The organism is bacterium (genome assembly GCA_021371935.1).
GTDB lineage: Bacteria > Armatimonadota > UBA5829 > UBA5829 > UBA5829 > UBA5829.
Genome location: JAJFVF010000003.1, coordinates 1 through 106,117 on the forward strand (window position 1 = coordinate 1; position 106,117 = coordinate 106,117).

Annotated in this window: 100 protein-coding genes, 1 pseudogene and 3 riboswitches; of the genes and pseudogenes, 38 read left to right on the forward strand and 63 right to left on the reverse strand. The window is 50.4% G+C overall.

What is annotated here, in order from left to right:
* Positions 1-313: 313 nt before the first annotated feature.
* The 3 genes from LLG46_02510 to LLG46_02520 all read right to left on the reverse strand — a co-directional run bounded on the left by LLG46_02510 (position 314) and on the right by LLG46_02520 (position 3,253).
* A complete protein-coding gene (locus LLG46_02510) occupies positions 314-1,378 on the reverse strand; it encodes an HD domain-containing protein (protein ID MCE5322169.1) in 1,065 nt (354 codons plus the stop codon).
* 413 nt (positions 1,379-1,791) lie between these two features.
* Positions 1,792-2,649, reverse strand: a complete 858-nt coding sequence (locus tag LLG46_02515) for a CPBP family intramembrane metalloprotease (protein MCE5322170.1) — start codon at positions 2,647-2,649, stop codon at positions 1,792-1,794.
* Positions 2,650-2,740: 91 nt separating this feature from the next.
* Entirely contained in the window at positions 2,741-3,253 is a 513-nt protein-coding gene (locus tag LLG46_02520; GenBank protein ID MCE5322171.1) for a hypothetical protein, read from the reverse strand.
* A gap of 134 nt (positions 3,254-3,387) precedes the next feature.
* Between LLG46_02520 and selA the strand changes: the two genes are divergently transcribed.
* The gene (gene selA / locus LLG46_02525; GenBank protein MCE5322172.1) at positions 3,388-4,779 is read left to right on the forward strand and encodes an L-seryl-tRNA(Sec) selenium transferase; all 1,392 of its coding nucleotides are present in this window, start codon (positions 3,388-3,390) and stop codon (positions 4,777-4,779) included.
* Positions 4,780-4,808: 29 nt separating this feature from the next.
* On the forward strand, positions 4,809-5,414 hold the full coding sequence (locus tag LLG46_02530; GenBank protein MCE5322173.1) for an HD domain-containing protein: 606 nt from the start codon (positions 4,809-4,811) through the stop codon (positions 5,412-5,414).
* A 160-nt stretch (positions 5,415-5,574) separates the two neighbouring features.
* Here the strand turns inward: LLG46_02530 and LLG46_02535 are convergent, their stop codons facing one another.
* From LLG46_02535 to LLG46_02615, 17 genes are all read right to left on the reverse strand, one after another.
* Positions 5,575-6,384, reverse strand: a complete 810-nt coding sequence (locus tag LLG46_02535; GenBank protein ID MCE5322174.1) for a metal ABC transporter permease — start codon at positions 6,382-6,384, stop codon at positions 5,575-5,577.
* A complete protein-coding gene (locus tag LLG46_02540; GenBank protein ID MCE5322175.1) occupies positions 6,381-7,163 on the reverse strand; it encodes a metal ABC transporter ATP-binding protein in 783 nt (260 codons plus the stop codon). The genes LLG46_02535 and LLG46_02540 overlap by 4 nt, the downstream gene beginning before the upstream one ends.
* Positions 7,160-8,059, reverse strand: coding sequence for a metal ABC transporter substrate-binding protein (locus LLG46_02545; protein MCE5322176.1), 900 nt, complete (start codon positions 8,057-8,059; stop codon positions 7,160-7,162). Before LLG46_02545 ends, LLG46_02540 begins: the two co-directional genes overlap by 4 nt.
* A gap of 84 nt (positions 8,060-8,143) precedes the next feature.
* Complete coding sequence (locus tag LLG46_02550) at positions 8,144-8,728, reverse strand: Maf family protein (protein MCE5322177.1); 585 nt, start codon at positions 8,726-8,728, stop codon at positions 8,144-8,146.
* A 201-nt stretch (positions 8,729-8,929) separates the two neighbouring features.
* The gene (locus tag LLG46_02555) at positions 8,930-10,231 is read right to left on the reverse strand and encodes a YvcK family protein (GenBank protein ID MCE5322178.1); all 1,302 of its coding nucleotides are present in this window, start codon (positions 10,229-10,231) and stop codon (positions 8,930-8,932) included.
* Positions 10,221-11,123, reverse strand: a complete 903-nt coding sequence (rapZ, locus tag LLG46_02560) for an RNase adapter RapZ (GenBank protein ID MCE5322179.1) — start codon at positions 11,121-11,123, stop codon at positions 10,221-10,223. The genes LLG46_02555 and rapZ overlap by 11 nt, the downstream gene beginning before the upstream one ends.
* A 1-nt stretch (position 11,124) precedes the next feature.
* A complete protein-coding gene (locus tag LLG46_02565) occupies positions 11,125-11,481 on the reverse strand; it encodes a phage holin family protein (protein ID MCE5322180.1) in 357 nt (118 codons plus the stop codon).
* A 173-nt stretch (positions 11,482-11,654) separates the two neighbouring features.
* Positions 11,655-12,161 carry a methylated-DNA--[protein]-cysteine S-methyltransferase gene (locus LLG46_02570; GenBank protein ID MCE5322181.1) on the reverse strand — a complete coding sequence of 169 codons (507 nt, stop codon included), beginning with the start codon at positions 12,159-12,161 and terminating at the stop codon, positions 11,655-11,657.
* A complete protein-coding gene (gene uvrC / locus LLG46_02575; protein MCE5322182.1) occupies positions 12,161-14,077 on the reverse strand; it encodes an excinuclease ABC subunit UvrC in 1,917 nt (638 codons plus the stop codon). Before uvrC ends, LLG46_02570 begins: the two co-directional genes overlap by 1 nt.
* Positions 14,078-14,239: 162 nt before the next feature.
* Positions 14,240-15,049 (reverse strand): hypothetical protein, encoded by an 810-nt coding sequence (locus LLG46_02580; protein ID MCE5322183.1) that lies wholly within the window; start codon positions 15,047-15,049, stop codon positions 14,240-14,242.
* A gap of 174 nt (positions 15,050-15,223) precedes the next feature.
* Entirely contained in the window at positions 15,224-15,631 is a 408-nt protein-coding gene (locus LLG46_02585) for a hypothetical protein (GenBank protein MCE5322184.1), read from the reverse strand.
* 259 nt (positions 15,632-15,890) lie between these two features.
* Positions 15,891-16,247, reverse strand: a complete 357-nt coding sequence (locus LLG46_02590; GenBank protein MCE5322185.1) for a DUF2089 domain-containing protein — start codon at positions 16,245-16,247, stop codon at positions 15,891-15,893.
* A 209-nt stretch (positions 16,248-16,456) separates the two neighbouring features.
* Positions 16,457-16,654 (reverse strand): DUF2795 domain-containing protein, encoded by a 198-nt coding sequence (locus LLG46_02595; GenBank protein MCE5322186.1) that lies wholly within the window; start codon positions 16,652-16,654, stop codon positions 16,457-16,459.
* Between the two features lie 405 nt (positions 16,655-17,059).
* Positions 17,060-18,133, reverse strand: coding sequence for a DNA polymerase III subunit delta (gene holA / locus LLG46_02600; GenBank protein ID MCE5322187.1), 1,074 nt, complete (start codon positions 18,131-18,133; stop codon positions 17,060-17,062).
* Between the two features lie 94 nt (positions 18,134-18,227).
* Positions 18,228-20,126: an ASKHA domain-containing protein gene (locus LLG46_02605; protein ID MCE5322188.1), complete on the reverse strand. Its 1,899-nt coding sequence runs from the start codon at positions 20,124-20,126 to the stop codon at positions 18,228-18,230.
* Between the two features lie 6 nt (positions 20,127-20,132).
* A complete protein-coding gene (locus LLG46_02610; GenBank protein ID MCE5322189.1) occupies positions 20,133-21,473 on the reverse strand; it encodes an acetyl-CoA decarbonylase/synthase complex subunit gamma in 1,341 nt (446 codons plus the stop codon).
* 14 nt (positions 21,474-21,487) lie between these two features.
* Complete coding sequence (locus tag LLG46_02615) at positions 21,488-22,063, reverse strand: rubrerythrin family protein (protein ID MCE5322190.1); 576 nt, start codon at positions 22,061-22,063, stop codon at positions 21,488-21,490.
* Positions 22,064-22,240: 177 nt separating this feature from the next.
* Here LLG46_02615 and LLG46_02620 point away from each other — a divergent pair, with 177 nt between their 5' ends.
* Positions 22,241-24,181 (forward strand): N-6 DNA methylase, encoded by a 1,941-nt coding sequence (locus tag LLG46_02620; GenBank protein ID MCE5322191.1) that lies wholly within the window; start codon positions 22,241-22,243, stop codon positions 24,179-24,181.
* 48 nt (positions 24,182-24,229) lie between these two features.
* On the opposite strand, the gene pfkA is transcribed toward LLG46_02620, so the two are convergent.
* From pfkA to LLG46_02645, 5 genes are all read right to left on the reverse strand, one after another.
* Complete coding sequence (gene pfkA, locus LLG46_02625; protein MCE5322192.1) at positions 24,230-25,201, reverse strand: 6-phosphofructokinase; 972 nt, start codon at positions 25,199-25,201, stop codon at positions 24,230-24,232.
* Positions 25,202-25,245: 44 nt separating this feature from the next.
* Entirely contained in the window at positions 25,246-26,160 is a 915-nt protein-coding gene (locus LLG46_02630; GenBank protein ID MCE5322193.1) for an NAD(P)H-binding protein, read from the reverse strand.
* A gap of 5 nt (positions 26,161-26,165) precedes the next feature.
* Positions 26,166-26,690, reverse strand: a complete 525-nt coding sequence (locus LLG46_02635) for a hypothetical protein (GenBank protein ID MCE5322194.1) — start codon at positions 26,688-26,690, stop codon at positions 26,166-26,168.
* On the reverse strand, positions 26,683-27,219 hold the full coding sequence (locus LLG46_02640) for a hypothetical protein (GenBank protein MCE5322195.1): 537 nt from the start codon (positions 27,217-27,219) through the stop codon (positions 26,683-26,685). The genes LLG46_02635 and LLG46_02640 overlap by 8 nt, the downstream gene beginning before the upstream one ends.
* 148 nt (positions 27,220-27,367) lie before the next feature.
* Entirely contained in the window at positions 27,368-28,309 is a 942-nt protein-coding gene (locus LLG46_02645) for a DUF5666 domain-containing protein (protein MCE5322196.1), read from the reverse strand.
* Between the two features lie 185 nt (positions 28,310-28,494).
* Here LLG46_02645 and LLG46_02650 point away from each other — a divergent pair, with 185 nt between their 5' ends.
* From LLG46_02650 to LLG46_02660, 3 genes are read left to right on the forward strand one after another with little or no spacing between them, the layout of a single operon-like run.
* Positions 28,495-29,049, forward strand: coding sequence for a MarR family transcriptional regulator (locus LLG46_02650; GenBank protein ID MCE5322197.1), 555 nt, complete (start codon positions 28,495-28,497; stop codon positions 29,047-29,049).
* Between the two features lie 45 nt (positions 29,050-29,094).
* Positions 29,095-29,529, forward strand: a complete 435-nt coding sequence (gene nifU / locus LLG46_02655) for a Fe-S cluster assembly scaffold protein NifU (GenBank protein ID MCE5322198.1) — start codon at positions 29,095-29,097, stop codon at positions 29,527-29,529.
* 40 nt (positions 29,530-29,569) lie between these two features.
* The gene (locus LLG46_02660; GenBank protein MCE5322199.1) at positions 29,570-29,797 is read left to right on the forward strand and encodes a NifU family protein; all 228 of its coding nucleotides are present in this window, start codon (positions 29,570-29,572) and stop codon (positions 29,795-29,797) included.
* A 125-nt stretch (positions 29,798-29,922) separates the two neighbouring features.
* Here LLG46_02660 and LLG46_02665 read toward each other — a convergent pair whose 3' ends face one another.
* Positions 29,923-30,108 (reverse strand): hypothetical protein, encoded by a 186-nt coding sequence (locus tag LLG46_02665; protein MCE5322200.1) that lies wholly within the window; start codon positions 30,106-30,108, stop codon positions 29,923-29,925.
* Positions 30,109-30,565: 457 nt separating this feature from the next.
* Between LLG46_02665 and LLG46_02670 the strand changes: the two genes are divergently transcribed.
* Positions 30,566-31,582, forward strand: coding sequence for an SUMF1/EgtB/PvdO family nonheme iron enzyme (locus LLG46_02670; GenBank protein ID MCE5322201.1), 1,017 nt, complete (start codon positions 30,566-30,568; stop codon positions 31,580-31,582).
* 76 nt (positions 31,583-31,658) lie between these two features.
* Here the strand turns inward: LLG46_02670 and LLG46_02675 are convergent, their stop codons facing one another.
* From LLG46_02675 to LLG46_02695, 5 genes are all read right to left on the reverse strand, one after another.
* Entirely contained in the window at positions 31,659-33,455 is a 1,797-nt protein-coding gene (locus LLG46_02675; protein ID MCE5322202.1) for a beta-galactosidase, read from the reverse strand.
* 128 nt (positions 33,456-33,583) lie between these two features.
* Positions 33,584-35,383, reverse strand: a complete 1,800-nt coding sequence (locus LLG46_02680; protein MCE5322203.1) for a beta-galactosidase — start codon at positions 35,381-35,383, stop codon at positions 33,584-33,586.
* 68 nt (positions 35,384-35,451) lie between these two features.
* Positions 35,452-36,528 carry a PAS domain S-box protein gene (locus LLG46_02685; protein MCE5322204.1) on the reverse strand — a complete coding sequence of 359 codons (1,077 nt, stop codon included), beginning with the start codon at positions 36,526-36,528 and terminating at the stop codon, positions 35,452-35,454.
* Complete coding sequence (locus LLG46_02690) at positions 36,512-37,678, reverse strand: iron-containing alcohol dehydrogenase (protein ID MCE5322205.1); 1,167 nt, start codon at positions 37,676-37,678, stop codon at positions 36,512-36,514. Before LLG46_02690 ends, LLG46_02685 begins: the two co-directional genes overlap by 17 nt.
* 119 nt (positions 37,679-37,797) lie before the next feature.
* Positions 37,798-38,445 (reverse strand): YjbH domain-containing protein, encoded by a 648-nt coding sequence (locus LLG46_02695; GenBank protein ID MCE5322206.1) that lies wholly within the window; start codon positions 38,443-38,445, stop codon positions 37,798-37,800.
* 141 nt (positions 38,446-38,586) lie between these two features.
* Between LLG46_02695 and LLG46_02700 the strand changes: the two genes are divergently transcribed.
* From LLG46_02700 to LLG46_02715, 4 genes are read left to right on the forward strand one after another with little or no spacing between them, the layout of a single operon-like run.
* On the forward strand, positions 38,587-39,369 hold the full coding sequence (locus LLG46_02700; GenBank protein MCE5322207.1) for an SDR family oxidoreductase: 783 nt from the start codon (positions 38,587-38,589) through the stop codon (positions 39,367-39,369).
* Positions 39,370-39,424: 55 nt separating this feature from the next.
* Positions 39,425-40,372, forward strand: a complete 948-nt coding sequence (locus LLG46_02705; GenBank protein ID MCE5322208.1) for an aldo/keto reductase — start codon at positions 39,425-39,427, stop codon at positions 40,370-40,372.
* A complete protein-coding gene (locus tag LLG46_02710) occupies positions 40,372-41,751 on the forward strand; it encodes a BNR repeat-containing protein (protein ID MCE5322209.1) in 1,380 nt (459 codons plus the stop codon). Before LLG46_02705 ends, LLG46_02710 begins: the two co-directional genes overlap by 1 nt.
* 47 nt (positions 41,752-41,798) lie before the next feature.
* Positions 41,799-42,764 (forward strand): Gfo/Idh/MocA family oxidoreductase, encoded by a 966-nt coding sequence (locus tag LLG46_02715; GenBank protein MCE5322210.1) that lies wholly within the window; start codon positions 41,799-41,801, stop codon positions 42,762-42,764.
* Between the two features lies 1 nt (position 42,765).
* On the opposite strand, the gene pyrF is transcribed toward LLG46_02715, so the two are convergent.
* A complete protein-coding gene (pyrF, locus tag LLG46_02720) occupies positions 42,766-43,485 on the reverse strand; it encodes an orotidine-5'-phosphate decarboxylase (protein MCE5322211.1) in 720 nt (239 codons plus the stop codon).
* Positions 43,486-43,622: 137 nt separating this feature from the next.
* Between pyrF and LLG46_02725 the strand changes: the two genes are divergently transcribed.
* Positions 43,623-44,093, forward strand: coding sequence for a GNAT family N-acetyltransferase (locus tag LLG46_02725; protein MCE5322212.1), 471 nt, complete (start codon positions 43,623-43,625; stop codon positions 44,091-44,093).
* 26 nt (positions 44,094-44,119) lie between these two features.
* Here the strand turns inward: LLG46_02725 and LLG46_02730 are convergent, their stop codons facing one another.
* From LLG46_02730 to LLG46_02760, 7 genes are all read right to left on the reverse strand, one after another.
* Complete coding sequence (locus tag LLG46_02730) at positions 44,120-45,232, reverse strand: zinc ribbon domain-containing protein (GenBank protein MCE5322213.1); 1,113 nt, start codon at positions 45,230-45,232, stop codon at positions 44,120-44,122.
* Positions 45,222-46,562, reverse strand: a complete 1,341-nt coding sequence (locus LLG46_02735) for a carboxypeptidase regulatory-like domain-containing protein (GenBank protein ID MCE5322214.1) — start codon at positions 46,560-46,562, stop codon at positions 45,222-45,224. Before LLG46_02735 ends, LLG46_02730 begins: the two co-directional genes overlap by 11 nt.
* Positions 46,563-46,581: 19 nt before the next feature.
* Entirely contained in the window at positions 46,582-47,073 is a 492-nt protein-coding gene (locus tag LLG46_02740; GenBank protein MCE5322215.1) for a zf-HC2 domain-containing protein, read from the reverse strand.
* Positions 47,070-47,636 (reverse strand): RNA polymerase sigma factor, encoded by a 567-nt coding sequence (locus tag LLG46_02745; GenBank protein ID MCE5322216.1) that lies wholly within the window; start codon positions 47,634-47,636, stop codon positions 47,070-47,072. The genes LLG46_02740 and LLG46_02745 overlap by 4 nt, the downstream gene beginning before the upstream one ends.
* 148 nt (positions 47,637-47,784) lie before the next feature.
* Positions 47,785-48,312 carry a nitroreductase family protein gene (locus LLG46_02750; protein MCE5322217.1) on the reverse strand — a complete coding sequence of 176 codons (528 nt, stop codon included), beginning with the start codon at positions 48,310-48,312 and terminating at the stop codon, positions 47,785-47,787.
* A 115-nt stretch (positions 48,313-48,427) separates the two neighbouring features.
* Positions 48,428-48,940, reverse strand: coding sequence for a Mut7-C RNAse domain-containing protein (locus LLG46_02755; GenBank protein MCE5322218.1), 513 nt, complete (start codon positions 48,938-48,940; stop codon positions 48,428-48,430).
* Between the two features lie 78 nt (positions 48,941-49,018).
* On the reverse strand, positions 49,019-49,534 hold the full coding sequence (locus tag LLG46_02760) for a transposase (protein ID MCE5322219.1): 516 nt from the start codon (positions 49,532-49,534) through the stop codon (positions 49,019-49,021).
* A 219-nt stretch (positions 49,535-49,753) separates the two neighbouring features.
* Between LLG46_02760 and LLG46_02765 the strand changes: the two genes are divergently transcribed.
* From LLG46_02765 to LLG46_02780, 4 genes are all read left to right on the forward strand, one after another.
* Positions 49,754-51,115, forward strand: coding sequence for a hypothetical protein (locus LLG46_02765; GenBank protein ID MCE5322220.1), 1,362 nt, complete (start codon positions 49,754-49,756; stop codon positions 51,113-51,115).
* A 2-nt stretch (positions 51,116-51,117) separates the two neighbouring features.
* Positions 51,118-52,425, forward strand: coding sequence for a hypothetical protein (locus LLG46_02770; protein MCE5322221.1), 1,308 nt, complete (start codon positions 51,118-51,120; stop codon positions 52,423-52,425).
* 97 nt (positions 52,426-52,522) lie between these two features.
* Positions 52,523-52,957, forward strand: coding sequence for a hypothetical protein (locus LLG46_02775; protein ID MCE5322222.1), 435 nt, complete (start codon positions 52,523-52,525; stop codon positions 52,955-52,957).
* 172 nt (positions 52,958-53,129) lie between these two features.
* Positions 53,130-54,251, forward strand: a complete 1,122-nt coding sequence (locus LLG46_02780; GenBank protein MCE5322223.1) for a hypothetical protein — start codon at positions 53,130-53,132, stop codon at positions 54,249-54,251.
* A 175-nt stretch (positions 54,252-54,426) separates the two neighbouring features.
* Here LLG46_02780 and LLG46_02785 read toward each other — a convergent pair whose 3' ends face one another.
* From LLG46_02785 to LLG46_02795, 3 genes and pseudogenes are all read right to left on the reverse strand, one after another.
* Positions 54,427-54,801 (reverse strand): hypothetical protein, encoded by a 375-nt coding sequence (locus tag LLG46_02785; protein ID MCE5322224.1) that lies wholly within the window; start codon positions 54,799-54,801, stop codon positions 54,427-54,429.
* Between the two features lie 5 nt (positions 54,802-54,806).
* The gene (locus tag LLG46_02790) at positions 54,807-55,103 is read right to left on the reverse strand and encodes a hypothetical protein (GenBank protein ID MCE5322225.1); all 297 of its coding nucleotides are present in this window, start codon (positions 55,101-55,103) and stop codon (positions 54,807-54,809) included.
* Positions 55,104-55,306: 203 nt separating this feature from the next.
* Positions 55,307-56,446, reverse strand: a pseudogene (locus LLG46_02795) (2-isopropylmalate synthase).
* A 754-nt stretch (positions 56,447-57,200) separates the two neighbouring features.
* On the opposite strand from LLG46_02795, the gene LLG46_02800 reads away from it, so the two are divergent.
* The 3 genes from LLG46_02800 to LLG46_02810 are packed head-to-tail and all read left to right on the forward strand — an operon-like array spanning position 57,201 to position 59,816.
* Complete coding sequence (locus LLG46_02800; GenBank protein MCE5322226.1) at positions 57,201-57,764, forward strand: sigma-70 family RNA polymerase sigma factor; 564 nt, start codon at positions 57,201-57,203, stop codon at positions 57,762-57,764.
* Complete coding sequence (locus LLG46_02805; protein ID MCE5322227.1) at positions 57,761-58,348, forward strand: hypothetical protein; 588 nt, start codon at positions 57,761-57,763, stop codon at positions 58,346-58,348. Before LLG46_02800 ends, LLG46_02805 begins: the two co-directional genes overlap by 4 nt.
* A 19-nt stretch (positions 58,349-58,367) precedes the next feature.
* Entirely contained in the window at positions 58,368-59,816 is a 1,449-nt protein-coding gene (locus tag LLG46_02810) for a hypothetical protein (GenBank protein ID MCE5322228.1), read from the forward strand.
* Positions 59,817-59,949: 133 nt separating this feature from the next.
* Here the strand turns inward: LLG46_02810 and LLG46_02815 are convergent, their stop codons facing one another.
* Positions 59,950-60,876 carry a pseudouridine-5'-phosphate glycosidase gene (locus LLG46_02815; protein ID MCE5322229.1) on the reverse strand — a complete coding sequence of 309 codons (927 nt, stop codon included), beginning with the start codon at positions 60,874-60,876 and terminating at the stop codon, positions 59,950-59,952.
* Between the two features lie 347 nt (positions 60,877-61,223).
* Here LLG46_02815 and LLG46_02820 point away from each other — a divergent pair, with 347 nt between their 5' ends.
* The 3 genes from LLG46_02820 (at position 61,224) to LLG46_02830 (ending at position 66,168) form a co-directional block, all read left to right on the forward strand.
* Positions 61,224-63,650, forward strand: a complete 2,427-nt coding sequence (locus tag LLG46_02820; protein ID MCE5322230.1) for a glycosyl transferase family 36 — start codon at positions 61,224-61,226, stop codon at positions 63,648-63,650.
* Between the two features lies 1 nt (position 63,651).
* Positions 63,652-64,107: an NUDIX domain-containing protein gene (locus tag LLG46_02825; protein ID MCE5322231.1), complete on the forward strand. Its 456-nt coding sequence runs from the start codon at positions 63,652-63,654 to the stop codon at positions 64,105-64,107.
* 129 nt (positions 64,108-64,236) lie between these two features.
* A complete protein-coding gene (locus LLG46_02830) occupies positions 64,237-66,168 on the forward strand; it encodes a hypothetical protein (protein MCE5322232.1) in 1,932 nt (643 codons plus the stop codon).
* Positions 66,169-66,280: 112 nt separating this feature from the next.
* Here LLG46_02830 and LLG46_02835 read toward each other — a convergent pair whose 3' ends face one another.
* The 3 genes from LLG46_02835 to LLG46_02845 all read right to left on the reverse strand — a co-directional run bounded on the left by LLG46_02835 (position 66,281) and on the right by LLG46_02845 (position 68,275).
* Positions 66,281-67,000 (reverse strand): DUF72 domain-containing protein, encoded by a 720-nt coding sequence (locus LLG46_02835; GenBank protein MCE5322233.1) that lies wholly within the window; start codon positions 66,998-67,000, stop codon positions 66,281-66,283.
* Between the two features lie 82 nt (positions 67,001-67,082).
* Positions 67,083-67,301, reverse strand: a complete 219-nt coding sequence (locus tag LLG46_02840; protein ID MCE5322234.1) for a DUF951 domain-containing protein — start codon at positions 67,299-67,301, stop codon at positions 67,083-67,085.
* Entirely contained in the window at positions 67,298-68,275 is a 978-nt protein-coding gene (locus tag LLG46_02845) for an RluA family pseudouridine synthase (protein ID MCE5322235.1), read from the reverse strand. Before LLG46_02845 ends, LLG46_02840 begins: the two co-directional genes overlap by 4 nt.
* 551 nt (positions 68,276-68,826) lie before the next feature.
* Between LLG46_02845 and LLG46_02850 the strand changes: the two genes are divergently transcribed.
* On the forward strand, positions 68,827-69,858 hold the full coding sequence (locus LLG46_02850) for a formylglycine-generating enzyme family protein (GenBank protein ID MCE5322236.1): 1,032 nt from the start codon (positions 68,827-68,829) through the stop codon (positions 69,856-69,858).
* A gap of 194 nt (positions 69,859-70,052) precedes the next feature.
* Here the strand turns inward: LLG46_02850 and LLG46_02855 are convergent, their stop codons facing one another.
* From LLG46_02855 to LLG46_02870, 4 genes are all read right to left on the reverse strand, one after another.
* Positions 70,053-71,318, reverse strand: coding sequence for an MFS transporter (locus LLG46_02855; GenBank protein MCE5322237.1), 1,266 nt, complete (start codon positions 71,316-71,318; stop codon positions 70,053-70,055).
* 181 nt (positions 71,319-71,499) lie between these two features.
* Entirely contained in the window at positions 71,500-73,587 is a 2,088-nt protein-coding gene (locus LLG46_02860) for a type IIA DNA topoisomerase subunit B (GenBank protein MCE5322238.1), read from the reverse strand.
* A gap of 80 nt (positions 73,588-73,667) precedes the next feature.
* On the reverse strand, positions 73,668-74,198 hold the full coding sequence (locus LLG46_02865) for an ImmA/IrrE family metallo-endopeptidase (protein MCE5322239.1): 531 nt from the start codon (positions 74,196-74,198) through the stop codon (positions 73,668-73,670).
* Positions 74,198-74,560, reverse strand: a complete 363-nt coding sequence (locus LLG46_02870) for a hypothetical protein (protein ID MCE5322240.1) — start codon at positions 74,558-74,560, stop codon at positions 74,198-74,200. The genes LLG46_02865 and LLG46_02870 overlap by 1 nt, the downstream gene beginning before the upstream one ends.
* 134 nt (positions 74,561-74,694) lie before the next feature.
* Here LLG46_02870 and LLG46_02875 point away from each other — a divergent pair, with 134 nt between their 5' ends.
* The 5 genes from LLG46_02875 (at position 74,695) to LLG46_02895 (ending at position 80,744) form a co-directional block, all read left to right on the forward strand.
* Positions 74,695-76,218, forward strand: a complete 1,524-nt coding sequence (locus LLG46_02875; GenBank protein MCE5322241.1) for a hypothetical protein — start codon at positions 74,695-74,697, stop codon at positions 76,216-76,218.
* Between the two features lie 156 nt (positions 76,219-76,374).
* A riboswitch (cobalamin riboswitch) is annotated at positions 76,375-76,581 on the forward strand.
* A gap of 18 nt (positions 76,582-76,599) precedes the next feature.
* On the forward strand, positions 76,600-77,439 hold the full coding sequence (locus tag LLG46_02880) for a prepilin-type N-terminal cleavage/methylation domain-containing protein (protein MCE5322242.1): 840 nt from the start codon (positions 76,600-76,602) through the stop codon (positions 77,437-77,439).
* Positions 77,440-77,457: 18 nt separating this feature from the next.
* Complete coding sequence (locus tag LLG46_02885; protein MCE5322243.1) at positions 77,458-78,915, forward strand: hypothetical protein; 1,458 nt, start codon at positions 77,458-77,460, stop codon at positions 78,913-78,915.
* Positions 78,916-78,933: 18 nt separating this feature from the next.
* Positions 78,934-79,617 carry a PEP-CTERM sorting domain-containing protein gene (locus LLG46_02890; GenBank protein MCE5322244.1) on the forward strand — a complete coding sequence of 228 codons (684 nt, stop codon included), beginning with the start codon at positions 78,934-78,936 and terminating at the stop codon, positions 79,615-79,617.
* Between the two features lie 161 nt (positions 79,618-79,778).
* Positions 79,779-80,744 carry an IS1595 family transposase gene (locus LLG46_02895; protein ID MCE5322245.1) on the forward strand — a complete coding sequence of 322 codons (966 nt, stop codon included), beginning with the start codon at positions 79,779-79,781 and terminating at the stop codon, positions 80,742-80,744.
* Here the strand turns inward: LLG46_02895 and LLG46_02900 are convergent.
* The 4 genes from LLG46_02900 to LLG46_02915 are packed head-to-tail and all read right to left on the reverse strand — an operon-like array spanning position 80,723 to position 82,329.
* Positions 80,723-80,872, reverse strand: a complete 150-nt coding sequence (locus LLG46_02900) for a hypothetical protein (protein ID MCE5322246.1) — start codon at positions 80,870-80,872, stop codon at positions 80,723-80,725. The genes LLG46_02895 and LLG46_02900 overlap by 22 nt on opposite strands.
* A gap of 5 nt (positions 80,873-80,877) precedes the next feature.
* Complete coding sequence (locus LLG46_02905; protein ID MCE5322247.1) at positions 80,878-81,171, reverse strand: hypothetical protein; 294 nt, start codon at positions 81,169-81,171, stop codon at positions 80,878-80,880.
* Between the two features lie 4 nt (positions 81,172-81,175).
* A complete protein-coding gene (locus LLG46_02910; GenBank protein MCE5322248.1) occupies positions 81,176-81,625 on the reverse strand; it encodes a hypothetical protein in 450 nt (149 codons plus the stop codon).
* Entirely contained in the window at positions 81,622-82,329 is a 708-nt protein-coding gene (locus LLG46_02915; GenBank protein ID MCE5322249.1) for a hypothetical protein, read from the reverse strand. Before LLG46_02915 ends, LLG46_02910 begins: the two co-directional genes overlap by 4 nt.
* Before the next feature lie 180 nt (positions 82,330-82,509).
* Here LLG46_02915 and LLG46_02920 point away from each other — a divergent pair, with 180 nt between their 5' ends.
* A complete protein-coding gene (locus LLG46_02920) occupies positions 82,510-83,379 on the forward strand; it encodes a PEP-CTERM sorting domain-containing protein (protein ID MCE5322250.1) in 870 nt (289 codons plus the stop codon).
* A gap of 45 nt (positions 83,380-83,424) precedes the next feature.
* On the opposite strand, the gene LLG46_02925 is transcribed toward LLG46_02920, so the two are convergent.
* On the reverse strand, positions 83,425-84,204 hold the full coding sequence (locus tag LLG46_02925) for an acyl-CoA dehydratase activase (protein MCE5322251.1): 780 nt from the start codon (positions 84,202-84,204) through the stop codon (positions 83,425-83,427).
* Between the two features lie 509 nt (positions 84,205-84,713).
* Positions 84,714-84,850, reverse strand: a riboswitch (cyclic di-GMP riboswitch).
* 19 nt (positions 84,851-84,869) lie between these two features.
* Positions 84,870-85,017, reverse strand: a riboswitch (cyclic di-GMP riboswitch).
* A gap of 127 nt (positions 85,018-85,144) precedes the next feature.
* Positions 85,145-86,896, reverse strand: a complete 1,752-nt coding sequence (locus LLG46_02930; GenBank protein MCE5322252.1) for a beta-galactosidase — start codon at positions 86,894-86,896, stop codon at positions 85,145-85,147.
* A gap of 165 nt (positions 86,897-87,061) precedes the next feature.
* On the opposite strand from LLG46_02930, the gene LLG46_02935 reads away from it, so the two are divergent.
* Both LLG46_02935 and LLG46_02940 read left to right on the forward strand, forming a co-directional pair.
* Positions 87,062-87,910: a PIG-L family deacetylase gene (locus tag LLG46_02935; protein ID MCE5322253.1), complete on the forward strand. Its 849-nt coding sequence runs from the start codon at positions 87,062-87,064 to the stop codon at positions 87,908-87,910.
* Positions 87,911-88,120: 210 nt separating this feature from the next.
* A complete protein-coding gene (locus LLG46_02940) occupies positions 88,121-88,399 on the forward strand; it encodes a DUF1540 domain-containing protein (protein ID MCE5322254.1) in 279 nt (92 codons plus the stop codon).
* A 51-nt stretch (positions 88,400-88,450) separates the two neighbouring features.
* Here LLG46_02940 and LLG46_02945 read toward each other — a convergent pair whose 3' ends face one another.
* The 5 genes from LLG46_02945 to LLG46_02965 all read right to left on the reverse strand — a co-directional run bounded on the left by LLG46_02945 (position 88,451) and on the right by LLG46_02965 (position 93,997).
* The gene (locus LLG46_02945; protein MCE5322255.1) at positions 88,451-90,199 is read right to left on the reverse strand and encodes a hypothetical protein; all 1,749 of its coding nucleotides are present in this window, start codon (positions 90,197-90,199) and stop codon (positions 88,451-88,453) included.
* Between the two features lie 282 nt (positions 90,200-90,481).
* On the reverse strand, positions 90,482-90,823 hold the full coding sequence (locus LLG46_02950) for a P-II family nitrogen regulator (protein ID MCE5322256.1): 342 nt from the start codon (positions 90,821-90,823) through the stop codon (positions 90,482-90,484).
* A gap of 14 nt (positions 90,824-90,837) precedes the next feature.
* Complete coding sequence (locus LLG46_02955) at positions 90,838-92,346, reverse strand: ammonium transporter (GenBank protein ID MCE5322257.1); 1,509 nt, start codon at positions 92,344-92,346, stop codon at positions 90,838-90,840.
* Between the two features lie 60 nt (positions 92,347-92,406).
* Positions 92,407-93,150 carry a hypothetical protein gene (locus LLG46_02960; protein ID MCE5322258.1) on the reverse strand — a complete coding sequence of 248 codons (744 nt, stop codon included), beginning with the start codon at positions 93,148-93,150 and terminating at the stop codon, positions 92,407-92,409.
* A 145-nt stretch (positions 93,151-93,295) separates the two neighbouring features.
* Complete coding sequence (locus LLG46_02965) at positions 93,296-93,997, reverse strand: hypothetical protein (protein MCE5322259.1); 702 nt, start codon at positions 93,995-93,997, stop codon at positions 93,296-93,298.
* A gap of 217 nt (positions 93,998-94,214) precedes the next feature.
* Here LLG46_02965 and LLG46_02970 point away from each other — a divergent pair, with 217 nt between their 5' ends.
* From LLG46_02970 to LLG46_02985, 4 genes are all read left to right on the forward strand, one after another.
* On the forward strand, positions 94,215-97,187 hold the full coding sequence (locus LLG46_02970; protein ID MCE5322260.1) for a hypothetical protein: 2,973 nt from the start codon (positions 94,215-94,217) through the stop codon (positions 97,185-97,187).
* Entirely contained in the window at positions 97,180-97,395 is a 216-nt protein-coding gene (locus LLG46_02975; GenBank protein ID MCE5322261.1) for a hypothetical protein, read from the forward strand. The genes LLG46_02970 and LLG46_02975 overlap by 8 nt, the downstream gene beginning before the upstream one ends.
* Positions 97,396-99,726 (forward strand): cadmium-translocating P-type ATPase, encoded by a 2,331-nt coding sequence (gene cadA / locus LLG46_02980; GenBank protein MCE5322262.1) that lies wholly within the window; start codon positions 97,396-97,398, stop codon positions 99,724-99,726.
* 214 nt (positions 99,727-99,940) lie between these two features.
* Positions 99,941-101,899: a hypothetical protein gene (locus LLG46_02985; GenBank protein MCE5322263.1), complete on the forward strand. Its 1,959-nt coding sequence runs from the start codon at positions 99,941-99,943 to the stop codon at positions 101,897-101,899.
* A 20-nt stretch (positions 101,900-101,919) separates the two neighbouring features.
* On the opposite strand, the gene LLG46_02990 is transcribed toward LLG46_02985, so the two are convergent.
* Positions 101,920-102,129, reverse strand: coding sequence for a hypothetical protein (locus tag LLG46_02990; protein ID MCE5322264.1), 210 nt, complete (start codon positions 102,127-102,129; stop codon positions 101,920-101,922).
* Entirely contained in the window at positions 102,122-102,535 is a 414-nt protein-coding gene (locus LLG46_02995; GenBank protein MCE5322265.1) for a hypothetical protein, read from the reverse strand. Before LLG46_02995 ends, LLG46_02990 begins: the two co-directional genes overlap by 8 nt.
* A gap of 74 nt (positions 102,536-102,609) precedes the next feature.
* Between LLG46_02995 and xerC the strand changes: the two genes are divergently transcribed.
* The 3 genes from xerC to hslU all read left to right on the forward strand — a co-directional run bounded on the left by xerC (position 102,610) and on the right by hslU (position 105,669).
* Positions 102,610-103,536: a tyrosine recombinase XerC gene (gene xerC, locus LLG46_03000; GenBank protein ID MCE5322266.1), complete on the forward strand. Its 927-nt coding sequence runs from the start codon at positions 102,610-102,612 to the stop codon at positions 103,534-103,536.
* 3 nt (positions 103,537-103,539) lie between these two features.
* Complete coding sequence (hslV, locus tag LLG46_03005) at positions 103,540-104,073, forward strand: ATP-dependent protease subunit HslV (GenBank protein MCE5322267.1); 534 nt, start codon at positions 103,540-103,542, stop codon at positions 104,071-104,073.
* Between the two features lie 105 nt (positions 104,074-104,178).
* The gene (gene hslU, locus LLG46_03010) at positions 104,179-105,669 is read left to right on the forward strand and encodes an ATP-dependent protease ATPase subunit HslU (protein MCE5322268.1); all 1,491 of its coding nucleotides are present in this window, start codon (positions 104,179-104,181) and stop codon (positions 105,667-105,669) included.
* Positions 105,670-106,117 lie beyond the last annotated feature (448 nt).

Genomic DNA, 106,117 nt, shown 5'->3' on the forward strand with positions numbered 1-106,117 from the left:
TTGTAAAATGAGTGCCATTGGGGCGTGCATGAGAAAATTGCTGGCAATCGCATATGGAGTACTAAAAACCGGCACCTCGTTTGAAGTGCCAGCGTAAAAAATTGACAGGCAAGACGGTATCTCGCATTCGCTCGGAATGACTATGATTATTGGCCTTACAGTTTTGCGAAGGGCTTCCGCAATCCGATATTGCGGAGATTCTGCATAAATACTCAATCAAAAATACTAATTACTAAATCCAAAAGTGGAGGAAGAGCGGCTGTTAAGCTCGCTCTTCCTTTCTCCCTCTCCCTCTTCCTCGATACAAACTTGACTATTCGTCCGCAAATGGATCGTAATCATCCTCCACGGCAAAATTCTCGAGATCGACAGCTTCTCCGCTCGGCAAAACAGGCTCTCCTACCTGCCCTAAACCGTTAAAGACTTCAGCACTGCCGTGCAATCCCTTGAATATCGGCCTTTCCAACAGGAAATGACGCTCGGTGAACAGGCCGTCGCTGCCGGAGCTTTGTATGGCTTCCTCGAATATCGCGACGTGGGCATCCAAATAGTCCGCGCAGTGCAATATCAGTGCCTCTATGCTCTTCGGCAGCTTTGGTGAGCCCCACTCTTTTGTCCCATGATGAGAGATAATCATATGCTGCAGCGCAAGACTCATCATTGGGTCGAAACTATCGATAGCATCAGCCGCTGCCTTCACCATCATGGCACCGCCAACGACATGACCCACCAGATGACCCGCATTGGAAAACTTGATCGAACTCGACCACAAATACTCATCCACCTTGCCGATGTCATGGAGTGCAGCGCCTGTAAGGAGCAGTTCGCGGTCGGCATTTGGATATAGATCGGCAAGAGCGGCGCATGTGCGAACAACATTGAGCGTATGTTCCAGCAGCCCGCCGATATAAGCATGATGGAGCTTTTTTGCAGCCGGAGCCTGCTTGAACTTTGCGGAATACTCATTGTCTGAAAAGAAACTGTCGAGCAGAGAGCGCAGATTTGGATTGGTCACCTGCGCCAATATCGCAGAAAGCTCACTGGACATCTCATCGGGATTTCGTGGGCTGCTGCGGAGAAAATCCGCAGGGTCTATGGCATCGCCCCACCTTTGGAACGACTCTATGACCAGTTGGGGATGGTCGTTGTAGCTCTTGACGGATGCCTGGACATGGATGTAATCATCCTCGCTGATGCGCCCGACGTCGGCTTCTGAGACGTCCCATTTGACGCTGTCCACCGTGCCGGTCTTGTCGGCGAGGGTCATTTTGAGGAACTGTGAGCCGGTGCGTGTGTTTGCCACCGACTTGGAAACCACCAGGAATACCTCTTCGATCCTGGCACCCTCTTGAAGATTTGCAACGTAGAGCTTCTTCACGAGATGTATTCTAGCCCCAAGAATACACCTTGTCAAGATATGAAGCACTCAAATTTGCAGAAAGCAGCAAGGGTCGCCCCCAGATCCGCCAATGTGATAAGCGATCATGTGACCAGCTATCCACGATCAAACCGCCAGACAGCATGGTTATCTCTCGCGAATAATCCGAGTTAGCTGAGATAATTATGCGAACGTTTTTTCTGATCCCGGAGAAACTCTTCTTTTGTTGTCTCTCTCTCCTGCTTCTTGATGAATGAAGATATGCTCGCTCCATGAATTGCGCAGTGTGCTTCGTTGCCTTCGCATTTGCACGCATCGCTCATAAGTTCACACCATTGAGTGTGTGTCTCCGGAAGCCAGTATTCACATTGTTCCAAGTCAGCAAACCTCCCGATTGCGGCAGGTTACATCACTCACTGCATGGGCGCAACGATCAACAGTCCAATCGCCGCCACGACCAGCGCAAATGTTCCAAGCAGGCCGGCATCGAGCGAATATAATCCGCCTGTTAGCCATGAGGGTCCCGATATATCGCTTACCACGACCCCGCGTTCGTATGAACGACCGGAACATGGGAGACCAAATATCGGTCCTGACGCCACGTTCCAGCCGAAATGCAAACCGATGGGAAGCCAGAGCGTTCCCGTATGGAATCGGCAAAATGCCAGGATCAAACCAAATATGAATGCGTTGAGAGTGAACAGTGCAGGCATGCTTTTATGTTTGAACAGGTGAGCTATCGCGAATATGAATGACGATATCGCAATCGCTACCTCAAGCCCCCATGCGCTGTAAAGCAGATAGAATACATAGCCCCTGAAAATTATTTCCTCAAAAACTGCAGCGCTCATAAAGTCGATCAGACCGCCCAAAAAAAGCGGCAGGCACGCTACACAGTCATCGGAGAGCACGGATGGTCTGACTCTGACATAGCCGAATAACAGTCCGATCAGATATTCCAGGACTACACAACCAAGCGCTATACCAGCGCCATAGGCCATGTAAGTCAATGAACCACCGTCATATGTCAGGCCAAGGGACGCAATAGACTTTTTGTCTACCAAGGTGATGAATGCAAGAGTAATTGCCACGGAAGTCCCCATTGGAATGCAAGCAATCAACATTCCAAGGGTTGTTCGTGAAAATGAGGACATTTGAGACTGCGCCACCTGCTGGTTCATATTCCAGTAGAAGCGGTGCGACAGCTCAAGCGCTATCCCAATGCAGAAGAGATAGACTGCAAGTTTCGCACAGGTTTCATAAAGCGGCATAACAGGAATACTCCGGGCCGGTCGATCTAAGCGTAAACTACCATTTTGTATATTCCATACTCCGACCAGCCCGTAAAGTAATCTTTTTAAGCTAGGGCGGAGTCGGCATCTGACCGGTTCCCGTATCACCTTGAGTTTGAGTGTTTTCCTTTACCGGCTTCGGAGCGATAAATGGGAAATCCTTGACTGCCTGGCCATCACTGGACATTGCTTTTTTTTGTTTTATTACATCAGACTCTTGATACGCGCTGAATGTCGCAACCCACTGATCGGGTGTGTATTCACCCTCGGACATGGCCTTTGGCAATTTGCACTTGTAGACTTTGCCGCTGTTGTCGGCATACTGAAACACAAGAAACTCCAGACCGTTTTTGTCCTTGGTGGACTTGGCCGGTGTCTCAAGTGTGAGTTGGCTGAACTTGAGCTTTTGCTGCACGGTCGATGTGGGTGTCAGGACTTGTGTCGCATTTGATGCAGGAGGCTGATCAAACGTTGGGGATTGTGCATCCGAAGAACTGTTACCACAGCCTGTAATGAAAAGCAGACTCATCAAAACTGCAATAATGGCGAATATGGGTGCTGTTTTTGGAGCAGGGCTGTACAATTTTTTACCTCCGCCAGAGCTGAATTAACTGACAGAAGTATTATACTCCCTAATCGCATTTGTGCACAATGATTGCAAATTGCTGTGCAAATTGCACGATTGCAAATTACCGGTTATCGCAATATAATCCTATCGTGAAAAAAACAAATACATCCGACCAATATCGACAACTGCCGTCCGTGGATGAGATGCTTCGCGACGAACGGATCGTATGCCTGTTGGACAAGCACTCCAGAACAGCAATCACTGACGCAATCAGGACTGTGCTTGAAAAATCAAGATGCGCAATTGCAGATGGTGCGCAGGCACCGGACCATAGTGAGTTGTATGAGCAGGTGGAAACTGAAGTCAAAAGGCTGGCAAGGCCATCGCTTCGCCGTGCGGTCAATGCGACAGGTGTGATCCTGCATACCAATCTTGGGCGCTCGACTCTCTGCCAAGACGCAGTAAACTCGATAAACGAGATCGCTCAAAGCCACAGCACACTGGAGATGGATGTGGCATCAGGCAAGCGCGGCTCCAGACAAGATCATGTCAGATCTCTGTTGACTGAGTTGACCGGTGCAGAAAGCGCTCTGGTGGTCAACAATAATGCTGCGGCAGTGCTGTTGGCAGTCAATACACTGGCGCAGGGCGCTTCGGTCATAATATCGCGTGGGCAGCTCGTCGAGATCGGCGGCTCTTTCCGCATGCCCGATATCATTAAACGTGCCGGAGCAAATCTTGTTGAGGTCGGAACAACCAACCGAACGCGCATTGCCGATTATGAGAATGCATTTACCGATGACACTGCGCTCATCTTGCGCTGCCACCCGAGCAATTTCAAGATCAGTGGTTTCGTTGAGGAAGCAAGTCTCGACGAACTCGTTGATCTGGCTCAGAGCCGTCACATCCCTATGGTGGATGACCTGGGCAGCGGTGCCCTTTTGGACATATCCACTTTCGGGATGGACTATGAGCCGACCGTTATGCAAAGTGTCAAGGCCGGCGCATCAATAGTCTGCTTCAGCGGCGATAAGCTGCTTGGCGGTCCGCAGGCTGGGATACTTGTCGGAAAGAGCGACGTTATAGACCTCTGTCGGAAAAACCCTCTCGCACGCGCTTTGAGAGTGGATAAATTTACACTGGCCGCACTGGAAGCCACGCTCAGAGTATATCGATATGGCGACCCATGGGCACAAATCCCGACGCTTGCCGCAATCAGCCGACCTCTCGACGAGATAACTTCCCAAGCAAAACGTCTGTCTCGCGCGATAAACTCGCTGCATGTAGACGGTCTCACTACGACGGTCGAACAGGTATCCTCAGAGATCGGTGGCGGGTCACTTCCAGGACAAAGTATTAAAAGCTGCGCAGTTGCTCTGAAGAGCGGCTGGTTATCTGCCGAAGATTTGGGTGAGCATTTTCGAGGAAATGACCCTCCGGTCTTCGGACGGATAGCGCAAGAACGGTTTCTCCTTGATATGCGCACTGTAACTAAGCAAGAAGTAAATGACATCTTAGGCTGCGTAAAACGGCTCAAATGATGAGTCGCGGTCATATCTTGGAGGATGTAATGGGCATCGAGCGCGCGGGTCGAGGCGGGTTGCATCGTGTTTATGAACAGACGATAGATGCGCTTGTTGCTGCCGCAGGGCAGAGAGATAGGACTGCAGAGGGACACTCACAACGGGTGACCCGCTACAGTGCCGCAATTGGAAAAGTATTGGGTTTGACAAGCGATGAGATCACGAATTTGAAATATGCCGCCAGTCTTCACGATATAGGCAAAGTTGCAATCTCACGCAAAATCATCAACAAAATCGGCAAGCTCAATAATGATGAGTTCGCCATAATGAAACAGCATTCCACCATTGCAATACGGATCCTTGAAAAAGTTGACGGACTCGAATTTGCAGTTCCACTAATCAGGCATCACCACGAACGCTTTGACGGCAGAGGCTATCCTGATGGACTTAGTGGTGAAGATATTCCATTGGGTTCACGCATTATCTCTGTGGCTGAAGCATTCGATATACTCACCTCAGACGTGCCATGGCGCGACGCGATGGACCAGGAGTCTGCACTCCGTGAACTCCAGGCATGCGCCGGTACGCAGTTCGACCCGGCGATTGTCGAAGCGTTTAGAACAGCTATCACCTCCGGCTATGTGGAGAGATGATATACATTTGGAGGGAAAAGGAGATAAGGGTCAATCGGGGCGATAAGAATCAGTCATATCCGGCCACGGGCTGACGATCGCCAACCGATGACTGCCGACTAAATTACAAAGGAGAAAAAGGAGAGGTGATGTGCCTCCAGACTTGAGTCTGGGGGCATATCTATTTCTTCCTCCGCCTCGGAGATAGCACGGCAGATACGACGAATGCAAGTGTGGCAAGCAATACAATAGACGCACCCGGCGCAATAGACAGCCAGTCAGATATCAACAGCCCGCCGATTGTCGAGCCGATGCCGAACACTACTGCCAGAGCCATCATCTTCCTGAAACTCTCAGTAAGCTGATATGCTGCGGCAGCTGGAGTGACAATAAGCGCGGAGACCAGCACAATCCCCACCACTTTGATAGACATGACCACTGTAAGCGCTATCATCGTTATCAGCAGATAATATAGCTTTCCAGCCGGCACTCCCGTCACCTCGGCCATCTCAGGGTCGAATATCACGAACATCAGGTCCTTGAACAACACGAACACGCAACCGAGCACGAGAGCAGTGATGACGACAGTCGTCCAGACGTCCTGGACCGTGACAGCCGTAATACTGCCGAATAGATAACTTAAGAGGTCGACCTGATAGCTGTGGGTCAGCCCGATAATAAGGATTCCCAGCGCCATACCCGATACAAATATAATGCCGATGGCTGTATCCTCTTTGACATGCCCCTTGCGTGACGCAGCAGCGATCCCCCACCCGGCCAGTATCGAGAAAACCACAGCGCTCCATATGGGGTTGATCCCAAAAAGAATTCCAATCGCCACTCCGCCGAGCGAACAGTGCGCTATTCCTGCCCCCATAAACGCCATTCCGCGCAGAATCACATATACGCCGATGACAGCACACAGCGCTCCTACGAGCGTTCCGGCGATTATCGCGCGCTGCATAAACGAGTAGCCCAGTATGTCTATCATTCGTGCTCCTCCACCACAATATGCGGGGCACCGCCATGATGAAGATACGCCACGTCACAGCCATACATTGCCTTGAGCGCATTAGTACACTCGACCTCGCCGGGCCGGCAGTGTGCTACCAGCGATCTGTTGAGACACGCCAGTGTGTCGATATAATTTGCCACTACGCCGACATCGTGCGTGACCAGCAGCACCGTAACCCCCTCGCCTTTAAGCTGGCGCAGCAGTGTATATAAGCTGCCGGTGGTCGCAATATCGACGCCGGTTGTCGGCTCATCAAGGACCAGCAGATCAGGATTGTTCGCCAATGCCCTTGCAATAAACGCACGCTGCCTCTGGCCGCCGGATAGCCTGGCTATCGGCCTGTCCTTCAAATCAGTGATGCCTACCTTTTCCATCGCCGCATATGCCGCCTCGCGCTCAGGAAGTCCAACGCGTCGGCCAATGCCCAGCCTGCCGTACATGCCCATCAGCACTGTCTCGAAGACTGTGATAGGAAACTTTATGTCGATGGTGAATATCTGAGGCACATAGCCTATCTTGGAGCGCAGTTCACCCAACTGGTCGAGAGGCCTGTCGAAAACTTTCACCGTACCATGGTCGGGTTTGATAAGACCCAGTATGACCTTGACAAGAGTGGTCTTGCCTGCGCCATTGGGACCAATTATTGCAGCGAAATTGCCTTTGTCTATAGTCAGGGATACATTATCGATGATGGCTATATCGTTATGCTTGACCGTGATGTCGGTAAGCTCAACGGCATGTGTAAAATCGCTCATTTTCGCCCCAGCGCTTTTGTCATTTGATCGAGATTGGCATGCATGGTCTCGATATAGTCGTAATCGGGCGCTTTGCCCATCGGATCGAGCATCAAAACCTGCGCTCCGCATTCATCCGCTATTACTTGAGCGGCTTTTGGAGAAAACTGAGGCTCTGAGAATATAGCTTTTGCATTAATTCTTTTACACACTTTGACTATGTCACCCAGTTCAGATGGTGCTGGCTCTCTGCCGGGTGTCTCCTCGATCACCGCGACCTGGTTGAGCCCATACTCCCTGGCAAAATATACCCATGCAGGGTGAAACGCTATGAAATCCTTTGAGGTGAAAGTCTTCACCCGCTGACGAATTTGCTTGTCGAGCTGCATAAGTTTGTTTATGTATTGTGCGGCATTCTTATCATACTGCTCTTTGTGCTCGGGATCGGCTTTGATGAATGCATCGCGTATCATTTTTACCTGATGGACCGCGTATATAGGGTTCAGCCATACGTGTGGATTGCCGCCGGGGTGGTCATGGTCGTCACCGGAATCGATGATCGGCAGTCCATTGGCTGTCTTTACGACAACCAGTTTTGAGTTATTCGCAGCATCAATTGCCTTGTCTGCCCAGAACTCGAGATTGACACCGTTCAAGACAAGCACGGACGCTTTGCTGAGCATCTCCATCTGGTCGGTCGTGAGCTGGTATGTGTGCGGGCTGGCGCCGGGTTGCACAAGTATGTGGACGTCGACATTGTCCCCACCCACATTCTTCGCGAAATCACCCAGCGGTCCGATGCTTACAGCGACCTGCATTCTTTCCGGTCTACTCTGCCTATGGCCGCAGCCTGCAGCACCGCAGACAATGACAATAGTTACAATAGTAAGCACTGCCAATTGATATAGGGTCTTCAAATAAGCCTCCTGCCTGAGATTACCCTGTAACATTATAGCAGGTAGCGCAAGATAGGCGCCAGGCTTGTTGCAGCAAGTAGTCGACTAGGACATGAGAGGAGGTATGCCGATCTCACCAAGAAGATTGCTCAGCTTGTGGACCGGCAACCCGACGACATTGAAATAGCACCCGCATATCGACTCGATCAACACTGCTCCGCGGCCTTGTATTGCATATGCGCCGGCCTTGTCCATCGGTTCGCCGCTGGATACATAACGCGAGATGATTTCATCGCTCAGATCGCTGAAGGTGACATCCGTGCACTCAAATGCGCTGTGCTGCTTGCCGTCATATATTACCGCGACACCTGTGTAGACCTGATGAGTCCTGCCACTGAGCATCTTGAGCATGCGCGCTGCGTCCGCCCTGTCATGGGGTTTGCCGAGTATGGTCTCGTCTACGACCACAATCGTGTCCGCTGCTATCACAAGCGATTTGGGGTTACCTGCGGCCACATCCCTGGCTTTCATTTGGGATGAATATACTACCTGTTCGGCAGGTGGAAGGTCTTGAGGGACTTTCGATTCGTCAAACTCACTGGGCGTGACCCAGAATTCCTTGAATATCAGCCCGAGCAGTTCCTCGCGCCTCGGCGAGGCTGAAGCAAGAATCACGTCACGTTTGGGCAATGCTGTTTCTCGATTCTCTAGCGTTTGTTATTGCAATCAGAAATTGCAGGAGTTATGTTTCGGTCGCGATCAGATATCGTGCCCGAACACAAACTAACTTATCTTGAGACGCCGGGGCAAGAATGCCCCTCGCAAGGTGCGTCCGGGGCAGGAATACCCCGGACGATCAAGCCCGAACATATACTCTCTGCTTTCCACTTATTAATAGGACAGCTTGATAATTGCTTCGGCCAACTTGTCAGGATCGTGTCGGACGACATCCGTCTGGCTTATATAGTCCCCTACGACCGGCTTGTAACCCATATCGCGTATTTCAGTGATATCCGGCTCGACAAAATACTGTTTCTCCTGAGCATACTTTTCGAGCAGGTCTTTGGTGGGTCGCTCCTGGTTTACAAGCACATGCTGGAACACTCGGCACTCCGTATGCCGGGCAACCGCACTGACATGGTCCGATGCAGTGAATCCGTCAGTCTCGCCGGGCTGGGTCATGACATTGCATACATAAATCTTGACTGCTTCCGACTTCTCAATGGTCTCAGGAATGCCGCCCACAAGCAGATTAGGCACTATGCTCGTAAACACACTGCCCGGACCAAGCACAATCACATCCGCAAGTTCGATTGCGCGCAGCGTCTCTTCGAGTGGACTTACGTTTGATGGATGCAGCATCATATATTTGATCGCACCAGGCGTTTTGGTGATGTTTGTCTCGCCCTCGATGAATGAACCGTCCGTAAACTCTGCCTGGAGCTTCACCCTGTCGGTCGTGGAAGGCAGGACAAGCCCACGAATCGCCAGAATCTGACTCGTCTCCTTGATTGCCTTCTCAAAATCACCGGTAATCTGGGTCATGGCGGCGATCAGAAGATTACCGAAAGAGTGGCCGTCAAGCTGATCGCTGGTCTCGCTGAACCTGTATTGAAAAAGCTTGGTCATGGTAGGCTCGGCGTCCGCCAGAGCAACCAGGCAGTTTCTGATGTCTCCAGGCGGTAGAATCCCCATGTCGCGCTGCAGACGGCCTGAACTGCCGCCGTCGTCGGTCACAGTCACCACCGCCACGATATTGCTGGAATACTGCTTCAGACCACGCAGCATGGTCGACAGGCCAGTGCCTCCGCCGATGACCACGATTCGATGACCCTGTGACAGATATCGCCTCTGGTAGATCACGTCGGCAAGTTTGCCCTCCGCCTCGGGGCTGACAACGCTGGTGATCGATCTGACCACCTGGCGCAGGCTCGCAAAGATCAGAATCAACCCGGCAGAGACCAATCCAATGCCGACAGGTATTTGTACGCCGGGCTTATCCAGCCTCAGTCCGAACCTGCGGAACGCTTCCGTGCCGACCGTTCCCAGCAGATCGACAATGTGCATATTGAGTAACAGGACGACACCTGCTATTACTGCGGCCACACCGACCGGGACCAGCATCAGCCACCGCTTGACCCTCATACCCGGATACAGCCACTTCAAATTGCTCATAAGAGACTTAACGCGCATCGCTCTGCCCCCGAAGCTGATGGAGGTCGCGATGCTCGACCCTGACAACATAATTGGAACTTGCGAGGAACTTGGCCAGTTCGTTGGCAACCACGACCGACCGCTGTTTGCCGCCGGTGCAGCCGATTGCAATCGTCAAATATGCTTTGCCCTCTTTGATGTATTGAGGAATGCTGAACTCCACCAGATCGAACAATTTCTCAAGCAGAGGCTCGGTGAGCGGGTCGGAGAGAATATACTGCTGCGCATCGGGAGTCGTGCCGTCCTTGTCACGCAGTTCGGGAACCCAGAACGGGTTCGCCAGGAACCTGACATCGAAGACCACATCCGCATCCAGAGGTACGCCATGCTTGAACCCGAAAGACACAACTGCAATCATCAGCCGTTCCTGAGCATTGGCCGGACCGAAAACCTGCCGTATCAAACGACGCAGGCCTTCGGCTTCCAGGTTCGTGGTGTCTATGATCTTGTCTGCATGTTCCTGGATGTCGGCGAGCACTTCGCGTTCCAGCCTGATCGCATCGATTATACCCCTGTCATTCGTCACCAACGGGTGCTTTCTGCGCGTCTCTTTGAACCTCTTTATCAGTTCTCCGTCACTGGCATTGAGGAAAAGCACCACTGGTTTTGAAAAGCTCTCCGGAGGGTTTTCGTATATCTGCTCGCATGCAGGCAAAAAGTCATTGAAGAACTGCCCCGCCCGCACATCGACTGCTATGGCGACATTCTCAGGCTCCTTCGGCGATTTCCAGAGGTCCACTGTGCCCGGAAGGAGCGCCGGAGGCAGATTGTCTATACAAAAGAAATTGAGGTCCTCGAATGTTGCGACCGCAAGCGACTTTCCCGCACCGGACATCCCGGTGACTATGACCAGTTGTTTCTTGCTGTCCAAATCAGTCATTCTCCTTAAGCGCAGAGTTCAGCGGAGCGGATATTATGGTGTATAGGATCGAGCCAACAAACGGCGCAAGAAAGCTCATTTGCGCGCCGGTTGCGATTCCCGCAAGCCAGAAGACTATTGCATTTATTACGAACCCAAAAAGTCCCAGTGTGAGACAGCTTATGGGCGCGGAAATTAGTTTCAGAATACTGCCGACCACAGCATTTGCGACTGCCAATACAGGCACGAACACAATCGGTCCCCACAGCGATTTCCAGCCGAGATTAAAAATCGGCGGAAGCTGCTTCAAGACCCATACGGTGACCAGTATGGCGAAAATGCCGATCAGCCATCTTTTGAACATACCCATAATACAATCTCCACTACAAACAATGCCAATGGATTGAGCATTGGTAACGTAACTTTCAGTCGGTGTAGGCCGACTCTGCTTTTTCCAACGTCAGGTTCACAGCAGATTCCTCGCATTCGCTCGGAATGACTGAAAGTGAAACGTTTGCTAGTTTTGCAATAGGCTCAAAAAAATCAAACCATCCTAGCCCCTTCAAGCCTGAGCAGCTTTCTTTTCATGTCCAGACCTGCGGAAAACCCGCCTATCTTCCCACCAGAAGCTATAACGCGGTGACACGGTATTATTATCGGCACATTGTTGCCCGCCATAGCACTTCCGGCGGCTCTGGCCGCCTTTTTTGAGCCAGCCATTGCAGCAAGGCCGCCGTAGGTTATCAGTTCACCATACGGCACTTTTCGACATGCCGAAAGGACGGCCGCATGAAATTTGCCGTATCCACTCAAGTCGACCGACACGCCGGAAAAGTCCACGCGCCTGCCGTTTGCATAGTCCATAAGCCTGCCGGGCAGATCGCCGAATGCATCACAATCTTCCACAAATGAACTCTCTATTCCTGCACCGAGCGATTCGAGAGCTGACGTCCGTGTCGGTTTAGGCAGAGTCGAGCGAGTGAGTCTGCCGTCAACTCCCGCAAGCGCAATAAAGCCGAGCTTAGTTTCTATGACACAATAATATTTCACTACTGATCCTCATTTTCGCTGTGAAAGTACATATACACAGCCTGAGCAGCCGACTGACCCATATTCGGCACGGCTGCAAGCTCATCGACGGACGCCTCTTTTATTTTCTCTACCGACCCGAAGTGTTTCATCAGTTCCTTTCGACGTTTCGGTCCAATGCCAGCGATATTGTTTAGAACGGATGCGCGCATACTCTTGCCGCGCAGGTTTCTATGATATGATACGGCAAACCTGTGCGCTTCGTCACGCACTCTTTGAATCAGATGCAGAGCCTTTGAGTTTCGAGGCAAAATTATCGGGTCCGGCCTGCCGGGTTTGTATATCTCCTCAAACTGCTTTGCCAATCCTACCACAGGCGACACTCCCTGCTCTCCACTCTCTCTAATCACTTCCAGTGCAGCGTTGAGCTGACCTTTGCCGCCGTCTATGAGCATCAGGTCGGGCAGTTCAGCGAATGCTTGGGTCTTGCGGAGGCTGCCTGTGAGCCTTCTTGAGACAGCTTCCTTCATAGATGCATAATCATCGGGTTTGCCGTCATGCTGCTTGATCTTGAACTTGCGGTAGTGCGCTTTCTTGGGCTGGCCATCCTCGAATACGACCAATGATGCGACCGTATAATAGCCCTGTATATTGGAAATATCATACGCCTCGATACGCCGTGGTAGTTCAGCTAGGCCAATTGCCCGCTGCAATTCGCCCAGTTCTTCATGTATCCTGGCTTCGTCGGTGGACATCTTGAGCTTGATCTGCTTCAATACCAGCTCTGCATTCTTCTTCGCCATCTCGACAAGCTGTCTGCGCTCACCGCGTTTGGGACAGTGGACACTGACCTTGGTCCCCCTCTTTTGCCTGAGCCAGCTTTCGGTCATATCGAGTTCGGCTATATCGGCATTGACCAGAATCTCCGGCGGGACATAAGGAGCTGTGGTGTAGTGCTGGTCTATGAACTCCTGCAGGCTCGCACTCAGATCATCCTCACATGCGTTTTCCAAAAGATAGTGCTCCTGGCCTATCAGTTTGCCGCCACGAATGAAGAACATCTCGGCTATGGTGTTGCATCCGTCTGCCACCATTGCTATCACGTCCTGATCCTCCAACGCAGTCGATATCACCTTCTGGCGCGCTATCAGGGTCTGGATCGCCTGGACCTGGTCCCTGAGCCGTGCGGCTTTCTCGAATTCTAGGTTCTCGGCTGCCTGTTCCATCTGAGCCAGTAGCTTTTTTACAAGCTTCTCCCGCTTACCGGCCAGGAAATCCATTACATCGTCTATCACAGTCATATATTCGTCGTGAGTGATCTTGCCGGCGCAGACGCCTGTGCATTGGTTGATGTGATAATACATGCACGCCTTACCCTTGGATAGCTCGGGGTGCTTGAAACCGCACGGCACTCTGAACACACGGCGGATAAGGCGCATGGTGTCGCGAACAGCTTCTGTGTCCGTATATGGACCAAAATATCTGTCTGCTTCCTTGGGCTGCATTCTGAGTTTGCGTTTGTACTCGACGCGGGGCCACTCGTCGCTGAGTGTGATCGCGATATATGGGTAGCTCTTGTCGTCACGCAGGCGAACGTTATAGTTTGGGTTGTGCTTCTTTATGAGGTTCGATTCGAGTATGAGTGCTTCAAGTTCGGTATCCGTTGCTATCCAGGTGAGGTCTGCTATCTCACGAACCATACGCCTGGTGCGTCTGGTGTGATCCGCGCCCTTTTGGAAATATTGCCGCACCCGGTTGCGCAAAACTTTTGCCTTGCCGACGTATATGATCTCGCCGGACGAATTTTTCATCAAATAGCATCCGGGAGACGTGGGCAGGGACGAGAGCTTCTCCCTTAATGTCACGGAGTATCTCTTTTCAAGAACAGCCCAGTCCAGTGAGTCGAGACCCACATCGGCCGCAGACTTTTCGACCACAATTTCACCTCCCGAAGCACTCAAATTCTAACACCGGGAGGCGGGTGTACACAAGCGGAATAGCTATCCAGGCAATTTACGCTAAGTAAATTGCAGGTCTAAGTTTGGATTACGTATATTCAGAACCTATACTTTGGATACAAGATTATGGTCATATTATACTTAGAAACTAGCCGAGAGGCCGAAATATCCATATTGACTGGTATCATAGCCGAATTGAATGCCGATCCGCTGCGAAATAAGTGCTCTGTAGCCGATCTGCGCGGCTGGTCTTGTGCTGTAATCGTCTCCGCCTTTCCATTTCCAGCCTGTGACGTTCGAGACATCAGTATATATCGTCTCTTCAACCGCAATTCCCACGCCCAGTATCAGCATAGACCTTTCCGTCCCCATGCAGTATAGACCCTCAAGCGAAAAGCAAGATTTGCTGGTATCTGTGTGGTAGTCATCATGTGGGATTGGTGCATCAATTACGTCATCGTCCTCATCAGCATCGCCCGAACCCCACAATGCAATTCCAAACTTCTGCTTCCCTATCCACTGCAGACCGATGGCAGTCTTTTCAATGCGCCCGGACGGCGCAACAAGCAAGCTGATACTCGACCTCTCCATGGGGTTGCCCATAAATCCCAGACCAATGCTGCTCGATTCATAAGTATGACTGTTAAGATTATAATGCTCTTGTCTGCGCTGTTTATCTTCAACTCGCTCACGCCGCTCGGCCTCGGCACGCGCCTTGTACTCCAATTTTTCTTTTTCTTTGCGGTCTTTCTCTTCCTTATCCTTGTCTTTGTCTTTAGCTGTGGTTCCGTCAGAAGTATTTGTGGTTGTAGTATCCACAGAAGTGCTGTTAGTGGTATCCGTAATTGAAGCTGCCGGCTGATCGGATTGAGAATCCTGCGCAAGCGCAGGAATGCACGTCGAAAATGCCAGAATAAGTAGAGCGGTTAGTGCGATCAAATACCTGTTCATGATGCCACTCCTTATGATGCCCGTGTCATGGCCAGTTGAGAGGACAATGCTTGTATACTTAATAAGACGCAGCATTATGAAATATATTTTGTAGAAATCTGATATTGTAGGGTTATCTTTCGGGCGCGACTGAGTTCAGGGCCATATATTATTCAGACATCGCGCCCGGCTGAGCTATTTGCAGAATATTCTTACATGTTCCCCATCTTTGTCGTCAACGTTTATCTCAAGATCGCCGAATGCGCTGATTATCTCATCGATGGCATCCGGCTTCATATTCGACAGATCGAAATTGAGCCCCTTTCTTTCCAGTTCGGATTCAATTTTCTCTTTAGCCTGTTGGGGAATCAGAGACGTGAATTGCATTCCAGCATATAGAAGTTGAAGCGGCACGCGGATATTTATGTTGTCTTCACCTTCTACTACAACACAAAGATACTTTGGCTTTGCTTTCGCGGGCTGTTCGACAGATGTCTGCACATCTTTCGAAGCATCGACTGCATCGAGCAAGCGTTCTGCGTCAGTAACGGAAATCTTACCCTCCGCAAGCATGGTTAGAATTTGTTTGTTTTCGTCATTCATTTCAATCATCCTCATTTAATAGAAATTAAGACGCCATTTCCTTTGCCATTAACGTCTACCTCCAGACCACGTAATGCGCAGATCATTGCATAGAGCTTTTGTACGAGCGTCAGGCACCTCGCCTGCCGCGTGCATATGGCAAAGGTAATACACACAATAATGGCAATCGGCGCCAATAGTATTGCCAAAGGCCATAACAGGAAAAGCGGAATAACGATTCGCCGCTTGCCAATCTTTAGCAGAAGCAGTGAAGGCGGTATCATCGTCTCATCATCTCCAATGCTTCTTCGACCGATACTTCACCTCGGTCGAGTTTTGCAAGAACTTCATCTTGTGAGACAGGTGAGGCAACTTCAACGAACTTTAGTTCGTTGCCAATACGGTTCAGACGTGATTTGATTGTAGGATAGCTGACGCCAAACGTCTGCTCCATCTGCTTGATTGAACCATGACAGCGGACAAACGCCGCTACAAAGACTTGATCTTCCGCCGACAGGTTAGCCAGCGGCGGCAACTCGAAGCTGCCTTCTATGGCAACGTCTTTGTCTTCGATTCTCACCCGTTCGACCAGCACTTTTGCGCCATTTGTCATCTTGGTAAGTTCATACCATTCCATGGTCGAAACACCCTCTTATATTAACTAATTTAAGTTATTATGCCACTATATATTGATTATGTCAAGCAGTACATTAACTTATTTATCGACAAGTGTGTCCACACAGCAAACCGAGAATCCAGCTATTAGAAAAAAATGGTCTGGGACCAAGTTTGGTCCCAGACCATTTGATAAAGACAAATACTCAATATAAAATCTCAAATACTAAATCACTCGAACTTGCCGAGAATTTCTTTGATGTCACGATATCTGTGCTCGGGCAGGCTCTCTATGGCATCGAGGATCGCATCGGGTGCTTCGTTCTCCTCAGCACAGCGCAGGATTTCGTAGCGTGAGCAGGGAAAGATTATGTCATCCAGATATGCTTCCACCTTCAACGGTGTTCTGTAATCAATAAATGTTGCCATCGGTGCACCTCCTATTGCGTGTGGCCTATAAAACGCGAAGTCGATATCAGGATACCCAAAATTGTGCTCTTCACTAACAAAAAATGTTCGAGAAGTCACGCCTGAGACCTAATCGGTTCACAAACAATGCAAGCATGCGGAATCATGATCTCGCCCTATAACACTGCTTGAAGAAACCTGCTCTGCAATAGATAAAAAGAGGACTTTATCAGGAATGAGTGTGGAGCCTGCCTGCCGGTCCGCTCCAAGACAAACCTGACACCCGCCCACATATGAAGTAAGTTGTATTAGCAGTATGCATCATTTTCTGCAGTAGTCAATATCGCATTTGGTGTTATTTCATTCACCAAATCGCAACGCGAAGTTTCATGATGTCATAGATGCTTGATAAGGACGGCAGGTTGATTATTTTCGCGCAAGCTCGATGACCAAAAGCTGCATCACCATCTCAGGGTTTTCCATATCGCCGTCAATGGATTTAAGCATCTGATCAGCCTTTGCTATTGCGCTGAAGCATCTGGTTAGGTCCGAGCGTGAAAACGGTCTCGCCTGGCGAGAGAGCCGCTCGGCCTGCCAGCTTTGTCTGGAGAGGATGTCGAGTATGTTGGTGTCGGTGGGAAGCATATCTTTGATATTGTCCGGCACGTCACTTTTCGTGAATGACCTAACCCCCATCTCATTAAGCAGTTTCATCTGCCAGACCATACGGAACTGACGCGCGATCACGGCAAGGGTCTTGGGAGCTTCGGCGCGCGGATCGTCGCTGAACTCGAATATCTCTTCCAGGAGCCTCAACGAAAGCGCCTGATCCTTTGCGGCAACCGCGTCGACCAGCTTAAACACTTTCTCCTCATGCGTCTCGCTTGTGACTGCTGCAACGTCCTGGACTGATATTGTCTCAGCATCGCCCGAATAGTCTATGAGCTTCTTGATCTCGGTCGAAAGTATAGACGAATCCGTCCCGACACGCTGGACAAGTGCGGCTGCCACAGGCGAGACGACTTTCTTGCCCGAATCGGTAAATGCAGTCATGGCAAATTTGATCGCGGCGTCGGTTCGCATTTTCCCGAACTCGACGACTTCGCCGACCTTGCGCACAGCCTTTGAGAGGTCGCCTATAACCTCGGAACCCTTTTTGGGTTTGCCGTCGACTTTTTCAGCGGCTGGGTTCACCAAAATCAGGCAGCCTGTCTGCGAAATGGAACCGATCTTCTCGGCCAGTCTGCTCTGCTCATCTGGATGCATCTTGTTTGCGTGCCTGACCAGCACCACACGCTGTTTTGAGCCGAACGGAGGAATATTGAGGCCGGTGATGATGCGGTCGGAAGTGGCTCCATCACCTTCCATCGGCTCCAGATCGAAATCGGCAAAATCGCCCGTCACCAGGGTCCTGAGCAGCTTGTCCAGGTGCTTGTTCTTCTGGAAATCGTCATCGCCGCGCAGCAGATATGCTCTTGGATTGTCTTTTTTCGCGCTCATGCCGCAGTTATTATCTCACACAAGCATGTAAAAATACAAAGGCTCGGCGGGAGGAACGCCCTCCCATTTGTCCGTTAGCGAGAAGAAGCACTTGTTAATGCCCTATCAACTTTGCAACTGACGGAAACCTGCCAATGTCAGTATGAGGCAAAAACAGAGCGCTGAGGTAGGCATCCATATAGTGGTTATCGCTGCTGAGGTCTATATAAGTCATCTTTGATGCGATTTCTGTCAGCCGATCCCTGTGGTCCTGAGACAAAAGCGCTATATACGAGCCGGTGAGAGAGGAATTGCCTATATATGTAAACCGCTCATACGGCAGGTCGGGCAGCATACCTATCAGAACTGCATCTTCGATGTGTATATACCTGCCGAACCCGCCTGCTATGTATACTCGCGATATTGATGCATAATCCAGCCCTACATTGTCCAGAATCAGAGAGCATGCGGCATATATCGCGGCTTTGGTGCGCATCAGGTTTTCTATATCAACTTCAGTGATTATCAGGTCCTGGCTGTTGGCTGTATTCTCGGCTCGCTCTATTATAAAGACAGGTTTGCCGTCAATGCAGTCAAGCCGATCCGTTGCAAGATCGGTGTTGAAATGACCCATCTGGTCGATTATCCCATGAATAAAGAGTTCTCCAAGCAGGCAGATGAGTCCCGATCCGCAGATGCCTGACGGCTTCACACCGCCTATCACATCGCAGTCGATCCGGCCCAGGTCATCACTTATTTTCACATACTCGATTGCGCCCTCGGAAGCGCGCATGCCGCACTTGATCCCCGAACCCTCGAATGCCGGACCTGCTGAACATGCGCATGAGACCACCCAGTCGGCATTTCCCAGCACAATTTCGCCATTCGTGCCGATATCCAAAAATAAAAATACTTCGTCAGAATTGGTTGGGATGTCTGTGCACAGCAGACCGGCAGTAATATCGCCTCCCACATAGCTCCCCACCCCAGGCGCAAACTCCACAGGACTGTTTTTCGCTATATTCAGCCCGACCTGATCTGCACTCAAGCAAGGCACTGCGTTAACAGTCGTTACATACGGACTTTCGCGTATATATTTAGGCGGCAGAGCCAGGAACAGGTGGATCATGGTCATGTTGCCGGAGATAAATGCGGCTTTGATATCATCCGCGTGCAGATCACTGTCTGTGGCAGCATCGGCGATGAGGCCGTTTATGGTCTCGATCACCAGGCTGTGGAGTTCGCTCAGTTTTTGAGGTGTGCGGGCATAGTCTATCCGGCTGATTATATCCGAGCCGAGCCTGATCTGGGCATTATATGACGTTCTGGACGATACGACTCTGCCGCCCACCAGATCGACAAGCTGGAGTGCGGCTGTGGTCGTGCCTATGTCTATCGCGACACCGTAGAGTTTATTCGTATCGTGACCCGGCAAGACTTCAGTCACTCTCACGCCGGATTTATTCGAGTGAAACAGGACAGTCACATTGCCGTCCTGCTCACGGACCGCCGAAGCAAGACTTTGCAATACATGGACATCTGAAGTAATCGGCTGCGAACCGGTATGTTTGGAAAGCTCGCGAACCATGCGCTGCCAGTCTGAATAGTTCTCGTCTATCGACGCAGGCGGAATTGTCAGCTCCACACTTCTTACGAGAGGCGTAAGGCTTGTCATATCGGGCAAATGGTCTTCACCTATGAGCAGGTGGCTGTCGCCGACAACACGCATCGAGATGTCATGTGCCGGTGTTATACGGACGGTAATATCACCCGTAATGTGCGAGCGGCATGCCATTACAAGGTTTTTTTTGGCAAGTTCGCTGTCTATCTTCGAGGCTTTGTCCTGCTCGACATGTCCCTCCACCAGTTCGACAAGGCATCTGCCACATGTGCCTTTGCCTCCACAAGGCAGATGCAAATCTCCGATGCCCGCCTTGATGGCTGCATCCGAAATAAGCGTCTCAGTCGGGACTGTGATCTCTTTATTCGACGGCAGAAACTTTACTGTGTGCATAGGCTTTTACGCCACCAGCATCTTCATATACGGTCCCAAGTCTGAGGCTTCCTGTGGGCCGACTGATATCTCCCAGCCCGGCAGGTTTTCTTCCAGTTCGCCGCTTATCTGAGAGACATATCCGGGGATCACCAGCTTGCGGCTCTTTATCTTGTCTGCAATGCCGGACTCTTTGATAAATGCGGCAATCTTCTCGCCTGAGAATTTGCCGGCAGCCCATGCTGTAAGCACACTCATGCCCTCGGAGTCGACAATCGCCAGATGCGCGGGCACACCCGAGTTTTCGACTTCACCGGAGACGATGAAATATGTCAGGGAGAAATTGGTGGTGACCAGCACTGGCGAGTCCACACCAGCGTCACCAATCGGGTAAACCTTAGGCTCCACCTGAATTGGCTTCTGTGGATCGGTGAAGATATTCTGACGCAGCATCATCACAGGCAGCAGCGCTTCATAAGCCAGGCTGTCGATCACAAGAATAGAGGCATATTTACACATCAGGCTCGATGCGTCGGCAACCAGACACGGCAGATCACTGCCAGTCAGATAATTGATGACCGGATAGCCCATAGGCTCATATGTGTTCTTGAGCGCCGCTTTGCGTATGATTGTGTTATATTGGATTGCAGCGGCGGGGTTATCTGACGGAAGGTCGAGAACTATGTCCTGCACGCCCATCCCAGCCAACTTCGTAGTCAGGTCAGCAAGTTCATCGAGAGACTTCGCACGCGCAACAAGTGGCGACTTATAATCCAGCGCCAGTTTAGCCATTACTTCGACATTATCGGGCGTGGCGGCATGGATCAGCGGTCTCTGACCGTCAATTGCCTTCAACGCAGCCTCAATAGCGTCGGGATTGTCGCTCATAAGCACTGCCGGGCGGCCTGTTGTGCCGATCACTTCTTTGACTGCCGTGACAAACTGCTCAACCTCGCCCGTCACATTCTCGATCAGGACCATATCCAGCGTAAGCTGCTCGCCGACACGCTCAAGACAGTAGTCACGCACGAGAGCAGCCTGATGCGCAAGATCGTCCGGCCGCAGATCGTCTGTAAACGCGACTGCAATGGCCGTCTGGTTCACGAAGGTCTTCTCGTGTCGAAACATCACTATTTCGCCGCCGACCACCACTTCATGACCGGCAGGACCAATCTTCACCGACCGAATCGGCGGTTTGCTTGCCGCTCCCAGCTTCTCCTTAGCCTCATCGGAAGCATACGGACAAGCGGCGAGTTCGGCTGACTTTGCCGCCATCTTCATGGCAAAGGCCATGCATGTGGGCACACCGCACTCGCCGCAGTTGGTCTTCGGCAGCAGCTTGAATATATCCAGGCCAGTTAGCGCCATTTAAACTCCTTTGCCTACCAGTTTTCCCCAAGCAGCTCGAAATGAGCCTGCGGATGCGCACAAGCAGGGCAGACTTTTGGAGCCTCAGTGCCCGTGTGCAGATAACCGCAGTTGCGACATCGCCATACCACCACGCCGTCTCGCTTGAAAACTATATCCGCTTCGATATTGGCTGCAAGTTCATTATAGCGCTTCTCATGCTGCTTCTCTGCAACAGCTATAGCCTCCAGCATCTTTGCGATGCCGTCGAAGCCCTCTTCCTGTGCCTCTTTTGCGTAGTCAGGATACATTGATGTCCACTCATGGTTCTCGCCTGCGGCTGCAGCTTTCAGGTTCTCTAATGTGGTTCCGATCACACCGGCGGGAAATGCGCCTGTTATCTCAACCTCGCCGCCCTCAAGATTCTTGAAAAGGCGCTTGGCATGCTCTTTTTCCTGGTTCGCGGTCTCCTCGAATATGGCTGCAATCTGCTCATACCCATCTTTCTTGGCCTGGCCGGCAAAGAAAGTATAGCGATTGCGTGCCTGAGACTCCCCGGCAAATGCCGTCAGTAAATTCTTTTCCGTCTTGGTTCCTTTCAAATTCGACATGTTACTTCTCCTCAAGAAAAATATGACATTCGCCCATTGTCCATCCATAACCCCTTTGATGCAAGCCCGTGCATTTCCTTCTTCCGACGAGCATCCATGTGATTTTAGATTTGGTATTATGTATTGAGTATTGGATCGAGTATTGACTCGAGTGGCTGGGGATGATAACTTATCTTTATGGCTAATGTGCAGACTCCCAAAAAACTGGCCGATATGCTGGCTGGGATCGTTCGTCAGGACTCAAACCCAGACACGCAATACGAAGCCTACAGCCTTTTTCTGGACAGACTACTGCAATCTTCCATCGCCACGCCACATAATTGCCCGATCACAAAACAGGTGGCTGCAGTTCTGGATCATATTGACCTCGACCAGGTCTTCACGGACTACGTGGCTGAGGGCAAAGACCCGGCTATATACTTCTTTGAAGAGTTCACCAGAGCTTGCAACGCATTGGCTTCAAGAAAACGCGGAGTGCACTATTCCCCTCCGACAATTGTCTCATACATGGTCCGCTGTGTCGAGTCTATATTGTCCGCAAACATGGGCATATCGATGCAGGATGCGGTGGTGATCGACCCGTGCTGTGGGATGGGAACATTTCTAAAATACATCGAAGACAACTGCAAACACGGTCGACTGATCGGTATGGAACTCGATCCGACCCCAGCAAAACTGGCTTTGCACATCCTGAGAAAATCAGAGATTATCCAAGCCAACAGTCTCGATAAGACAGACCTCGACATTGGGAATAATATGCCGGTCATAATAGGCAATCCGCCCTATTCAGGCCATTCGTCCAACGCAGGCAAAATCGAAGAACTGCTTGCCGACTATAAAGATGGCCTTGCCGAACGCAACCCCAAATGGCTCCAGGACGATTATGTAAAGTTCATGCGAATGGCTCAGAATCATATAGATTCAGCAGACAAGGGTATAGTCGCGTTCATCACAAACCACAGTTACCTTTTTAACCCGACATTTCGAGTGATGCGCGAAAGCCTGATGCGCTCTTTCAACCACACTTATATCCTGGACCTCAATGGCAATGCAAAGATAAATGCAGAACGCTCAGACGAGAATGTGTTCCCTATCCAGATGGGTGTCGCAATATCGTTTATGGTAAAAAACGCGGATTGCAACAACAAACGTTTATACTATACTCAACTGCACGGCACCCGCACGCAAAAACTCGACACTCTATCGCATATGAGCTTCACTGATACTCCGTGGAAAGATATAACACCTATAAAGCCGTTCAACCTCTTCATTCCAGTCGATAATGACCTTCAGAAGGAGTATTACGCATACCCTTCTATCCTGGACCTGTTCAATGAAAGGAGCGTAGGGTTTGTGACCTCGCGCGATGAGTTCGCTGTCGATGAGGACAGGCAGGCTCTGCTCGAACGAATAACGGCTCTCAGAGACGACAAAATCTCACCGGATGAGATTCGCGGTCGCTATGCAGTAGGTGACCTGGATATCGAGTCTGCAAGACAAACACTTCAACTCGACCCGGACTGGGAAAGCAAAATTGTGGAGGCGACCTACAGGCCGTTCGACAGGCGCTGGGTGTATCTGTCAAAGGCCGTCATGGAGCGGCCAAGGCTGCCTTTTATGGAGAACATGCTTCATGACAACATAGCCCTGGCCGTCGGGCGTGCAGGTCGGGTTACTGGATCGAGCGAATGGGATGTAGTTTTCTGTGCGGACTGTCCGACTGACCTGAATTTGTTCCGCCGAGGCGGAGCCATGCTGCTGCCGAAATATATTTATACTGATGGACACAGAAAATCCAATCTCAAATCGGACAATGATGGAATCTTCTTTTACATATATGCGGTCCTTTACAGCGTGCAGTATAGAGCGCGCTATGCCGATTTCCTCAAGTCCGACTACCCCCGCATCCCAATAGTGGATAACTCGCACATATTTGATGAGCTTGTCGATCTGGGGAAGGAGCTTATTGCGGTCCACCTGATGCCCAACAAGGTGTTTCCGGGAGATATGTCACAGATGACGATAGGAGGCTATGGCATTCCGCTGGGAAGCGCGGTTATCAGGACAGGTGTTATACAAAAGAAGATCGATAAGGCTCTTTGTTCGGGCGCAATCTGATACGCCCGAACACCGCAAATAATCAATATCAAATATCATATACTAAATTTAGTGTGCCAGTGGTTCTGCGAGCTTGAGGGCTTCAAGGCTGAGTTCAGGACGTGTTGAAAGCACGGCACCGAGATCGGTCGTCACCATATTGTTGCCAGTAACCCCTACCATCACGCCTGTATTACCCGCAATAAGGCTGTCCACTGCCGCCGCGCCGAGTCGCGTGCCTAGGAGCCTGTCATAGCACGTAGGGCTGCCGCCGCGCTGGACATGACCCAGCACAGTCGATCGTGCGTCATGGCCGGATTCAGTCACATACTCGGTCAGAAGCGCCGTAATTGATTTCTCGGGTGTGGAAGCCCCCTCGGCTGCCACAATAATAAAGTGCGGTTTGCCGCGCAGAAAAGCAGACCTGACTTCGCGGATCACTGTTCCCTTATCAACCTGCACACCCGGCAAAACAACCATCTCAGCGCCGCCCGCGATCCCAGACATAAGCGCCAAATAGCCATACTCCCTGCCCATGACTTCTATAATGAATGCGCGCTGGTGAGCACTGGCAGTATCTTTGATCTTGTCCATTGCATCGAGGATTGTGTTCAAGGCCGTATCTACGCCTATCGCCATCTCCGTGCCCGATATGTCATTGTCTATTGAAGCCGGCACTCCAACCACCGGAAAACCCAGATCGTTGAGGCATGCCGCGCCATGAAGAGAGCCATCACCACCGATCACGACCAGGCCATCTATGTTCCATCCATGAAGCACATCAAGCGCTTTTGCCTGACCCTCAGGGGTTTTGAATTCCATCGATCGGGCGCTCATGAGGATCGTGCCGCCCTGGCGGATTATTCCGCCCACATCGCGAGAAGTAAGCACTCTTATTTCATTTTCCATCAGACCTGCGTAGCCACGAGTGACGCCGTAGACCTCGGCCCCCGCAGCCATTCCATATCTGACCACGGCTCGAATGCAGGCATTCATGCCCGGCGCATCCCCGCCGCTGGTTAAAACTGCTATTCGTTTCATATATGAGACTCCAAATACTAAATATAAAATTGCAAATACTAAATCTACTGGAAGTGTTTCTTGACTTCTGAAAAGTATTCCTTCCCCAGCCATTCTCGATTTGATTCAATCCATCCTGCGAGGCTTGTATGGCCGGTAGGCTCATTTTTGGACACAAGCAGGTTCGCGAGCAGACCATTCACCTCCTCAGGAGTCAGCACCACGTCATGCACAAGCGTGCCAATAATCTGAGTGGCAGCCAACGCAAATATGGGCGGTATATGTATTACAATTGCTCTGCTGTTAATGACATCCTTGATTAGCCGAATTAGGTTATCAAATGTATATACTTCCGGGCCGACAGCATCAAATATCGTATTCTCACCCCTGCCTCCCCACTCTACAGCCAGGTCGGCAAGGTCTTCAACAAAGATCGACTGTATCTTGTATTCACCAGAACCTGGAACACCGAACATAGGCAGGTGCCGGAGAAACCAAGCAATGTTGTTGATCAATATTCCCTGGTCTCCAAAAAGGACATTGGGTCTCAAGATCGCATAGGATAACCCACTTTCGACAATCGTCTCCTCCACAAGTGCTTTACCGCTGTAATATGGCAGGGGAGAGTCCACCGATGGGTTCGTAATGCTGATGTGGACAATCCTGCGCACACCTGCACTCTTCGCAGCATCTATCAGAACGCATGAGTTTGCCACGGCTTTATCAAAGGTGATGTTATCGCGCTCGAAACGAATCCAATAGGTGTTATATAGTGTAGTTACGCCTTGCAGACTTTTGGCAAGCTCAGTTGGATCATCAAAACTGAAAGGCTTTGATGTGACCCTGTCACCAAAGTTATGAGAACGTTCAGGATGGCCTGTGAGACTGACAACACTAATGCCCTTCGCAAGCAGACGCTCGGTTATATATCGACCGCTGAAGCCGAATGCGCCTGTAACAGCGTTGAGTTCACTGCTCATTTACTTTACTCCGGCTCTGATATCTTGTGGTTGTACACTAAGTCAACAATGTATCCCGGTCGATAGGCGAGAAACGGACCAATCATCAATGTGACAACGGACTGCACAAGCGGACCCCATGGTTTGCTTGCTATCCATGCTTTTGACCAGGCTGTCTGGTTTTCGCCGACACATATTACTTCCATCAAACTTGAATATAGTGATAATAATGAGACTGCCACGAATACGATCCCAGTCAGTGCGACCGCAGCGCCGAAAATTGTCTTGACCGAGAGTTCTTTCTCATGCTTGATTATCAGCTTCGCCAATCTGTCACTGAATGCAAAAAAGCAAATTGTTATCAGCACAGTTACCACCAGATATCCGAAAACTCGAAGCGGATAAGTTGGTGAATACACTTTTTCGCCATAAAAACTCATATTTACAAAACACAGAGAGCGCAGCGTTGAATAGAGTGTGCTTACACAGCGCACAGCCCAAGCAAAACCCGCAACTTTCAAACCGAGGGACAATGCGTTACGATCAGTCATCAGCGCAGCCTCCATTGTCGGGTTCATGTCGATATATAAATGCTGCGAACTGTCTGCTGCACAGCAGCAAATATGCGCCTACTCCAAGATACAACACGAAATCGAGTATTCTCGACCACTGGATTATTGCGAGAGCACGACTTAAGTATTTAAAACTCATATCGCCGATAATACCGGCGAGGAAGCCTATGCCTTGCACAGAAAAGACCACCCCAAGCACCCTTACGGCCAAAATGAACACCGCCTTCTTTTCTCTCAATGACTCGGGCAGCGAGACTGGTGAATCATCCTTGACCATCATTCGGGATAACGAATCGGACGACGCGATCAGCCAGCACGAGAGTGTGGCATAAAGCACGATTGCTATGGCATCTATCCATATAAATGTTGACCGGCTTATGCCCTGCGTAATACTGGATATCGGCATAGCAGTACTTAGAAACAAATTCGGAATGATGAGAATGGCATACGCAAGGCTGATGACACCAAGTACCTTCAGCGAAATAGAAAGCGCATCTCTTTTTGTCAATCGTTTGGCCTCCACATATTAGTCCCTTGCTATTGAATTAATTCTTCAAACGTCCCTCCATTCCTTTTTAGTGCTCAAAAAGCCCCCGGATCATGAATCCGGAGGCTTGGTGGTCAGCATGGGCGCATTGCCCTATGGAAAGCAGACTTTACGGCGCGCTTATTATCTGGATATGCTGGGCAGCGTAACCCGTGCCGGGACTGCCGTATCCGGTCATCTTGACCCTCATGCCGGGTTTCAAGTCGAGCATGGATATTCGTGTGAGCTGACGCTGGATCACCGTGTCTTCATCTACAGAGATCACCAGCTCGGAGTTCTCCGTGCGCATCCTGAATGTGAATGACGGATAATCGACCTGCTCGATCAATCCGGCCACACTCGCCGGTGTCAGAGGAAGCGAGTTTTCGGCCTCGCTTCTGCTGCGTGTTACGCGAATAGTCTGCGCCTGGACCTCGTTTACTCCGACAATGTTTCCAGATATCTTCACGGCGTCGCCCTGGTTCAACTGAGCCAGGCCGATTATGGTCGCACCATATATCAAAGGCACGTTCCCTATATCTATCGTATAGTGTCCGGCTGGTGTCTGCACCTTGAGGCGTTTTGCCAAATAGTCTATATAGGTAATCAATCCCCTGCCGCGCCACTGGTTACCACACGGAGCACAACCAGGCTCGGTATCCTTTTCAATTATTATTTTGACCTCTTTTGCGGGTCCTGCTCCCTCAGGCAGCACACCTGACGACAGTTCCTCAGCCGTGAAAATCCTCACACGGGACGCATTGATCTTACACCCGTCACCGACCGTGCCATAGACCCTCACCGTGTCGCCGGCCTTGAGCAAATAATGCTCGACTTTCACTTCCCCTATCATTATCTCCGCTTTATGCGTGTCAATTTTGTATGAATTGTTGTCCTTGCCTTGCATATAGAACGTCTGGCCGTCTACATCCGTTACTGTGCCGGTAGCCAGCCACGTTTGACCGACGACTTCTTTGATGTTGCAGTCCTCGCCGTTTGCGAGAGCGCCAACGGACATGGCTGCCATAGCCATGCCGACTAACAGTAATGCAGCAATCTTCATACTATACATGCTTCGCTGCTCCTCCTTTGCCGGTCGAATACACTCAATAGAGGTGTACCCTTGCCCAATATGCGCCAAACGAATTGAGAATTGAGAGGCAGGATGCGAGGGTGAGAATTTTTTTATGCAGAGCTGGTTATAAATGCACATGAAGTGGTATAATAAAGTTGCTTATTAGTTAAGGGGCTTAATCAATGGCGGCTGAGCAAAAATCAATAAACAGAGACTCGGCTCAATATGCAGAAATAATCGCTGAAGTTTTTGTGGAAACGGTCCAGAAGGCGGCGTCGGACGCAATGTATTGCATGCACTGCGGCGAAGAGATCACCCGTTCGCTGATGGAATGTCTGCAATATGTATTTCTGCACGGCGCATCACCAATACGTAAGATTGCAGACGGGCTTGAAGTGAGCCTGTCGGCGGCCAGCCAACTTGTTGACCGGCTAGTCAAAAAGGAACTGGTCACCAGAAGTGAAGATGAGACTGACCGCAGGCTGACCAGCATAGAACTGACTGATGCCGGTCGCGCAGTGGTCGAAGAGATGCGGCAGCGTCGGTCGAAGTGGTTTGATACAGTATTAGTGAGCATGCCGGAAAAGAAGAGACTCGCATTCATCGAAGGACTTGAGAGTTTTCTTAAGTCGTCGCTGGCGGAGGTTGATAACATCGACCGCGCATGTGTTAAATGCGGCATGGAACACGTCTCATTTTGCGTGATAAATAAACTCAAAACGCAGCGTTCGATTTAGTATTCGAGATTTTATATTTAGTGTTGAATCTGAAGGGGCATTGTTATGAACCAGGGCTATAGCAACAAAGTAATGGAGCATTTTGCCAACCCGCATAATGTGGGCGAGATTCCAGATGCGGACGGCATCGGAAAAGTCGGAAACCCCGTGTGCGGAGATATTATGAACATGTATATCAAGGTCAAGGACAACGTCATAACAGACGTCAAGTTCAAGACATTCGGCTGTGGAGCGGCTATCGCCACCAGTTCCATGGCCACCGACCTCATAAAGGGCAAGACACTGGATGAAGCACTCAAGCTCACAAATGATGCAGTGGCTGAAGCTCTGGGTGGCCTGCCCAAGATTAAGATGCACTGCTCAGTGCTGGCTGAACAGGCCGTGCGAAGGGCAATTGATGACTACCTGGTCAAGACGACCGGCAAAGGACTCGAACTCAAAGCGGACGAGGACCTCCATCACGAAGCGGTGGAAGCATAAACCGAAGGGAGCAAATAAGTTGACAGAACAAGCAAACGATCTGCGCGCAAAGGTGCAGGCTACACTGGAACAGATCAGACCGTCACTGCAGGCTGACGGCGGCGATGTGGAACTTATAGATGTGGAAGGGACTGTGGCAAAAGTTAGATTACAGGGAGCATGTCACGGATGCCCAATGGCTGCAATGACACTTCAGATGGGAATCGAAAGAGTGGTAAAGAGCCAGGTTCCTGAGATTACTGCTGTCGAGAACGTAACTGAGGATTAGTCTGAATGTGATCGCGAATATTACAAACCGTGTTTTTGCGATTATATCCGAATTTGCTTTACCAATTGCGAGATATGAAAAAGCCCGGGTGCAAATGCATCCGGGCTTTTTTCGCATCGATATCTTCAAGCCGGGTCACAAGACCCCGAAGATTTTTCGCCCCGACGCGAATGGGCAGATTTCGGGAGGCCAATCTTTGAGCGAACTTGCACAGGCTCATCTCGCAGGGCAGCATCAAGCAGCATAAGAATTCTCTGCTGTGCCCATACTGCTCGCCTTTCGCAGTCGACTGAATAACTGTCTTTGCCCATGGCCGTCCTCCACACATCTGAGCGGCAAACGAGTGTTGTATTCTCTCATCATGAGTTTTCCACGTAAAATGACTGGTTTATCCCCGTACTTTTGCGGGTTTATTCCAATGTTCTAAAACCGACTCCAGTACGGATTATACGCTCCCCGCATAATCCAGGTCTCCGAGAGCATTATTCATGTTTCTCGCAAATAATGCTGGCTAGTATTGTGCCGTTACCCCACTTTTGCCCTTTGCTGTGGAAATGATAACTCCTGTTCGTACGCCACAGCGCTGTAAAACCTGGTAATGTTACCAGATTTTCAACCCGCACAGGCTCAGCAGATGAACAGATTAAGAAAATACCATTGACAACACAGCCATAATGTTACACAATGTTGGCGAGTTTATCTACAATAAGACTACGGCAAGCAGTAGAAGTCGTGCGGCTACAACATATTGTATAGGAGGAGATAACAATGAAATGCATGTTTGTAGTAACGGCTGTTCTTTCGCTACTGGCTTTAAGCATCGCCACTTGTGCCGCCATTACCATTGATACCGTAACTGTCGGCGACCCGGAAAACGAAGCGGACCCGCTTACCGGATACGGCAGTGTGCCCTACACCTACAAAATCGACAAATATGAAGTTACCGCCGGAGAGTATTGCGCTTTCCTCAACGCAGTGGCAAAGGACGATACACATGGACTGTATAACCTCGATATGTGGAGCAGCAACTATGGCTGCAAGATACAGCAGATCGGTGATGCAGGCAACTACAGTTACAGCATAGCATTAGGATGGGAAAATAGACCTGTTAACTATGTGAGTTATTGGGATGCGTGCCGTTTCGCCAACTGGCTCCATAACGGCCAGCCAACCGGCGAGCAGGACGAAACGACCACCGAAGACGGGGCGTACACGCTCAACGACTACACCGATTCCGACGGCCGCGACATTCAAAGAAATACAGATTGGAAATGGGCGGTCACAAATGAAAATGAATGGTATAAAGCAGCATATTATAAGGGCGGGATAGATGCCGGTTACTGGCTCTTCCCGACACAGAGCAATACTCCGCCTTCCAACCAACTGATCGACCCTGACCCTGGCAACAATGCTACATATTACGACAACGGCTATACCATAGGGAATCCGTATTACAGAACAGAGGCAGGTGCTCATGAGAATTCTGAAAGCGCCTACGGAACATTCGACCAGGGCGGAAACGTGACAGAGTGGAATGAAGCCGTTATTTATATTGGCGAAGATGTGGCTGCCCGTGGTCGACGCGGTGGTTCGTATGGAGGCAGCGTCGATTTCCTTAGATCTTCATTCCGCGCGGTCGATAATCCGACATATGAAGATTATTACGTTGGGTTCCGCGTCACTCAACCAGTATTCCCATATGCCGTACCGGAGTTTCCAGCAGCATTGCTTGCCACGCTTGGTGGTTTGTCAGGGGTTGTTTGGCTGAGATTGCGCAAATCATAGTCTTTGTCTTTTGAGCCCGCCATGGCAAAACCATGGCGGACTCAGTTTCATTAGGCGCTTCTTGACACACAAAACCTTATTTGCGTGGTTTCAACCCCGTTGCGTGGATTTCGGCAATAACATCGGCAGCGACCTTAGGTTTGCGATCATATGTCAGATAACCGTTTACCTCGCCCTCCACATCGTATAACTGCACATATGAGAACCCGGCGCACAGCGGCTCAGCCATCATCGCGATGAAAAAGTCTCTGTAGAGCGCTATATAAGCCTCGACATTATCAGCCGGATCATAGCCACATGGCTTCCACTGGCCTATAGGCATATGATCCTTGATCCACCAGTTGCCTGTTTCGCTGATTACGACGGGCTGGCCTTGGTGCTTGAACCCATCACAATAGGTCGGAATGTTCTCATATGCCTGGAAATTTTCCGTCTCAGCAATAAACTTGCGCCAGTCGTTCCACCACCTGCGGCAGTCTGCGCCGTCTTTGGGGTTCACATGCAGATCGACGATATCGGTCTTGGTGTGGCAATAACCGCTGTTGTCGACTACCGATCTGGTCGAATCGAGCGCCTTTGTGGCCTCATAGAGCTTGACTTTAGCCTGGTTCATCGCGTCACTCGTAGGCTCTTTGCGCTCATTTGACGGGACCCAGCCTATTATGCATGGGTGGTTGATGTCGCGCTTGATACATGCCGTCCATTCACGCAAAAAACCGTCTATATTTGAAACGATATCCGCGCCCCAGTCTGCCATCTCCTCCCAAATAGTCAGCCCCAGCTTGTCGCACCAGTAATGGAATCTGGGTTCTGCCACGATCTGGTGCTTGCGAACATGATTGAGGCCGTATTTCTTTGCCCATTCAACATCCGCTCGAAGTGCATCATCCGTTGGAGGGGTGTAGAGGCCGTCGGGATAAAAACCCTGATCCAGGGCGGAAATTATAAAGAACGGCTTGTCATTGAGATATACCTGGCCGTCCTTGATGTCTATTTTTCGGAAGCCGAAGTATGTGTCCACACTATCTACTTCGACGCCGTCAGCAGAAGTCAGGCTCAGGTGAAGGTCATACAGGTTGGGATCATCATTGGACCATAACCGCGCATCCGGCACACTTATAGACAACCCGGCTTTGCCATGCTCGACTTTCGCGGTTTTGTGTGATGCTTCTTTGCCGTCTAAATACGCCGATGCAGTCAGGCTCAAGCCTGTGCCGCTGCCGTCGATCTCGGCGCTGATCGTTAGTTCGCCATTATCGGGATTATCGATCAGACGCCAGTCTTTGATATATGTGTCGCCGACCGCCTCGAGCCACACTGTCTGCCATATACCCGTAGTCCGCATATATATGCAGCCATGTGGATATCTCTCTGCAGACTGCTTGCCCTTGGGCTTGGATTCACTCGGATCATCATGAACACGCAGATAAAGACGATTGTCTGCCGGCTTCACAATGTCAGTAATATCGAACGAGAAAGAATCATATCCGCCTTCATGTTGGCCGAGATGACGGCCATTGAGCCAGACGTCGCACTCATGGTCGACTGCGCCAAAATGAAGCAGCACACGCTTTCCGATCATATTATCCGGCAGATCGAAAGACCGCGCGTAACGGCAGATTGTGTGCAAATCTTCGTCATATACGCCGCTGAGCACGCTCTCCGGGCAAAAAGGAACCACGATATTGCCATCAAGCGGTTTATCGGGTGAACCGGTGTCATCAGGATCGAAAGCAAAATCCCAGACGCCGTTTAGGTTGAGCCAGTTCGCCCTCACACGATCCGGCCTGGGATGTTCGGGACGCGGTATGTCGCCATACTCATCTATAATCGACTTGATTGATCTGTGATCATATAGTTTCCAGTCTGACAATTTCTTCTCCTATAAGCTGAGAGCGGGGAGCCCGGAGCCGCTGCCGCTCATTTATTCTGTTGATTAAGAGATTGCTATCTAGTCTAAAAGCCCGTCCGGAGTAAGAATTCCCCGGACGATCAGCACGCCTACTTAAGTGATTCGCGCAGCTTGAGACCCTGAGCATGGACATCTGCTATGAACTCTGGCGACACCTTTGCCTTGCGATCATATGTCAGATAACCATTGACCTCGCCCTCAACGTCATATAGCTGCACAAATGAGAAACCGGCGCACTCCGGTTCCGACATCAGTTCCAGAAAGAACTGCTTATACAACGCCATATATTCATCGAGATTGGCGGCAGGACCTGCACCATGCACCCGCCACTTGCCCATCGGCAAGTAGCCCTCGATCCACCAGTTGCCGGTCTCGCTTATCACCAACGGCTCGCCGCGATATTTATAGCCCTTGCAGTATGTGGGTCTGTTTTCATATGCCTGAAAGTCACCGGTCTGCCTTATCGACTTGCGCCACCTCTCAAACCACATGTGCCAGTCCTCGCCATGCAGCGGCCTTATGTGCAGGTCGACCATATCTGTGATGGTGTGGCAGTAACCGCTGTTATCGACAACCGGTCGGGTCGGGTCGACAGACTTGGAAGTCTCATAAAATTTCAACTTGACGGAGTTAGCATCATCTTCATCCCACTTGTGCTGCTCATTCTTGGGGACCCAGGCGATTATACACGGATGGTTGATATCCCTCTTCATACATGCCGTCCATTCGCGCAGGTGCTGGTCGGAATCAGTGCAAAAGTCCGGCTCTGTGCCCCAATCGGGCATCTCTTCCCAAATGGTCAGGCCCAGCTTGTCGCACCAATAATGGAACCGAGGCTCAGCAATTATCTGGTGCTTGCGCACGTTATTGAGGCCGTATTTCTTTGCCCACTCAACATCAGCGCGCAGTGCATCATCAGTTGGAGGTGTATACAGCCCATCCGGGTAATAGCCCTGGTCGAGAGCAGATATGAGGAAAAACACCTTGTCATTGAGATATATCTCGCCGTCTTTGGTATATGTGCTGCGGAAGCCGAAGTATGTCTCTACCGAATCGACCTCACTGCCGTCAGGACTACTCAGACTCAAACTAAGCTCATAGAGGTTCGGGCTTTCAGGCGACCATAAACGGTGGTTCGGAATGGTCAGTGTCAGTTCATTTGACCTGGATGACTGCCGCACAACTTCTTTTCCGCCAAAATATGCGATCGCGGTAAGGGTCAAGTCTTTTGCCGGACCGTCTATCTCAGCTTTGATCGCTAGCTTGCCGGTCTTGATATCATCATGCAGCAGCAAGTCTTTGATATATGTGCCGCCGACTGCTTCCAACCACACAGTCTGCCAGATACCCGTAGTCCGCATGTATCGGGTTCCCTCGGGGCACCTCGCGGGAGACTGCTTGCCCCGCTGCTTTATGTCCGCAGGATTGTCATAGACTCTCAGGGCGAGGCGATTGCCGGTCGGCTTTATTATATCGGTGATATCGAATGCAAATGAGTCATACCCGCCGGTATGCTTGCCCAGATGGACGCCGTTGAGCCAGACATCGCACTCATGGTCGACCGCGCCAAAATGAAGCAGCACACGCTTTCCGATCATATTATCCGGCAGATCGAATGTGCGGGCATACCGGCAGATTGTGTGCAGTTCCTCATCATACACCCCGCTGAGCACGCTCTCCGGGCAAAAAGGCACAACTATCCTGCCATCGAGCGGTTTGTCGAATGAACCCGCATCATCAGGGTCGAATGCAAACTCCCATACACCATTTAGATTGAGCCAGTCTGGCCTTACGCGATCGGGCCTGGGATGCTCAGGACACGGAACACCGCCGAGTTCATCTATAATGGACTCAACCGATCTGTGGTCATACAATTTCCAGTCAGACAAGATGGAATCCCCCTTGAGATCAAGCAAAACTTCGCTATAGTAGCGCAGAAGCGGGTTTATGTCAACAGCTAGACAGAGGCGGGAATTGTTTCCCATGTATCTGGAATTTCAGACAGTTTTGGCACTCTCTGCACCATATTTTTGATCAGCACAACTGTGGTGCCGTCCGACCCGGTTTTGAGCAGTATGCGGTCGCATGCATCAAGCATTATTGAATATCCCATGCCAAGCGAGGGTTTGGTCGAAAATCCACGCCGCAACACTGCGCTGGGCAAAACGAGAGACTCTATGCCGGGGCCATGGTCCGCAACCGCCACCCATACTTCATTATCCGTCCTGCCTACGTATACCCTGCCATATAATGCATGTTTGAATGCATTGGTGATGACCTCACCTACTGCAACAATCAGTGGATGCAGAGACTCTTCATCGAGGCCATAACTGCGAATAATATACTCCACCTTATGCCGCGCATTGGAAACGTCCACTGCTTCATACACGTCCAGGCTTGCTAGAGCGCTATGAATGTATGGTTTGACATCTTCTGCATCGCAAATTTCAAGTTTACCCTCGGTTACGCTCAGAATGGTCTGACGATAGAATCTGCGTTTCTGTTCTTCCAAGCTCTGTTCTAGCGAGCGTCTTTCTTCTTCCACCTGCTTTCGCACTGTTATGTCACGTCCGACAGCCAGCAGACGCTCCTTGCCGCCAATTTCAGCCAAGCGAAAATTCCATTCCATCCAAAATAACTGCCCGGACTTGTGCCTCATATGCCATTCGAATGTCTGAAATTCACCAGAAATGGCAGCTTTCATTAGTTCAATGGCATGATCTTGTGTATACGGTTCTTCACCAGAACTCAAATTGCCTGGATACAGACCTACAACCTCATCGTGAGTATAACCCAGAACGTCAAACATACGCTGGTTGGCGTCAAGGATTTCGCTGGTGATTGGATCATGCACAATGATTACATCGTTGACTGAGTTGTAAATTGCCCGGAACCGAGTCTCGCTCTCTTGCAACTCGCGCAAGCGCTTTTGAAGCTCAGAGTAATAGCTCTTTCTTATCGACTCCTCTCCCAGGCCGATAACTTTTTTTCGCAGTGATTCCCATCTACGCGGTTTATCAGAAGATCCGCTCATAAATCTCCTCAATATCTCGCCGACTAGGTTGTCTGGGGTTTGTTGCAACATCCGGGTCCTGCATCGCTTTTTTGGCGAGTCCACCGATCATGTTGCGATCCATAGCAAGCTGACTGAGATCATCTTTGATGCCAAGTAATTCCTTGAAACGCGCTAACTCATCAACCAGGCTGGCTAGTATCTCATCATCTCTCTTGCCTGCCATATCCAAATCCATTGCCTCACCGATAGCCCGATATCTACCGACAACAGATGGGAAGTTGAACGAAATAACCTGGGGGAGCAAAATTGCATTGGACAAACCATGTGCAATGTCCAGCACACCCCCAAGGCTGTGGGACATAGCATGTGCCAATCCAAGACCGGCATTTGAAAAAGCGAAACCTGCATTCAGGCATGCAATGGACACCCAGCCTCTTAGTTCAACATTGAGTGGATCTGTAATGGTGGATGGAAGATATCTGTGTATCAAACGAACAGCCTCAAGCGCAAAAAGATCGGTGATCGCCGATTGAGCGTTTGAGACATACGCTTCAAACGCATGTGTGAGGGCGTCGAAACCGGTGTCTGCTGTCAGTTCTGACGACAGCGTCGTCAGAGTGACCGGATCGACAAGGGAAACATCGGGCACTATGGCTTTGCTGACAATTGCAATTTTTACATGTCTGGTTGTATCCGTGATTATTGCAAACTGAGAAACATCTGCCGAACTGCCTCCTGTTGTGGGCACACATATCAGAGGCGGTATGGGAATGTGGACCTCATCGACACCCTCAAACTTCAGAATGTTTCGGTTATTGGTGCTGACAATCCCTATCCCTTTGGCACAGTCAATCGGGCTTCCACCACCCACAGCTATCAAAGAATTGCATCCCTCATTCAGGTAAACCTCGGTGCCTGACATTACCTCATTATCCCGGGGATTTGATGATACATTCTCAAAGATCACGTAAGGCAGCCCAACAGATTGCAAACCTGTCACGATGTCACCTGTCCACCCGGCTACATCCACACCGGGGTCAGTTACGATCATGACTTTGCGCGCTCCCAAATTGACAGCGTATTTGGCGGCCAAATTCCGTGCATCAGCGCCAAAGACACATTCAGGAGCGACGAATTTGCGCAGTTCCAGTATTCCGCCACTAAGCATCCGCGAGGCCTCACGTTTTTATTGCTTATACCCCTACAAACAAAATATAGCGCAGTGCCAACATCAAGCACTGCGCTATAGACCTAAATACTCAATATAAAATTTACAATACTAAATTATCAGAATCCTTTGTTGAAGTTCAGACCGAAACCGATGTCATCACCATCAATGAGGTCTACATGTGCCCTGAATCCACCGGCTGCTGCAAACTGAAGGCCGATGTTGAGGTTGTCTGTGTCATACTCGGTCATCAGGGTGAGATTGTCGCTGATGACTGCGGACAAACCGGCAAACACACCATCAAGCGTACCGTCACCAAAACCAATGCTTCCCTTGATCTGGTGCAGAGTGAGTTTGGGAATGTCCAGAGTCTTAGTGACAACCACATACGGTGTGACATCGATCTCATCCGTCAGATCACTGACACCAAAGGCAATTCCAGGTGTGGCGAACGTCTCCTTTAGGACAGAATACTTTGCATTCAGGATGGTATCATTATCACCTTCGTCCGGGTCCAAAAGCGCTGCGCCCACTTCAAAACCATTGATGATCCCTATGTTGGCTGAAAAATAGGATGTGTCGATGTCATCACTGCTCAAATATGACGCTCCGAAGTTCACACCTCCCATGTTGAGTGTATCGGCTGTAGGTGTGAAAATAAGCCCTGTGTAGCCGGGATAAGCCGGCGCCGCAGCAAGCCCACTTGCCAGAGACATCATCGCCATGGCCGCTATTGCAATCAATGCAAGCATCTTTGAGTTTAACATAATTCCTTTGCCCTCCTTGGTGCATCTTTGCATTATAATATACTAGGACGCAATTGTTGAGTAGTTATCTACCCAACAAAAAGGACAATTTTATAAACCTGCATAATATGAGAATTGACCGCAGGTTATGGAGGCTGTGTTTTGATTCTGGACATGTTTTCTCTAAAAGGCAAGGTCGCGCTCGTATCGGGCGGAGCAGGACTCTATGGAAGACAGATAGTGGCTGCTCTGGCTGAAGCGGGTGCGAAAACTTATATAGCATCGCGTTCTGTCGATGCACTCAAAGACGTGGCTGCCGAACATCAGGCGAGAGGCGAAGATGTGGTAGCTATGTATATGGATTTGGCGGAAGAAGCATCAATACTTGCTGTCAGAGACGAGATCGCTAAAAGAGAAGGCAACCTGGATGTGCTGGTCAATAATGCGGTCGCACGGCCTATGAAAAACGCATATGATGACGACGCTTCGGCGTTCGCTGAAAGTATGAGGATAAACGCTACTGGGCTTTTCATAATAACCCGAGCCATGGGTGATCTTATGGCCGAGCATGAAAAAGGCTCGATCATAAATGTCGGCTCGATACAGGGAATGGTCGGACCCGACTCGACAATCTATGAAGGCACCAATATGACCGGCTTCTATCCGGACTATTTCTTCCATAAAGGCGGGATGATTAACTACACCCGCTTCACCGCAAGCTATTACGGCTCCAAAGGGATCAGGTGTAACTGTATATCACCCGGCGGGCTGTGGAACCCCAATATGCCAGAGGCGTTCATCAAAAAATACAGTGCGCGCACATTCCTCGGCAGGCTGGCCGACCAGACCGACCTTATGGGAATCATCGTATTTCTGGCATCCGACGCATCGGCATATATAACAGGCACTAATATACCCGTCGACGGCGGATACACGGCCAAGTGATTATAGGGTCAGGATTCGGAAATCCTGACCCAGAGGCGTAACAAAAGGACTTTTTATGCAAGGCAGTAAGATCAGTAATCTCAACATTTCGCCCATGACACTGGGGACAGTCCAGTTCGGGCTTGACTACGGCATCGCAAATACATCCGGCAAGCCCTCTTATGAGACTGCGCGGGACATAATCGCATGCGCATATGAAGGAGGCATCACCTGTCTGGACACGGCGGCTCTCTATGGCGAGAGCGAAACTGTGCTGGGCAAAGCGCTTGCTGAGCTTAAAATATCGGACGAGATTACCGTAGCGACCAAAGTATGCCACATCGCCGATGATCTGAGCATGGCCGAGGCGGACTCGATTGTCGAAAAGTCTGTAATGCAGTCCCTTGCCAATCTGCGCATAGAAGCAATACCCATCTGTCTGTTCCACACTGAAAATAACTTTCTGCAATATGCCGAGTCTCTGCGAAAACTCAAAGAAAAGGGACTGGTAGAGCGTATCGGATCATCAGTTAATACACCCGACGGTGCGTATAGTGTGGTAACATCCGGCCTATCGGAAGCAATGCAGATGCCGTCGAGCGTGCTTGACCACAGGTTCGTTCGTAAAGGCATCTGTTCTGAAGCTGCAAGGCGAGGCACTGCACTATTTGTGCGCAGCGTGTATCTCCAGGGACTCATACTCATGCCCGAAAAAGATATTCTGCCTGAGCTAGCCGATGTGATTCCCATTCGGCGCAAACTCTGCGCCCTGGCATGCCAGGCAGGCATAACACCGGCTGAGTTGGCCGTGAGATATATGCTCGGCGTCGAAGGGATCACCAGCCTTGTGATCGGTGTAGATTCTGTCCAGCAGATGCACGAAAACATTTCGCTGTTCGCTAAAGGTCCGCTGGATGATGACCTTCAGCTGGCTGTCACACAGGCCGTGCCAGACCTGTCCGACAAAATTCTCTTTCCGGGGAACTGGTCGAAACGGATGGCAGATGCGAAACCGGAGAAGTAATGACTTCAGTGCTGAGGTTCCGAAAAGACTGGGAGAATGAGTTGCGGAAAACTGCTGTAATCATAACGGTATGTATGTGTGTATTGTTGGCTGGTTGCACTTTTTCTATAGCTGCTGCTGGGGAAGAATGTGTGGTCGATAAAATAGATGTTGCGCCTGTATGGTCAGGCCACAGCGTCGGTTTTTGCCTGTTGACGTACGGCGATGACCAGTTTGCAACATTCTATGATAAAGACAGGCAGATGACACTTGCCCAGCGCAAGTTAAATGAGCGCACATGGAAGCTTACAAAATTGCCCCAAAAGGTGGGGTGGGACAGTCACAACTATATAACAATGGCTGTTGACAACAACGGTTACTTGCATTTATGCGGCAATATGCACGTGAACCCGCTTGTTTACTTCCGCTCCAAAAAACCTCTCGATATCTCCGAGATGATAAACGTTGGGCATATGGTGGGCACTCAAGAGGAACATGTCACATATCCGCGATTTATGAACGGACCAAACACTGAGTTGATTTTTACTTACCGCGACGGCAAAAGTGGATCAGGCAACCAGATATACAACGTTTATAATGAAAAGACCCAGAGTTGGAGCCGCCTGCTCGATAAGCCGCTGATAGATGGCGAAGGAAAACGGAATGCATACATCGACGGGCCGGTGCTCGGGCCGGACGGATGGTATCACATGTGCTGGGTCTGGAGAGACACCCCTGATTGTTCGACAAATCATGACCCCTCGTATACAAAAAGCCCGGACATGCTCCACTGGTACACAAGCGCAGGTAAGCTATTGGAACTGCCGATTACTTATGAAACTGCAGAGATCGTAGACCATGTGCCGGTGCGTGATGGACTGATCAACTCGAACGTAAGAATCGGTTTTGATTCTCAAAAGCGTCCAATTATCACTTACCATAAATATGATAAGGACGGCAACACCCAGATATATGATGCTCGTCTGGAAAGCGGAGTCTGGAAGACACATCGGATCACTGATTGGAAATACAGATGGTGGTTTGAAGGCGGCAGGTCGATTCAATCGGAGATCGGGCTGTCGGCGGTCATGCCATATGGACCAGGCAAAATTGCGCAGACGTTTAGCCATAAGAAATACGGCTCCAAAAGACTCGTGATTGACGAGCAGACTATGCAGATTGTATCGAACACAAAAACAGAATCCGCAATCATCCGAAAACCGGAAGGAAATTTCCCTGGGCTTATGGTAAAGACCGGCAATGATATCGGCAAATGCTCTGAAGATGGCGTGAGATATATGCTGTGCTGGGAGACACTGGGGGCTAACTATGACAAACCCCGTGAGGGGGAAATGCCGCCGCCGAGCATGCTGCGGGTCTATAAGATAAAGAAATCATAGCCGACTATAGTTTAGTGTTTCCGGTCCGACCGGGTTAGGAAGATGTTATGAGTGATGCAAAACCGCTGGTAAAAGACTCAACAATTCGGATTGCAATGCTGGGGATGGTGGATGGAAACGGCCACCCATACTCATGGAGCGCGATTTTCAATGGATATGACAAAGATGAAATGGCGAAATGCCCGTTCCCGGCCATTCCGGCGTATCTCGACAAGCAGCCGAAAGATACATTCGGCATAGCGGATGCGCACGTCACACACATATGGACTGATGACCCTGCGGATGCAGCAAAAGTGTCCAAGGCGTCACTGGTGCCAAATATTGTATCAAAGGCAGAGGATGTGATCGGTGAGGTGGACGCAGTGATCGTCGCGACCGACAAAGGTTATGAGCATGTAGAGCGGTGCAGACCGTTTGTGGAGGCCGGGATTCCAATCTTCGTCGATAAGCCGATGGTGGATAACGAGGCGGATCTCGAAACCTTCTGCAAATGGGTCGATGAAGGCAAACCAATCCTCTCATCGAGCAGCATGCGCTATTGCAAAGAATTTATCCCATACCAAATCTCCACACACGATCTCGGCGAACTGCGGTATGTAAGCATTCTGACTCCGAAGACATGGGAACGCTACGGAATCCATGCGCTAGAGAGCATATATCCGATAATCGGACCGGGGTTCGTATCGGCCAGAAATACAGGCAGCATGGATCGCAATATAGTACATCTCAAGCACGAGAAAGGCGTCGATGCCACAGTGGTGGCAACTAATGACCTCGGCATATTCGGCGCGATGCAGCTCTGCGGCACAAAAGGATATGCCAATGCCGCCATATCCGACTCATATCACTCGTTCAAAGCACAGCTCGAAGCATTTGTAAAATATCTTATGACCGGCGTCCGACCATTTCCGTTTTCTGAGACAATCGAGCTGATGAAAATGGTCATCGCAGGCATAAAGAGCCGTGATGAGGGTGGTCGGGAAGTTATGCTTGCCGAGATTTCCGAAAAATAGATCAGACTCTCTCAATCTCATCAGCAATTGCACGCGCGGCTGCTACCGGGTCACCAGCCTTGATAATCGGCCGGCCAATCACCAGGTAATCCGAGCCTCTACGCACTGCCTCGCCAGGGGTCATTACCCTTTTCTGGTCACCTACATCACCGCCAGCCGGCCTGACGCCGGGGGTCACTATCATAAAATTATCGCCGCAAGCCTGACGGATTTTCTCGATCTCATGCGCTGAGGCAACTACTCCGTCCAGACCCGCCTCCTTAGCCAGTTTTGCGAAATGAACAACCTGATCGGCTACAGTGCCCGGCACGCGCATCTGGTCGTTGAGCACACACTGGTCTATACTGGTCAGGATCGTCACGCCTATCACCTTGGGTGGCTCCACCCCGGCTTGTTCAGCAGACTCTACCGATGCCTGTTTTGCGGCTTTCATCATGTCCAGACCACCTGCGCAGTGGACATTAAACAGCCACAAACCCCTTTTGGCTATAGCGCGCGACGCTCCGGCGACCGTGTTGGGGATATCATGCAGTTTGCAATCGTAGAAAACTTTATCGGCTCCGGCTGACTTGATCTTGTCAAATATGGCCGGTCCAGCTATGTTTATAAGTTCCAGCCCGACTTTGAATGCCCCCACTTCACCGCTTAGCTTATGTACCAGCTCAACTGCTTTGTCGGGTATATCGACGTCCAGTGGAATAATGATCTTTTGTTTGCTCAAATTCGTTCCTCCACCTATATGCTCGCCTTATATCCTAGCAAGAAAGTAAACAGCAGGCAAGCAACTGTCGGGAGGGAAACTCTTACTGTCTGCATAAGGATAAACAGACAAGACCTGTAGTATAGGATACGTTATAAATGAGCACACATTGCAAAATACGAACAGCAGCAGAATCGGATGTACCACTTGTATTTGAGCTCGTCAGAGACCTGGCCGAATTTGAACATATGACTGACGAATGCGTCGCTACGGAGCAGGATATTCACAATCTGCTATTTGGAACAGGCGCAGTCGCCGAAGCTGTCATAGCAGATTTTGACGGCCAGGCTGCCGGGTTTGCCCTTTTTCTGCACAACTGTTCCACTTTCGCAGGCAAAAAAGTAATATATCTCGAAGACCTGTTCGTCCGGCCTGCTCTACGCGGTAAGGGTATAGGCAAGGCGCTTCTGCTGCATGTAATCGATCTCGCAAAGGAAAGAGACTGTGCCCGCGTGGAGTGGCACGCCCTCAAGTGGAACACACGGGCCATTGAGTTTTATAAGAGCATAGGAGCCGTGCCCAGAGACGACTGGATGTGGTTTCATATGCTCTTGCAGGGGAGTTGGTAGAGCTACCTCTCCCCAACATTCATCAATTAGGACAATATGGAGCAATCGAGAGTAAAACAAATTCGCTTGTTGGCATCGTCAGCCGGTGAATATGATTTTGCCTGAAGCACATAACCATCCGCCGACGCGACTAATACATATGGACGCTGATCGAGACCAGCTAGCTCAAACCTGCCGAGAGCATCCGTGATAGCACATATATCATCCTCGCGCGAATCTATCTTTACAACCGCACCAGCAATAGGACTGCTTTCAGATGTATCCAGAACACTGCCGCTTATAGTAATGCCTGCTTGGCTCGATTGTGGCTGGACTGGCTCTTCCAAAGCCAGTTTGGCTGAGCATACCGGGCAATACTGCCATCCGGGTTTTACAGGCGACTGGCAGTGCGGGCACATCTTTTCAATCTCCAGACCACAAAATGGGCAGTATTTCAGGCCGATAGCGACACTCCTGCCGCAGTGTGAGCACATTTGTGGATCGGGGTATCTGATCACCAGATATGTCACCAGACCGACCACATTGGTCACAAGAACCAGGACAGCCCAGGGCATACCGTCCATTTTCCGCCAGGCACTGTCCAGATATACCCACCATGCCAGCATGACCCAGTATGAAGCTATCGAGAAAACTTCTATAGCCAGCCCAAAGGTTTTGCCCAAAAGAGGATTCAATATAATACTGAGTATGCCTGCCGCGGCAAAAGCGATCGTCAGCTGCTTTGCAGTCTCTTTGGCCTTATCCACAGGACTGTGCACCAGAGAATCGATAAGTATGGAATAGTTTCTGCCAATTGCACGCCACCATCTGATAACCAATATCGTGTAACCACAAACCGGACACGGCTGCCATTGGCTCGGCATCATGGATCCACACCCAGAACAAACCGACGGAACAGATGGACGGAAACGGTAATACAATAAAAAACCTATTGGGCCGGTAAAGAATGTAAAGACTGTCCAAAACGATATGCGATTGCGCCGCCAATTCTCATCCAGGGCAACCCAAACGAATGTGCATATCCAACTCAACAAAACAAAAAACGAGCCGCCGCCGCACACTGCAATTATTCCGCCGCCCCATGCCGCAAGAGATACAATCTCCTTTGCGCGAAGCAAGTTCAAATCATTAGGCTTCATCCGAGTCCTCCCTTGTAACAGACTCAAGCGCAAAGCCTATCGTCAGACACTGACTCCGCTCTACATCTGCAATCTTTGTCTGGCGAGCATACCCCGGCGCATCAGCGCACAGGCTATAAGGGCCCTGAGGTATGTCTTCCAGTCTGAATTCGCCGTTACTACCAGTGGCCATCTCACGCTCTACACGAGTGGAGTCGATAAAGACTCTTGCACCGATTACAGGCTGCAGCGAAACTTTATCAATAACACGACCGCCTATTGAGCCGTTCGCTTCCTCATTATGATACGGCTCACACAGCTCCGGTATACCTTGTCCATCTTGTAATGCGTCATCCAAGTTGGGATGAACCGTAAACGGCTCATAAGGCTGCGGTTTCTCTTCCTGTGGCTTGGACTGCCGCTCATTACAAGTAGGACAGAACTGCCAGCCCGGTTTGAGTTTTTTGCCGCATATAGGGCATTTCGTGTGCAGCGGAGTCCCGCATACAGGACATTTTTTGTAGCGCGAGAAGACTTCTTCCCCGCAGTTTGGGCATAACCTCGGAGGAGCAAGCCGTGCTATCAGATAGGCAGCCAGCCCTATTGGACCTGTGAGTATAATCAGTGCAACCCATGCAAATGAACGCATCCCGCGCCAACCAGCATCCAGCGCGACCCATGTCGGCAGCAAAACAATAAACGCTAGAAAACTGATCAGCGCCGCAAGAGCTGCACTAAACTGCGACATGATTCCATGAACCTGTGCTTCCGGGGGAATAATGGCAACCTTATACTGTGGCAGTTTTCTCCATGCGACAGCAACACTTCCAATTTGCCTGCCATGGGCATCAAATATTGGTGAAACATCAATTTCGTCTGTTGGATTTTGACCCGAAGCAAGCGCGCCCCGCCACCCTTCGACTGTTGGCCGATTGACAAGCCCCATGGGCTTTCTATATTCCTTGGGGTAAGTCGCAATGACTGTGCCATCTCTATCAGCTACCGCTGCCCAAGTCTTTTGTATTCTTCCATCAGAGACTTTTGGAGTAGCCCAGGTATCGACGAGTTGATCAATAGTTTCCCAGGAATAATGACTATTATAATTACCATTGAGTCGGCCCACAGGCTGCAACACATATCCACGAAGCAGATTGGGAGAATTTATGCCTTCGCGTGTCAATTGCTTAACAAGAGCATTCATAGATGAGTTCCGCTCTTGACTGTAATCCCAATAATAGCGAACCTCTCCACCCCTAAAAAATGGCGCCAATACTAGATAGGAAAAATAAGCTGCAAAAGCTATAGTCAATACTAAGCTGGCATAACACAGCCACCCGGCAACTTTTCTCATGATAATTCCTCCATGCTTTTCATCTTCTGAAAGTCATACCGTTCAGCGGCCTTCTCTTTGACGCTACCGCTATCGGAAGGAAAGATGTGACGAATATAGCGACTAAAATAAAAACAGTAATCGGCGCAGGACCTATCGACCATATCGCAGCAGCAAGATTGAAGTGACCCAATACCTGGAGCGATAGCACAACCGCAATCGCACAAAACACAACCAGTGAGCCAAATATCAGAGCAGGCAAACCTTTTGAATAAGGCTGTGCATCCGGCCGGGTCTGTTGCTGATGGAGAGGAATCTGTGCCAGAGCTTGCGAGAGAGACTCAGACTCGGCAAGAGTGGGAATCGGTTCGGCGTCGCGTGAAATCTCATCCACAAGGCATGCATATTTCTCATAAATGCTCCGGCAGTGTTCGCATGCCTCTATATGCGCATGGCACTGCTCCGCTTCGGCCTCCGCCAATTCACCAAGGACATATGCAACAATTTTCGGTTCGTATTTCTCACAGATCACTTTTGTTCTCGCTCCAATGATTTTCTGAGAGTCTTCAACGCATAATGAACCCACGACCTAACCGTTCCACTCGGAGCCTTCATCACTTCGGCAATCTCGTCATATGTGAGTTCCGCGCGAAACCTCAGGATCACAGCCGTGCGATGCTTGTCTTGCAGAGACTCGACTTCTTGCCATAGCATTACCGATTCAGCCCTGCCGACAAGGAAATCTTCAGGCGATACATCCTCGCAAGCCAAATCTATCTCAGACTCATCGCCTGACATCTCCGAAAACAGAGACACACCTTTGCGTTTGCGCCTGCGCAGTTCCTCCCTCGTCAGGTTGAGAGCTATTGTATACAGCCACGTTTTGAAGCTGGATTGTTGTCGAAAGGAGGCAGCACATCTAAATACTCTCACCAGGGTAATCTGAGCAACATCGGCAGAGGCTTCCCTGTCATTAAGATGCCTCTGCGCAAAATCTATCAGCTTACCATGATATCTGGACACCAGCACATCCATCGCGGCTCTTTCACCTGACGCCAAGCGCACGATGAGTTCCTCGTCCGAAAGTCGGTTCAAACCCTGGCCGCTCCTCTTCGCTTCCTCAATTGATTAGATGATGCAAAAGGAGAATTCGTTGAAGTCTAGTAAGAAATTATACGAGGATGATTGAAGAACCTCTCCCCTGCCCCTCCCCAATATGGGGAGGACAGCAGGTTTGCGGTTTCTATGGATTGAAATTGCCGAATTTGCCGTAGTGCAGGCGACCCTCGGGAATTTTGGGCTCGCGCGGCTGCGGAAAACGTGCGCCGTAGCCGAGTGTAACCATGTTGACCACGCCCATCTGCTCAGGCAGATCGAGCGCATCGCGGACTATGGCTTCGGCATTATACTCCTCATCGGCCAGACCCTGGACTCCCACCCAGCACGTAGACAAACCCATGTCGGTCGCTTGGATGAGCATGTTTTCCGTGAAAGCCGAACCGTCCTCAATCCAGAAGTGGTCGAAACCGGTGCGCTCCACACAAACAACAATTACAACCGGAGCCTTTCTAGCTATCTTTGCCCATTTATGGACAGCGGTGAGTTTCTCTTTCGTTTCCTGGTCCCTGACAACAACTGCGTGCCACTGGCATCGATTATGCGCCGAAGGTGCGCAAAACCCTGCCTTGAGCACCTCTTGGATCTGTTCGTCGCTGACTTGTGTGTCTCGATAAAACCGTATACTGCGTCTGTTTTTTATTGCTTCAAGCATCTGCTATCTCTATTCCCTTTCCTGCGCAAGAGCATCTAAGTAAAACACGACCATAAACTTGTATCAAGGCGCGTATTTTGAATATACGATATTCAGAGCGAAACGTGCAATTTACTTAGCGTAAATTGCTTAGCACATGCTCAACATGCGTCCCACGCCAGTATATCTTATCACAATTTGCGCAGAAGCCGAACTCACTCTGAGTTTGAAAAACATACGGAGGCACTCTGCCATAAAGCTCAGACTTGTCTATCGGCACAATCTCGCCGTTGCATATGGTGCATCGGGTAAAAAGTCGATCTCTCGATGGTTTGAGGTCAAATTGCCGCATTACCTGGCGTACCTGATCGCCGGTTGTGCCCCAATCGATAAATATACATCGGCTGCGCACCATTCGGCGGCGGCAGAGCAATCTGTCGCGTGTGAGCAGGATCCGGTCCTCTCGGATCGCTATCCGCACCAACTCATCATCGTCGATGTCGGAGTAATACAGCGTGTCATAGCCGAGCATCCTCAGCCACTTCGCCAGTTTTCCGAGCATTGCATCCGCTAGAAACTTCATATGATTACCTATTGTGGGCAAGAATGCACACATAGACTGGTCGAGGGCAAGAATACTCCCGACCATCGGGGGATTACCTGATTCCAGATTGTCCGGGGGATTCTTACCCCGGACGCACGTATCCGGGCATTCCTGCCCACGAGTTTACCAATCAATGACCTCCAAAGGTTGAATAGACGCACGATCCTCATAATAGAAACCAGCACTTGAGTATTTCCAATCGCACGGATTCGTCACAAAACCTGCTCTTACCGGATTATCATGCATGTATCTCATTTTCTGCTCGCAAAACTTGATTGAATGAATTTGCTCTGGGTGATATCCATCTTGCCATACACCACCTGCCCGCTCAATTGCACGAACCCATGAACTGCGATCTTCCTGACGTATTTTTTCAGCAACTAAATGCGCAGTGTAACCTTTGATATTGCCCAATAGCTGAGGTAAATCGCCATCAGTTTGTGTGCATATCAAGTGGAAGTGATCCGGCATAATTACATATGCATGAAGAATCAAACCCCTGCATTTGATGCAGTAACCTAGACTATCAGTCATGACTCGAAAGTAGTAGTCACGACGAAAAGCCGGTATCCAGTGAATAGTCGCACTGGTTACAAAATGAGGGTAATGGCCATCATATACTTTGAAGTGTGCCGGCATGATTATCAACCATTTAGTGAAATTCTATCAGTTGTACACTTAATCCTCCATTACAAGGCACTTTCCGGGCAGGAATGCCCATGAAGACTGGTCGGGGGCAAGAATACCCCCGACCATCGGTCCCGCTGACTGTCGCCGTACCTACGCCGAAGGAATATCCTAAAGCCGTGTCTAACCTGTGTATGGTACATTTGTTTAACACACTGGAGGATTTCTCAAGTGGCTGATATAGCACAGCTCGAAAATGAACTCAACAGCTTCGAATCTACTGAACGCGCAGATGCGCTGTGTTCCATAGCCGGACGTATGGAAGCGGGGGGGATTACCGTTCCCGGACAAAAAAACGAGGTGAACCTGCATTTCCACACGTTCTTCTCATATAATGCAAATGGCTGGTCTCCCAGCAGGATTGCCTGGGAAGCAAAGAAATACGGTCTTGCAGCGGCGGGAATAGTCGACTTCGATGTGCTCGACGGAATGGAAGAGTTCCTGGCGGCGGGCGAAATTATCGACATCAGGACCACTGCCGCTATAGAGAGCCGCGTGTTTATCAAAGAATACTCGGACAAGGTTATCAATTCGCCAAAAGAACCGGGAATAGCATACTTTATGGGCGGTGGGTGCTTTAAGCTGCCGGACGAAGGCTCACATACCGCACGCCTGCTGCAGAATATGCGAGTGATGGCAGGCCGCAGGAATTTGCAGATGATCGAACAGATCAACTCATGTCTGGAAAAGGTTCAACTCGATTATGATGTGGATGTGACACCTCTCACACCCTCCGGCAATGCCACCGAACGACATATACTCGCCGCTTATGACGCCAAGGCAAGACAGGTCTTTGGAGAAGATGAGACCGCGCTTGCCCAGTTCTGGGCAAAACACCTCGATATACCCTTGGAAGAAACTCAGACACTCCTGCAAGACACACCAAAGCTACATGAAAAAATAAGAAACAAACTCATGAAATTCGGAGGAGTGGGATATGTCGCGCCTACGCCCGACACTTTTCCGCCCATTGAACAGATGATCGAAATGATCCAGGGGATGGAAGGCCTGCCTATGGCGGCATGGCTGGACGGGACAAACCCAGGCGAGTCAGACATGCTCAAGATGCTGACGCTCCTACAAAAGAAAGGCGTCGTCGCGATGAATATCATCCCTGACCGCAACTGGAACATCAAAGACCCGGCTGAGAAATCAACTAAACTCGACCACCTGGCAAGCGCGATAAGAGCCGCAAGAAAGGTCAACTTCCCGATTTGCGTGGGCACTGAAATGAATAAGATCGGGCTGCCGTTTGTTGACGACTTCTTCGCTCCTGAACTGGCTCCATATCTCAATGATTTCCTGGACGGCGCATATTTTCTGTGGGGTCACACATTCCTTGCGCGTGCAGCCGAGATGGGCTTTGCCAGCGAATGGGCACGATTCCATTTCGGTGACGACCGGCCGGGCAAGAACAGCTTCTATACCAGAATTGGACGGGTAACGAGCCCCAAAAAGATTCGGATGATCTCAAGTGGAGCAAACCTGCGAACCGCCTCGCCGACTGAGATTCTCAGGCTGCTGCAGGGATAAATATGCTCGATCAGTTCAAAAATCCGCCTGCACGATACAGGACCATTGCGTTTGATGCGACAGATAAGCCATTGCTGATGCGTGAGGTCAAAATAGAATTCGACCGGATGATGGTCGAGGCAAATCTGCCTGCATCATTAAAGTTGCCCGCGGCGATTGGATCAACAAGCCCATACTTCAGACTGTTCATGGATTATGCAACACGTGTCAGGTATGCTCTTTCACTCGGCAGACGAAAAGCACAGATCGCGTTGATGAGGCCATCAACACAACAGCGTTCGGACTTTTTCGAGTTTTATGATTCTAACCTGCCGATGGAACACGTGTCGCACGATGTCATCGATGAAGATGCTATCGTCGGCGCCACTGTTGTCGACCAATCCCTGATATGCTCATATAGCCGATACGAAATGCTGATCATGCCGCCAATGGATGCGATCCGGTATGAAACAGCCCTGAAAATACAGGAGTTTGTCGATGACGGCGGCCAAGTAATGGCGGCAATGCCGGTTCCAACCAGAGACTCACAAGGCAAAAAGCATGCCGAGGTTGAATCCATATTCGCCGAGATATTCAAATCAAAGTCATGTGAACGTGAGCCTGTTGTGCAGACGAATAACGGAGCTATACTCATTAAGACTTATAATCCGCATGAGCTGGAGGATGTCCTCAGAAACTGCATATGCATGGCGATAAAACCGGAAGTATCCATAAAATCCGATGGCCGTCAATGCCGGGACATCACGTTTGTTCACAGGACATGTAAAGAAGCTGAAATTTTCTTCTTTGCCAACAGCTCCACCACAGCGCACCAGGTGCAGCTCTCGATCAGATGCGATAAGGCACCTCATATACTCGATCCCGAAACCGGTGAGCAGATCGCACTGACCAATTGCACTCAACAGGGCAACCGCACTATACTTCTGCACAACTTTGAAGGATGCGGCTCGCTGCTGTTGTATTTCGACGATGAGCCGAGCCTGGCCGTCCCAACGCCGCAGTCTGAATATGGCCAGCAAATTACCATTCCAGACGATTGGAACATTGACGACGACCATATCGACACGGTGGTCTACAGCCGGAATGTGCTTATTCCTGAATTCTTGCGGGGACAGCGCGTTATCATAAAAGTTGATGACCAGCCGGATATAGTCGAGTTTATTATAAACGGCGCGGCTGCAGGCACCAGGCTCTGGCCACCGTATGAAATGGACATTACCGCATTAGTCAAGCCCGGAATCAACGAAATTACTCTAAAAGTCATGGCCGCATTGCGTCCCCTCGGAAACACCAGTATCAATATCTACTGATCCACCTCCGATTCCGCTTAAGCCCGGATGGGTAAAAATTTATTGACAACAAGGGAACCAATCCCGGTTGCACCCATCGATCTTACGGAGGTGCAAAATGATGGGATCTTTAAGATATACGCTTCTTATGATTGTCGCTGTCGGTGCTCTTATTGCACTGCCGGTGTTCGTCAACGCAGCACAAGCCCGGCAGCAGGCCGATGCGCCTGAATATATGCATATGACCATAACTATCACTGACACCAGCCTATCCGGTTCGGTCGATAAACCTGTCGGTGGACTGTATATTCTGACGGTCCGAAATGACTCATCAAATGCGAGAGGACTGGTAATCAGAGGAACCGATTACTGCTGCTCACCGTATACCAGGCTCGTGAAAATCCTCAGACCGGGTCAGCAAAAGACGTTCAGATGGTATTTCCCAGACCAGAGAAGTGTCGAAATAAGAGACCTGATCCGCTGCGATCCGGCTCCCACAGCTTGCTCGCCATGGGTGCCGGGAGAAAAGAGCCTGACTTTGCGATTCCCGTAATTTCAGATAAGTGGGATGCATTGTGAGCATCCCACTTTATTAAATCAACTGCCCGCATTTTGTGATTGGTAGCTAATTTGTCAAACTGTTTGCTTATTATCGTCACAGGGTAGTATGGTGTCTAGAGCACAAAAATTGCAAAGCAGCACCAACACAAGAGGGGGTATATGAGATGAAATCCCAATATCGTATGTGGCATCTGGTCGTGATTATTGCACTGATCGCCGCATTATGCGCAACCTCAATGGTCGCTATGGCAAATGGTAAGGTAAAACTTAAGCCGATGCCTAAGGAAAAACCTGCGCCCGCCATGACCGGTAGAGGACCCACGACCGTTACTCTGACAACCGTCACGGCATCCAGTATAGGCAACTGCGCATGGATGTATACATCGCTGCCGCTGAATCAGTGCCCGCCGACATCGGTTGCAGGCACAATTCAGGCAATGGCGACGAAAGGACCAGCAGGCGCAGCAGTCATGAATGACAGGGCAAGCGTATTGTCGACATTCACATGCCCGGCAGGCGGACCTACTTATACTGTTAAATTTGTAAGTCTTGCTTCTGCAGGACGGTTCAACACTCCGTTTGGAGGAATTGCGTTCGAGCGATCTATATTCGGCGATACGAAGTTCTTTGCGTTCGATCTGCCCTCCACAACGGCCTTTGTGGCTCTTGTCGGGATCGCAACCATTATGAAAGACAATGATGTGATTGCTGATAATCAGCCCGCACTGGCCGCGATTACCCATGGCATTCACGACGCCAATCATTGCCTGCTGTCACAAGCCGATATCACCAGAAAAGAATTTCACCTGATCGTCCCAGGCTCGCTTGTCGATGGCGTCAGTCCTGTCCCTAATTTTCCAAACGGTTACTTCTATATATACTGGCCGTCAGCGGACTTTAACATCAGCAAAGAAACCATTACGATACCGGCAGAGACTATCGCACCTCTCGGCCGAGGACCAAGCAACCCGGGTAAGCTTGTTATAAATCTGACGGACAAGGGGATTCATAAAACGGTCGGCACCGCCCAGTTTGGCCTATACGATATCACGGTCAAAAACATATCAAAAAAACCACAAGGGCTATATATGACCGGCACGGATATCTGCTGCACGGATTACAAGCGCTTCTCCACGATACTCAAACCGGGCGCGAGCCAGAAGTTTACTTTCTATTTCGCTCCTGGAAAGGTCGTGATGAGGCCATTCTGCTGCGCGATCAAGACGCCTACGTCCTATAAAGACTATAACTGGACCGGACCAGCGACATCGATCAAATTTGAATAGCGTTGGGTGAAGATATATTTGGCTCGGCGGGAGCCTCGCCCTCCCGGCATGCATCTTGCAGAAAGAGCCGAAGTGAGCAAGAATTTCCAGGTAACCGGACTATATCGGTCCGATTGTAGATGAAATTTGGCCGGATATGATTATGGTCGGGGGCATGGCTGTCCCCGACCAGTCTTTAACGTGAGATGGCTTTCAGACCTTTGAGAAGTTCGATCTCACCGTTGGTCAGGCCATCGAACTCACCACTCTTGTCATGAGTATCCATCTGCGAAACTTTTCTGATATCCTCGACATCGACAATATCCTGAGGCCGTATATGCCGCTCGGCATCAGCACAGGCGCTCTCGATACGGGCAATACATTCGTCCGTGACAGCCCTGAGATCGGCCATAAGCCGGGCTGCACTCTCCTCCAGCACCTTGAGGTCCGCTGGAGAGAGCGGAGGGTCCTTGCGAGCCTGGATCTGCCCTGCATGCAGCATCCATTTGATCCCGCGATATGCGCCGTAGCAGATACCAACCACCACCAATATCGAAAATATTGTATCCATATACTCTATGCCACCACATCCAGATGAGATTCGCCGTCATCCTCATCGGGTTCATCCTCATCAGAAGCAAGCATATGCCGCTCCAACTCACGGCGGCGCTGCTCGCGGTCGTGCCTTACCTTGTCGCGCCGAAGCTGCTCCGAGGCATCCGTCTTTTTCTGCAGAAGCACGGCTTCATCTTCCGCCAATATTTGTTCCTGAGTTATATCAGTAGCTCTCTGAGTCGCACCGGGCGACCGGTCGATCTCCATCGACTTTGTCAGCGACGACGCCAAATTCATCGCATCGGGTCCAGGTCCCACCGGCCTCACCTCCCCGTCTAGGAGTTAGAGGTCAGATGCTAGAGGTCAGAAGAAACCCTAACATAGACCACGAAACACTACTAACCGCATTATTCACGAAGATCGTGAATAATGCTCTCGGAGCCCCGGATTATGCGGAAAACGCATAATCCAGGCTAATGCACAAATTATCGGCAGATTGGCTCGCAAACTTGAGCACATCTCGACATCAGCACGCGCAGATCGTTATCCGTAACCTCCTTTTTGGTGTCCGCAACCTCAAGAAACCTGGTATGAATGTGCTCCAATTCCCCAGCAGATATTGTATAACCCAGTGACTCCAGCCTGTGCCGGAGCGCATGACGGCCGGACCTTGCGGTGAGCACGATCTGCGTGCCATCCGAACCCACATCCTCGGGTGAGAATATCTCGTAGTTGCTGCGGCTCTTCAAGACACCGTCCTGATGAATGCCTGAAGAGTGAGCAAAGGCGTTGGCTCCTACCACTGCTTTGTTGCGGGCTATGGCAAGGCCGGTCAGACGGCTGACCATGTTGCTGGTCGGGCATAGCTGACTCGTCACGATGCCTGTCCTTGCCCCATAATAACCGCTGCGCACTCTGATGCCCATCACGACCTCTTCCAGAGACGCATTGCCTGCGCGCTCGCCTATGCCATTGACCGCGCATTCAACTTGCTGAGCACCAGCCTTGACCGACGCAAGAGAGTTCGCCACGGCCAGACCCAGATCGTTGTGGCAGTGTACGCTCAAAACAGCATGGTCGATATTCGGCACATTACGCCTTATGTCGGATATCAGCCTGCCCCACTGCGCAGGCACAGCATATCCGACCGTATCGGGAATATTGACTACTGTCGCACCCGCATCTATCACGGCTTCGATGAAACGAAACAGATATTTCCTATCGCTTCGGGAAGCGTCCTCTGTCGAATACTGCACGTCCGGGCACAGCGTGCGGGCATACTTTACAGCCTCCACGCCGATTTGTAGTATCTCCTCACGGCTGCGATTGAACTTGCCTTTGATATGAATATCCGAACTGCCCAGCACTATATGTATGCGCGGGCGTTCGGCCTCGCGGATCGAATCCCATACGGCGTCTATATCCGATTTGACCGCGCGCGCCAGGGCAGTTATTACCGGTCCCCGTATATTTCGCGCAATTTCTTGAACCGCCGCAAAATCACCCGGCGATGATGCGGGAAAACCTGCCTCTATAATGTCAACATTCAGCCTCTGAAGTTGAATTGCTATCTCCAGCTTTTCAGAGCCGGTCAAACTCGCGCCGGGTGACTGCTCGCCGTCGCGAAGGGTGGTGTCCAGAATATGAACCATGCGTTCCATAGCTTTCTCCTTTTCATAGCTAAGAGTGGAAAGTGGAGAGCTAAAAGCCCGGAACCACTTCCACAAGACCAAACACGTTGTTCGAGATCGTCAAGATCACTAAGGTCGCTAAGACCGCTGTCCATAAAACCACCACCTTTCGATTTAGTATTTAGTATTTGAGATTGAGTATTGTTAACGTGAGTGAAAGGTTGTCCGACCGCAATCACAATGCAAAAAGCAGATTCCTCACATTCGTTCGGAATGACAGGCTGTGCTTTGTTTGTGTGCTGCGCGCAAAGCAGTCGCATGCGCTCCCAAATACTCAATATAAAATAATCAATATAAAATAAAAAAGCGCTTCGTCTCCATACAGAGACGAGCGCTTTGCTCTCGTGGTACCACTCTGATTGACCGACGCTTACGCGCACGGCCCACTCTACCCGCTGCGGCTAAGGCCCGTACGTCCTAAGCGACAGCGTCTTCCTTTTAACGGTGGAAGTTTCCGTCCCAGTCTACTTTCCGTCTGTACCGACGGATTTCGGTGGGCGACTCAAGAGGGAGTTGGGGCAGTGCCTGCAACGCCGGTTTCCAGCGACCCGGCTCTCTGGCAGTCCGGCTCTCCGCCTTACTGATCTCTATCATAGTCTTTGGTGGCTATTCAGTTGTATAATCCTATTATTGCCCGGATGTGGGTGATTGTCAACATTTTTCCGCAAAAAATTCTCAACCAAGACGCTGCGGCTGTCGTAGTCATTGTGGAGGAGAGTTGTTGGTGGTGCCGACGGACGCCGAACTGGCAGAACAATGTCTGCAAGGCGATAATCGAGGATTTGACTATCTGGTGAAACGATATCAGAAACAGGTGACTGCATTCTGCTATCGTATACTCGGTGACACCAACCAGGCATCTGACGCGGCGCAGGAAGCATTCGTGAAAGCGTATTATGCCCTGGAAAACTTCAGGCAGGACGCATTATTTCTAAACTGGATCATGAAGATAGCGGCTAATACGTGTTATGACATGTTAAGGAAAATTGGCCGAACTAGAACAAAATCACTTTATGAAGATCCAATTCAGGCAGACCAGTTGCAATCCGAAGAGCCCTCTCCCGAGAAAATTGCAATCAATAATGAGGGTCACAAGCTGCTCTGGGATGCAATACAGAGCCTGCCTGTTAATCACAGAATGCCGTTGGTGCTTTTCCATTTTCACGATATGAAGCTCAGGGAGATTGCCGAAGTGCTTGACAGACCTGAAGGGACTATAAAATCGAGTTTGCATACAGCGCGCGAAACGCTGCGGCGCAAACTGCAAGGGGTGATAGTTGAAATATGAAGTGCACAGATGCTAGAGAAATAGTCCAGAACTCGATGGATGGAGATCAATGCCCAAACGCAAGATTGGCATATGAGCATATCGCCGAATGCACAGACTGTCAAAAGTGGAAGTCGGGAATGGAAGCCATATTAGCCGCTGCGAATGAGGCTGTCGAAGCTATTCCAAACATAGATATATCAACCACAGTAATGGCGCGCCTGCCGGAACATCATCCGGCAAGCGCTGAATATACTGGGAAACACCTGCTTGCGCTAGCTGCGGCAAGCTGGTTTGCCGGAGCCGCAATTCTTGTGGCTGTTTTGAGTATCTGGATGACCGTGAACGGCATATCGCTTACATCTCTGCCGACCCTGCTGTATAGCTCTGTTAAAGAATTGGTGATATTTATAAACACAATTATATCGAGTGCAGGTGCGGCAGCGATAGCGACCATCGGCAAGTCTGCGCCAACGCTTAGGGAGTTTGCAGTCAAGATGAAGCCACTGATGCTGTTTACCACGGCAACTGATATCGGACTGATCATAGCAGGCTATCTGCTCTGGACGCATAGAAAAACAATAACCGGTCTGAATCTTATTTAACCGACGGGAGGGATTCAACATGAAAACAAAAATTATGATATTACTGGCGGCAGTCGCCTTCATCACGAATGCCTGTTATGCGCAGGTGCAGGACAGGATCGAGCTGCCGAAAACATGGCGCTTCAGCACCGATCCAACAGATATTGGCCTGAAGAACGGGTGGCAGAAGCCCGATTTCGATGCATCGGGCTGGCGAAATATTGATGTGCCCGGTGTCTGGGAAAATCAGGGGATCAACCAGCCGAATCCTAACTATCAATCGCTCGGGACGCCAAAAGGTTATGACGGTTATGCGTGGTATCGGCTGAGCATGGTTATTCCAAGCGATTGGAAAAATAAAACTGTCTATCTTAACCTTGGAAAAATAGACGATCATGATTGGACATATTTCAATGGCTCGCTTATAGGTCAGATGAGCACTCGAAATGATGCCGTTCTGTTCGTCAGGTCCTATCAAGTGCCTGCGGAGATGATTAAATATGGTGAATCCAATCTCATTGCGGTGCGGGTTCTCGATTTTGGAGGATGGGGAGGAATAATTGAAGGTCCAGTTACCATTACCACCGGCAGCCCGGAGACTGCAACAAACAGCGCCTCCAGTTCACAGACCGAAGTCCAGGATAGAGTGCAGGTTACCGGCAATGTTACCGTGGGACCCGGTGAGACCGTAGGGGATGCGGTTGCGGTAATGGGCAATGTGACTGTAAAGGGTCATGTTACCGGTGAAGCCACGGCTGTTATGGGCAATATAGTTGTAGAAAACGGTGGAGTCGTTGACGGAAATGCCACAACCGTCTGCGGGCAAGTGATTCAAAAAAATGGAGGCAAAATTAAAGGCCAGACGACATCCGTCGGTGGATGGAAAGGTATATCTGGTATTCCTTGGGGATGGGCCGGTTTCGGCTGGATATTTGGGTTATGGGGAGATTTAGCGTATGCGCTGGTTATGGCCGTGCTGGCTGCACTGGTGGTCGCTCTGTTCCCGGCAAGAATGGAAACTGTGGCCGGCACTCTGCTCGAACAGCCCGGAAGATCCGCTTTGTTTGGGATCGTAAGCGGTCTTCTGATAGTGCCTGTAACAATGCTGCTGATCCTCACCATTATAGGAATCCCACTGGTGCCTTTGGAAATATTGCTGATAATAATCGCCTTTATTGTAGGGCAAATATGCGCAGGTCTGGCGGTGGGAAACAGAATAATATCTGCAATAAACAAACCGCCGCTGCCGTCCGTTCTGGCTGCCGCTATCGGTATGCTGGTGCTGGGAATCGTAAAGATGATGCCGTTTATCGGCGGACTGCTGGTATTCGCAATGTATGTGCTTGCGTTCGGAGCAGTCATTATTACCGGCTTCGGCACCCACAAGAACTGGTTCGGAAACAGGTTCCATAAACATGGACCCCCTCCGGCTCAGACACCCATGCCATCAAGCGAACCGGCAAACAACACAGAAACCCCTTGTGATTGAGTATTTTAGATTGATTATTGAGTATTTTATTGGGAATTGGGGATTGGCGTTCGGGCTGGATCGGATATCCAGCCCGAACTGATATTTGGCACCTACAGAGTCATCTATGACAATGAACGTCCATCGCTAAAATTTATACCACAAACCCCACTCTTCGTCCTGTCTCAGAGCAAAGCTCGCCAGCAATCTCCGCAGCAACCCCGGCATTGTTCTTTAGCAGAGCTATATTGGCCTTTATAGACTCGCCATTGGTAAGCTCCCCTACTCTGCCGAGCAGATATGGTGTAAGCTCCTTGCCTTTGATCCCCTTCTCAGCCGCTTCAGCAACAGCTTTATCGATATGCTCGGCTGCAGATACTTCGTCAGACTTGGGCACAGGCACTGCTACTATCGTCGCGGAACGCGTACCTAATGCGCTGCCTGAAAGCTCCAATATCTTGATTAACTCGCATGCATCATCGACCCTCGGAATGGATATGCCCGTGGAAGACGAATAAAATGCGGGCAGTTCAGATGTCTGATAGCCATATATGGGCACGCAGTGTGTCTCCAGCCATTCGACAGTGGCAGCAATATCCAACACTGCTTTTGGTCCTGAACATACGACTATGACAGGCGTCCGTATCATCTCCCAAAGGTCGGCGGATATATCGAATGTCTCAGATGCGCCGCAGTGGACTCCTCCGATTCCGCCGGTGGACATAACGGCAATGCCCGCCGTGGAAGCTATGCGCATGGTGGCTGAGACTGTTGTGCCACCGTCTATCTTTTTCGCTAGCGCGTAGGGTATATCTCGAACGGCTATCTTGGCGGCGCCGCCATCGCCTAGTTTCTTGATCTCCTCTTCAGTAAGACCGACCCTCAGCTTGCCGTCAATCACTCCGATTGTGGCTGGGACTGCTCCGGCATCCTTTACAGTCTGTTCAATGGCCAGGGCTGTCTCGACATTGACGGGCGACGGAAGCCCCTGTGTGATAACGGAAGATTCCAGCGCGACCACGGGCTTATCAGTGTTCAGTGCACTGGCAATTTCATGAGATATGTCAAGCGGGTTTTGCATTTACGCCTCCATTGCGTCTTTGTTAAATTATAGGCGTCCAGTGGTAATATGTGCAATTGATAACCATGGAATTTTCGGCTCAGCAGGAGCTTCGCCCTCCCTTGTAATAGCTTACCATAGTGAGCATGCTGAGCACCGTCGAAGCGCGCGGGTAAATTTTGCCCTTAATTATACATACCCGCATCCTTCGACAAAGCTCAGGATGCTTGGGTTCTACCAGGACACCAGGTTCTATCAGAATGCTGTGATGCTCAAAAAGAGTGAACAGTAATTATTATTCAACTTGAGAAACTCTCCTCCGGCGTGATACAATCGCGCCAACAAAGCACAAACAATTGGAGGCACATATGGCTCTTGATAAATATGGATACTTTCTGGACAAAGAGAGAGAATTCGTTATAACCCGACCCGACACACCAGCGCCATGGGTCAACTATATGGGCAACGGACGCTATTTCGGCCTGATATCCAACACGGGCGGAGGATTCAGCTATTGGCTGGACCCAAGAGACAGCCGGATCACACGGTTTAGATACAACTGTCTGCCATGGGACCGTCCCGGCAGATATATATACCTCAAAGACATGGAAGACAATTACTGGAGCCTGTCGTGGCAGCCGACCGCTCATAAGCCCGATGAATATGAGTGCCGGGTCGGCATGGGATATGAGACTATCAAGATGCTGTATCGCAATGTGCGAAGTGAGGTCACATACTCCGTGCCCCTGGATGATGACCTAGAAATATGGCTGGTGAAGGTAAAGAATGAGGATATCGATCCCAAGCGCCTGGCTGTGACATCATACGTTGAGCTTTGTTTGGGTCATGCGCTGGTCGATCTCATAAACCAGCCCAACGATCAGCACTTTAATATCGTAAACTTCAACCGCGAAGACAACGCAATATACGCCACAAAAAACTATTGGGTGACGCACAAAGGAGTCTCTGTCGAGCAGCCAAATGAGGCGTGGGACCGCTACGTGTTTTTTACCAGTGACTTGAATGTGGAAAGCTGGGACGGCTCAAAAGACGCATTCATCGGACCATGGAGAAGCGAGCAGGACCCTGTTGGAGTCGAGAACGGCCTGCTATCCGACACAAATATCACCGCTGGTGATGCATGTGCCGCCCTGCAGGGCGAGATTCTGCTGGAGCCCGGTCAGGAAGTCGAGTTCGTGGTGCTGATGGGATGTGTGGGGGCTGAGGGATATCGAGAGAGATCGATTCCACTGATGGCAAAATACCGCTCACCTGAGGCGGCACATGCCGCGCTTGCAAAAGTGAAGGCGTACTGGGAGAAATATTTATCGTCGGCAATCGCCCAGACACCGGATGCGGATATGAACCGTATGATAAACATATGGGGCAAACGCCAGTCGTGGGTCACTTTCAACTGCAACCGGAACGCGGGTTACTATCACGGTGGGCTGCTGTATGGAGTCGGGATGCGCGACCAGTGTCAGGATATGATGGGTCCTATCATCAGCGACCCGAATGCTGTTGCCGACAGGCTCCTGGAAGTGCTGACGCATCAGTTCCAAAACGGCAGCACCTTGCATAACTACTTCAAACTAACCGGCCATGGCGAGAGGACCGGTCACTCGGATACTCCGCTCTGGATACCGCTGGCTGTAATCAACTACTTGAAAGAGACTGAAGACTTCGACTTTTTGACAAACGTCGTGCCTTTCCAGGATGGCGGTGAGGCTGACGTGCTCGACCATGTGATCCGCGCATGCGACTTTGTGTTGAGTCAACTCACCGAAGACCACCTGCCCAAGTTCGGACCGGGTGACTGGAACGATACGCTGGACTATGTGGGACGAAAAGGCAAGGGTGAAAGCGTATGGGTGGCGCACTTCCTGTGCTATATATTGCGAGAGACTGCCGAGATGCTCGACAATATCCTGCAAAAGATCACCTGCCCCGGCACTAACTATATATCAGATACTGCAGCAAGATTCCGCAGGGAATATGACCTTGTCAAAAACGCGATCAATGAAAAATGCTGGGATGGCAGTTGGTATATCCGCGGAATTCGTGATGATGGAGATGTCATCGGATCGAGCAAAAACACCGAGGGCAAAATATTCACGAATGCCCAGAGTTGGGCTGTGATTTCCGGTGTTGCGGACCAAACAAGAGGAAAACTGGCGCTGGACTCCGCTGACCAACTGTGTATAACTTTGAGGGGGCCAAAGATTTTATCCCCAAGTTATACACAGCTTGATGGAGGTATAGGTTTGGCTACAAGATGTGTTCCCGGCAAGAAAGAAAACGGCTCAATCTTTAACCATGTCGCCGCATGGGCAATCCTGGGAAACCTGGTCCTCGGCAACGGTAATAGAGCGTATGACTATTACAGAAAAACTTTGCCAATGGTCCAGGCGCATGATCCTGATGTGTATAAGATGGAGCCTTATGTTTATGCAGAGTACGTCACCAGCAACGATCACCCCACTTTCGGGCAGGCCAGCCACTCATGGCTTACAGGCTCGGGAGTGTGGATGTTCAGAGACGCGCTGGACTATATCCTCGGCGTCCGACCGACATATGACGGCCTGATTATAGACCCATGCATCCCCGACAAATGGGACGGGTTCAAAGTGACGCGAAAATTCAGAGGCGCGACATATGATATAGAGGTCAAGAACCCCAAGCATGTGCAGAAGGGTGTAGAAAGGCTGGAGATGGACGGCCAAATAATAGATGGGCAGGTTTTGCCGCAGATTGAGAAAGGGCGCATGGCGAAGGTCGTGTGTGTGATGGGCTAGGATGTATCTTAGGAATTCGGCTAAAGCAGTTATAGTAAAAGACGACAAAATTTTATGTATAAAATGCAAAGACGACTGGAGATTTTTTTATCTCCTGCCGGGTGGAGGACAGGAACCCGGAGAAACCCTGCCTGATGCCGTTCGTCGTGAGTCTCGTGAGGAAGTTGGGGCGGATGTGGTTGTTCATGATCTCATTTTCGTAAGAGACTACATAAGCGCTAATCACGAATTCGCAGAATATGAATCGGAAGTCCACCAGGTCGAGCTGATGTTTAGTTGTGAGCTTGCCGATGGCAGCAAACAGGAGTTTGGTGATTTGCCTGACAAAGATCAGATTGGCATTGAGTGGCTCGATCTCGACGAGTTGGAAAGCTATAGACTATATCCTATGGCACTCAGACCTTTTCTGATAGATAGAAAATTCGACTGCACAACATATATTGGGGATGTCAACTGAAGCAGGGATGTACGGCAAGCATGGTTAACTTGAATGATGGTGAGAGTGCTGTCCTGCCATAACACAGTGATAACACAATTTGCAATAAAGCTTACCGGCACCTGAACAAAAAGTGTTCTGGAGAACAATATGTATATACTGGATATGGAACAAGTCACTCCACAAAATTGGAATTATAACGTCAGTTCGCAGCTTAGAACACACGTCTATTGTCGTGAAGAAGCAGCCCTTGCCATGGGAGACGCAGCCAGGGATGCAATTGAAAATATCCAGCAGCTCGACGCCAGGCGCACTGAATTTCGCGCAAGGCTTATTGAAAACCTGGGCGGGCTTCCTCCGAGTGATACGCCGCTCAATGCACGCATTGTCGGCAAAGTCGACTGCGACGGGTTCACTATAGAAAAAGTGATCTTTGAATCACGTCCGGGAGCATTTGTCACTGCAAATCTGTACATACCGAACGGCATCACTTCTCCGAGAGGAACAGTCCTGTTTCTGAGCGGTCACTCACCACAAGCCAAACAATTTCCTCCATATCAAACGGTGTGCCAATGCCTGGTCAAGGCCGGGTTGATTGTAATGTCGCAGGACCCGGTAGGACAGGGTGAGCGGTTCGGCTATTATGAGCAATCGCTTCGCCGCTGCACCGTGGGATGCGGGACCACTGAGCATGATTATGTGGGTTGGCAGTGCCTCGGCCTGGGAGATTGTATCGCAAGATACTTCATCCACGACGCCATGCGTGGAATAGATTATCTACTGACCCGCCCTGAAGTCGATGCGGCGCATATCGGAGTCACGGGCTGCTCCGGCGGAGGTACACAGACAGGCCTTATGATGATCTGCGATCAGCGCATAGCAGCGGCTGCTCCCACAACATATATCACAAACCGCAGGACGTATATGCACGCCGGATTGGGACAGGACCAGGAGCAGATATGGCCGGGGCTGACTGCTCTCGGGTTCGATCATGAGGACGTTGTGATGATGATGGCTCCCAGGCCGGTGCAGGTCCAGGCAGTGACCTATGATTTCAACCCTATAGAAGGCACCCGCCGCACAGTGACCAGGTGCAAACGGTTCTGGGAGATGTACGGCAAGGCAGACTGCCTGTCACTTGTCGAGGACGATTCGGTACATATGTATACCAGACCGTTGGCAAATGCCGCTGCAAGGTTCTTTGCACATCACCTGCTTGGCCGGGATTGCACTCCTGAGGACTACGATATTAATATTCTTGAACCGAACCAGATCTGGTGCACCAAGTCGGGACAGGTGAGAGGCGAAATAACGGACGCGCGCTTCGTGTATGATGAAAACCAAGATCGACTGGCTCGACTGAAATCAGAATCCAATAATCTCAACAAAGAACACGCATTGGCATGGCTCAAAGACAAGGTAATCGACTGCCGGCAGAAGTGCGACCTCAACCCCAGATTCTATTTCACAGAACACATCTCAGAGCTTGAGGTGAAGGGCTGTTTCTGGTGGTCGCAGCCGGATATCATAGGTTTCGGGCTGTGTTTCAGAGATTTTGCCCATGCGGATGAGAGTCTGCCGGTTACCATAGCTCTATGGGACGAGGGCTCCAACAACCTGCGCTGGCATATAGACTGGATTCGCAAAACATGTGCTCAAGGCAGAGCCGTCCTGGTGTTGAATGTCACCGGAATGGGTGCGATCAAGTCTGATGCGTTGAACACACGACTACTGCAGGCAACATTCGCTACCATTCACAAGCTCACCACTGAACTTATACGGCTTGGTGACAGTCTGGCGGCTATACGTATATACGACATCCTCAGAGCACTGGATGTAATCGGTATCTGGCCGAATCTGCAGGCTGATGACATTCGCATCTATACACATGGTCGATATGACATCTATGCCCGGATTGCGTCCGCTCTGGACAAACGGATCGGCGGCATCGAATCCATAGACGGGATGGGAAGCTATGCTGACTGGGTAGGCTCGCGCTACTATAATGAACACGACATCGCCGGATTCGTGATGCCGGGGATACTGCGGAACGTAGACGAAAGTGTGCTTGCCTCAGGATAAAACCCAGATGCATTCTGGAGTTACCGAATCCTGGAATCGTTAAATTCTGTTTCGGGTGCGATCGGATATCGCACCCGAACATAGGATAAACACATGGATATGCGTCCGAACCTTAGCTCAGAATTTTCTTGATCGATAGAGCGTTCTCTACCGCATAGCCCATGTAGTCGTTGTTGAAGTAGATATACACGTCACCATTCTTGAGGAAATTCTCTATGTAGCGGGCGCAGGAGTTCAGATGACCCTGAGTGTATTTGCCGTGTGTCGCCTCGCCGCCCGAATGCATGCGGATATATGTAAAGTCACATGTAGTCTTCATATGCTGCGGCAGACCTGGGGCGTCCATTATGCAATACGCAACATGATAATTTGCCAGCATAGACCACAGCAGATCGTTGTGCCATGACTCATCCCTGAACTCGAAGACATGGCGGACGTCTTTGGGCAAGATTTGCAGAAAATTCTCCAGTCGATCCAGGTCTAAGTGCCAGTTGGGTGGAAACTGATAGAGGATCGGTCCCCGCTTATCGCCAAGACCCGCGGAATGCGTCAGGAGCCTCTCGAGAGGCTCTTCCGGCTCCTTGAGGCGCTTTATATGTGTCAGATATCGGCTGGCCTTTACGGCGAATGTAAAGCCGTCGCGTGTCTGAACCCGCCATTTCTCAAAGGTAGATATCTCGGGGAGTCTGTAAAACGAATTATTTATCTCGACAGTATCGAACACGCTTGAATAATACTCCAACCACCTGCTCTGCGGCAGGTCATCGGGGTAGAACCTACCTCGCCAGTCACTGTAATTCCAGCCGCTGGTTCCACAGTATAGTCGAGACATTATCACTTCGCCAACTTTCGTCCAGGGTAAGAATCCCCAGAACGATCTGGGATCAACGATTTTTATCACGAAAACACGAAAACTAAATCTCTTGTTCCGGACCTTTCGTGTTTTTGTGATTGGAACTATCCGGCAGCTTTATGCTTTTTACCCGCTTATTGAAATATGCGCGCTCCAACATGACCCTATGCCCGCATTTGAGGCATTTTATTCCGATATCAGCCCCGACTCTCACAATCTCCCACTCATATGAACCGCAGGCATGAGGCTTACGCATAGTGGCTATATCCCCAACGTTCATTTTGCTTTCCCAAGCCAATCTACAAGCGACTGCATCTCACCAGGAATCGGAGCCCCGAATGAGAGCCTCTTGCCGCTTGACGGGTGATCGAACGACAGTGAATATGCGTGCAAAGCCTGGCCATGCAGCGCTTCGATCAACTTCGACAACTCGCTCTGTTCGAGTTTGCCGTATGATGAGGGTATCGCGCGCTTTGATCCGCCATATGTCGGGTCGCCGACCACCGGATGGCCAATGAATGAGCAGTGAACCCTGATCTGATGGGTCCTTCCTGTATCCAGCTTGGCCTCAAGCAGCGTAAAACCCTTATAACGCCCGATAACCTTGAGATGAGTGATCGCCTCGCGTGCTGTGTAACGATTGGTGTCTTTTATAACCGACATCTTCTGGCGGTCAGTTGGGTGGCGGCCTATAGGAGCATCGACCACTGCGTCATTGAACTTGGTCTCGCCCCACACCAGTGCCATATACCTGCGCTCGACTGTGCGTTTTTGGATCTGGTGCTGGAGTGACTGGTGAGCAGAATCCGTCTTTGCCACAACCAGCAGGCCGGTGGTGTCTTTGTCCAGACGGTGGACTATTCCCGGCCTCTCTACGCCGCCGATGCCCGAAAGATCATCGCTGTGGGCAAGTATCGCGTTGACCAGGGTCCCATGTTTGCTGCCGGGAGCCGGGTGGACGGTCATGCCCCTGGGCTTGTTTATGACCATTATCTGGTCATCTTCATATACGATGTCCAGCGGGATATCCTCGGCCGCTACCTGCATAGGCTCCGCAGGAGGAATATTCACACTGATACTGTCGCCGGGCATCACCTTATAATTTGCGCGGTGGGTTGAGCCATTAACGAGCACATTGCCGTCGTTGATGAGCTTCTGAATGTAGGACCTGGATACGCCCTCGATACGCTCGGCAAGATAGACGTCCAGGCGGGGATTGTTGCTCTCTTCTACTGTAAAATCATGCTTTTCCACGAGTCATTAGTTCGACAGATGCTCCCGGAAAACCTGCGTACAAGATTAAGAGCCAAGATCACAGGAATCGCAGTTGCCCCGAACTTCCCGTTACCTGGCTCGTCGTCCGTTCCGGCCTGCATATACAGGCCCGTGTTGGAGAAGGACCATTCGGATCCTCCATCGTTTGCTGGCTTCGCAGATTGTTATCGACCCGCGAGGAGCAGCCTGTTCCCAACCACCACACAACTGGTCGGACACTTACTATTTACCCATCCACAACAGCTATTCCTCTGCTTTGAGCAAAATCAGGTAATTATGCTTAAGTGGAAAGTCTGGCGTCCATTGTTTTCCGCTTTAGGTTCTGTATTAAGTTCTGTAATAATAATAATTGCTTCAGCCATAACACAATACCTCACACATATTTAAGCAAACAATCATTGACAAATCTGCATGGTTGAATATATAATGGCTGTAAGGAAATAATTCACATTGATTGTACATGACTTGTTCTATAAGTGGACAGCAGATACCGCAACAACAAACACACAACACATACTGGAGGGGAAATAATGAAGAAACTCACTGCGATACCGGCAGTGCTTGTGTTGCTGGGTCTGGGCATTAGTGCACAGGCTGTCACCATCGACACCGTCACAGTTGGCGATCCGGGAAATGGAGCAGACACTGCTGATCACAGTGGAAACCCAAACGGTCAGGGATCAGTATCCTACACCTACAACATTGGCAAGTATGAAGTGACAGCAGGGCAATATACGGCGTTCCTGAATGCCGTGGCTGGTGTGGACACATTCGGACTGTACAATACAAGCATGTGGTCGAATAGCTACGGCTGTAAGATCGAACGACATGCCGGCAGCGGGACGGTAGCTGACCCATACCAATACCGCGTGGCGGCTGACTGGGCAAACCGTCCCGTGAATTACGTGAGCTATTGGGATTCCTGTCGGTTCGCGAACTGGCTCTCAAATGGCCAGAAAGCGGGAGCACAAGACGCCACCACTACCGAGGATGGAACATATACTCTGAACGGATACAATAGCGTGGATGGCCGCAATATTCAGCGAAACACAAACTGGAAATGGGCAATAACCAGCGAGGATGAGTGGTATAAGGCCGCATACTACAAGGGCGGAGGGACAGATGCAGGTTACTGGCTGTATCCGACTCAGAGTGATGCCACCCCATCCAATCAACTAGTAAATCCGACCGATCCGGGCAACAACGCTAACTTCTACCAGAACGGTTACACTATTGGCAATCCATACTATTTGACTGAGGTTGGAGAGTTCGAAAACTCTGAGAGCGCATACGGCACATTCGACCAAGGTGGCAATGTGCAGGAAGTAAACGAAGGCATTGCATATCAGAGTCTGCAATTTGTTTTTCGCAGCCTGCGCGGTGGTTCGTTCTATAACAACTCCTCCACCCTGCAACCGTCGTTCCGCGACCTCTATGACTCGACGTGGGAGGACGCAAACGTCGGATTCCGTGTTTCTCAAGCTGTTCCTGAACCGTCGTCAATTATCCCTCTGCTTGGCGGTTTGACGGGACTCATCGGGTTGAAACGGCGTAAGGCGTAGCTCTATGCGCTGCGGTATTCACTCTATTGCCCGCCGAAGCTAACCCGGATTATGCGCTTACCGCATAATCCGGGTCTCTGAGAGCATTATTCACGTTTTTCGTGAATAATGCGGGCTAAGCTGAGGCGGGCTTTGCATTTTACGCACAACCTCAACTTAGGCTTCGCCCGGAATGAGAATGTGTGAAGCTTTATTTACCTGAATGAGCGGATTGCTTTGGAATGGACTGTGTAGTATAGGGCGCAGATTAGGCTTGCCGCGCCTGCAATGGTCACGGCATTTTGAACACCAAGGTGCTCGGCAAGAAATCCGATCAACAACGCTCCTATAGGCGAAAGGCCCGAGAGCACGAATATTCGCAGGCTGATGACTCTGCCACGCAGTTCATTGGGAGCAGCTTCCTGAATTATGCTGTTGGAGACGGACATAAACAGCATGGAACCCAGGCCAGTCATCACAAGAAACAGCAGAGCAACATGATAACTGCCGCTGCGGCCAAATGCCAACAGGCTGAGCGCTGATAGTATCCCTCCAAAGAGGACCAGCGTTCGCTGCCTGAACTGGTGGCCGAGAGCCGTAGTGCCCACTGCTCCCATCAGTGCACCCGCTCCCATCGCTGCCATAAGCATGCCCAGACCCTTGGGTCCCATATGATACACCTTGTCGGCAACAACAGGCATCACTGTGCTCATCTGACCGCCGAAAAGGCCGGATATGCCCGTCATAATCAGCAAATCGCGTAGCAGGTTGGAGTGATATGCATGCGACATGCCTTCCCGAATCTGAGTGCACATGGGACCAGACTGAGCACCGCTCCTAAACCCGTAGCTGGTCATCATCAACAGCGCAATAAGTGCAGCAACATAACTGACGGCATTTATAAAGAAGCAATTGGCTATCCCCACAGCAGCCAATACAACACCGGCAAGTGCGGGTCCAATTACTCTTGCGCCGTTGAATGCGGTCGAACTCAACGAGACCGCACTGAGAACGTCGTTCTTGTCGCCATCAACCATATCGACGATCATGGACTGCCTAATCGGTGTATCAAGCGCGTTTATGGCGCCGATGAAGACCGCGAGGACCATTATATGCCAGACTCGGATCAGCCCCATATATGTCAGAGCCGCCAGAACAAAAGCCTGAACCATCGCCAGGGTCTGAGTAACGATAACAACCTTACGCCTGTCGAACCTGTCCGCTATGACCCCGGCGGGCAGGCCCAATATAAGTGACGGGAGCGTGCCGGCTGCGCCGACTATACCCAAATCCAGCGCGGAACCCGTGAGCTTCAACACCAGCCAGCCTTGTGCGACCGACTGCACCCATGTCCCGCTGAAAGATATTACCTGGCCGATCCAATAGAGCATGAAGTTGCGATGTCTGAACGCGCGCAGACCCTGCGGGCCGTGCCAGGGCTTGCCTACTGCAGGCCTGTCAAAAGTATCTTGTGTCTGCAACTTGTCAGGCATCAGCGTATTATGAGTCGTCGGAATTCGGTTATCGCAATCCGAAATCGTAGAGTTCGTGTTTCGAGTGCGATCAGATATCGCACCAGATCAGAGCACCATCAAATGCTCATAAAGTAAAAGGCCGGGGTCTTCTCCCGGCCCAACTCAAAATTCAGAATTCAAGATTATCTTACGCATGCCAGTCAACATTCGTGACTTCCTTCGCATGAGCCTCTATGAATGCCTTGCGTGGCTCCACCTGGTCGCCAAGAAGGATTGTGAACATTTCATCGGCCTCAATCGCATCATCGACTGTGACCTGTGCAAGCCTTCGCGAATCGACGCTCATGGTGGTATCTGCCAAGTCTTCAGCATCCATCTCACCAAGACCCTTGAACCTGGTGACTATTGCATCTTTCTTGTTGGAAAGAGAGCGGAGTATTTCATCGCGCTCGGCATCATTCTTTGCGTAATAAATCTTGTCCTTGCCTGCCTTTATCCTATAAAATGGCGGCTGAGCGATGTATATGTGACCATCATCCACAATAGGCTTCATGTATCTGAAGAAGAATGTGAGCAGCAGAGTGCAGATATGGCTGCCGTCGACATCCGCATCAGTCATGATTATGATCTTATCATAGCGCAGCTTGGACTTGTCGAATGTGGCGCCGTTGCCGTTTTTCTTACCGTTTCCGTTGCCATTACCATTACCGTTTTCGCTGACGGCCTCGACCACATCAAGATCGAGCTGATCATCTTCGTTATCCATTGCGGAGTGAGTAATTCCAGTTCCCAAAGCCGCTACAAGAGACTTGATCTCTTCATTTTCAAGAGCTCTGTCCATGCGCGCCTTCTCGACATTCAGAATCTTTCCGCGCAAGGGCAAAATCGCCTGATTGTGTCTGTTTCTACCGGCCTTGGCATTGCCGCCTGCACTCTGTCCCTCAACAATGAATAACTCACACTTGGACGGGTCGCGCTCAATGCAGTCGGCCAGTTTACCAGGCAGAGAGGCATTTTCCATCGCAGACTGGCGCTTGACCATATCTGCTGCTCTGCGCGCAGCCTCTCTTGCACGATGCGCCGTGAGAGCCTTGTCTATGACCCTGCGCGCACCCGTCGGGTTCTCTTCAAGAAACTCACTCAGCTTCTCGCCGACTATCGAATTGACTACACCATCGACCTCACTGTTGCCCAGTTTGGTCTTGGTCTGACCCTCAAATTGAGGTCGAAGTATCTTGACTGAAATAACTGCCGCAAGACCCTCGCGCACATCGTCACCCGTCAGGTTGGGGTCTTTTTCCTTGAGAAGGTTATTCTTACGAGCGTAGTTGTTCAGGACCCTGGTAAGAGCCGTCTTGAATCCTGAAAGGTGCGTGCCACCCTCCTGGGTGTGAATGTTGTTTGCGAATGTCAGGATGTTTTCCTGGAAAGACTCATTATACTGAAGCGCGACTTCAACTGACGCATCCTCGCGCTCACCTGCAAAATAGACCACCTTGTGCAGAGGGTTTTTGTTGCGGTTGAGATGCTCGACAAACTCGGCAATACCGTTTTCATAGTGAAAGACCTTGGTCCTGGTCTCATCACTCTCGGCCTGCTCGTTGGTAAACGTGATCGTCAGACCCTTGTTAAGGTATGCAAGCTCCCTGAGACGGCTTACAAACACGTCCGGGTGATAAATAATCTCACCGAATATCTCAGAGTCGGCCATATATGTGGTTGTCGTGCCGGTGGTCTCTGCAGCGCCTATCTCCTTCAGAGGCTCGCACGGCACACCGCGCTCATAACGCTGGTGGTAGCACGTCTGGTTTCTGCAGACTCTTACCTCGCACCACTCGGAAAGAGCATTCACAGCTGAAACTCCGACACCATGCAGACCGCCTGAGACTTTATATCCGCCACCGCCGAACTTGCCGCCCGCGTGGAGCATGGTCATGGCGACTTCGACACCGGAGACCCCCACTTCACTGTGGATATCGGTCGGTATTCCTCGGCCATTGTCTACGACAGTCACCGAATTGTCCGTACGCAGGATCACTTCGATATGCGTACAGTAGCCGGCAAGGTGCTCGTCAATACTGTTGTCGACGACTTCGGTAAAGAGATGGTGAAGCCCGCGTGAACCGGTGTCACCAATGTACATAGCCGGACGCATACGAACGGCCTCTAAACCTTTCAGAATTTGAAGGTTATCGGCATCATACTTAGGCTCGCATTTCCGGCGCTTTTTGCCCGTTTCTTCGAGGTCTTCTCTCTCGTTAATGTCATCTGCCATGTGGTTATATTTGCTCCTATGAGTGGGGGTATAATTGCTCTTTTAGCCAACAAAATTATAGCACTTCGGCAAGCTCGCGGTCAAGCTCGGCAGCGTGATTTTACAGCTAATCCAAGCTCCTTTAGGCGGAGTCTCATAGCCCATGTCGAGACCCCGAACCGCTCGGCCATTATGCTCAGCCTGCAGGACGGATTGTGCACGAGTTCATCATAGTGACGCCGTATCATGTCCTCGGGCATCAGCAGCAGAGCCGCGAACCTGTCGCATGCGCGTTCCATTATTGTGCGTCTGGTCTTGCTGGTGTCGAGGAAAAACAGCCTGCTGTCTGCTGAAACGCGGCTGCCCAGCAGGTGATGGCCGATCTCATGCGCAAGTGTGAACCGGCGGCGCGCAGGAGATATGGTATACGAGTTATTTATTGCAATCACAGGTGGAGCACCCGGTAGACGCAGATATACGCCGTCGATCTCAGCTACGAAGTCGCGCTCATGCACGTCTATTCCCAGTCTGGACGCCACTAAATCCAGATCGACAGGAGGCTCAAGCCCCAGCGTCTTCCACGCTTTATATGCGTAAAGCTCCGCTTCATCCTGAAAATGGAGCCTGGACACTATTTGCCGCCTTTTGTTCCGTAGCGCTCTTCCATCTGCCTGACGAAGTCGATTATCTGCTTCTTTCCAGCTTCTGGAATGTTCTGCTGACCTCTCAACGCAAACTCAACTGCCTTGACCGCATCCATCTTGGATGGGTCGGCGGCATAACCGGCTGCAGTGCGCAGGTCATTTTCATCCAGGTCGTCAAAGCATGCCGCGATCTTGGCAATGACTTCCTCCGAGGGCACCCTGCCGTCGGACATGTCCTTCCAATAGGCGGCGCTGATGCTCGACTTGAATGCCGCAGCGCGAAACGTCAGAGCGTTCCTTTGCAAAAAAGACTTGACCATCTCACCGAATTCGCTCGAAATTCTGCTCATGGCAATCGCCTCCGTTCACTAATAGTAGTTATAACATGAATGCTATTGCATGTCAAGAAAAGAAAATGCAAGAACAAAAATGTGAATTGCGGCGTCATCTATCATGAAGACATACAATTGCGGGAGGCAGGCTCATGAAATTGAGGATTGTTGGTATCATTGTGCTGATATTTGTTTCGACGGGCACCAGTGCGGACAGTTTCGGCATACACAAAATGATGGTAGGTGACAAGGTCCTTGAAGTTGTTGAGACCCGTCAGCTTACTTTTCGTGATGATGGGGATGTCCAGAGCATCACAATATCTCCAGACGGAAAATATGTTGTGTATTTAACTATTCAGCCGAATATAGACAGCAACAGCAGGATCGCGCGGATGTATCTGGTCAAACTCTCCAATGAGAAGTCGATCATGCTGATGGAAGGAAGTCTGCCGGACAACGATTATCCCGATATATATCAATGGAAGCTGCCTTCATATGTCTATTGGTCGCCCAACAGCAAGTATTTCACTCTTAATGCCGGGCTGAAAATGGAAGGAAAAGATGACAATGGCAAACCATACCGGCGTAGAGAAAGCCTGCTGATCTTCGACACGATGGGATCCATGACCGGATCATATTACCTTCCAAAAGATTACTACTACTTCCCCAGCAAATGGAGCCCGGATTCGAGCAAGGTAGCACTGGTATCTCGCGGCAACAGGGACAAAGATACCGGTGAATGCGATAACACCCTCATTGTGTATGATCTTTACAGCAAACAGGCTCAAACGCTTTTCACCATCAGGAGCCGCACGCTGACAATTGATAAGTGGACTAGCGACAGCGAAGGAGTAATTTGTTGTGAAAGCACCGGTGACGGCAAGTATGTATTTCACAATATCTCTCTGGATGGACAAGCATCCACTCAAACGGACGCAGAGTCCGCCGAATATAGCTATGAATTGCTGCATAACATTCCATTCGACCTGATATCTACTGATGACGGAACAGCAATAAAAGAAATTTCAACGGGCAAGACTCTGTGCACAATTAAGGGATTGAAATATTATCATGCCTGGGCTATACCGAAAACCAGGTTTGTGAGATATTGGACGCAGCAGGACATACAAATCGAACCTAACGGTGCGAAAACAAAGCTCTGCTATTGCTGGCTTGTGTATCCCGAAGGCGAAAAACAAAACCGGATGTGTGTGGCCACTGCAGACAGACATGGAAACGATGTGTGGAGCGATAACGGCCTCAAAATTGCATATGTCAGCGAAGGCAAAGCGTTTGTTACCGATCTTGAATACCGAAAAGCCACGCCGAGAGAAAAAACGGCTGCGGGTGTTCCATTGACTGACGAAGAGACCAGGACTCTTCTGCTGGAAAATGCGCATCAGATATCTGACGCCATTGAAGTCAGCATCATGAGCTCAGAATATTACCCTTCCCAGGATGATTTCATCAAAAGAATTGGATACTATCTGCGTGACAAGACCTCTCTATTGCTGCCCGGCACTGACAAGATGGCTGTGACATACTTCAAGCCGGATGACAAATACAACATTGCAAACTTGCCGCCAGCCGACACGATTATCGCGACGCTGGATTCGGGCTACGGGTGGAAGCTCAATATTTATGCGGACGGCAGGGTCGGGGAAGCGCTTAAGTAAACAACCGAGTTCGGCCGTCATGAATTTCCGGCTCAGCAGGAGCTTCGCCCTCCCAATTACAGGCGTTCGAGAAGATGAGGATTTAGCCTTGCTTATAAAATCATCCACCGGCTATTGACATTGCAGGCAGGCTGTTGTAAACTCTTGCCAAGAAAACTAAATACCATGCGGTCAGGTTTCTCGAAGAAATTCGAGACCAAGAGGGAAGACGGTGTGAATCCGTCGCGGGCCCGCCGCTGTAATCGGGGACGAAACCGATATCTGGTCACTGCATTGTCGACGAACTCTAAGGACAATGTGGGAAGACATCGGAAGTAGGCTGATCCGAAAGCCAGAAGACCTGCCTGATTGCGTTATTGTTCTACATCTTCGGAGGCTGAGATGTTGGAAGCAAGTTGCGCGTCAGGCGTACTACGGGCTCCCGTCCACACAATCCGAAATGGGCGGCGAGCCTGTTTTGGTTTATATGGTTTTTCGCTTATAGAGCTATTGGTGGTAATAGCTGTCATTGCCATTCTTGCGGCTGTGCTCTTTCCCGTATTCATATCAGCGAAAGATAAAGCCGGACAGACGCAGTGTATTTCAAACCTCAAACAAATCGCCTCGGCATGGCTGATGTATGTCGACGATAACTCCGGCAGGGCTTGTCCATCATATTACTGGGCATCTGGCGGCTGGGTGCGTGCATGGGACTTCGACCTAAAGGCTACTCAAACCACTTCCATCTGGAAATACGGCCTGCTCGGCCCGTATATGAAAAGCGGCAAGATCAAGAGCTGCCCATCTTTCTACGGCGGCAAATGGGACAGGCCGTATTCCGGCTATGCATACAATGCCAGCTATATCGGCGGAGATGTCACAGTCGACGGCAATGTCTTTGTTGACGAATATACCGACCGGCCTCATACAACTGCATTTCTCGGCCGGATAAAACACCCTTCAAAAACGGCAGTCTTTGCCGACGGCGGGTTCGGCAGCCCTGTAAGCGCTCAGAATTATCTACGTGCTCCGAGCGACGTCTATTTTCAAGAAGGCACGGTCCATTATCGCCACAATGGAGCCGCCTCAGTCGCATATGCCGATGGCCATGTCGCCGCTGTCCGGCGCAAATACACCCATTACGCCAATGTCCCCTGGCTTAACATCAAGCAGAAATCGTACGATTGCTCTCCTAGCACGGGTGGGCTGTCACTGGATGACTCTGCGTACGACCTGGACTAAATCAAAGGAGGAAGAAAAATGAGAAAACCGATTGCATTGATGATTGCGCTGACAATCGCTTTGTGTACGAGCGCAATGGCAACAGACTGGTATGCGTCCGAAGTGGTGGACTCATACCGGCTCGGAAACAGCCCATATGACGATCCACTCGCTACACTGGGCAAGCCGTCAACCTGGATGAACAATTCGGGTGCGCCAGGCGACACCGATCCATGCGCAGTGATGATGATCTGCCCGGCATGGAATGTGGGGCTTAGCGGCGAAAAACTTATCACCACTATCAAGTCGAAGAGTTCGTCATACGCGGCGGGTTACATCATAGTTAAATTCGACACGCCCGTATATGACGACCCGGACAATTGGTATGGCAAAGACTTCATTGTTTTCGGCAACCCGTTCTTTGTGCTGGGTGGGTCGTATGTTTACTCAGGATCGAACATGGAAGATATGATGCTCTCGGCCTATGGCGGTAGCGCAATGTGGGTAGAACCATCGCCGGTCGAGGTCAGCCAGGACGGCATTACCTGGTACACATTTTCCAACGGCCCATATGCGGATGACTATGCCCCCACCCACGCATTCGCCTGGGACTGGGTCGAAAACCACTGGCTAACAAACAGTTCAGGTGTTGAGATAGGTCTTGACTTTACACGTCCTGTCGACCCTGCATGGACAGAGAGCAGTTTCGCAAGTATTAGCTGCGCCCAGGCAATAGATATGTACGAAGGATCGGGCGGCGGAACACCGTTTGACCTTGCCGAATTGCCGGATTATTCCAGTCTAGCAACAGACCCCGTAACCGGCATGAAATGGATTCAATACATAAAAGTCGACGGTGTCGGCGGTGAGGTCGATGCATTTGCACGGGTCAGCCACATGATCGAGCCGATGAGCATTGGTGAAGCGAAGAAGCTTGATGACGGCAGCCATGTGGTGCTCGATGATGTGGTAGTTTCAGCCGCCACTTACACGGTCGGCAGGTACTGCTACGTCCAGCAGGAAAACCGTTCGAGCGGCATCAAAGTGATGGGCCGCGTGCTCGATATCGGTGCAAAGATCAATCTTATGGGCGATATTGACACTATAGACGGTGAGCGTGTCATCCAGGCAACATCTGTCCTCGCAGTTACCGATGCGGAGACAGCCGATGTTAAACCGCTTGGAATGCCAAACAAGGCTATCGGCAATTTTGGACTGAGCACCACTGGGTTGCTGGTAAAAACGTGGGGCACAGTAAAGTCGATCGATTCGGAAACCAAGTCGTTTGTGATAGACGACGGCTCGGGATGCGATATCAAGTGCATCGCTCCAAGAAGCACGGATGACAATGACGAATCCAACTGGGGAAGCATTGTAGATGCAGACTTCACTGCACCGGAAGTGGATGCGTTTGTTACAGTCACGGGCATAAGCTCGACGGAAGAAGGAGGTGAAACATATGTAATTAGGCTCAGAAGTTGTGATGATGTTCAATAAACAAGGAGGAAAAGGAAATTGAAAAAGATACTCTCAACAGTGCTCCTTGCGCTGGGAGCAGCCGCACTATTTTGCGGTTCGGCAGGCGCATTTTCGTTCGACGATATCCGGCTCTGGGCTGGGTCGGGCAGCAATCGGGCTGCAATGGTGATCGACTGGAACGACGGCATATCGCCTCAATCAATTGTCTGGGGATACAAGTGGGATGGAACGGCAACCGGCAAAGATATGTTCGACGCGGTGCTTGCACTCGACAATAGACTGTACGCTTCTATGGAATACTGGCCGTCGTATGATGGCTATACGGTGTACGGGATCGGCTACGATCTGGACGCAGACGGCAGCGGCTTTGTTTCGGGTGTCCGCCAGGATGCCGGTGGCGATGAGGACGGTTACGCGCTCGACTCTGATGACCACTACTGCGAAGGCTGGTTCACCGGATATTGGTCGTATTACGTAGCCGAGACAACAGGCTCTCTGCCTAGTAGCTGGGATTATTCCGGCTGGGGAATATCCGCTCGCACGCTCAGTGACGGCTCATGGGACGGATGGAGTTTTGTCAGCGATATGTCTGACTGGACGTCTGCAGGCCCGCCCGACACGCCGACAGCCGCAACAGCCGTTCCCGAACCGGGTGCACTGGCAGGACTGGTGACGGGGCTGATGTCACTGGGTGGCCTTGCGCTGCGCAGGCGAAAGTAGAGGGTCGTATGCGCATGCCGGACGGTCTTCTAGGCCGTCCGACCACAAGGCCGTATCAATTCAATCATAACCGCGTGGAAAATGCAATCCGCGCCATACCTATATCAAAAAAGGGCAATTATATACTTGACAACTGTAAGCTTGTGCGCTATACTTAATGTATGAGCACACAGAAGACTCCGCAAACCTTGTTGGAAATGATCGCGCTTTACTCAGACCCGAAAGTCTGCCATGATGCGATGGTTCGCTTCCGCTGGCCAGATGGTGTTGAATGCCCGCATTGTGGTTCAACAACTGTTTGGTTCACCGAAAAGCGCCTCCGTTGGCAATGCAAAGACTGTGGCAAGCAGTTTACGGTCAAGGTCGGCACTATCTTTGAGGATAGCGCATTACCTCTCGGTAAATGGCTGCCTGCCGTTTGGCTAATTGCCAATTGCAAAAACGGTATAAGCTCGTGCGAACTGGCAAGGTCTATAGGTGTTACACAAAAGACCGCCTGGTTCATGCTTCATCGTATCCGAACAGCTATGGCCGAAGGCACTTTCGAGAAGATGGATGGCACTGTGGAAGCCGATGAAACATTCATAGGCGGACTGGAAAAGAACAAACACAATGACAAGAAACTTCGCCAAGGTCGCGGTTCTGTTGGCAAAACTATAGTTATGGGCGTCCTCCAGCGAAGCGACACTGAATCAGAAGTGTCAAGAGTTCTTGCCAATATCATTCCCAATGTATCGGGCAATACGCTACGTGCTGAGATAACCAAGGCTGTCGAGAAATTCACCAGGGTCTATACCGATGCTTGGAAAGGATACAACGGGCTTTCCACTGAATATCTGCATCAGTTTATTGACCACACCATCGCTTACGCTATCGGACAAGTCCATACAAACGGACTGGAAAACTTCTGGTCATTGCTCAAGCGTGCCTTGAAAGGGACATACGTTTCAGTGGAACCATTCCACCTAAAGCGATACATTGATGAGCAGGTATTTCGATTCAACAATCGCGGTGAAACTGACGCTGAGCGGTTTGTTGAAGTGCTGGAATCAGTTGACGGAAAAAGGCTCACATATGATGAACTTACGGAGTCATACAAAGAGTATTACGACGCTATCTTTCCGTGATCGGGCTTCGCTTTTTTCACAGGTGACGCCTTGACGATGTGCTTCATAGCGTCCTCGAACCGCTTGAAGTCCTCTCGCGGTGAGTCAGATTTATGATCTACTGGGTTGTTTGAGGTTTTCTTTAGCATTGTAATTAGGCTCCGAAGCCCGGATCAATCGGCTGTTTGCGAATATTGAGCCATGAACGAAGCACTAGTGGTGCTGTTACTCCGACGTTAAGTGCCACAAGCGGCTTTAGCGTCATTCCTGAAGCCTGATATACTCCAGCTAATGCCCCTCCCAGTATTGGCCCAATCAGCAATACTGAAATCCAATACAGCGAGTCACGAATAGGGCGTTGGTTCTTTGGAAGTAGCCCCATTTCATATATACTAACTAGTCCAGCAAGCAAACCACCAAAACCGCCAATTAATGCAGTCCACCACATAGACTTATGCCACCCTGTTTGTAAGCGCGCCAACAAGTTTCGTCAAAAAAGGAGCTTTGCGCCTAAAATGGGCACGCGTCGTGTATAGCATTTTGCCGTCAATAGATAGTCTTGATGGTTGAACTAGCATGTCTTTCAATTCCGAAAGTTGTTCTGATACCTCTTTAGTGGTTGCATCAATCTCACGCGCGATGCCTTCTGTTGTTCGCCATAAATAACGTGGGTTTTCTAAAGCTGTAAGTACTGCGCGTTGTATTGTCATTGTAGCAATCCGTATATATGCTTTATCATTGCCGGTAATTGATTGAGGCTGTTTTGGAATTTCTATTTTTGATATGTTTGTTGTATTCTGCTCATTTGGCACGGGTATAGTAAGTGCCTTATCTACTTGTTCCACATGAGAATATATATTAGGCATAAGCACATTATCTAATGTTGGGCACGCTGCCGTCATTTTTGACTCCCGCCGAGTATACCCATGAAGTCCTGTATTGCATTTGTGGTCAGTTCGGTCGCTTCTTTTGCGAATTTGGATACTTCGGAAGGGTTATATTGATGTACTCGCCAGAAATCACAGCAGAATATAAAACCATCGACAAATGCCAGTAGCCTTGGCGCGTCCTGAAACTCGAAGAATTGAGCATTAACACCGGCATTATAAGGGCCAAATCTTATTTGCCCACACCAATGTTCATCCCTAAAGTCTAAGGTTATACCAACGTCAGATGGCTTCCATTTTAGCGGATTCCGATTTGAGGTTAGTTTGTTGTTATATATATTCTCTATGATAGCATTCTTGCACTGCTCGAAATCTTTATATGGAACTAGTACATTTTGCACTAAGCCTAGCCTATTATAAGAACTGATTCCGAGGCCAGAAGACACATTATCAAAAACTTGTTGTGCTTCTTTAGCAAAAGCCATTGTATCATCTTGTTGTTCCCAATTAAATTCTGTCTGGGTCTGAGCAAATGCAACTGATCTAAAATCATTGTCGTTTGCAAATTTCCAGAGTGCTCCATCAGGCTGCCGAACATATTTATTGTAATGACTAGCTAGAGTATTAGCCAATGATGCACCATCTGAAAATATCCGCAATGCTGCATCATAGCGTGCCTGTATATACCTGCGTTGGAACTGCATTTCAATTTGGCTCACGAGTGGTTTCCTCTATACCTTAGTCTTACCGTTATTGTCGGCAGACTCAACTACAGTATAGAGTATGTTCGCCAGTTAAGCAAATATCACCTGCATGCTATTCAGAAACCGGTATTTATGCTAGATATAGCAACCCCAACAGTCATCAAGTATATAGTTGCCCAAAAAAGGAAAAGGACAATGTCAATCAGAAAAACAATCACTTCAATAATAGTCATATGGCTATTGTCTATAAGCACTGCAGCGTTCGCGTTCAGTCCATATGCCGCTGAACTTGTGAGCTATTCTTCAGACTTGACCGGATCAAGTCTTTATAATGATCCGAGCGCAGTTCTCGGGCAGGCGGCTACGAAATTCGCCAATGGATCAATGTCCAGCATACGCCGCACGAAGCTGGTGGAACCGGCATGGTATAAAGGACCCAGTGGAGAAAAGCTCATCACGACCATCAACGCAGGTCAGTATGTGGAGGTCAAATTCGATCATCAGGTAATGGACGATCCGCTCAATCCATACGGGATCGATTTCCTTGTATTCGGCAACTCATTTTTTGTCGGCAGTGGGAGCGTTTCTGACTCGACCAATATGAACACCTATACTCTCACAGGCGGTATATTCGCCGAGAATATGAAGATATCTGTCAGCCAGGACGGAACCGACTGGTACACATACGATGACGGACCATATGGAGACAGCATATTTCCCACAAACGCCTATCTCTGGGACAGCGACAATGCCTGCTGGACAGACACAGAATCGGATTATACGAAACCCGTTGACCCAAGTCTGACCGCATCCGATTTCGCAGGCAAGACTGCTGCCGAAGCTATAGCACTATATGACGGCTCAGCGGGCGGCACAGGCTTTGATCTTGCCGAGTCCGGCCTTGACTGGATTCAATATATCAAAGTCGAGGGCGTGTCCGGCTTCAGCGGTGGGGAGATAGACGGTTTCTCGGACGTCGCAGCCGTACCGGAGCCGGGGTCAATGCTTGCTCTGACATGCGGATTGATCGGCATGAGTGGATTTATCTTGCGCAGGCGAAAGTAAAACGTGCATTATGCCGGACGGTCTGATGGCGGCTGTCCGGCAAGTCTATTCCTTCGCAGCCATAACAGCCGCTCCCAATGCGCCCACGATCTGAGGTTCGTCAGGAACAATGAGCTTGGTGTCAAGTCTGGTTTCTATGGCTCTAGCCACACCGGAATTCTTAGCGACACCACCGGTCATGACAAATGGGGCTACGCACCTAAGACGGACGACCATACCGTATATACGCTCGGCGATGGACATATGCAACCCGCGTATTATATCTTCCTTCGGCAGACCCTTGGCTACAAGCGCAACGACTTCGGACTCGGCGAAGACTGTGCATGTGCTCGATATCCGTACGTCTTGAGCAGACGACTCCGAGAGCGCTCCGAGGCTGGTCAGCTCCGTACCCAAAGCGCGAGCCATTACCTCCAGAAACCTGCCCGTGCCGGCTGCGCACTTGTCGTTCATCGCGAAGTCCTCCACCCGCCCGTCTCCGGTCAGGCGGATAACCTTGCTGTCCTGGCCGCCGATATCGATCACACTCATAGCCTCAGGAAATAATTTCCTTGCGCCGATGGCATGGCAGGTTATCTCAGTGACGGCTTTATCGGCAATATCCGTGCTCGAACGTCCGTAGCCCGTTGCTACTACGCGCGATATGTCAAACTCTGTTAAGCCTGCGCGCTCGAGTGCAGACTCATAGGCCTTTGACGCGGCACTCTCACTGCTCGAAAGCGTGGGGATTACGGAGTATGATAAGATCCGGCCGTCTTTGAGGACGACTGCATCGGTGGAAAGCGAACCGATATCTATTCCGGCTGTGATTTTGCTGATTGTCATGGCAGGTTATATTACTCCGATAATGGCTGGATTGTTCCTTAATAACCCTTTGACAATCGGAGCAAAACTCCTCTGCCGGAGTTTTTTGCACAGTTGTTTCCAGCAGAGCGGAACCTACTTTCTATGGCGTTGGGTTCAAAGCAGATTCTTCGCAGTCGCTCAGAATGACTAAATTTAGAACCCTTTCAGTTTTGCATTTGGCTCGTTAATAATGGTCTGCTGTCGGTAGTTAGCAGTCGGCCAACGGCCAACTGGTACAATAATCGGCGGCGGACGAACACTGCCGGTCCTTCCGCCGCCCAAGCACTACATTTTTCTACTCCTGAAAGGCCGGGACGTCTCCGACACCTCAACCGACCATCGCGGACGTAGACTCGCAACCCATCCGCCATAGCCCGCCTTGACGTCTAGTCCCGGCAAGCTCACAAACTATACCCCGCCAAGTACCCCCTTTCCGACACCGGCAGGCAAGACGGGCGAACCCGTCGAACTTACGTCCATACCAGACTTTCGGCAGCCCAGCCGACTCTCGCACTGCCCGGACCTGAGAACCCACATTCTGCGGTTCACAGTTACTATCTCCGGCGTCACAACGAGTCCTGTGACTTTGCGCCGCCCGATCACTCGGACTTTGCCCTTGTCGATGTCTACGAAGTGCTCGACGCTTCGGCAACCAGGCAACCATGCGGCCTCGAATGCCCAAGATTCAATCTTCTATGATTGCAGATGAAAACTCAATATTGGACACTGGGCAGGCCGGTTAGGCCCTTAGCTTTGCGTCCTCCGGTTTCCCGGAGTTTGCCATTATCGAGCGCCATACATTGCGCTGAATATTAAGTTGTCTATTCACTTTTCTATATTCAATTGTCCCTTACACATAGATTATGCCTCTTGCAAACAAATGCAAGCGCTGAACGAATTACCAGTATTGCAAATCAATTTAGTCCTCGATGGCAGCCTTGCGATCCAGAACATTCTTGAAAAGCTCCGGCGGGAACTTGGGCTTGCGGTCATATGTATAGAGGCCGTTTACTTCCTGCTCGACATCCGTGAGCTGGGTGTAACATAGCCCTGCCATATGCGGATTATCCAAAAGCACATCCGCCAGACCCTTGAACCTGTCGATAAACTCTTTCTCACCTTTTGGACGCTCGCCATAACCCCAAGCCTCATCGTCGGTCTGAGCCGGGTTCCACCATATACCGCCATACTCACTGACGATCATCGGCTGACCCTCATATTTGGGTTCCAACTCAGGATCGCACTTGGGCAGCGTATCGTCGCCGGGATTCTTGGCAAACGGCTCATACTTGGCTCCGAACTTGGCAGGGTCCTGTTCATAGTCATGCAGGTCCCAGATGTCCGTCTTTGAGTGAGTGTAGCCGCTTGTATCAAGGAACGGTCGAGTGGGGTCCAGTTTCTTGGTCAGGTCATATAGCTCGACAAAATACGCAGGCTCATATCTGTCACCCGAAGAATGTGCTTCATTCAGAGGCATCCATGCCACAATCGAAGGATGATTAATATCACGCAGCACGGCATCAAGCCACTCACGACGCAGGTTTTCCCGAGCCTGGGCATGAAATTTAGTCGAGCAGCCCCAGTCGGCAAACTCACCCCAGACGATATAGCCGAGTTTGTCCGCCCAATACAGCGAACGCGGCTCGAACACTTTCTGATGGAGTCTGGCTCCATTGAATCCGCATGCCATGCTTCGCTCTATATCGGCTTTAAGGTCCTCATCTGTGGGAGCAGTGTATATTCCGTCCGGCCAGAATCCTTGGTCCAGAATCAGCCGCTGAAAAACAGACTTGCCGTTTATGAGAATCTTGTCGCCGTCTACACGGACCTCTCGCAATCCGAAATATGATGACACCTCGTCAACAATCTTGTCCCCGTCCGTCAGACGCAGCTGCAGATCATATAGGAACGGCTTACCCACTTCCCAGAGCACAGGATCGGGAATATCGAGTGTGACCGAACATCTTGGACCGGCCTGCGACAGCTTAGCTGAAGACACAGCCTTACCATCAACCAGAGCCACTGCTTCTACGCCAAGTCCTGGGTACGGCTTGGTCACATCAACACTAACCACTGCGCGGCCATTTGGCGCATCCGGCAGAATGACGAAGTAAGAAATCCTCGACTCTGGCACGGCTTCAAGCCATACGCTCTGCCATATGCCGGTGGTGCGTGTGTAGAGGCAGCCGTATGAACCCAATCTATCCGACTGTTTGCCGAGAGGCTGCATGTGTGGACGCTCGTCATCAATTGCATATACCACAACCTCGTTCTCGCCTGGTTTGACTACATCGGTAATGTCGGCATAAAAAGGTGTCCATCCGCCGCGATGAACGGCAACTTGACTGCCGTTGACCCATACGCGAGACTCGTAGTCCACTGCACCGAAGTGAAGAAGCAGCCGTTGGCCAGTCAGTGTTTTATCGACGGTGAAAAATCGCCTATACCATACTGCTCCGAGAAAATCCGTGTTGCCTACTCCACTGAGTTTGCTCTCCGGACAGAACGGCACATTGATCTCGAGCGGAAAATCAACGCCGCTCGACCAGTTCTTTTCAAGGCCGCACTTTGCCGTGTCGATTGCGAACTGCCATTTGCCGTTGAGGCACTGCCAGGCCTTGCGCTCGAAGTCGGGTCTGGGGTGCTCCGGTCTGGGTATATTGCTGGACATTTGATCTGAATGGTTCCTTTCAAATATTCGAAGTCAATCAACCCTTAGTCTAACCGCTTTCATTAAAAACCTCAATAAGGCAGTAATGAATTTTCCTGTTATCTCTTGCCCGATAGCGCTGGGTTGACATAAAATTAACAAGTAACACCAATCAGGAGGGGTTTTATGAAACTCAATAAAGATAAAGCTGAGATTTTTGTCCCGGACGGCAAACCCATACAGGAAGCCGTTGCGCGCACAACCCATATGGGAATCTCAGCGCACCAGGACGATATCGAGATTATGGCATTCCACGGTGTGCTCGAATGCTTCGGCAAGGACGATAAGTGGTTTATGGGTGTCGTCGTCACAAACGGCGCAGGCAGTCCGAGAGACGACTTATACGCAAACTACACAGACGAACAGATGCAGACTGTCAGACGCCTCGAACAGAAAAAAGCCGCGTTTGTCGGTGAATATAGCGCACAGGCTCTGCTGGATTATAGCAGTGCTGAGGTGAAGGATTCCAAAAACCAGAACGTGGTCGATGACCTTAAGAAGATCTTTGAACTTGCAAAGCCGGAAGTCGTATATACTCACAACCTCGGCGACAAGCATGACACTCATGTGGCCACGACTATGCATATCGTCAGGGCAATCCGCGCGCTGCCAAAAGACGCAAGACCCAAAAAGCTTCTTGGCTGCGAAGTGTGGCGCGACCTGGACTGGATGAGTGACGAAGACAAGATTCCTCTCAACGTGGAAGCCCATGAGAACATTGCATCCGCTGTGCTGGGTGTGCATGACTCACAGATCTGCGGCGGCAAGAGATATGACCTGGCTACACTCGGACGCAGGCGCGCTCATGCCACCTATTTTGCATCGCACGGCACAGACGCTTGCGCACTGCTCAACTTTGCAATGGACCTCACACCGCTTATCGAAGATGACTCGCTGGATGTCAACGAGTATCTGAAAGGATTCATAAGCAGGTTCCAGGGAGAAGTGACCGAACGAGTCGGGAAATTTGCTTGATAACTTCTCATCTTTATCACGAAAACACGAAAAGATGGAATCACGAGATCTTTTTTCTGGTTTCCTCTCTTCGTGTTTTCATGATATTGAATTCTCCGATTATGCACACCTCGTAGATCGTCAAAATCCTCCTCAATAAGCATCCACGCCATACACTCACCGTTTTCAGGGTATCCCTAATGGAGATCAACTACTTGAGGAGGTCCGGTTATGGTTCCCGAAGTCAGAAAGTGTGACGTAAGCCAGTGTTTTTATAACAAAGACAGTGAGTGCTGCGCCCGTGGGATATTGATCGGCAGCAATGAGCCTGTATGCGAGACATTTATGGCCTCTCAGCAGCGCACAAAACACCAGGGACAAGCGTCGGTAGGTGCGTGCCATATAGAAAACTGCCTGTATAATCAGTCCATGAGCTGTAATGCCTGCGGTGATATAGAGATCATATTTTCTAACAATCAGGCGTGGTGTAATACATTTGCGTCTAAATAAAGCCCGGTCGCATTTCAGGTGCTGCACCGGCTTATGGACAGCACCTGAAACTCAACAATTCAGCCGGCTTAATATCTCCTCAGCTTCTTGATTGCCGACATGCTCTCTTGCCCGGATAACGGACATGCCGACTACTGGTGGGTAAGCAATATCGTTCTTCATTCGCGGCTCGACATACTCGATCACATCAAAGACCAGACGGCAGGCGTCATCATAATCCATGCCTGTAAGATTGGAGACATATCGGACCGCGCGGTCGATCAGTTTCAGGTTGGACGGAACTACATAGATCATACAATTGCCCATCACACGCCCAAGACGGACCATTATGCACGTCGAGAGCGCATTTAGCAGCATCTTCACTCCAACCCTTTTTATCCCCTTAAGCAGGAACTCATTACCTATCGAGGGCAACTTGACTGACGGCATGCATGCAGAACACTCGCATGCGCAAATGCGGCCTATCCTGATACCCGACTCGGCTACCGACTGAAAAGACTCATCGCCGTCGTCCAGGACAAATACGGCTGCATCGCCGGGACCTAGAGGACGCAAATCTATGCCGTCCTGACCTATCCTGAACCTGTAAATCTCGCTTAGTGATATGCGCTTGATGACCTCATACCGGTGCGCACAATCCTCATCTCCAACCATTTCACGCACCTGATCCTCAGACCACTCCACCGCGCGGGGAGTGCGCTTTAGGAGTCTATGCCAGGCGTCCCCAGTGGTCATGGCCGGAGTGAACAGAAATGCCCATGAGTCGGATGCATCGGAGTCGTCCCACTTTTTGAACGGCGGAATGCAGAAGGTGGGTGAGCGCTCGGTGGTATCCGTAAGGACATCTATCGCCAGATTATCGGCGAAGTAATTCACCTTGCCGCCTGCGCGATATACCGATTCTTCCATCTCGACCAAATTTGCAAGCTGATGAAGAAAATGCTCGGAGCGGAGGGCTTTGTGCATTTTCTCCAGTGATTCCAGAAACTGCTGGGGAATTGTCCCATCGCCCAAACCCTGTAAGTTGCGCACTACTATCTCAAGGATGGTGAGCAGGACGCATAATTGAATAGTTGTCGCCTGCATGCGGGTCGAACCTGTGATAGCCATCGGACCGGTCGTAAGATTGATCTTTTCAATCCGGGGATCGTCTATGATCTCGCGCGAACGCTCGACATGCTTTCGCAGGAGTTCATCGGGGTTGTTATATACGAAATAGACCTTTGCGCCGCTTTCCAGAGCCTGCCAGGCAGTGCCGATGACCCATGAGGTCTCGCCGCCCTCGGTAATGGCAAAAACGACATCATTCTTTCCCACTCCGACATCCGCAATCTGACGCCTGCCGAACTCCGTGATGTCCTCGAAACCCTCCACAGACTTTATCAGGGCGAAGTCGCCGCCCGCCATGAGGCTGATCGTGCGGTCACGCCACTGTGAATCCCTGCCTTGCCAGAAGTCACGCCAGATAGAGTCCAGCAATATACTCAGCCTGCCTGTAGCGCCGCAGCCTGTGAAGAAGATACGTCCGCCTGCGCGCAGTGCATTCGTTACTACATCAGCTATCTCATACGAGCGGCCGGACTGCGCCCCCTGGCGGTACTTCGCGACTACATCATCATCAACCTGGAAGAGCAGATCGAGTGCAGATGCAATGTCGTTTTGAGCCACTTCGCTCAGGTGCGCGGTGATCGGATGAGATGACTCGGTCACAAGCTCACCCAGCCTGAACTGGCCGCTTATCTTGAGAAATTCCTCAGCACGGGCATGAGCCGAATCACTTATAGTCAACCTGTTTTCCACTGAATCCCTGCCACAATTATACTCGTTACTCTATCTAAAAGTATACGTTGACAAACCTTGGGAAACAAGAATACTCTCTTTACAACGTCCGGTTTACAGCAGATTCTTCAAATTCGCTCGGAATGACTGTGTTTGATCAGAATGCATAAAACATAAACGTTTGTAGCATTTCAATCGGTTAAATAATCAATACAAAATACTAAATATAAAATTAGAAAGGCTCACGCTATAGAGCATGAGCCTTGCATAATATAATATTCCGGCCAACTGTATACACAGCGTCTATCGCACTGCTGCTTCACCCATTTCACGAGTTCGTATTCGCATTGCATTGTCGACTTTGTATACGAATATCTTGCCGTCACCGATCTCACCGGTTCCAGCCGCATCCGCTATGGCCTTCATTACGTCATCGGCCATATCGTCCATCACAACAGTCTCGATCTTGACCTTGTCCAGCAGACTGACCACATATTCCTGGCCGCGATAGTGCTGGGTCCGGCCTCTCTGCTTGCCACTGCCCATAACATGGGATACAGTGACACCCATCAGCCCCAAATCGTCAAGAGCAGCCTTTACCTCGTCAAGTTTGTTCGGTCTTATTATCGCTTCGATTTTTGTCATATCAATACCCTCTCTTACCTCATCTCGAATTCAGGATATGCCAACACTCCGGTCTCAGGCATATCCAGGCCGGCAAGCTCGTCCTCCTTGCTTACGCGCATCGGAACAATATAGTTCATAATCTTGAAGTATATGAAACTAAACCCGAATGCCCATACAAGAAGCGTGGCTACCGCAATTAGTTGAACAGTCAGTTGGTGCATTCCGCCACCATGGAAAAGACCGGTAATGCCGTTGAAAGTGCCATCCGCAAATAGACCGACACTGATGACGCCGAACAGACCACAAGCACCGTGCACCGAAACAGCACCAACCGGATCGTCCACATGAATCTTGTCGATAAACGCTACACTTAAGCACACCAGAATACCTGCGAGTCCACCTATAATACAGGAATCCACACAATTGACAAATGCACACGGAGCAGTAATCGCGACCAGTCCGGCCAGCATGCCGTTCGCACCCATTGTCGGGTCGGGCTTGCCGCACTTGAAAAGCATATAGATCACGGCAGTTGCCAAGCCAAAAGCAGATGCAAGCATTGTGTTGGTGGCGACCATCGCGAACCTCAGGTTGTTACCACCCGATGCACCGAGTGTGCTGCCGGGGTTGAAACCGAACCAGCCAAAAGCCAGAATGAGTGTGCCGAGAATAGCCATCGGAATGTGATGGCCCGGTATGGCATTCGCACTGCCGTCTCTGTTAAACTTACCGATCCTCGGACCGAGCACAATGGCACCTGCAAGTCCACAGAGTCCGCCGACCGCATGGACGACACCCGAGCCTGCAAAATCACAGTAGCCAAGCTTCATCAGCCAGCCGCCGCCCCATGCCCAGTTTCCATATAGCGGGTAAAGTATCATCGACATAAAGAAACCGTAGGCAAGAAATGATCTCAATTTCCATCGTTCGGCCAAAGCTCCGGTCGGAATGGTGCAGGCCGTGTCCATAAAGACCATCTGGAACAAGAACAAAGCCGCCACAGCCAAGTCATAATAACTACCCGTCAAAAAGAAACCAGCGGTCCCGATTATGCCCCAGCCGTGAATAGTAAGTTCGTGGCCTGCGGTCAGTGCGGGACTTCCACCAAGATTACCTATCGGACCAGCATTGCCATACATAAATGCAAAACCGCATACAAAGAACCCTATTATACCTATCGCATACACCGCAAAGTTCATAAACATAGTATGCGCGGCATTTTTGGCTCTCGTAAAACCAGTCTCTACCAGCGCGAATCCTGCCTGCATGAACATAACCAGAAAACCGGCCACCAGCGTCCAGGTAAAGTTAATAGCGACCTTGTTTTGTCCCACAACATCTGCGAGTTTTGACGCAAAAGGTTCAGATGTTGTGGCAGTCTTCAGATCGTCGGCGCTGGGAGCACCGCCCGTTGCGTCGATTACGTCTTGGGCGGTCCCTGTTTTGGAGCCGTCAACATCTGCCATCGCTACTACACACGAGACCATCGATATTGCCATACATAGCAGAATAATAATTGCATACAACCTGACTCTACACATGTTTCTCCTCAATAGTGTCTATGGGCCGGCAATATCGCACGGCCCACAAGACTGACTTTTTTAAAATGCAGAAGATATTGTCAGCCCGGCTATGAAATTGTTCTCATCGACACCATTAGCGGAGAGAGCGTCTTTCAGGTCGCTGTTGACTACGGTAGAATAGGTCACAGAAGGCGTGATCTTCATCTTGCCGCTCTCAAAAGGCATGCTGACACCCAAAACAAGGTCTACCAAACCAGTCTTGTCGGCGCCATAGAAATAAAAGTCATTGTAGCCCGACGATGCAAAACCGAGTTTGGCAGAAAGACTCATGGAGTTGCCGCCCTTCATTGCATAGTCATAGCTCGTGCTCAGCGCGCCATAGAGACCCTTTGCCTCGTCAAAATCGTAGTTCAAAGCAAGCGAAATCGGCAGCTTGCTCCCAAGAGGGGTGTTGAAGAACAGTTCCTGGGTGCTTGGGTATGTCGTGTTTGGGAAAGCATAATATATGTATCCCGCTGACATCGATTTCCATGCATAAGTGAGCGTGTAGTCTTCCTCGGTGAAATTCCCTGAATTGCCGCTTATGTTGGTAGTGTCCATACTGGCCCAGAAATTAAAACTCAAACCGCTGGGATTTGAAATGGTGATGGACGGCTGAAACGCCGGATCGGGGTTCGGAACGGTTCCACGCCACACGTATTTGCTAACATAAGCAAGATCAACATTTGTCGATAAGCCCTCCTGAGCATAAGCCGCACATCCGGCCATCAACAATAGGCACATCCCCGCAGTCAGATACCTCCGCAATCCTCTTGTCCTCATTTGTCAGTCTCCTCCAATCTATACGTTAGAAGTAAGAAGTTAGTGGTTAGAACCCTAACCATTGCTTAATTAGAGTATACGGTTGGGTTATTTCGAGAGTGTTAAGCGGGAATTAACGTAACGTATCCGTGGTATTGCAGCTTGTTTACGAGTTTTGCGGTTTTCGACCAGTGAGGAGCTTGCGGGTGAGCTTACGTATGCTCTCTCCGACTATGCGCGCAGGCACTTCAAATGGAAGCGGGATAGCCAGATCGGCTTTGTCTTTGTCAGTAAGCAATTCGGGCGATAAGCGCTGTTTTATGCGCAGCACGGCATTGTTGTCGGCCAAAACGAACTGATTGAACAGCCATCTGGTAAATGGATTGATACCGCGGCCTCTGTACACACATGCGGCAAAATCGACTACATACGGCCTGCCGTCGTCACCAAGCATTACGTTGCCGCGGCTGCGCAGGTCGCAGTGGGCTATGCCTCGTGAGTGCATATTGTTAACCACCTCGACAAGCTCGGCATAGAACTCATTTGTGAGGACTCCCTGAGAGACATGTTCGAGGCTGGTTCCTGAAATATGCTCCATGGCGAGGGAATATTTGTCCATCCGTCCTACAAGCTGAGGAATGCCCTCGACACCAAGCAAATTACGCATGGCGCCGAACTCACGTCGGATCAATATCGGCCCAACTATTTTGCGAAACAGAAAGTCGCTGCCCTTGAAATCCTTGACAGCTACTTTATTGCCGTCAATATCGACCACACGCAGGTCAGGCCGAGTGCCACCGGCGGTGCGGTAATAGTCGACTGTGTTTTCCTCGATCAGTTTTCTATCGAGTCTAGGGAGTTTGGTCATTTGATACATACCTATAATATTGTAACAGGACGTGCGGGACGATAACAACAATTACCCGCCAATATCTGATCTGTAATGTATTGCCGGACGAAGCATTTGCGACAGAAGTTGTTGACCAATCCCATATTGAACGGCAAATGCTTCATCCCTACACGCCGAGCATACCTGTGTGCATTTTATATTGCATTGATGCCTGAGGCTGCAGTAAAATGACCGTATGTTATCCAGCGAGATATTCAAAAACCCACCGAGCAAATACAGGCCGATGCCATTCTGGTTTTGGAACTCGAAACTCAGAAGAGAGGAAATCGTTTCTCAAATCCGCGATTTTCACTCAAAAGGGCTGGGCGGCTTCTTCATACACGCCAGGTTCGGCCTGGAGACGGAATATCTTTCGCGCGAGTGGATGGAGTGCGTCAAGTGCACCGTGAAGACCGCCGAAGAACTCGAAATGGAAGTCTGGCTCTATGATGAGAACGGCTTCCCGAGTGGGATTGGCAACCTTAAAGTGAGCGGCGTGAAGGAATATCGGTCGAAGTATATCGATCTGACCGAGCGCAACGCATCCTCAGGCGAAAATGTGGCCATAGAACTGCCTTCCGGCGAGGTCATTGCCGCATATGCATATCCATGTAATAAACCCAACGGCGATAAGGTCGACCTTATATCGAACATATCCGACAATCAACTGGTCTGGAAAGCTCCCAGAGGTGACTGGAGCGTTGGAGTCTACTCGAAATGCGTGCTTGAAGATGCGAACGATATAGTCTACGGCGTCGATTATCTCAACCCCGAGGCCATGCGATTCTTTCTGGATTACACGTTCGATCCGTATGTGAAAGCTGTCGGAGAGCACTTCGGCAAGACAATCAAAGGCGTCTTTACGGACGAACCCACACTTTTGCCATGGCACCATGCAAACTGGTATACGCAGAGGCTACACACGCGTGTAGTTGTCTGGGACGACCTGATCGAGAGCGAAATGAAGACTCGCCTGGATATGAGTGCGGAGCAGTTTTTGCCGCATATGTTCTTTGGTATAGACGAAAACACCGCAAACGTGCGCCGGGCGTTTTGGCAGAGTGTCGAGGATTTATACCTTAAGGCGTTCTTCGAGCCGTATAAGAAATGGTGCGCTGAGCACGATCTCAAGTTCACCGGCCATGCTCTCTTTGAAGAGGGTTTGTATATAAACACGGATTTTCAGGCGGATATTGTCTCTTCACTTGCAACAATGGACATACCCGGCATAGACCACCTCGGTGAGGTGACTGAGACCCCATACGGCTGGGACAACCTGCCCAGGCAGCTCACGAACATGCAGGGTGAGAAACTCATATCCTCGCTTGGACATTGGGCCGGCAAAGAAGCCGTACTCAGCGAGACATACGGCTGCGCCGGTTGGGGGCTCACCCCAGCAAAGATGAAATGGATAGCTGACTGGCAATATTGCCTCGGGATCAATATGCTCTGCCCGCATGCGCTCTTTTACAGCATCGAGGGGTTCAGAAAGACCGATGCCCCACCCTCTGAAAACCATATGCCGAGTTGGCAGCATTATAGGCAGTTCGCCGATTATATAGGCAGGCTCTCATATGTAATACGCCAGGGCAGACATGTCGCCAAGGTTGCTCTGTTTTATCCACATAAAGAGTTTTGGGGCAGGCATATTGTCGGCACTGAAGGCGAAAAGGACCGCATTCTCAGCGATTCGTTCGACTTGTGCGCAAGTATCCTTCCCAGGCTCCATTATGACTACGATGTGCTGCCTGAGCAGGCGATTGCATCGGCTCATATAGATGGCGGTAAGATTGTCATCAACAACGAGGAGTATGAAGCCCTTATCGCACCTATATCCATAACCGAGACCTCGGCAGGTGACAATGTGCGCGAGTTCATTCGGACAGGCGGCAAGTGGATTCTGCCTCCGATGACCCACAAAGACCCCGACCCGGATCATCTTCGCGAGCAGGCCGAGATTTTGTCCGGAGACGGCAAAGTGATCCCCGTTCTGGCCGGGACAGTTGATAGAGAAAGTCTTACCCGCGCTCTGGACAATGCTCTTCGAGAAGCAGTCAAACCAGACGTAAAAATCTTCTCGCCAAGCGGAAAGCTGATGACGGACGTCAGGTATATACACCGCGAGATAGACGGCAAGCAAGCATACTTCGTCATCAACACATCTGACAGCAACGCTGAGTGCATCATCAGCATGGAAACTATGGGTGACATTCAGGAGTGGAACCTGGAGACGGGAGATATATCACCCGCATCCAATGTCGAAAGAAAAGATGGCAGGCTGTGCACCGAGCGCGATTTTCCGCCTTATGGCTCCGCACTGTATATTGTGGACCCTAAAGTCGAGCCTCAGTTCAAGCCCGTGCATGCCGCCGAAAGAACCGAACTGCTGGTGCTGCCGGACGAATGGATATTCGAGCCACAGCAGCCAAATGCCCTGATACTCGATGACATGGATTTCAAGGTCACACCAATGGGCGGCGGTACATCGTATTCATACACTGCTCAGTTTGAGTGCGAACATATACCCCAACGTATCATGCTCATGCTCGACGATGTTGAATACCGTGCATCCCTGATGGGTAGGATGTGCATAATTGTGCACGTAAACAATAAGATATGGGACAAGCCGGAGTTCGGCACATATCTCGATTATGGGTTCAAGACTCTCGATATCACTGAGGCGGTTGTGTATGGGGAAAACACCGTCAAGATCGAGATAAACCACTCACCATGGGCAGGCCAGCCGCTGGTGTTGAATTCCGCACCCGTGCTTTTAGGCAATTTTGCATGCGATCGTGAGTCTAAGACTATTATAGCCCCTGCCGGAGCCGCACAGAGCGGTTCGTGGACAGAGTTCGGCTATCCGTATTACTCGGGCACAGCAGTTTATACGCACAGCTTTAAACTCCCGCGCCAGGCGAAGGACAGGCGCATAATAGTCTCGATTGATGATGTGAGGGATATGGCCGAGATATCGGTGAACGGCAAATGCGCGGACGTGCGGCTGTGGCAGCCATGGGAAGCCGATATTACCGGCCTTGTGACCGGAGGACGAAACATTCTCTCGATCAAGGTAACAAACTCTATGGCAAACTTTATCGACGCTAACCCGAGGCCGTCAGGGCTTATGGGAAAAGCAAGAATTTCGGCAGAGGAAAAGAATGATTAGACGATATAAAGTGGAAGTGACTACCGATAATCAGGGATGGGTATCGGTGAAGATACCGGCTGTGCCCGAAATACATGCGGAAGCGCACACGAGGGAGCAGGCTCTCCAGTTCGCCGCAAACTCGATTACTTCTCACCTGAAATCCCTAGCCGAGTCCAGTGCAAACGTGCCGGACTCGGACATAGACGCAATTGTGGTGGATATCTGATTGGAAACTCAGACGCTCGAGATACCGGTCGTCTGGCCAAACTATTATGAAGACTGCGAACTGTGCATCTCTCGCCTGCAGCAGGCTCTGGACGAGATGGACGGTGTGGATGATGTCACGATAGACACCAGGGGTCAGACCGTACGCCTCACTTACGACAAAAACCTCGTCACATTTGAAGATATCAAGGAACGTGCTATAACGCTGGGGGTCACGGTCAAAGAGCATTATTCGCACGAAAGACTCCGTATCGTGGGTCTGGACTGCCCGGACTGTTCCCTCAAGCTCGAAACCACCATACGCAAGATGCACGGTGTGGCATGGGCGTCTCTCAACTATGCGACCTCTATGTTGATTGTCGAGTTCGAGCCGGATGTTGTAGGGATAGACGCGATCCGAAAGAAAATTCACGATTTTGGCTACGAGATCGAAGCGGCACCAGGCGCACCCGCACCCAAGGCAATAACACTGCGAAGCATGCGCGCTGCCATGACAATTATATCAGGCATGCTGCTTGCTGTTGGGCTTGTCCTCACATTCGCAAAAGTTGGGCATAATATGGTCCCGGCATTTTTCATAGCCTCCGCCATCGCCGGTGGGATATACCCCGCCAGGACCGGTATTCTGAGCGCAAAGAGTTTCGTGCTGGACACGAATTTCCTCATGAGTGCTGCGGCTGTTGGTGCAATCGCTCTTGGCGATTATTCGGAAGCGGCGGCTGTCGTGTTCCTCTTCTCACTCGGCTCCACACTGGAAGCTCATACGGTCGATAGGACCCGCAGGTCGATTAAATCGCTGATCGAGGCATTTCCTACACAAGCGATGGTAAAGCGAGATGGCCATATCAAGGAGATGCATCTGCATGATATCGAGATAGGCGATATAGTCATCATCAAGCCCGGAGACAAAATCCCCGTGGACGGAACCGTGCTCGAAGGCGAGACGGCTGTAAACGAATCACCTATCACAGGTGAATCTGTCCCGGCGGCAAAGGCAAAAGGCGACCAGGTATATGCCGGATCGATAAACGGCAGAGGGGCAATAGAGGTCAGGACTACCACCCGTTCGGAAGACAATACCCTGGCACGGATCGTCCACCTCGTCGAAGAAGCTCAGGCTCAAAAGGCTCCGTCTCAGAGATTCAGCGAGAAATTCGGGCAGATATACACACCGGTGGTGATCGCTCTGGCGGCACTTGTCGGAATAGGCGGAACGCTTGTCATCGGCGGTGATTACAGAAGCTGGGTCACACGGGCTCTCACACTGCTCATCGTATCATGCCCGTGCGCGCTGGTAATATCAACCCCAGTGGCGATTGTTGCGGCCATAGGTAACGCGGCTCGCTCGGGCGCGCTTATAAAGGGTGGTGCACACCTTGAGATGCTTGGTGACGTCAACATAATAGCGTTCGATAAAACGGGCACGCTCACCATCGGCAAGCCGTCCGTGACCGATATATTGCCTGCAAACGGCCATGATGTCGATGATGTGCTCTCGATTGCTGCAGCTATCGAATCCAGGTCGGAGCACCCACTGGCCGACTCGATCATAGCAAAATTTCACGAATCGAACCTGCCGGAGCGGGCGGTCTCATTCTTCGAAGCGTATCCGGGCAAGGGAGCGCGCGCGGTCGTAAACGGCAGCCTGTACTATATCGGCAGCCGCAGGCTTATGGAAGAACTAGGCATCGCCATACCCGACAGCGGCCCGATTGTTGATCTTGCCGAGTCGGGAAAGACTGTGGTCTATCTGAGCGATGAGACGCAGTTGTGGGGAGCGATTGCAGCGTCCGATACTATCAGGCCGAGCGGCGCGCCCGCGATATCTGCACTCAAACGAATCGGGGTCGACCGGACCGTGATGCTCACAGGCGACAACCCACGCACGGCGGCACGTGTGGCGCAGAGCCTTGGAATAGACGAATATCACGCGCAGCTTCTGCCTGAAGACAAGCTTGCCATGATCCGATCACTGAGCACAAAGCGCGACAGGGTGGCAATGGTCGGCGACGGCATAAACGATGCTCCGGCTCTTGCCGCAGCAGACGTGGGGGTTGCGATGGGCGGAGCTGGAAGTCACGCTGCAATAGAGGCCGCGGATGTGGCGCTTATGGCGGATGATATAGTGATGCTGCCATACGCCGTCGCTCTTAGCCGAAAAGCCGGACGTGTAATACGCCAGAATGTCACTATCGCTCTAGCGGTCATCGTGCTTCTGATTACAGGTGCTCTCTGGCATAAGATCAGCCTTGCAGCAGGTGTGTTGGGACATGAGGGAAGCGCTCTGCTGGTGATCGCGAACAGCATGAGGCTGCTCAAAAGACAGCCTTGATCCACACGAATTAGTTATGAATGCACGCGAATATGTCTATTGGAAATAAACAATATTGCAAAACCGCGCGTCTATAGTTATAGGAATCGTGGCGTGAACACTCTCGCGATTGCTCCACAGCGTTGTTGTGTTCGCCACGAAGGGAACGAAAATGCTCCGCATTTTCGAAAGAGGTAAGCATTACTTACCCAATATACAACCAAGGAGAATATCGATGCGGTCAATGTTGCTTGTATTTATCTGTATTATGCTTTTCATATCAACAAATGGCGCTTCGCCTGCAAGCGAAAGAGCAATTATTACAGACCCCAATCCAGACGGGAAAATCACTGCTAAAATGTATGCGCAGACAGACACTCGCCTCTCACAGACTGTCAGCTATGAAGCAGAGCTAAAGACTGTGCAATCTATTGTTGAAGACCTGCGTGAGATGACCGGAGTCAATCTCTTTGCCGGTGCGCGCAAATCGGACTGGCCGGTGCGCAGCCGAAAGATGAATATATTCGTTAAGGATGTGCCGCTTTGTGACCTGATGGACTCTATGGCGCGTGCGATGAAATTCCGCTGGAGCCGGTCCGACGACGATCTCATGATATACAGATTGAAGGTCAATACCAAAGCCGCCAAACAGGCCGATGAAATGATGAGCGAGGCTTACAAAAAACAGGAACAGTTATGGCAGAAAAGACGGCAGCAATGGACCGATGCCATTGATAAATATGGCGATATATCGACGGCTGAACAGATCTCGCTTCGTGAGACTGACCCACAGATATATGAGCAGGTTATGCTCGGCTCACTGCAGGCGATTCATGCCCTGTTTGAAGAAGTCCCCGAGACAAAAGAACGGTTCTTAACAGGCAGGAACTTTCGCATACGAGCAAGCGATGTCAGCCCGGAAACAAAAAGTCTCTTTTACAACGCGGGAAACGAGTTTTGGAAACACCTCCAAAGAATCGGATATGTCGGAGAGAAGACACAAAACCCGACAGGATATGGGCCTAAAGCAGTCCAGCCGTATGATGATTTCGACATAGTGTATATGAGGATGGATGCCGGTATGTTCACCCCGAACCTCCACTGGGGCGGCGCCAGCAGTGACACGGGATATTGGCACCTATATAGAAACAAATTCACCTATGTAAATAGCGATTTTGAGATCAACGGTCTTCGGTATTTAGGCTCGGAGGTAAATAAACTGATCAGCCTGGACAACATACGTATAAATGAAGGTAGGGATACCAGCGGAGTCGATGATTCTGAAGAAAATACAAAATGGGAAACGGCATATGAGGCTCGATCTGAGGAAAATAACAAACTGGAAGAATCCTTATATCCCAGTGAACCGTTGATAGAGCATGAAAGCTCGCCATTTTTGGAGCAGGTGTTCAAGTTGGAAATTGAGCAGCCGAAGCCGGATGCCAACCCGATGCTCGCGCTTGCCGAAAAGATCGCATCATTTCAAAAAGCCCTTTTCGACGCTTCGGGAATATCTATTGTATCGGACTGCTGGCTGAGCATTCCTTATGCGAATCTGTCTGTCAGTGACAGCAAAGTCAAACTGGATGATCTGCTGAACTCACTATGCACTACGTTCAACTACAACTGGGACAAACCCGAATCCATTATCGAGTTCAGGTATAGAAAGTGGGCAAAGATGCGGCTCACTCAAATCCCGGAAGAATGGGTCGAGACCTGGAGCAACAACACAAGGGCTAATGGATATCTGAGCCTGAATGACATCGCCCAGATCGCAAACCTCGATTATTATCAGGCTGAGGAATCAATCAAGCAGGACCCTGTGATCGGAATAATGGGCACATACAGCAAAATGCTCAGAAAACTGGACGACAATCTTACCTGGCTGAGACTATATGCATCGCTGAACCAGCAGATGCGAAATGTATTGGCAGGAGATCATGGGCTTTTTGGGCAGATGCTGACATCCGCACAGTGGAAAATTGCGCAGCCGATGTTTGACCGGATCGGAATTACAAGGGGCGATGCATGGATGCAGATGTATACTGTTGTTGATAAGCAGGACCCGCAGTTTATCACCATATGGTTCAGAGAGATGGACATGGACACCAAACAGATGGACCGGATGTACAAACTGATTCTGCCAAGCTACACACCGCAGCAGACAATCGTCAAAACCACGGCGGACAAATAAACAAAGCGCCTGCACAATTTTCAGGCTGCCTGATCGAGTTCATCCTCGTCGATGCTGGATGCCGTTTTTGAGCACCAGTTGTCGCAGTCGCGGCGGGAGCAGTAAAACATCTTCTTGCGCGTGCCTTCCTTCATTACCACGTCGGCTATGTAGGCGTTATCGCATCGCACGCACATAAGCGGATCGAGTATCTTAATAACCTTGAGCTTGCTTTTAGACGGGTTAATCATGATTTCTCCAAATTCGGGCATTTGCCTGGTTTACAACATCGGGATGCCTGGTCAGCCTCTTGATTCGTGAGATAGCCTGGCTCTCGGACGCACAGAGTCTGAACAACCGAGAGATTTGGCCGGTGATGGGCATTTGCTGCTTTGCGTCGGGCGAGACTATAAGGTCCACCGCACCATAGTGCGAACGGATATTGCGAACCGCACCGCTCAGCCCTGTCAGAAAGCGCACATTGGCCATGTGAGCACGCTCGATGTTGAGCACGATGTTGTAGTGACCGGCAGAGGCCAAATGTTCCAGCGTGGCTTTTACCGCCTTGAGCGCCGATTTGGTGATGTCCCCGGCAAGATGCAATATAGGAATACCTTCGGCGTTTCTCAGGCGAATTTCATAACCTTTTTCATTCATCGCTGTCCCAGCCCCCTCTATGTTATCGGGAAAGCGCTCTCCCATATTTAGGTATTCCATACAGGTAGGCCAACATGTTACAATCGCTTGAAATGGAAAAAAATCTGGATGCATTTATCGAACATATGCGCCTGGTTGGGCGGGCAAGTGAGCATACTCTGGCGGCATACTCGTCGGATGTGCTGGACTTTTTGCACTTTGCCACTGAATCAGATGCGCATATGGATCAGATTTTGGTCAGAAGATATCTCGTTCACTTGCAAAAGACGGGGCATGCAAAAAGCTCCGTTGCAAGAAGGCTCGCAGCACTTAGGGCATTCTTCAAATATCTTGTCGAGCGTGAGATTCTTGAAAATGCCCCCACTGATGGTGTCAGAGCGCCGAAACAATCGCGTCCGCTGCCCAAGATTATGCGCGAAGAGCAGATGGAAGCGCTGATGCGAGCACCCGATCTCACCACACCGGAAGGACTCAGGGACAAAGCGATTCTGGAGACACTCTACTCGACAGGCATGCGCCTGAGCGAACTGCTCGGTCTTGAAGTCACAAATATTTCTGCCGATACGGACGAACTTAATGTGATCGGAAAACGTAATAAAGAACGTGTGGTCTTGATCGGATCCGCGGCACTCGATGCGCTCGGGCAATATATCGAGCACGGCAGGCCAAAGCTCGCAGCAAAAAGTAAAAAAACTACCGATGCGCTGTTTCTCGGTTATCGGGGGACGAAACTGGCGGCGTCATCGGTCCGAAGGATATTGGACAAGTATGTCGAAAGAATAAGCGACTCGCTTTCAATCAGTCCGCATAGTCTGAGACACAGCTTCGCGACGCATATGATGGACCATGGAGCCGACCTGCGCAGTGTGCAGGAACTTTTGGGACACGAAAACGTGACCACTACCCAGATTTACACTCACGTTTCCAGGGAACGATTGAAAGAAGTCTATGACCGCGCTCACCCGAGAGCCGCGCTCGGAAACGAACATATGGAGAAATAATATATGCCGGAAATGCATGCAACCACGGTTATTGCCGTTAAAAAAGACAACAAAGTCGCCATAGGCGCGGACGGCCAGGTGACGCTTGAAAACACGATCATGAAAGCAAAAGCTCGGAAGATCCGCAGGCTGTACGACGACAAGGTGTTGATGGGGTTTGCCGGGTCGGTTGCAGATGCGCAGACTCTTGCGGATAAATTCGAGTCCAAACTGCGAGAGGCTCATGGCAACCTAAAACGCGCAGTAATCGAATTCGCAAAAGAATGGCGCACGGACCGAATCCTTCGCAGACTGGAAGCGATGATGATTGTCGCAAACCAGGAGTATCTGCTGGTGATATCGGGTAATGGCGAGGTGATTGAACCCGACGAAGGAGTCGTGGCGATTGGGTCGGGCGGAGCATATGCCACCGCCGCCGCAAAAGCCCTTATACGAAATACTGATATGCCGCCTATAGAGATCGTGCGCAAAGCTATGGAAATTGCGGCTGATATATGCATTTATACTAACCATGAAATAACAACGGACGAGATGTAGTTTAGCAGCAGTATTGGTTATTACAGCGCAGTGCCCTCACCAAACTTGGGCATCGCTCCAATACACAAAAAATAATCAATACAAAACACTAAATAATAAATCTCAATGAGGTGCAATTTGAAAGAAAAAATTGAGCTTACTCCAAAACAAATCGTGGCGGAGTTGGACAAATATATCGTTGGTCAGGACAATGCAAAAAAAGCTGTAGCCGTCGCACTGCGCAACAGGTTTCGCAGACGCCGGCTGGACGAAGACCTGCGTGACGAAGTGATCCCAAAGAATATTCTGATGATGGGTCCGACCGGTGTCGGAAAGACCGAAATCGCAAGGCGGCTCGCTAACTTGGCCGGTGCACCGTTCGTTAAAGTTGAAGCTACCAAGTTTACAGAGGTCGGATATGTCGGTAGAGATGTCGACTCGATGGTACGTGACCTGGTTCAGCGGGCTGTGGCGATGGTCGAAGCCGAAAAGATCGAAGAGGTCCGTCCGATAGCCGAACAGAGAGCCACGGAACAGATACTCGACATTATGGAACCGCCGGCGCGGCGCATAGGTCAAGGTGTCGTGCCGAAACAGTGGTTCGATTCGCTTCAGAACGCTATGGGTCACATATTTCCCGGCACAGGTAACCCGCCGCCGCCCATGGAGGCACCTCAGGAACAGGAAGAAGAACAAGCTCCACCTGATGAATATACGCGTGATCAAATGGAGCGCAAGGAGCGCATTCGTGACAGGCTCCGCGCTCAGCTCATGGCCGGTGAGCTTGAGGACCGTGAGATCACCATTGAGGTCGAAGACACATCCATGCCTCATTTTCAAATGTTCGGACAGCAGGGTCTCGAAGAGATGGGAATGGATATGTCCGGTATGCTCGGCAATTTGATACCCAAACGGCATAAGCGCAAGCGTGTGACCATTGCAGAGGCTCGCAGCATCCTGGCGGATGAAGAGGCTCGCAATATGATCGATCAGGACACGATCACGCGCGAAGCAGTCGACAGAGCAGAGCAAGAGGGAATCATATTCGTAGATGAAATGGACAAGATAGCCGGACGCGAAAGTGAAGCCGGACCGCAGGTCTCGCGTGAAGGCGTCCAGCGTGATATACTGCCGATAATTGAAGGCTCGACTGTGATGACTAAATACGGTCCTGTGTCGACTCAGCATATGCTCTTTGTGGCCGCAGGCGCTTTCCATGTGTCGAAGCCATCTGATTTGATCCCGGAGCTTCAGGGACGACTGCCGATAAGAGTGGAACTCGACAGTCTGACTGAGGCCGACTTCGTTCGCATCCTTACCGAACCCAAGAATGCTCTTATAAAGCAGTATAAGGCTCTGCTGGCGACAGAAGGTGTCGAGGTCGACTTCACTGATGACGGCATTCAGGAAATTGCAAAAATTGCCGCTGAGGTAAACTCGGCTATGGAAAATATCGGCGCAAGAAGGCTATACACCATATTGGAACGACTGCTGGATGACGTATCATTCGCCGCGCCGGATATCGACGACAAAAAAATTATCGTTGATGCGGGTTATGTGCGCGAGAAACTGCAGGATGTAACCAAGGACGAGGATTTGAGCAGATATATTCTGTAAATAATCACGCGTTATGCGAATTAAGTTGCGGTTTCAGTCCCCGTAGGGGACTTTGTGTAGTTGTGGCCGCGGTTTTAACCGCCTGGCGACTAAAGTCACGACAACAACAACACGAAGTCGGCCTTCGCCGACTAAAAAATGCGTTATTTACGCTCAATCTAATTCGCATTAAGCGTAAATAATCACGCCTGATGCGGATTAGATTGAGCCGATTGCGAAACTGCAGACGTTGTAAATTTAGTAATTCTTACCAAATTTAGTCATTCCGAACGAATGTGAGGAATCTGCTTTGAACCCGACGTTGTAAAAGCAGATTCCTTGTATTATTGCCTTGCCTGTCAGATAATGGTGGATAATAGGACGCTATGATCCACCTGGTAGAGTAGACGAGCAGATTCGAGTGCCTTGAGCACGTTAGCGAGATGGTTTCCTCTACCTTGTATGACTA

What these genes read in the sequence shown, in the direction of transcription:
- LLG46_02515 (MCE5322170.1), bottom strand. Translation starts at nt 2,649, where the DNA reads ATGCCGCTTTATGAAACCTGTGCGAAACTTGCAGTCTATCTCTTCTGC.
- LLG46_02530 (MCE5322173.1), top strand. Translation starts at nt 4,809, where the DNA reads ATGGGCATCGAGCGCGCGGGTCGAGGCGGGTTGCATCGTGTTTATGAA.
- LLG46_02535 (MCE5322174.1), bottom strand. Translation starts at nt 6,384, where the DNA reads ATGATAGACATACTGGGCTACTCGTTTATGCAGCGCGCGATAATCGCC.
- LLG46_02540 (MCE5322175.1), bottom strand. Translation starts at nt 7,163, where the DNA reads ATGAGCGATTTTACACATGCCGTTGAGCTTACCGACATCACGGTCAAG.
- LLG46_02555 (MCE5322178.1), bottom strand. Translation starts at nt 10,231, where the DNA reads ATGCGCGTTAAGTCTCTTATGAGCAATTTGAAGTGGCTGTATCCGGGT.
- LLG46_02565 (MCE5322180.1), bottom strand. Translation starts at nt 11,481, where the DNA reads ATGGGTATGTTCAAAAGATGGCTGATCGGCATTTTCGCCATACTGGTC.
- LLG46_02580 (MCE5322183.1), bottom strand. Translation starts at nt 15,049, where the DNA reads ATGAACAGGTATTTGATCGCACTAACCGCTCTACTTATTCTGGCATTT.
- LLG46_02585 (MCE5322184.1), bottom strand. Translation starts at nt 15,631, where the DNA reads ATGAATGACGAAAACAAACAAATTCTAACCATGCTTGCGGAGGGTAAG.
- LLG46_02590 (MCE5322185.1), bottom strand. Translation starts at nt 16,247, where the DNA reads ATGGAATGGTATGAACTTACCAAGATGACAAATGGCGCAAAAGTGCTG.
- LLG46_02595 (MCE5322186.1), bottom strand. Translation starts at nt 16,654, where the DNA reads ATGGCAACATTTATTGATTACAGAACACCGTTGAAGGTGGAAGCATAT.
- holA (MCE5322187.1), bottom strand. Translation starts at nt 18,133, where the DNA reads ATGAGCGCGAAAAAAGACAATCCAAGAGCATATCTGCTGCGCGGCGAT.
- LLG46_02605 (MCE5322188.1), bottom strand. Translation starts at nt 20,126, where the DNA reads ATGCACACAGTAAAGTTTCTGCCGTCGAATAAAGAGATCACAGTCCCG.
- LLG46_02610 (MCE5322189.1), bottom strand. Translation starts at nt 21,473, where the DNA reads ATGGCGCTAACTGGCCTGGATATATTCAAGCTGCTGCCGAAGACCAAC.
- LLG46_02615 (MCE5322190.1), bottom strand. Translation starts at nt 22,063, where the DNA reads ATGTCGAATTTGAAAGGAACCAAGACGGAAAAGAATTTACTGACGGCA.
- LLG46_02620 (MCE5322191.1), top strand. Translation starts at nt 22,241, where the DNA reads ATGGCTAATGTGCAGACTCCCAAAAAACTGGCCGATATGCTGGCTGGG.
- pfkA (MCE5322192.1), bottom strand. Translation starts at nt 25,201, where the DNA reads ATGAAACGAATAGCAGTTTTAACCAGCGGCGGGGATGCGCCGGGCATG.
- LLG46_02630 (MCE5322193.1), bottom strand. Translation starts at nt 26,160, where the DNA reads ATGAGCAGTGAACTCAACGCTGTTACAGGCGCATTCGGCTTCAGCGGT.
- LLG46_02635 (MCE5322194.1), bottom strand. Translation starts at nt 26,690, where the DNA reads ATGACTGATCGTAACGCATTGTCCCTCGGTTTGAAAGTTGCGGGTTTT.
- LLG46_02645 (MCE5322196.1), bottom strand. Translation starts at nt 28,309, where the DNA reads ATGTATAGTATGAAGATTGCTGCATTACTGTTAGTCGGCATGGCTATG.
- LLG46_02650 (MCE5322197.1), top strand. Translation starts at nt 28,495, where the DNA reads ATGGCGGCTGAGCAAAAATCAATAAACAGAGACTCGGCTCAATATGCA.
- nifU (MCE5322198.1), top strand. Translation starts at nt 29,095, where the DNA reads ATGAACCAGGGCTATAGCAACAAAGTAATGGAGCATTTTGCCAACCCG.
- LLG46_02665 (MCE5322200.1), bottom strand. Translation starts at nt 30,108, where the DNA reads ATGGGCAAAGACAGTTATTCAGTCGACTGCGAAAGGCGAGCAGTATGG.
- LLG46_02670 (MCE5322201.1), top strand. Translation starts at nt 30,566, where the DNA reads ATGAAATGCATGTTTGTAGTAACGGCTGTTCTTTCGCTACTGGCTTTA.
- LLG46_02685 (MCE5322204.1), bottom strand. Translation starts at nt 36,528, where the DNA reads ATGAGCGGATCTTCTGATAAACCGCGTAGATGGGAATCACTGCGAAAA.
- LLG46_02690 (MCE5322205.1), bottom strand. Translation starts at nt 37,678, where the DNA reads ATGCTTAGTGGCGGAATACTGGAACTGCGCAAATTCGTCGCTCCTGAA.
- LLG46_02695 (MCE5322206.1), bottom strand. Translation starts at nt 38,445, where the DNA reads ATGTTAAACTCAAAGATGCTTGCATTGATTGCAATAGCGGCCATGGCG.
- LLG46_02705 (MCE5322208.1), top strand. Translation starts at nt 39,425, where the DNA reads ATGCAAGGCAGTAAGATCAGTAATCTCAACATTTCGCCCATGACACTG.
- LLG46_02710 (MCE5322209.1), top strand. Translation starts at nt 40,372, where the DNA reads ATGACTTCAGTGCTGAGGTTCCGAAAAGACTGGGAGAATGAGTTGCGG.
- LLG46_02715 (MCE5322210.1), top strand. Translation starts at nt 41,799, where the DNA reads ATGAGTGATGCAAAACCGCTGGTAAAAGACTCAACAATTCGGATTGCA.
- LLG46_02725 (MCE5322212.1), top strand. Translation starts at nt 43,623, where the DNA reads ATGAGCACACATTGCAAAATACGAACAGCAGCAGAATCGGATGTACCA.
- LLG46_02730 (MCE5322213.1), bottom strand. Translation starts at nt 45,232, where the DNA reads ATGAAGCCTAATGATTTGAACTTGCTTCGCGCAAAGGAGATTGTATCT.
- LLG46_02735 (MCE5322214.1), bottom strand. Translation starts at nt 46,562, where the DNA reads ATGAGAAAAGTTGCCGGGTGGCTGTGTTATGCCAGCTTAGTATTGACT.
- LLG46_02750 (MCE5322217.1), bottom strand. Translation starts at nt 48,312, where the DNA reads ATGCTTGAAGCAATAAAAAACAGACGCAGTATACGGTTTTATCGAGAC.
- LLG46_02755 (MCE5322218.1), bottom strand. Translation starts at nt 48,940, where the DNA reads ATGGTCGGGAGTATTCTTGCCCTCGACCAGTCTATGTGTGCATTCTTG.
- LLG46_02760 (MCE5322219.1), bottom strand. Translation starts at nt 49,534, where the DNA reads ATGCCGGCACACTTCAAAGTATATGATGGCCATTACCCTCATTTTGTA.
- LLG46_02770 (MCE5322221.1), top strand. Translation starts at nt 51,118, where the DNA reads ATGCTCGATCAGTTCAAAAATCCGCCTGCACGATACAGGACCATTGCG.
- LLG46_02775 (MCE5322222.1), top strand. Translation starts at nt 52,523, where the DNA reads ATGATGGGATCTTTAAGATATACGCTTCTTATGATTGTCGCTGTCGGT.
- LLG46_02780 (MCE5322223.1), top strand. Translation starts at nt 53,130, where the DNA reads ATGAAATCCCAATATCGTATGTGGCATCTGGTCGTGATTATTGCACTG.
- LLG46_02785 (MCE5322224.1), bottom strand. Translation starts at nt 54,801, where the DNA reads ATGGATACAATATTTTCGATATTGGTGGTGGTTGGTATCTGCTACGGC.
- LLG46_02805 (MCE5322227.1), top strand. Translation starts at nt 57,761, where the DNA reads ATGAAGTGCACAGATGCTAGAGAAATAGTCCAGAACTCGATGGATGGA.
- LLG46_02810 (MCE5322228.1), top strand. Translation starts at nt 58,368, where the DNA reads ATGAAAACAAAAATTATGATATTACTGGCGGCAGTCGCCTTCATCACG.
- LLG46_02815 (MCE5322229.1), bottom strand. Translation starts at nt 60,876, where the DNA reads ATGCAAAACCCGCTTGACATATCTCATGAAATTGCCAGTGCACTGAAC.
- LLG46_02820 (MCE5322230.1), top strand. Translation starts at nt 61,224, where the DNA reads ATGGCTCTTGATAAATATGGATACTTTCTGGACAAAGAGAGAGAATTC.
- LLG46_02825 (MCE5322231.1), top strand. Translation starts at nt 63,652, where the DNA reads ATGTATCTTAGGAATTCGGCTAAAGCAGTTATAGTAAAAGACGACAAA.
- LLG46_02830 (MCE5322232.1), top strand. Translation starts at nt 64,237, where the DNA reads ATGTATATACTGGATATGGAACAAGTCACTCCACAAAATTGGAATTAT.
- LLG46_02835 (MCE5322233.1), bottom strand. Translation starts at nt 67,000, where the DNA reads ATGTCTCGACTATACTGTGGAACCAGCGGCTGGAATTACAGTGACTGG.
- LLG46_02840 (MCE5322234.1), bottom strand. Translation starts at nt 67,301, where the DNA reads ATGAACGTTGGGGATATAGCCACTATGCGTAAGCCTCATGCCTGCGGT.
- LLG46_02850 (MCE5322236.1), top strand. Translation starts at nt 68,827, where the DNA reads ATGAAGAAACTCACTGCGATACCGGCAGTGCTTGTGTTGCTGGGTCTG.
- LLG46_02860 (MCE5322238.1), bottom strand. Translation starts at nt 73,587, where the DNA reads ATGGCAGATGACATTAACGAGAGAGAAGACCTCGAAGAAACGGGCAAA.
- LLG46_02870 (MCE5322240.1), bottom strand. Translation starts at nt 74,560, where the DNA reads ATGAGCAGAATTTCGAGCGAATTCGGTGAGATGGTCAAGTCTTTTTTG.
- LLG46_02875 (MCE5322241.1), top strand. Translation starts at nt 74,695, where the DNA reads ATGAAATTGAGGATTGTTGGTATCATTGTGCTGATATTTGTTTCGACG.
- LLG46_02880 (MCE5322242.1), top strand. Translation starts at nt 76,600, where the DNA reads ATGTTGGAAGCAAGTTGCGCGTCAGGCGTACTACGGGCTCCCGTCCAC.
- LLG46_02885 (MCE5322243.1), top strand. Translation starts at nt 77,458, where the DNA reads ATGAGAAAACCGATTGCATTGATGATTGCGCTGACAATCGCTTTGTGT.
- LLG46_02895 (MCE5322245.1), top strand. Translation starts at nt 79,779, where the DNA reads ATGAGCACACAGAAGACTCCGCAAACCTTGTTGGAAATGATCGCGCTT.
- LLG46_02900 (MCE5322246.1), bottom strand. Translation starts at nt 80,872, where the DNA reads ATGCTAAAGAAAACCTCAAACAACCCAGTAGATCATAAATCTGACTCA.
- LLG46_02905 (MCE5322247.1), bottom strand. Translation starts at nt 81,171, where the DNA reads ATGTGGTGGACTGCATTAATTGGCGGTTTTGGTGGTTTGCTTGCTGGA.
- LLG46_02910 (MCE5322248.1), bottom strand. Translation starts at nt 81,625, where the DNA reads ATGACGGCAGCGTGCCCAACATTAGATAATGTGCTTATGCCTAATATA.
- LLG46_02920 (MCE5322250.1), top strand. Translation starts at nt 82,510, where the DNA reads ATGTCAATCAGAAAAACAATCACTTCAATAATAGTCATATGGCTATTG.
- LLG46_02925 (MCE5322251.1), bottom strand. Translation starts at nt 84,204, where the DNA reads ATGACAATCAGCAAAATCACAGCCGGAATAGATATCGGTTCGCTTTCC.
- LLG46_02930 (MCE5322252.1), bottom strand. Translation starts at nt 86,896, where the DNA reads ATGTCCAGCAATATACCCAGACCGGAGCACCCCAGACCCGACTTCGAG.
- LLG46_02935 (MCE5322253.1), top strand. Translation starts at nt 87,062, where the DNA reads ATGAAACTCAATAAAGATAAAGCTGAGATTTTTGTCCCGGACGGCAAA.
- LLG46_02940 (MCE5322254.1), top strand. Translation starts at nt 88,121, where the DNA reads ATGGTTCCCGAAGTCAGAAAGTGTGACGTAAGCCAGTGTTTTTATAAC.
- LLG46_02950 (MCE5322256.1), bottom strand. Translation starts at nt 90,823, where the DNA reads ATGACAAAAATCGAAGCGATAATAAGACCGAACAAACTTGACGAGGTA.
- LLG46_02955 (MCE5322257.1), bottom strand. Translation starts at nt 92,346, where the DNA reads ATGTGTAGAGTCAGGTTGTATGCAATTATTATTCTGCTATGTATGGCA.
- LLG46_02960 (MCE5322258.1), bottom strand. Translation starts at nt 93,150, where the DNA reads ATGAGGACAAGAGGATTGCGGAGGTATCTGACTGCGGGGATGTGCCTA.
- LLG46_02965 (MCE5322259.1), bottom strand. Translation starts at nt 93,997, where the DNA reads ATGACCAAACTCCCTAGACTCGATAGAAAACTGATCGAGGAAAACACA.
- LLG46_02970 (MCE5322260.1), top strand. Translation starts at nt 94,215, where the DNA reads ATGTTATCCAGCGAGATATTCAAAAACCCACCGAGCAAATACAGGCCG.
- LLG46_02975 (MCE5322261.1), top strand. Translation starts at nt 97,180, where the DNA reads ATGATTAGACGATATAAAGTGGAAGTGACTACCGATAATCAGGGATGG.
- LLG46_02985 (MCE5322263.1), top strand. Translation starts at nt 99,941, where the DNA reads ATGCGGTCAATGTTGCTTGTATTTATCTGTATTATGCTTTTCATATCA.
- LLG46_02990 (MCE5322264.1), bottom strand. Translation starts at nt 102,129, where the DNA reads ATGATTAACCCGTCTAAAAGCAAGCTCAAGGTTATTAAGATACTCGAT.
- LLG46_02995 (MCE5322265.1), bottom strand. Translation starts at nt 102,535, where the DNA reads ATGAATGAAAAAGGTTATGAAATTCGCCTGAGAAACGCCGAAGGTATT.
- xerC (MCE5322266.1), top strand. Translation starts at nt 102,610, where the DNA reads ATGTTACAATCGCTTGAAATGGAAAAAAATCTGGATGCATTTATCGAA.
- hslV (MCE5322267.1), top strand. Translation starts at nt 103,540, where the DNA reads ATGCCGGAAATGCATGCAACCACGGTTATTGCCGTTAAAAAAGACAAC.
- hslU (MCE5322268.1), top strand. Translation starts at nt 104,179, where the DNA reads ATGAGGTGCAATTTGAAAGAAAAAATTGAGCTTACTCCAAAACAAATC.